Here is a 115,343-nt window from a genome sequence, read left to right as displayed (position 1 = left end):
TCGGAACCCCGACCGAGATGGGTGGCGGCTACGCCGCGGACGCCTACGCCCGGGTGCGGGCCGCCGACGCCGACCTGGACAAGGGTGAGCAGGGCATCGGCGCCGTCGCGGTGACCTACGGGGTGGGCGCGTTCAGCCTGCTCAACACGATCGGCGGCGCGTACGTCGAGGACGTGCCGCTGATCGCGATCAACGCGGCGCCCTCGTACGAACAGTGGCTCAACTACCAGGCGGTCGGCCTGCTCACCTCGCACATGAGCCGGCGCCGGGAGAGCAACCTGGACATCTACCGGCAGGTCACGGTGGACGCGCAGGTGCTCTCCAACCCGGGGCTCGCGCCCTGGCAGATCGACAGCGCGATCACCGCGTGCCTGACCGGGCGCAAGCCGGTCTACCTGGAGGTGATGGAGGACCTCTGGCACGCGCCGTGCGATCCTCCGCAGGGTGAACTCCGGGCTCGTGAGCGGACGTTCACCAAGCGGAACGAGGAGATGCTGGCCAAGGCGGTCACGGCGGCGGTGGAGCTGATCAGTGAGTTCGGCACGCCGATCGTCTGGGCCGGCGAGGAACTGGTCCGCCAGCGGCTGGAAGGCGAACTGCTGGAGTTCGTCCAGAGCACCCGGATGCAGTTCTGCACCACGGTCGGCGCGAAGTCCGTGGTCTCCGAACGGCATCCGCAGTTCGCCGGCGTCTACAACGGCAAGGCGAGCCTGCCGGAGATCCGGAAGACCTTCAAGAACGCCGGGTGCCGGATCGGACTGGGGACCTGGTCCACGTCCAAGAACCTCGGCGGCGAGCAGTCGATCGGCGATGACTGGATCGTGGCGGCCCGCGACGGCGTCAGCGTCGGCGCCAGGTACTTCCCCGAGGTCCAACTGGGGCGGTTCGTACCGGCGTTGCGCAACGCACTGGCGGGACAGACGTTCGCGGCCGACCACTTCGCGCTGGCGCACGCGGCGGGCCTGGACGTCCCGGCCAGCACGTCCGATTTCCTGGACTCGCTGAGCTCCGCCCGGTATCCGGCGGAGCTGACGTACGACAGCTTCTTCCAGCACGTCAACTTCTTCCTGGAGCACCAGGCCACCGGCGGGGACCCGCAGGCCCCCTCGCCGTTCACGGTGGTCTCGGACGCGGCGTTCGCGCTGCTCGGGTCCATGAACCTGCGGATCACCGAACGGGCCGGCTTCCTGGCGCAGAACAGCTGGCTGTCCATCGGCTACTCGGTCGGCGCGGCCACCGGCGTGGCGCTGGGCCGACAGCAGCCGATGAAGCGGCCGCTGGTGTTCGTCGGGGACGGCTCGTTCCAGGAGATCTGCCAGGAGCTGTCCACCCAGGTGCGCCACCACCTGCGGCCGGTGGTCTTCGTACTGGACAACGAGGGCTTCTACGGCATCGAGCAGATGCTGGTCAGCCCCTGCTACTACAAGGAGAAGCCGTCCGACGGGGCCGACTTCTACAACGTGCTGCACCCGTGGCGGTACGAGAAGCTGGCCGAGGTCTTCGGTACGGAAAAGGACCGGATGCACGGGTACGAGGTCACCACCCACGCCGAGCTCGATTCACTGCTGCTCGACATTGCCGATCCGGGCAACGACATCAACCACGCCCCGATCCTGGCCCGGGTCCGGCTCAGCCGGCACGACTACCCGCGGGCACTCCAGTACAAGATCGACGAGAAGTGCAAGTAACCGCCGTACGGCGCACCCGCCCCGGTCCGAGACCGGGGCCGGTGCGCGCCGCACCGCCCCCCCTACCTGCTCAAGACCCGGTGAACGCCGGCGCGGCTGTGCTGCCAGTCTGGATCCGACCCTTTGAAGACGGTCTCCAGTGTCTTGCGGATCTCGCCGGGGCCCGCGCCGCCAGGCGCGCATCCTCGCCGCGCGGCGCCGGCGGACAGGTGGCTTCGCCCGTGCCCTGAGCGCGGCCCGGGCGGCAGTGGCGGGACGCCTCGGGATTGCCGGTGCCGGCAGCCCGGAGAGCTCCCGTCATCACAGGTCACAACGCGGGTCTTCGTCTTCAGGGCACCCGTCGGCAGTCATCGTTCGGTAGATCCACTTCAAATCTCGAGCACGCGTTTCACATATCCCCCTCTTTGGGCGGCCTCGATGCTCTAGATTGATTTTCGCCTCGCATGGTCGGACGCGAGGCGACAAATAATGATCTACAGGTCCGGTGCTGCGGACGGCCGGTAGTCGCGTCCCCGGCGGCAGACGTGGGGTGATCAATTCTTGGCGCCCGAGAGGGGGCTTTGAGTGTGGAGAGCAACCGTCGACGGTTTCCCGCGCATCTCGGGACTCTGGCAGGACATTCGGGTCCGCCGGCGCCTGGGCGGGATGTTCGAGTAGCGCTGCAATAGCCGGTTTGCCGTCCGCGGGGGGTGGGGCCTCCCGGGGGTAGGAACAGCGCGGCACGGGAGGCGGGGCCTCCCAAGGGGAGGAACAGTGCGGGAGGCGCGGGCCTCCCGGGGGGAGGAACCGTGTGGAGCGAACACGTCGAACCCACTGGTGACCTGGAGCGGGCTGTGGAGCAGGGGGAAGAGGAATTAGTCAGCCCGTTTCTATCGGCGCGGGGGCGCCCGATGAACGGGATAATCAGCCGGCCCGAGATCGACTGGGAGCAGCAGTACCGCCGTACTGTGATCATCAGCGATACCGTGGCCACCGCCTTCGTGGTAGCGGCGATAGGCGGCTTCTTCGGGGTTCGGGACGCGGCCAACTGGCACGAGAAGTGGGGAATTCTCGCCTTCGGCACCGAGCTGCTGGTGCTGGGAGCGCTCGCGATGACCCGGTCGTGGGCTCCGGCCGTGCTCGGCCAGGGCGCCGAGGAATTCCGCCGGCTCGGACGCTCACTGTTCACGGCGGCCGTCGTACTGGCGCTCGGCGGGATCGCCCTCACCTCGCGCAACATCAAGCTCTGGATCTTCGTCGCGATCCCGGCGATCACGCTCATCACCATGACCGAGCGGTATCTGCTGCGCCTCTGGCTGCATAAACGGCGGAAGGAAGGACGGTGCCTGCGCCCGGTGCTCGCTGCCGGGAGCCCGGCCACCGTGCGCGACCTGATCACCCGGACCCGCAAGTTCCCGCACCTCGGCTGGCGGGTGGAGGCGGTGTGCACGCCGTACGCTCTCGGGGACAACGGTGGCCGACTGGACGGAGTGCCGGTCGTCGGCCGACTGACGGACGTCGCCAACCACGTCCGCCGCGACGGCTACCGTGTCGTTGCGATCACACCGGACCCGCACTGGTCACCGGACCGGCTGCAGCGGCTGGCCTGGAACCTCGAAAACGGCGATGCCGAGATGGTCGTGGCCCCCGTGCTGATGGAGGTGGCCGGCCCGCGGCTGCACGTCGACGCGGTGCTCGGGATCCCGATGCTGCGGGTCAGCATGCCGACCTTCACCGGGGGCCGCCGGGTGGTCAAGGAGGTCGTCGACCGGCTGGGCGCCGCGGCCCTGCTGATCCTGTTCGCGCCGCTGATGGTGCTCGTCGGGCTGCTCGTACTGGTGGACAGCCGGGGTGGGGCGTTCTTCCGACAGCACAGGGTCGGCAAGGACGGCCGCGAGTTCACCCTGGTCAAGTTTCGCACCATGGTCGCCGGGGCCGACCGGGCACGTGCCGGGCTGGCCGACCGCAACGAGGGCGCCGGCCTGCTGTTCAAGCTCCGCCGGGATCCGCGGGTGACCCGGGTGGGAGGAGTGCTGCGCCGGTACTCGATCGACGAGCTCCCGCAGCTTCTCAACGTGGTCACCGGCTCGATGTCGCTCGTCGGTCCGCGGCCTCCGCTACCGGAGGAGTCCGCCGCGTACGGCCCGGACATCCGGCGGCGGCTGCTCGTCAAGCCCGGGCTCACCGGCCTGTGGCAGATCAGCGGGCGCAGCGACCTGCCGTGGGAGGAGGCGGTCCGGCTGGACCTGCGGTACGTGGAGGACTGGTCGCTCGCCCTTGACGCGGTGATTCTGTGGAAGACGCTGCGTGCGGTGCTTCAGGGGCAGGGGGCCTACTGATGCGCGGGGGGCGTCGTCCGATCGGCGCGCGGATGGCCGGCCAGAAGGGCCTGCCCGAGGGGAGGAACGGGTCATGAGGGTCAGCGTCCTGGGGCTCGGCTACGTGGGCTGCGTGTCGGCCGCGTGCCTGGCCAGTCTGGGGCACGAGGTCATCGGGGTGGACGTGAACCAGGTGAAGGTCGACCTGGTCAACGACGGCAAGGCCCCGGTGGTCGAGGAGCGGATCGGCGAGCTCATCGCCGAGGTCGTGCGGGCCGGAGCGCTACGCGCCACCGCCGACGTCCGCGAGGCGATCATGGGCAGCGAGGTGTCGCTGGTCTGCGTGGGCACGCCGTCGGAGCCCAACGGCAGCCTGTGCACCACTTACCTGGAGCGGGTCACCGAGCAGATCGGTGCCGCGGTGGCCGAGCGGGGCGGGCGGCAGACCGTCGTGTTCCGCAGCACCATGCTCCCGGGCACCTGCCTGAACCTGCTGGTACCGATCCTGGAGAAGTACGCCGGCGGCACGGCCGGCGTGGACTTCGGGGTCGCGGTCAACCCGGAGTTCCTGCGCGAGGGCACGAGCGTGCGGGACTTCTTCGACCCGCCCAAGACCGTCATCGGTGAGCTCGACCCGGCGAGCGGCGACGTGGTCGCGGCGCTGTACGAGGGATTGCCCGGCGAGGTGTTCCGGGTGCCGGTCCCGACGGCCGAGGCGATCAAGTACGCGGACAACGCGTTCCACGGCCTCAAGATCGGCTTCGCGAACGAGCTGGGCGCGGTGTGCCAGGCGCTCGGGGTGGACTCGCACCAGGTGATGGACGTGTTCCTGGCCGACCGCAAGCTGAACATCAGCCCCGCCTACCTGCGGCCCGGCTTCGCCTTCGGCGGCTCCTGCCTGCCCAAGGACCTGCGCAGCCTGGTCCACGCGGCGCAGCGGGCCGACGTCTCGGTGCCCATCCTCTCCCACGTGCTGCCCTCCAACTCCGAACACCTGCAGCGCGCGGTGGAGTTGGTCGAGCGCACCGGCAGGCGTCGGGTGGGCCTGTTCGGTCTGTCCTTCAAGCCCGGCACCGACGACCTCCGCGAGAGCCCGCTCGTCGAGCTGGCGGAGAGGCTCTTCGGCAAGGGTTACGACCTGCGGATCTACGACCCCAACGTGAACCTCTCCCGGCTGCTCGGCGCGAACCGGGAGTACATCGAGACCCGGCTGCCGCACCTCGCGCAGCTGCTCGCGGAGTCCGTCGGCGAGGTGCTCGAGCACGCCGAGGTGTGCGTGGTCGGGACCAGGGATCCGGCCGTGCTGTCCGCGCTGCCCCATGGCGACGGCCCGGTGATCGTCGACCTCGTCCACCTTCCCGACGCCGAGGCGCGCCGGACCGAACGGGGGTACGTGGGCCTTGCCTGGTGACACATCGTTCGGTGACACGGTCAGCTGCGACGGGCCGGCCCGTCGCGCGCTGATCCTGGTGGAGAACCTGTCGGTGCCGTTCGACCGGCGGGTGTGGCAGGAGTGCACGACGCTGCGCGACGCGGGCTGGGAGGTGCACGTCATCTGTCCCCGGGGGAGCAAGCGGGACACGGAACCGGAAGCGGAGATCGACGGGGTGCGGATCCACCGCTATCCGTTGCGCGCGGCCACCGGAGGGCCGGCCGGCTACCTGCGGGAGTACGGATCGGCGTTGTGGCACACGGTCCGGCTGGCCCGCAAGGTCGGCCCGGTCGACGTGGTCCACGCCTGCAACCCGCCCGACCTGCTGTTCCTGCCGGCACTGTGGCTGAAGCGGCGCGGCGCGCGGTTCGTGTTCGACCAGCACGACCTGGTACCCGAGCTGTACCTCTCCCGGTTCGACCGCGGCGAGGATCTGCTCTACCGCGCCGTGTGCGCGCTGGAACGGCTGACCTACCGGGCCGCGGACATCGTGCTCGCCACGAACGAGAGCTACCGGGACGTCGCGCTGCGCCGTGGCGGTCAACGGCCGGCGGACGTCTTCGTGGTGCGCAGCGCGCCCGACACCGACCGGTTCCAGCCGGTACCGCCCGAGCCGGAGCTGAAGCGCGGCAAGCCTCATCTGCTGTGCTACCTCGGCGTCATGGGCCCGCAGGACGGCGTCGACTACGCCTTGCGGGCCCTCGCGAAGCTGCGCGACGAGCTCGGGCGGACCGACTGGCACGCGGTGTTCGTCGGCGCCGGCGACGCCTTCGACGCGATGGTGGAGCTGTCCCGGCGGCTCGGGCTCTCCGAGCAGGTGCAGTTCACCGGGCGTGTTCCGGACGCCGATCTGGCGCGCTACCTGTCCACCGCGGACGTGTGCCTTTCTCCCGACCCGCGCAATCCGCTCAACGACGTGTCGACCATGAACAAGGTCCTGGAGTACATGGCGATGGGCCGGCCGATCGTCTCGTTCGACCTCCGGGAGGCCCGGGTCTCCGCCGGTGACGCCGCCGTCTACGCGCCCGCCAACGACGAGGCCGGGTTCGCCGGGCTCATCGCGCTGCTGCTGGACGATCCGGAGAAGCGGGCCTTGATGGGCAAGCTCGGCCAGGAGCGGATCAACGGGCCGCTCTCCTGGCGGAACTCCCAGCGATCGCTGCTCGCCGCCTACGCCGCCGCCTGTCGTGACCACGCTCCGGCGTCGGCGGGCGACCAGAACCGGCCAGGGGGAAGGCCGCGCCGTTGAGCGATGAAACGATACGCCTGGTCACGATCGGTCGGATCCTCCGTCGGCGCTGGCGGCTTCTCGCCGTCCTCGCCGTGGTGGGTGCGCTCGTCGGCTACGGCAGCTCCCTGCTGTTCCCGCCGAGTTACACGACGTCGGCATCGGTGCTGCTGCCTGGGGTGTGGCAGGAGCGCGAGCTGATGACCCAGGCGGAGATCGCGACCAGTTCGGTGGTGATCGACCGCGCGGCCGCCGCGCTCGGCTGGAAGGGCGTCGACGGCACCCAGCTGCGGGACCGGGTGAGCGCCACGGCCTCGGACGGGAACATCGTCAAGGTCTCGGGTACGGCCGAAACCCCGGAGCGCGCACAGCAGCTGTCCGATCAGATGGCCAAGCAGTTCGTCGCGTTCGGCGCGCGGATAGCGGGCGACGGCACCGACCCCGGAGCGGCGCAGCCCGAGGCGCTTCGGCAGATGGTGGTTCAGGCCAGCCGGCGCATCACCGAACTGGCCGATTCGGCCAATCCGGGGCAGACCGTGGAGAGCGTGCAGACCCGCACCGAACTCGCGAAGCTGCGCACCGCGCTGGAGGAGGCCGTCAAGAAGCTGGACCAGGTCGACCCGGCCTCCACCAAGGCCGCCATGGTCGTCATGGGGCCGGCGGCCCGGCCGACCGGCGCGGTGGCGCCGACGAGGATTCAACTCATCGTCGGCGGTGCGCTGTTGTTCTTCCTGGCCACGGTCATCGGCCATCTCACCGCCGCCCGGATGGGTCGCCGGCTGCGCACCGAACCGGAGATCGCCGCAGCGCTGGGCTCGGCGTTCCTCGGCACCGTCGACGTACCCGCCGACCTGCCCGGGCACCGGCCGGAAGGCCGTGGCCCGCGGGCCCGGATCCGCCGGCTGCTGGGCATCGACGTCCGGTGGGACCTGCCGGTCCCGCAGGCCTCCGGTGACGAGGCCAGCCGGCGGATCCGCTTCCAGCGGGTGTGCGCCCGCCTGCGGGACCGGCTGCCGTCCCCCCGGCGGCTGCTGGTCGTCGTCCCGGACGGCGACGAGCCGGCCCGCCTGGCCGCCGGGCAGCTCGCGGCCGAGGCGGGCGGCGATCCCTCCCCGAGCTCTTCGAGCAGGGGATACCCCATGCTGCGGGTGGTGGGGGTTTCGGTGTCCCGGCCGCTGGTGCCGGACCGTGACGACGAGTCCGGTGCCCTGGTCGTGCTCAGCGCGGGCAGCTGGACCGCGGCGGAGCTCGCCGGCATCGCCGGGGCGTGTGCGGACGCGAAGCACGAGGTCGTCGGCATCGTCCTCGCGGCCCCGGTCCGGGCCCGTACGACGCAACCCTCCGACCGTCAGGGCGCCACGCCGGCGCTCGCGGTCGGCGACGATGCGAGGAGAGGTTCGGAGTGACGACGAGCAGGACCGCGGAGTCGTCGGCCGCCCCTCCCCTGGTGGACCTCCAGTCGCTGGTGGTCGCGGTGCGCAGGCGCCGCCGCCTCTGGTGTTCCCTGGCCCTGATCGGGCTGCTGCTCGGCGCCGCCGCGGCCGTCCTGCAGCCCGCGCCGCCGAGCGCGGTGACAACGGTGCTGGTCGCGCATCAGGCGGACCAGCCGAACGACCCCGGAACGCTGATCCGCACCGACGCCGCCCTGCTGCACACCGTGGGGATCGCCGGCCAGGCCCTCCAGTCCCTCGGGTCCTCGGAGAAGCCGGAGGACTTCCTGAAGGACTACGGGGGCCTCGGCCTGACCAACAACCTGCTGCAGATCACCGTGACCGGACACAGCGACACGGAGGCGGTGGCCCGCGCCAAGGCGCTCGCCGAGGCGTTCGTCGCAAGCCACGTGAAGCGGATACAGCAGGCCGCGGACGCCGAGGCCAAGGCCCTGCTCGACGAGCGCGACCGGATGAAGGACGAACTCGCCCAGGTCAACAAGGCGATCGGGGACGGATCGCAGCAGAGCGGGCCGAAGACATCGGCGAACCTGGAGTCGCTCTACGCCAGCAGGGCCGATCTCACCTCGCGGATCACCGACTTCGGCCAGCGCGCCGCGGCGGCTGGGGCCGGCACGCCCCGGCTCGTCGCCGGCACCCAGATCGTGGACGCCCCGCACGCGGTGAAGCAGTCCCTGCCGAAGACCGCCGCGACCGACGCCGCCATCGGCCTCGTCCTCGGCCTCGTCCTCGGGCTCGCGGTGGCCTCGGTCGGCGCGGTGGTGGCGGACCGCCCGGTGCTGCGCCGGGAGATCGCGGCGGACCTCGGCGCCTCGGTCATCGCCGAGCTGCCCCACCGGCCGGCCGCCCGGTGGCAGCGCAAACGGACCCGGGCGGCCCGGGCCAGGCTCACCACGACCCTGGCCCGTACCGTACGCGGCTCCGAGGAGGCGGTGTCGCTGCTGGAACTGGGCTGTGCGCGCAACGCGAGCGCCATCGCCCTGGACCTCGCCGGGGCACTGGCAGCCGAGGGGCCGGTGGCCGTCGTGGACGGTCTGCCCGGCTCGCAGCTCGCCGGCCGCCGCCGCAAGGCCGGAGGCCCGACCGTGGTCGACGGCGGGGGCGCCGAGTCCGTACCGGGTGAGCAACACCGGCTCGGCGTCGGCTCGGTGGCACCCGGAACGGCGTGGACCGACCTTCGCCACCTCGGCACCCGGACGGTGCTCGTCGTGCGGGCCGGGCACGGCAGCGCCGCCTGGCTGCACACCGTGGCGCGCCAACTCGCGGACCAGCACATCGCGGTGATCGGGGTGGTGCTGATCGACCCCGATCCGCGTGACCGGACCGACGGCACGCTGTGGGACAGGACCGACGTCGCGCCGAGCGGCCGCAACGAGCGGCCGGCCCGGCAGATCGGCACGGGCCGGCGGCGGACGGAACGACTACCGGTGTGGACCGCACGGGTCCCCGACAGCGACCAGGAGGCGAGGTAGGACATGTGTGGCATCGCAGGCACGTACCGATGGCCGGACGGGAAGGCCGTGACCGACCTGCTCACCGAGACCCTCGCCCACCGCGGTCCGGACGGGGCGGGCCGGTACAGCCACCCCGTCGGTGACGGCGAAGTGCACCTGGGGCACCGCCGGCTGGCCATCGTCGACCTGTCGGAGACCGGCGCCCAGCCGATGGTCTCGGACGGCCTCGTCCTGACGTACAACGGCGAGCTGTACAACGCGCCCGAGCTGCGCGCCGAACTGGCGGCCGCTGGAGTGCGCTTCCGTGGCACCTCCGACACCGAGGTGCTGCTGGAGGCCTGGCGGCGCTGGGGTACGGACTGCCTGCCCCGGCTGCGCGGCATGTTCGCGTTCGGGATCTTCGACGAGCGAACCGGTGAGCTGGTGCTCGCCCGTGACCAGCTCGGCATCAAGCCGCTGTTCCTGGTGCGGCGCGGCGAGGGCCTGGTGTTCGCCTCCGAGCTCAAGGCGCTGGCCGCCGCCACCGGGGGCTCGCTGGAGGTGGACCACGCGGCGCTGGTGGCCTCGCTGCTGTACTACTGGGTGCCGGACACGCGGTGCGCGTTCCGCGAGGCGGAGAAGCTGCCGCCGGGCAGCTGGCTGCGGTGCCGGCCCGACGGCCGGGTGGAGCGCGGCCGGTTCTGGCACCTGCGTGACGTCGCCGCCGAGGGCCGGGAGCGGGCCCGGGCCGGCGAACTGCCGGACCTCGCCGCCATCGTCGAGGAGTCGACGAGGCGTCACCTGCTCTCCGACGTTCCCGTGGCGACCTTCCTCTCCGGCGGGCTGGACTCCAGCTACCTGACCGCGCTGGCGGCCCGCGACCACCCCGGGATCTCCGCCTACACGATCGGGTTCCGCGCCGAGGACGCCAGGTTCGAGGCGATGCCGGACGACCTGCGCTACGCCCGGCAGGTGGCCGAGCGGTTCGGCGTCGACCTGCACGAGATCGAGATCGCCCCGGACGTGCTCGACCTGCTGCCGCGGATGACGTACCACCTGGACGAGCCGATCGGCGACCCGGCCGCGATCAACACGTTCCTGATCTGCTCGGCCGCCCGGGAGGCCGGGGTCAAGGTGATGCTCTCGGGGATGGGGGCCGACGAACTGTTCGCCGGCTACCGCAAGCACCTGGCCAACCTGATCGCGCTGCGTTACCAGCGCGTCCCGCGACCCCTGCGGCGCGGCCTGTCCGCGGCCGTGGACCGGCTGCCGGTCGCCACGGCCCGCCGGGGGTACCGGTCGGTGCGGTTCGCGAAGCGGTTCCTCTCCTTCGCCGATCTGCCGGAGGAGACCGCGTTCCGGCGCAGCTACACCATGTACGACCAGGAGGAACTGCTCGCCCTGGTGAATCCGGACCTGGCCGGGACGGTCCAGGACGTGCTGACCGAACACGCGGACGTCTACCAGGACAACGACCTCGACGACTTCGTCAACCGGATGTGCCTGGGCGACGCGCGGATGTTCCTGCCGGGCCTGAACCTCGCGTACACGGACCGCTCCAGCATGGCCGCGTCGACCGAGGTGCGGGTGCCGTACGTGGACGTCGAGGTGGTCAAGGCGGCGTTCACCGTGCCCGGCGACCGCAAGATCGTCGGACGGCAGGGCAAGGCCGTCCTCAAGGAGGCGGCCACCTCGATCCTGCCCCGGGAGATCGTGTACCGGCCCAAGGGCCTGTTCAGCGCCCCGCTGCGGGCCTGGATGAGCCGGGACCTGGCACCGCTGGTGCGCGAGGTGGTGCACGACGGCGTGCTCGTCAACTCCGGTCTCCTGCGCCGCGACGCGCTCGCGCGCATGGTCGCCGAGGACGCCGCCGGGCAGCGGGACTTCTCCAAGCATCTGTGGCACGTGCTGACCCTCGAGTACTGGTACCGCGACGCGACCTCCGGGTCCGGCCGGAGCACTCGCCCGGCAGCGTAGAAGACGGCTTAGAAACAAGGGGACTTCGGTGAAACAGGTCGTGCAGAACTACAAGAGCGGCGAGCTGGCGGTGCTCGACGTGCCGGTGCCGGGGTGCAAGCCGGGCGGCGTGCTGGTCCGCACCGCCTACTCGCTGATATCCACCGGGACCGAGCTCATGAAGGTCTCCGAGGCCGGCATGTCGATGCTGGGCAAGGCCCGCTCCCGGCCGGACCAGGTGGCCAAGGTCATGCAGAGCGTGGCCACCAACGGGCTGCCCGCCACCTACCGCAAGGTGATGGGCAAGCTGGACTCCTACACGCCGCTGGGCTACTCGCTGTGCGGGGTGGTCGAGCAGGTCGGCGCCGGGATCGACGATGTGAAGGTCGGCGACCTGGTGGCCTGCGCCGGCAATGAGCACGCGCTGCACGCCGAGCTGAACTGGGTGCCGAAGAACCTCTACGCCCCGGTGCCGGACGGCCTCGCGTCGCGGCACGCCGCCTTCGGCACCGTCGGGTCCATCGCCCTGCAGGGCGTGCGCCAGGGCGAGCCGCAGCTCGGCGAGGTGGCGCTGGTCATCGGCCTCGGGCTGATCGGGCAGCTGGTGGTGCAGCTCCTCACCGCCGCGGGGGTGCGCGTCGTCGGGGCCGACCCCGACCCGGTGCGCTGCGAGCTGGCCGAGCGCCTGGGTGCCGTGGCCTGCGGCGATCCCGGGTCCGCGGCCGTGGAGACCGCCGTCGCCGAGCTGACCGACGGGCACGGCGTGGACCAGGTGTACCTGGCCGCCGGCGGCGGCAGCAACCAGCCCGTCGAGCTGGCCGCCCACCTGGCCCGGGACCGCGGCCGGGTCGTCGACATCGGCAAGTGCCGCCTGGACCTGCCGTGGAACGCGTACTACGAGAAGGAGTTGGACGTCCGGTTCTCCCGCTCGTACGGCCCCGGGCGCTACGACCCGTCGTACGAACTGGAGGGGCGGGACTACCCGGTCGGCTACGTGCGCTGGACGGAGCGCCGCAACCTGGCCTGCTTCCTCGGCCTGATGGCCCGCGGCCGCGTCGACGTGGACCCCCTGGTCTCCCACATCGCCGACTTCGACGACGCCGTCGAGACGTACCGGCGCCTGAAGGACGGCGACCTGAAGGCCGTGGCCGTGCTGTTCCGCTACCCCGAAGCCGCGGGGGACGAGAAGGCGCAGGCCCCGGCGGTGGCGGTGCCCGCGGTGCGACGCGACGCCAGGACGGCCGCCCCGGCCCGGTCCGCGCCCGCCCGATCCGCGGGGGCGCCGGTGCGCCTCGCGTTCATCGGTGCGGGCAACTACGCGACGTCGATGCTGCTGCCGCACCTGGCTCAGCGCGAGGGCGTCTCGCTGTCCACGGTCGTCACCACGACGGCGCTGTCCGCGGCCAACGCGCAGCGCAAGTTCGGCTTCGCCCGGGCGACCACCGATCTCGACGCCGTGCTCGGGGACTCGTCCATCGACGCGGTGTTCGTGGTCACCCGGCACAGCTCGCACGCCGAACTGACCCGGCAGGCGCTGCTGGCCGGCAAGACGGTGTTCGTGGAGAAGCCGCTGGCCCTCACCGAGGACGAGCTGGCCGGTGTGCTCGCGGCGGTGGAGGAGTCCGGCAACGACCGGTTGCAGGTGGGCTTCAACCGCCGGTTCGCGCCGCTGCTGCGGGAGGCCAGGACCCGGTTCGGCACCCGGACCGGTCCGGCGAGCCTGCGCTACCTGGTCAACGCGGGCCGGCTGCAGCACGGCAGCTGGTACCTCCAACAGGGCACCGAGGGCTCGCGGTTCGCCGGCGAGGGCGGCCACTTCATCGACACGGCGAGCTGGCTGCTGGAGGCCGACCCGGTCTCGGTGTACGCGGTCGCCACGTCCGGCAACGAGGACCTGCAGGTCGTGCTGCGCTACCCGGACGGCTCCACCGCCACCCTCAGCTACGTCACCACCGGCGCGCCCGGCTTCCCCAAGGAGACGCTGGACCTCGTCGCGGACGGCAAGGTGCTGAAGCTCGACGACTTCGTCCGCGCCTCGGTGTATTTCGAGAACACGGTCGGCCGCAAGCGGTGGGTCAGCTCGCGGCTGCCCAAGGCCCGGGACAAGGGCCAGTCCGCCGAACTGGCCGCGTTCATCAAGGCCGTGCGGACCGGCGGGCCGATGCCGGTGCCGCTGGAGTCGCTGGTCGCCACCACGGCGGCCACCCTCGCCGTGCAGGCCGGCCTGGCCGGCGGCGCGCCGGTGGCGCTGGCGAGGTCGCTGTGACCATGAGCCCGGGGTGGTACCTGCGGCGGCTGTCCCGGATGGGACCGCGGGAGGTCGGCGGCCGGGTGGGCGACGCGGTGCGCAGGCGGCGGTGGCGGTCGGCGCCGCCGCAGGGCCCGAGCGTGGCCGGCGCCCGGTTCACCGCCGTCCTGCCCGCCGGGACGATCGCCGCAGTGCCACCGGACGCCGCGAAACGCCTCGTCGCCGAGGCGGACCGGCTGATGGACGGGCACGCCGAGTTCTTCGGGGTGGACCGCGACGACCTGGCCGCCCCGGACTGGTGGTCGGACCCGAAGACCGGGCGCCGGGCGCCGTCCGGCTACGCCTTCGACGTGCCGTACCGGAACGAGGACGCGGTCGGGGACATCAAGCAGATCTGGGAGCCGTCCCGGCACCAGTACCTGACCGTGCTCGCCGCCGCCTACGCGATCACCGGGAACGAGCGGTACGCCGAGCGCGTGGCCGAGCATCTGCGGTCGTGGTGGGCGGCCAACCCGCCGCTGCGCGGCGTGCACTGGATCAGCGGCATCGAGCTGGGCATCCGGCTGCTGTCCTGGGTGTGGATCCGCCGGCTGCTCGACGGCTGGCCGGGCGCGGCCGGGCTGTTCGAGGGCAACCCGGTGGCGCTGAACCAGATCTGGCACCACCAGCGCTGGCTGGCCGCCTTCCCCAGCCGGGGGTCCTCGGCGAACAACCACGTCATCGCCGAGGCCGCCGGGCAGTTCGCCGCGGCCTGCGCGTTCGGGTGGTTCCCCTCCTCGGCGCGCTGGCGAGCCGGCGCGCTGCGGTCGCTGGAGCGGCACCTGCGCGGCAACACCTTCCCTTCCGGCCTCAACCGCGAGCTGGCCACCGAGTACCACGGACTCGTCCTGGAGCTCGGCCTGGCCGCGCTCGCCGAGGCGGACGCCGCCGACGTGCCCGTCCCCGCGACCGTCCGGCTGGTGCTGCTGCGGATGACCGACGCGCTCGCGGCCGTCGTGGACAACCGGCTGCGGCCGCCGCGCCAGGGGGACGCGGACGACGGGCACGGTCTGGTCGTGGACGGCGCGGGCACCGACCGCTGGGCCTCGCTGCTGGCCACCGGCAACGCCGTGTTCGGCCGGCTCCCCTGGTGGCCGGCGGCGACCGGCACCGATGTGCGCACCCCGCTGCTGGCCGCGCTCCTGCGGCCGTACGGAACGAACGGAACCGTGACCCGCCCGGCGAGCCGGCCGGTCCACTTCCCCGACGCGGGGATGAGCATCCTGCGCGCCGGGGAGGAGATCTGGTGCCGCTGCGACGGCGGTCCGCACGGGTTCCTGTCCATCGCCGCGCACGGCCACGCGGACGCGCTGTCCGTGGAGGTCCGGCACGACGGGGTCGACGTGCTCGCCGACCCGGGGACGTTCTGCTACCACGGGCAGCCCGAGTGGCGGCGGTACTTCCGCTCGACCCTGGGCCACAACACCCTGGAGCTGGACGGCGCCGACCAGTCCGTCTCCGGCGGCCCGTTCCTGTGGATCAGGCACGCCCGCAGCCGCGTCCTGGTCGCGGACACCTCCGACCCGACCGTGGTCCGCTGGTGCGCCGAGCACGACGGCTACCAGCCCTCGGTGCACCGCCGCCGGGTCGAACTGACCGCCGCGAGCCGGGAGCTGCGAATCGTCGACGAGGTGCACGGCCCGGGCGGCACCGTACGCCTGGCCTTCCACCTCGGCCCGGCGATCGCCGCGGAGCTGACGGGCCGGCGGGCCGTGCTGACCTGGACCCGCGACGGCGAGGAGCGCTCCGCGGTACTCGACCTGCCCGGGCAGCTGTCCTGGCAGGCGCATCGCGGCGAGAGCGAGCCGCCGCTGGGCTGGTACTCCGCCGGCTTCGGACGCAAGGAACCCGCCACCACGCTGGTCGGCACCGGCTTCGCCGACGGCGCGCAGGGGTTCACCACCGTACTCGGGTTCCGCGGCTAGGGGGGCGGGTGGGGATCAAGAGGCGGCGGTGGGGGGCGTCGGCGGCGGCGCCGCTGACGCTGGCCCTGCTGGCGGCGACCGGCTGTACGAGCTCGTCGGACGCCCCGGCGGAGCCGACCGCCACGTCATCCGGGTCCGTGGCCGGGTCCGTGGCCGTGGCCCGGGTGTGCGCCAACCCCGCGGCCGGGCCGACGAGCGCGCCGGCGGGCGCGGTGACGGTCGACCCCGCGGTGGTCGGTGACCTGGCGGCGAAGACCGGGAGCAGCCCCCCGAACACCACGTTCTGGCTGCTCCCGGGCAGGCACACGCTCGAACCGGACCGCTACGCCCAGGTCATGGCCAAGGAGGGGGACACCTACCTCGGCGCGCCGGGCGCGGTGCTCGACGGCCGGAAGACCAACAACTACGCGTTCAGCGGTACCGCCCCCGACGTCACCATCCGCTATCTGACCGTGCAGGGCTTCGTCGCACCGCACGACGAGGGCGTGGTCAACCACGACATGGCCGACGGCTGGGTGATCGAGCACGCGACGATCCAGTACAACTCCGGCGCCGGGCTGATGGCCGGTGCCCGCCAGCAGGTCCGCGCCAGCTGCCTGCGCGACAACGGGCAGTACGGAATGAACGCGTACAAGACCGGCGACTCCATCAAGGGCCTGCTGGTCGAGGGCAACGAGGTCGTGGGCAACAACACCGACGACTGGGAGAAGCAGCAGCCGGGCTGCGGCTGCACCGGAGGCATCAAGTTCTGGGCCGTCAACGGCGCCGACATCCGCGGCAACTGGGTGCACGACAACCGCGGAACCGGGTTGTGGGCGGACAACGACAACAACGACTTCCGCTTCGAGGACAACGTGCTGGAGGCCAACGACGGTGCCGCGCTGATCTACGAGACCAGCTACAACGCCGTCATCCGGAACAACACGATCCGGCGGAACAACTGGGTCGAGGGCCGCCGGCACGCCGCGGACGGCGACGACTTCCCGCACGCGACCGTCTACGTGTCGGAGGCCGGCGGCGAACCACGGGTCCCGGCCCGCACGGACAGGATCGAGATCGACCACAACGTGCTGGAGGACAACTGGTCAGGGATCACCCTCTGGGAGAACGCCGACCGGTTCTGCAACAGCCCGGCCAACACCTCGACCGGCTACTGCACGTTGCTGGTGAAGGACACCCGACGCTGCGTGAAGCCGGCGATCGACACCGCACCGCTCTACGCCGACTGCCGGTGGAAGACCCAGCGGGTGGACATCCACGACAACCGCTTCGCCCTCGACACGTCCGTCGTCAAGTGCTCGGTGGAGTGCGGCCGCATGGCGGTGCTCTCCAACTACGGCACCTATCCGGACTGGTCGCCGTACAAGGGCAAGCGGGTGGCCGAGGCGATCACCCTCAAGCAGGACAACCGCTGGCACGACAACGTCTACCGCGGACCGTGGAGCTTCATCGCCGACGACCCGGGCCGGCCGCTCGACTCCGCGCAGTGGCAGGGCATGCCGTACCAGCAGGACGCGGGCAGCACCTTCGCCGCACAGGCCGGTGGTTGAGGTGCGCGGGGACCGGACGCGCGGCGGGCCGACGGGCGGACCGAATCAGGCGACCGCGCGGCCCGGCGCCGAACACGGCCCTGACGGCACGCCGAAGGCCGTCTGGATCGTCTGGGCGCTGCTGGGCCTCAACACGCTCGGCTCCGCCGGGGCGAAGACCATCGTCACGCTGCCCCGCTCCCTCATCCAGATGGCCACCATGGGCTCGCTGGTCTCCGCGTTCGCGCTGGCGCTCGCGCTCAACCTCCGGCTGCGCGTCCGGACCGGCGCCTTTCTGTTCCTGCTCACCATGCTGCTGGTGCCGAGCGTGATCTCCAGCCTGCATCTGGAGGTCGGGTTCGGTGCGCTGTTCCGCTGCGGCCGGCTGACGATCTTCATCAGCACGCTGTGGCTGATCAGCCGCTGGTGGGCCGACAGCCTGCTGTTCGTCCGGACCCACATCCGGATGTATTTCGCGGTGCTCGTGTCGGTGGCCGCCGGTCTGGTCATCTCACCGGGCACGGCCATGCCCGAGTACTACGGCGGGCGCCTGGTCGGCGCGTTGTGGCCGCTCACCCCGCCGCAGATCGGACAGTACTCCGCGGTGATCATCGGGCTCACCGTGCTGCTCCTGCTGGACGGCCGGACCACCGGGGCCGGCGCGGCGGTGATCATCGTGCCGTCCTTCGTCCTGCTCGCGATGACCCACACCAGGACGGCCACGATCGGCCTGCTCGTCGGGTTGGCGGTGGCGATCGGCTCGCTCATCCTGACCAGCGCCGCCGCCCGCCGGTTCTTCTCCTGGGCGGTGCTGTGCGCCACGGTGGCCGCGGTGGCGTTCGCCTCCGCGCTGCAGACGTGGTTCATGCGCGGACAGAGCAAGGAGAACTTCTCCAACCTCACCGGTCGGGCCAAGGTCTGGGACGCCCTGCTGACGGAGCCCCGGACGATCCCGGAGAAGGTGTTCGGCACAGGTCTGGGCGACAAGTCCTTCGGCGGGCTGCCGATCGACAACAGCTGGCTGGCCGTCTACAACGAACAGGGTCTGCTCGGCATCGCCGTCGTGGCGGCGATCCTCCTCGCGCTGGGCGGGGTCGCGTTGCTGCGCCCGCCGTCGCTGTCGAGGGCCTGCGCGATCTTCCTGATCACCTACGTCGCGATGTCGTCGTACACCGAGGCCGGGCTCGGCGACGCCTCTCCGTACCTGCTGCACCTGGCCCTGGCCGCCGCCCTGCTCGCGACACCCGCCGAGGCCGCGCCCTTGACGACATCCCTGACCACGTCCTTGACGACACCTTTGACAACGCCCGCAGTCCCGCGACGACGCATCCCGCGCCGGGACCGGAATCGGGAGGTGACCTGACCATGCACATCCTCGTGGTGCACAACCGCTACTCCTCGGCGCAGCCGAGCGGGGAGAACGAGGTCGTCGACCAGGAGGTGGGGCTGCTGCGCGAGGCCGGCCACCGGGTCGAGGTGTTCGAGCGGCGCAGCGACGACATCGCCGCCCGGTCCCTGCTGGGCAAGGCCGCGGTGCCGCTGCTGGTGCCGTGGAACCCGGCGGTCCGCGCGGAGCTCGCCGCCCGGCTGCGCACCGAGCGGCCGGACGTGGTGCACGTCCACAACGTCTTCCCGCTCCTGTCGCCCGCGGTGCTGGCCGCCTGCGCCGACGCCGGTGTGCCCGCCGTCGCCACGCTGCACAACTACACCCAGGTCTGCCCGCCCGGCACGCTGTGGCGGGACGGCCGGCAGTGCACCGAGTGCGTCGGGCCGGCGGCGACGCTGCCCGCCGTCCGGCACGGCTGCTACCGGAACTCCCGGCTGGCGACGGTGCCGCTCGCGGTCAGCCTGTCGGTCAACCGGCGGCGGTGGTGGTCCGGCGTGGAGCGGTTCCTCTGCATCTCCGCGGCGCAGCGTGACGTCCTGGTGCGGTCCGGCATGCCGTCCGAGCGGCTGGCGGTGAAGCACAACTTCGTACCCGACCCGGGCGCCCGCCGGACGGGCGACGGCGAGCAGCTGCTCTTCCTCGGCCGGCTCGCGGAGGCCAAGGGCGTGCGGCTGCTCATGGCCGCGTGGGACGAGATCGCCGCGGACGGCGGTGTGGGCGTGCCGCTCGTGCTCGCCGGCTCGGGGCCACTGCGGCAAGAGGTGACCGCCTGGGCGGCGGGCCGGGACGACGTGCGGTACGTCGGCCTGTACGACCGGGCCCAGTGCGAGCAGGCCGTCGCGCGGTCGGTCGCCGTGGTGGCTCCCTCGACGTCCCTGGAGACGTTCGGCCTGGTGATCGCGGAGGCGATGGCGGCGGGGGTCCCGGCCGTCGCCGCCGGTCACGGTGCCTTCGTCGAACTCGTCGAGGACGGGGTGACCGGGCTGCTGCACCAGCCGGGCGAGCCCGCCTCGCTCGCGTCCTGCCTGCGCCGGATCACGGCCGGGCCGGCCCGCAACCGGGAGATGGGCCAGGCGGCCCGGCGCCGATACGAGCAGAACTTCAGCCCGGCCGTCGGGCTGGAGCGCCTGGTGGAGGAGTACCGCACCGCGATCGCGGGTCGGTCCGGCGGCGCGGACGGCGCGCCGCCGGCAGGAAACGGAAACGCTGGCTCGCGGCGGGGCACCCGCGCGAGCAGGAATGGGGGCAGTAGATGACACGATGCCGACTCTGCGGCTCGGCGGCGATGGCGAGCGTCGTCGATCTCGGGGCGACCCCGCCGTGCGAGAGCTTTCTCGCCGCGGACCGACTGGACCGGCCGGAGCCGGCGTACCCGCTGCACCTGCGGGTCTGCACCGACTGCTGGCTCGCGCAGATCCCTCCGCTGATCACACCGGAGGAGACGTTCACGCAGTACGCGTACTTCTCCTCCTACTCGACCTCCTGGGTGGAGCACGCACGCACGTTCGTCGCCGATGCCGTACAGCGGCTGGATCTCGGCCCCGACGCCTTCGTGGTCGAGGTCGCGAGCAACGACGGGTACCTGCTCAGGCACGTGGTGGACCGGGGGATCCGCTGCCTCGGCATCGAACCGTCGGTGAACGTCGGCGCCGCGGCGCGGGACGCGGGTGTGCCCACGCTCACGGAGTTCCTGGACCCGGCCACCGGCTCGGCCGTCCGCGCCGAGCACGGCCCGGCGGACCTGGTCGTGGCCAACAACGTGTACGCGCACATCCCCGACGTGGTCGGGTTCACCCGGGGGCTGCGCGCCCTGGTCGCCGACGACGGCTGGGTCTCCATCGAGGTGCAGCACCTGCTGACCCTGATCGAGGAGAACCAGTACGACACGATCTACCACGAGCACTTCCAGTACTACACGGTCGCGTCCGCGACCCGGGCGCTGGCGAGCGGCGGACTCGCGCTCGTGGACGTCGAGCTGCTGCCCACGCACGGCGGCTCCATCCGGCTGTGGGCCCGGCCGGCCGAGGCGGCCGGCGAGCCGACCCGGCGGGTGGCCGACGTGCTGGACCGGGAGAAGGCCGCCGGGCTGCAGGAGCTGTCCGGGTACACCGAGTTCTCCGCCCGGGTGGCCAAGGTGCGCCGGGACCTCCTGCGGTTCCTCATCGAGGCGGCCGAGCGCGGCGAGACGGTCGTCGGCTACGGCGCCCCGGGCAAGGGCAACACCCTGCTCAACCACTGCGGCATCCGGCCCGACCTGCTCCCGTACACGGTCGACCGCAACCCCTACAAGCACGGCAGGTTCACCCCGGGCACCCGCATCCCGATCCTGCCGCCGGAGCAGATCAGCACCGACCGGCCGGACTACGTCCTCGTCCTCCCGTGGAACCTGCGGGCCGAGCTGGTCGAGCAGTTGTCCTTCGTGCACGCCTGGGGCGGCCGGCTGGTCTTTCCCATCCCGGAACTGAGCATTGTCGAGGTGAAGCCATGAAGGTCGTACTGTTCTGCGGCGGTTATGGGCTGCGGATGCGCAGCGGAGCCTCCGACGACGTGCCCAAGCCGATGGCGATGGTCGGTCCGCGGCCGCTGATCTGGCACGTCATGCGCTACTACGCGTACTTCGGGCACACGGAGTTCATCCTGTGTCTCGGGTACGGGGCCCACCACATCAAGAACTTCTTCCTCAACTACGAGGAGACGACGTCCAACGACTTCGTGCTGCGCAACGGGCAGACCGAGCTGCTGTCCACCGACATCGCCTCCTGGACCATCACGTTCGCGCAGACCGGCATCGAGTCGCCGATCGGAGAGCGGCTGCGCCGGGTGCGGCACCACCTGGACGGCGACGAGATGTTCCTCGCCAACTACGCCGACGTGCTCACCGACGCCCCGCTGCCGGAGATGATCGACCGGTTCGCCCGGCGCGACGCCGGTGCGTCGATGATGGTGGTGCCGCCGCAGTCCTCGTTCCACTGCGTGGACCTGGGCGAGGACGGCCTGGTGGGGGGCATCACCGCGGTGAGCGAACTGCCGCTGTGGGAGAACGGCGGCTACTTCGTGCTCCGCCAGGAGGTCTTCGACCACATCCCGGAGAACGGGGACCTGGTCGCCGACGGATGTACCGGACTGGCCAAGCGCGGCCGGCTGGTGGCACACCAGCACCGCGGCTTCTGGAAGCCGACCGACACCGTGAAGGAGCGGGCCGCGCTCGACGCCGCCTACGCCCGGGGCGACCGCCCGTGGGCCGTGTGGGAACGGGATGGCGCGGGGGCGGGCGCGACCGGCGGCGGGGACGGCGGCGGGGACGGCACCGGGGCGGGGACCGCGTGATCCGGCTCGGGGCCGGGCACCTGGACCGGATCGTCGCGGTAGGGGCGCACTGCGACGACATCGCCATCGGCGCCGGCGGCACGCTGCTGACGATGTGCCTCGCGCGGCCGGGCGTCCGTGTCGACGCGCTGGTGCTCTCCGGCGGTGGCAGCGAGCGGGAGCAGGAGGAGCGGGCCGCGCTCGCCGCCTTCTGCCCGGGTGCCGAACTGCGCCTGACCGTGCTCAAACTGCCGGACGGCCGGCTGCCCGCGCACTGGGACGAGGCCAAGGCCGCGGTCGAGGAGCTGCGCGCGCGGACCGAGCCGGACCTGGTCCTCGCACCGCGTACCGACGACGCGCACCAGGATCACCGCGGCCTGGCGAAGCTGGTGACCACCGGGTTCCGCGACCACCTCGTGCTCGGCTACGAGATCGTCAAGTGGGACGGCGACCTCGGCCGCCCGGCGGCGTACCAGCCGCTGTCGCCGGAGACCGCCGAACAGAAGGTGCGGCTGTTGCAGGAGCACTACCCCTCGCAACGGCACCGGCCCTGGTACGACCGGGAGGCCTTCCTCGGGCTGGCGCGGATCCGCGGCATCGAATGCCACGCGCGCTACGCCGAGGCGTTCGCCGTCACCAAACTCACTCTCAATCTGGGCACTCTCAATCTGGGGGGATGAACCATGCGTGTACTGCTGACCGGACACCAGGGCTACCTGGGCACCGTGATGGCCCCGGTCCTCGCGGCCGCCGGGCACGAAGTCGTCGGCCTGGACGCCGGCCTGTTCGCGGACTGCGTCCTCGGCCCGCCGCCCGCGGACCCGCCGGGGCAGCGGGTGGACCTGCGCGACGTCACGGCCGACCACGTGGCCGGGGTGGACGCCGTGATCCACCTGGCCGCGCTGTCCAACGACCCGCTGGGCTCGCTGGCGCCGGACCTCACCTACGACATCAACCACCACGCCTCCGTACGGCTGGCCCGACTGGCCCGCGACGCCGGAGTGCGGCGCTTCCTGTACGCGTCCACCTGCTCGGTCTACGGCGCCGCCGGCGGCGACGACCTGGTGGCCGAGGACGCCCCGCTGCGCCCGGTGACGCCGTACGCGGAGTCCAAGGTGCGGGTGGAGGACGACCTGCACGCGCTGGCCGACGGCGACTTCAGCCCGGTGTTCATGCGCAACGCCACCGCCTTCGGCTACTCGCCCCGGCTGCGCGCCGACATCGTGCTGAACAACCTGGTGGGCCACGCGCTCCTGTCCGGCGAGGTGCTGGTGCTCTCCGACGGCACCCCCTGGCGCCCGCTGGTGCACGCCGCCGACATCGCCCGGGCCTTCGCGGCCGCGCTGATCGCGCCGCGCGAAGCGGTGCACGACCGGGCGTTCAACATCGGCAGCGAGACCAACAACGTCACGGTCGCCGAGATCGCCGGGCAGGTCGCCGAGGCGGTGCCCGGCTCGCGGGTGGTGATCACCGGGGAGGCCGGTGCCGATCCGCGGTCGTACCGGGTGGACTTCTCCCGGTTCCGCGCCGCCGTACCCGGCTTCGACTGCGAGTGGACGGTGAAGCGGGGCGCGCTCGAACTCGCCGACGCCTACCGGAAGTTCGGGCTGACCCGGGAGGGCTTCGAGCGGCGCTTCACCCGGCTGGCCGTGCTGCGCGCGGCGTCCGACGCCGGCACCGTCGACGACACCCTGCGGTGGCGCCGATGACCACGGTCGGCGAACAGATGCACGCGCTGGTGGAGCGGCTGTACCCGCTGTGCCGGAGCATCACCGGCGACGGTGTGCGCGCCACCCTGGAGATCGTCGGCGAGTACGTCCCGCTGCAGGTGCACGAGGTGCCGACCGGGACGCAGGTGCTCGACTGGACGGTGCCGCAGGAGTGGAACATCCGGGACGCGTACATCGCCGACACCGCCGGCAACCGGGTCGTCGACTTCGCCGCGTCCAGCCTGCACGTGCTCGGCTACAGCGTGCCGGTGGCGGCGACCATGCCGCTGACCGAGCTGCGCGGACACCTGCACACCCTGCCGGACCACCCGACCTGGGTGCCGTACCGCACCAGCTACTACACGCCGGAATGGGGGTTCTGCCTGGCCCAGGAGACCTTGGACGCGCTGCCGGACGGCGAGTACGAGGTGCGCATCGACTCCACCCTCACGGACGGCCACCTCACCTACGCCGAGCACGTCGTCCCCGGGCAGGTCCCCGACGAGGTGATCGTCTCCTGCCACGTCTGCCACCCGTCGCTGGCCAACGACAACCTGGCGGGCATCGCGGTGGCGACGTTCCTGGCGCGGGCGCTGGCGGAGCGGACGCCGTGGTACACCTACCGGTTCCTGTTCGCGCCCGGCACCATCGGGGCGATCACCTGGCTGGCCCGCAACGCGGAGCGGGTGGGTGGGGTATCCCCTGCTCCAGCGGAGCCGAGAGCGGGGGGAAGGGTCAAGCACGGGCTGGTGCTGGCCTGCGCCGGCGACCCGGGCCGGCTGACGTACAAGCAGAGCAGGCGCGGCGACGCGGAGATCGACCGGGTGATGCGGCACGTCCTGCTCGCATCCGAACGCCCGCACAGCGTCACCGAGTTCACTCCGTACGGCTACGACGAGCGACAGTTCTGCTCGCCCGGGTTCGATCTCGGCGTCGGCTCGCTCAGCCGGACCCCGTACGCCGGGTACCCCGAGTACCACACCTCGGCGGACAACCCGGACTTCGTCTCCCCGGAGGCGATGGCGGACACGCTCGCCGTCTGCCGCGAGGCATTCGGCGTTCTCGACCGCAACCGGCGGTACCTCAACCTCAGCCCCTACGGCGAACCACAGCTGGGCCGGCGCGGGTTGTACGACTCGCTCGGCGGCCGCAGCGACGCGAAGCAGGCCCAGCTGGCCATGCTCTGGGTGCTCAGCCTCTCCGACGGCGAGCACAGTCTGCTGGACGTCTCCGAGCGGTCCGGGCTGCCGTTCGACACGGTCGCCGTCGCGGCCGGCGCCCTGCGGGGCGCCGGGCTGATCAAGGCATGACGCCGATGACCACCGAGGGGGTGAAGACGACGACACCGGCGACAGCCACATCGGCGGAGGCGCCCGGAGAAGCCCGGCGGACCGCCAAGCGGGCCGTCGTCGGCCGGCTGTCCTGGGGACTGGCCGACCAGGCGGCCTCCAGCATGACCAACTTCGCGGTGGGGATCTACGTGGCACGCTCGCTGGGGGTGACCGCGTTCGGCGTGTTCAGCCTGGCCTGGCTGGCCTACGGCCTGGTGCTCAACGTCGCCCGCGGGCTGGCGACCGACCCGCTCGTGGTGCGCTTCAGCGGTGTGCCGGACGCGCTCTGGCGCGCGGCGGTGGCCCGGTCGTCGGGTGCCGCGCTCGGCGTCGGTGCCGCCCTCGGCGCCGTGTGTCTGCTGGTCGGGCTCGGCCTCGGCGGCCGCGTGGGGCCCGCGTTCGCCTGCCTCGGCGTCGTCCTGCCGGCGCTGCTGCTGCAGGACGCCTGGCGGTTCGCGTTCTTCGCCGCCGGCACCGGGCAGAAGGCGTTCGCCAACGACCTCGTGCAGGGCGTCGCGCTCGTCCCGGCCATGGTCGTGGCGGCCCGCGTGGGCAGCGTGGCCGCCTTCCTGCTGGCCTGGGGCGCCTCCGCCGCGGTGGCCGCGGGGTACGGGTGTTTTCAGTCCGGCATCCGGCCCCGGGTGGCCCAGGCGCGCGGGTGGCTTCGCGAGCAGCGCGATCTCGGCTACCGGTACCTGGTCGAGAACGTCAGCCTCAGCGGCGCGAGCCAGCTGCGGGCGTACGGGCTCGGCGCGATCGTCGGGGTCGCCGCGGTGGGTGCGGTCCGGGGCGCCGAGCTCCTGCTCGGCCCGTTCCTCGCTCTGCTGATGGGGCTGTCGCTGGTCACCGTCCCGGAGGCGGCACGGGTGCTACGTCAGGCCCCGCACCGCCTCGGCCCGTTCTGCCTCCTGCTGGGCGGCGGGCAGGCCGCCGCCGCACTGCTCTGGGGCGGGGCGCTGCTGCTGATGCCGGACCGGCTCGGCGAGCTGGTGCTCGGCGGGGTCTGGCACTCCTCCGCGGCGCTCATCATGCCGGTCACCCTCAGCGTCGCGGGCGCGGGCCTCGGCACCGGCGCGGCCGCCGGGCTGCGCGCGCTCGGCGCGGCCCGGCGCAGCCTGCGCTGTCAGCTGTTCGCCTCCGCCTGCTATGTCGGCGGCGGGCTCGGCGGGGCGGCCGTCGCCGGCACGGTCGGCTCGGCCTGGGGCGTCGCCGCCGCGACCGTCAGCGGCTCGGCCGTGTGGTGGCTGCAACTGCGGTCCGCCCTGCGCGAGCACCGCCGGAACCCCATCCCCGAAGTGAGGACGCCATGACCGCCCTTCCCCGGTTGAGCATCGGCCTGCCCGTCTACAACGGCGAGGAATACCTCGCCGAGTCGCTCGACGCCCTGCTCGGCCAGACCTACGAGGACTTCGAGCTGGTCATCTCCGACAACGCCTCGACCGACGCGACCCAGGACATCTGCCGCCGGTACGCCGCGCGGGACTCGCGCATCCGGTACCTCCGGCTGCCCCGGAACATCGGCGCCGCACCGAACCACAACCACGTGTTCACCGAGTGCCGTGGCGAGCTGTTCAAGTGGGCCTCGCACGACGACCTGTACGCCCGGGACCTGCTGCTGCGCTGCGTGGAGACGCTGGACGAGCGGCCGGACGTGATCCTCGCGCACGCCGACCAGGCGGTCGTCGACGGCGACGGCCAGGTGAAGGTCCCCTACGAGTACGGGCTCGCCACCGACTCGCCGCACGCGCCGGAGCGCTTCCGCAGCATGCTGTTCGAGCCCGGTGGCGACGACTTCTACGGGGTGATGCGGGCCGACGTGCTGCGCCGGGTGAAGCCGCTCGACAGCTACCACCACGCGGACCGCACGTTCGTCGCCGAGATCGGCCTGCGCGGGCCCTTCCACCAGGTGTCGGAGCTGCTGTACTTCCGCCGCGACCACCCCACCCGCGCCGAGCGGGCGAACCCTTCCAAACGCTCCCGGTGCGTCAACCTGGACCCGCGCCGGGCAGGCCCGCTGCACCCGACGCCCCGGCTGCTCGCCGAGTACGTCTGGGGCTTCGTCGCGGCGATCCGGCGGGCGCCGTTGTCCCCGGACGACCGGCGCGCGTGCTACCGCCACCTGGCCGCATGGATGGCCAGCCGGGTCCGGCCGGGCGCCGGCGAGCGGGTCGAGGACCGCGCCCCGGTCGACCCGGCCCTGCTCACGGTCTCCGTCGACGCCCTCGTGGCCGGACGTGAGGGGAGGCAGGTATGACGTCGGCGGACGGAACTCCGGTGCGCGTCGGGGTGTTCGGCCTGCTCGGCTCCGGCAACCTCGGCAACGACGGGTCGCTCGAGGCCGTGCTCGGCTACCTCCGCACCGAGCACCCGGCGGCGGTCGTGGACGCGCTGTGCGGCGGACCCGAGGTCGTCGCGACCCGGTACCGGATCCCCGCGACGCGGATGCACTGGTACCGCGGGGAGTACCGGACCGCATCGCGGGCGGGCGCGATCGCGGCGAAGGGCCTGGGCAAGCTCGTCGACGCCTTCCGCACCGCTGCCTGGGTGCGCCGGCACGACGTGGTGATCGTGCCGGGCATGGGCGTCCTGGAGGCCACGCTGCCGCTGCGGCCGTGGGGCTTCCCGTACTCGCTGTTCCTGCTCTGCGCGTCCGGCCGGCTGTTCGGCACCCGGGTGGCGCTGGTCTGCGTCGGCGCCGCCGCGATCGGCAACCGGCCCACCCGGGCCCTGGTGCGCTGGTCGGCGCGGCTGGCCGCGTACCGGTCGTACCGGGACGCCCCGTCCCGCGACGCGATGCGGGCGATGGGCGTGGACACCGCGCGGGACGAGGTCTACCCGGACCTCGCCTTCTCCCTGCCGACGCCGCCGGCGAGCGCGTCCCCGGGCCGGCCGGGCCCGGTCTGCGTCGGCGTCATGGCCTTCCACGGCGGCAACGACGACCGCGCCCGGGCCGAGGAGATCCACCGGCGCTACCTCGACGGGACGACCCGGTTCGTCCGCGCGCTGGTCGAGGACGGCAGGCCGGTCCGGCTGCTCATGGGCGACGAGGTCGACGTGCCGGTGGTCGCCGCGATCCTCGACGCGGTGGACTCTCCGCTGGTCACCGCCGCCGAGGCGGCCTCACTGGCCGACCTGATGAAGGAGGTGGCGGCTGCCGACACCGTGGTGGCGACCCGGTACCACAACCTGATCTGCGCGCTGAAGGTCGGCACGCCGACGCTCGCACTGAGCTACGCGGCGAAGAGCGACGCGCTCATGGCCCGGATGGGGCTGGGCGCGTACTGCCACCCGGCTCGCGAGGTCGACGCCGACCGGCTGATCGAGCAGTTCCGGGCGCTGGAGCAGCGATCGGGGGAGCTGCGGCGGACCCTCACCGAGCGGAACCTGACCGCCGTCCGGCGCCTTGAGGACCAGTTCACCGCCCTGACCAGGGCCCTCTTTCTGTCCAAGGACTCCTCATGAAGGTCACCGAAGTCCCGGCGATCGCCGGCGCGTTCTTGTTCACCCCGAGCCCGTACGCCGACGAGCGCGGCTTCTTCTGCCGCACCTTCGACGCCGAGGTGCTGCGCTCGGTGGGCATCGACCCCAAGGCCTTCGTGCAGCACAGCGTCTCCCGCTCGGTGCGGGGCGTGCTGCGCGGCATGCACCTGCGCTCCGGCGCCGGGGAGGCCAAGATCGTGCGCTGCTCGCACGGGGAGGTGTTCGACGTGGTCGTGGACCTGCGCCCCGGCTCGCCGACCTACCGCAACGTGGCCACCTTCCAGCTCTCCGGCGAGACGCAGGCGAGCGTATACATCCCGGCGGGGTGCGCGCACGGCTTCCAGGCGCTGACCGACGCCGACATCTCGTACCGGATCGACCGCCCGCACGACCCGAGCGAGGACGTGACGATCGCCTTCGACGACCCGGAGCTCGCCATCCCCTGGCCGCTGCCGGCCATATCGATGTCCAAGCGGGACCGGGAGGCGCCGAGCCTCGCCGAGGTCCTGCGTTCTGAGGAGAACTGAGCCCCCATGGCCGTTGACGACTTCCAGCTCCCCAAGTCCCGGGCGGCGAACGAGCGGCTGCACGTCCTGATCCCCGGCGGCGCACACACCTACGCCAAGGGCGACGACCAGTACCCGGAGAACCTCGCCCCGGTCATCAGCCACGGCCGCGGCGCCCACGTCTGGGACGTGGACGGCAACCGCTACGTCGAGTACGGCTCCGGCCTGCGCTCCGTCAGCCTCGGCCACGCCCACCCGCGGGTGACCGAAGCCGTCCGCCGCGAACTCGACCGGGGCAGCAACTTCGCCCGGCCGTCCATCCTCGAACTCGACGCCGCCGAACGCTTCCTGGCCACCGTGCCCACCGCCGAGATGGTCAAGTTCGCCAAGAACGGCTCCGACGTCACCACCGCCGCCGTACGCCTCGCCCGCGCCGTCACCGGCCGCACCCGGGTGGCGATCTGCGCCGACCACCCGTTCTTCTCCGTCGACGACTGGTTCATCGGCACCACCCCGATGAACGCCGGCATCCCGGAGGCGATCACCGACCTCACCGTCTCTTTCCCGTACGGGGACCTCGCGGCCACCGAGGAACTGCTCACCCGCCACCGGGGCGAGGTCGCCTGCCTGATCCTCGAACCCGCCGGCCACGCCGAGCCGCCGCCCGGGTACCTCGCCGGCCTGCGCGAGCTGGCCGACCGGCACGGCTGCGTACTGATCTTCGATGAGATGATCACCGGCTTCCGCTGGTCCGAGGCGGGGGCCCAGGGCCTGTACGGCGTCGTCCCCGACCTCTCCACGTTCGGCAAGGCGCTGGGCAACGGGTTCGCCGTCTCCGCGTTGGCCGGGCGCCGCGACCTGATGGAGCGGGGCGGGCTGCGTCACTCCGGCGACCGGGTGTTCCTGCTGTCCACCACGCACGGTGCGGAAACGCACTCGCTGGCCGCCGCGATGGCGGTGCAGACCACCTACGCCGAGGAGGGCATCACCGCTCGGCTGCACGCCCTCGGCGAGCGGCTGGCCGCCGGTGTCCGCGAGGCCGCCGCCCGCGCGGGCGTCGGCGACCACCTCGTCGTCCGGGGCCGGGCCAGCAACCTGGTCTTCGCCACCCTCGACGAGAACCGGCAGCCGTCGCAGCAGTACCGCACCCTGTTCCTGCGCCGGCTCCTCGCGGGCGGAGTGCTGGCCCCGTCGTTCGTGGTGAGCAGCGCGCTCGGCGACGCCGACATCGACCGTACCGTCGACGTGGTGGCCGAGGCATGCGCCGTGTACCGGAAGGCACTGGACGCCGCCGACCCCACGCCCTGGCTGGCAGGGCGGCCGGTGAAGCCCGTATTCCGCCGCTTGGCGTGACGTGACGTGACGTGACGTCAGCGACGCTCCCGCCGACCGGCGTCGGCCAGCCGGTCGGCCGTCCGGTCGACCAGCCACGCGGTCGCCGGTATCACCGCCAGCGCGGTACACCAGCCGCCGAGGGCGTCGGTCGGGTAGTGCGCGCCCAGAGCGACCTGCGCCCAGCCCATGGCGGCGCCGGCGACCAGCGCCGCGGCGAGCACGAGCAAGGTGCCGGCCGTCCTGCCGGGGCCGAGCCCGTCCCGGTCCCGGCGGCGAGTCGCGAGCATCGCCACCGCGAGGGCGAGCGCGGTGGCGAAGGCGGTGTGCCCGCTCGGGTAGGACAGGTACCCGCCGTGGATGGTGCGTCCCACCAGGTGCTTGAGCAGCGTCGCCGTCGCCACGGTCATGCCGACGCCGGCAACGATGAACACCGCCGCGCGAGGACGCCGAAGCAGCAGGCAGCCCGTCACGGTGGCCACGACCAGCGTCGCGGCTCCCACGGGTTCCCCCAAGGAGTCCGCGGCCAGAGCGACGTACCGCCACGGCGGCCCCACACCGTCCACCGCCGCCTGGATCCGCGCGTCCACCATGCCGGGCTCGCCCTCGTCGGCATACCGGATCCCGAGCACGGCGACCACCAGTGCGGCGAGGGTCGCGATCAGCCCGAGCCACACGCGCAGCGGTGGGGGCAGCACCGCGGCCGCCGGCCGGCCGGTCACATGCCCACCGCGTCCGGTCGACCCGCGGGCACGACGGCGGGGCGTTGTCTCCGGACGACTCCGGTGACCGTGGGTCCGGGCACGCCACGGCCTGTGTGTCCCGTCAGCACCCGGGCTCCCGCGGGCAGTTCGGAATTCGGGCACTGGTCGCCGACCGCTTCTGCGGCCCCGGCGAAAGCCCGCACTTCATCGCCGGACTCGTCCGCGTCGCGACCCCCTGCGCGGCGGCGGTCGAGCCCCGCGGGAACTGCCCGCTGCCGCCCTCCGTCATGGCCGGGATCGTCAGCCCGTACGAGCCGCGCGGCCGGACCGGGCAAGATGACAAACCCGCCAAGCACGAGTTGGGCCGGGCCGACTTCCAGGTCCGCTCCGGCCAGGCGATCCAACGAGAGCCCCCCCATCGTGTCCGACCCACCCTCCAGCGGCCATGAACTGCCCCGCGAACACCCGCTCCCGGCCGGTACGACTCCACCGGAGCCGTAGGCCTGTGCGGCCCGAACTCGCGGGCCCGGCCATCACCCTGGCCCAGGGCATCGGGATCGGCCTCCACCTGTCAACCTAACCGACATCCGGTCGCGGCAAACCGCCGACGGCGCCGTCCGCGACTCGCCGTCCGGAGCCGCGGGAGCCATGGGAGCGGATGCCGGCGGCTGGACCTCCCGGCTCGTCCGAAGCGCCGACGGGCCGGTCCTTCGCGACACCTTGCGCGCTATGTTGATCCAGCACGTGTCACCACCGGCGCGGGAGCTTCCCCTGCGGGCCGCAGGTCACCGGCTGTCCGGCTGCCGGACCGCGGAGGCCCACTCCAGGGTGGCGGATGGGGCAAGTCCCCCCTCGGGCACGGAATTTCTCCCCGGGCCTTCGTCTACGACGAGGCCGAGCTCGCCGCCGCCGAGGCGTTCGGTCCCGACCGCGCGCGGGAGTTCCTCGCCGGGCGGTCCGCCGCAAAGGAGGCGGTGCTGAGGCCCTCGGCACCGGCTTCACGGGCGGTATCCGCCCGCGTGACGTGGCCGTCCTGCGCGCGGACGGCGGCGTCGAGGGCGTTGCGCAGGCGTTTGATCCGGCCGATGGCCGGGATCAGGTCCGAATCCTCCATGCAGTTCGGTGGCACATCGACGGTGGATCGAGGCGAGGCTCTTCGAGTGAAAAACCGGAGCAAGGCCGCCTGATTGGCGGTTCCGCCGGCTGCCGGGGATCTCCATACCATACGTTCAAGTCCGGCGCTAACAGCGGCGGCGCTCGTGTACGGAGTTCATTCACACCTGCCACAGACCACAAAGCCAAGAGGAATAGTCATGCGCCTCACCCGCTGCGCTCTCGCTGCTTCAACGGTGGCGGCTTCCGCCTCGGCCTTTGGCCTGCCCCTCTTCTTCTCGGGCTGGATGTCCCAGGGTTCCGATGCCACGCAGGTCCGCATGGTCAGCGCCCTCGGCACCTCGCGGATCGAAGCCGAATCACCCCAGCCCCCCGTCACGAATCCGGGCCCGCAGGGATCAGTGCCCCCCTGTCACAGCTACGGCGGCCCCTACTGCGGCTGGGTGGGAACATACTGGGGCGGCTGCGACAGGGAGTGGGGCCTGAGCTTTGGATTCAAGAACCCTGACTTGATCTGCCTCCACGACCCCCGCCCGAGCCCCTCGGCCGCACCGAGCCCCTCGGCCACATCCAGCCCCTCGGACGAGCCAGGCCCCTCCGCCACACCCAGCCGCGCTCGGCCGAACCCGGCACCTCGGCCGAACCCGGCACCTCGGCCACACCCAAGCCCCTCCGCCAAGCCCGGCCCCTCCGCCGCGCCCAGCCCCCCGGCGGGCTCGGCCTCCGCCGGAAGCGGGCCCTCGGCCGGCTCGGCCTCCGCCGGAAGCGGCAGTTCCTCTGTCGTACCCAGCCCCCCGGCCGGCTCGGCCTCCGCCGCACCCAACCCCTCTGCCACACCCGGCCCGCCCTCCGTCACCCTCAGTCCCTTCGCCGCACCCGGCCCCCCGGCCGGCCCGCCCTCCGCCGGAAGTAGCAGTCCCTCCTGACCAGTCCTGCTGGAAGGGCCCCGATCTCCGCACCGGGGCCGGTCCGGCCGCCTCCCCGGAGGCCGGCCGTTCGTTATCGGTACGGCGGGGGTGGCGGCTCATCAGGCTCCTGCTGCAACGTGATGTCAGGGACCAAAGGTGCTGTCGGTTCCTCTTCCGGTCGAGGATCGCGCGGCGGAACGACGTCGGCGAAGCCGTGCCGTAGCCAGCATTCCCAGAACCATCAGCAAACCGCCGGCCGCGATCCCGATGTGCTTCGCGCTCAAAAGACGGTCGCTCCTGCCGGATGCCGCAGTATCGCGCGGAAGAGGGCGGACGGTGCCCCCGGAGCCGGGAGTCTCCGGCTCGGGCCGGCCGTTTTGAGGGTTGTCCCCTCCCAGGGGCGACGGGGAGCCGGACGCGCCTCTTCCGTCGGCGGCTTCACCACCGTCTGGAAAGGCACGGTCACCGCGGTCGCCGTCGTCCTGGCCGTTGGTGCAGTGGGTGGCCGGGAAGGGGAAAGCTCGTTCGTGGCGGCCGAATGCCCTCACCACGAAGAGCGGGTGTTCCCTGAAAAAGTCACGGATCTTCCACTGGTACTGATTGCTGCTCTGGGTGGGGTAATCCACGTTCAGATACGTCGAAACAGTAAAGCTGTTCCATGGTGCCGCCGGCGACGACGATGAGGATGACGAATCCCCCTGGATGACGATAGCCTCCGGCCCGTACCGGCCGTTGACCAGGATCGCCCTGAAGTTCTGGTCGATGAGTACGACACGGCGGGAACTGTGGCAGTCACGCCAGGGATTGTGGTGATGGTGGTCCCCGTCCCTGTCCTCGTCCCCGTCCCCGTCCTGGAGCCACGGGGAGCCGGACGCGTGCCGTGCAGACGCCTGCGCGGCGACGCCTGCCGACGGAGACGCAAGGGCGACAACCGCGCCCGCCAGCGATGCTGCAACCCAGGGACGAAGATTCATGCAATGACCTCCATGGGCGGCGGACGCAGGCGACCACCTGCTGAGCGGCGCATCCGAATCTCAGATGAAGTTAAGAGGAGTCGACTCGTCACATCGTGAACATCCTCGGGGAGCCGTACCCGTGTCACTCAGCCGCAGCAGTCTCGGGTGAAAGAGGGAGTCAAGGGGGTGCAGGTTCAAATCCTGTCGCCCCGACTTGCACAACTGCAGGTCTTAGGCCGTTTTCGCCGCCGGCGAGAACGGCCTTTCCGGCGTCTCGTCGGCCTGGGAGCGGGGGGACGGCCATGGGCTGGGCGGTGTTGAGGAGCAGAGCCGGTGGCGGCGAAGGAGTGGAGCGCCCGCACGGTGGCGCTGAGCTGGGTCGATCCGGTGGGCGCGGACGGGCGGCCCGGGGTCATAACGATTCTTGATGGCGGGGAGTGGGGCTTGCTATTGGACAGGTGGCCGGAATCGTGTTGATATTGCCCGGAAAATGTGATGGGCGGCCAGGACGGCGGCCCGTCGAATTCGGGGAGGCTGGCATGGGAACCACTGAGAACACCGAAGAGATGTACAAGCTCTTCAACAAGGCGGCGAAGGTCTACGACCAGAGCGGTGTGGAGTTCTTCCGGCCCATCGGGCGTCGCCTCGTCGAGTTCTCGGGGATCTCCGCGGGGGCGTCGGTCCTCGACGTCGGTTCCGGCCGGGGGGCCGTGCTCTTCCCGGCGGCGGAGGCCGTCGGGGCGGGCGGCGAGGTGGTCGGCATCGACATCTCCGAGGAGATGGTCAAGTACGCGCAGGCGGACGCGGCGAACCTGGGGCTGCGGCACGTCGGCGTGCAGGTCATGAACGGGCAGCGGCCGGAGTTCGCGGCCGGGCGGTTCGACGCGGTCGTCGGCAGCTGCAGCCTGTTCATCTGGGTCAAGAGCGCCGACGACGTCCGGCCCTACCTGGAACTGCTGCGGGCCGGTGGGCGGTTCGCGACGGCCGCGCCGTCGTTCTTCTCGACCGCGCACGGCAAGTGGGCGCTGTTCCCGGAGGCCGTGAACGAGCTGCTGATGCCGTACATGCTGCTGTCGCTGAAGCAGAGCGGGGCGTACGACTCGCAGTTCGCCAACGCCGGCGCGAACTGGCTGATCACGGCGGAGTCGATCGAGAAGACCCTGGCGGACGCCGGGTTCGTCGACATCGAGGTGGTCGAGGAGGAACTGCCGGTCGTCGTGACGTCGGGCGAGCAGTGGGTCGAATTCACCTACACCACCGGAATGCGCGGAATGTGGGAGCGCATCGAGGAGAGCGAGCGTCGTGAATTGATCGCCGAGGTTTCCCGGCGGCTGGACACGCTGCGGGACGAGAACGGCGTCATCAGCGTTCCGGTGCCGATCGTCTACATTCGGGCGAACGCCCCGAAGTCCTGATTCACGGCCTCCGGGAAATTCGCCGGAGGGAGCAGTGGGACGTCCGCGGTCTGCATGGGGGAGAAATGGCAGCAGTGGTCGAAGGTGAGTGGCCGGTCACCGCGAGGGAGGCGGAACTCACGGAGATCGACGAGTGGACGGCCGCGGGGGTCGGTGTACTGCTGGTCGGCGAGCAGGGGGCGGGGAAGACCACGCTGCTGAACGCCGCGCTGGAGCAGGCCGGGGGCAACGGGGACCGGGTGGTGAGCGGCGACGCCGTGCGCGACCTGTTGAACGGTGGCACGGCGCCGGCCGCGCTCCGCCGGGTCACCGTGGCGATCGACGACGTGCACCTGGTCGACCGGGTGACCCTGGAGCTGGTGTGCCGGCTGGTGGGCGGCGGCCGGGCGGTGCTGCTGGCCAGCACCGAGCCCGGGGCCGCGCTGCCCGACGCGCTGCGCCGTCTGCTGATCGGCAAACGGGTGCGCAGGCTCGCCGTGGACGCCCTCGACCGGTCGGGCGTCGTCCGGATGCTCACCGCCCGGCTCGGCGGGCCGGTGGCGGTCGACGCCGCGGCCCGTTTCTGGGACCTCACCCGCGGCAATCCGCTGATCCTCCGTGAGGTGGCGGACCAGGCGCTCGCCGAGGGAAGCCTCCGGCGGGTGGGGGGACGGTGGTGGTGGCCGGGTCTGCAGGGCACGCCCGACAGCCGGCTGGTCGATCTGGTGGACCTGCTCCTCGGCGAGCTGGACCCGGGCGAGCGCGAGCTCGTGAACATGCTGGCGTTCGCCGGGCCGCTGGAGGCCGGGCTGCCGGTCGTCGACGCGCTGCGGGAGGCGGCGGAGGCGCTGAACCACCGTGGCGTGCTGGTCGCCGAGCGGTCCCGCTCCCGGCTCTCCCTGCGGCTCGCGCACCCGTTCTGCGCGGCCGTGGTGGCGGCGAACCTGCCCGAGCTGACGGCCCGCCGGCTCAGGTCGGAGATCGCCGACGCGATCCTGGGCACCGGGGCCAGGCGTTCCGGCGACGCCGTCCGGATCGCCGCGCTGAGCCTCGGGACGAGGGCGTCGGCCGGGCCCGCGCGACTGCGCGAGGCGGCCGCCGGCGCGCTGCGCGCCGAGGACCACCCGCTCGCCGAGCGGCTGAGCCGGGCGGCGCTCGCCGCCGGTGCCGCTTCCGCCGCGTCCGGTGCCGCAGCGGGCGTCGACGCCGGGGCTGTCGTGCTCCTCGGCGAGGCGCTGGCCGGTCAGTCCCGCCACGTGGAGGCCGAGGCCTGCTTCGCGCGGGCCGCGCACTCCGCCGCCGTGCTGCGCCCGCGGGCCCTGAACATGGGCCTCGGCCTGGGGCGGCTCGCGGAGGCGGAGGCGGTCGCCGAGACGGACCTCGGGGCGCGGGCCCTGGTGCGGCTGCTCAAGGACCGGATCGGCGAGGCCCGGCAGCTGGCCGCGACGGCGGAGGGGGCCGGTGCGCTGCTCGCCCTCCTGCGCCACGAGTCGGGCGACGACGAGGGCACGCCGGCCGTCGGCCCGGGCCCGGCGCCGGACGTGGAGCACCTCTACGTGGCCGGACTGGTGGCCGCGCACACCGGGGGGCCGGCCGGGGCCCGGCCGGTGCTGGCGGAACTGCGCGCGGCCGCCGACGGCGGCGGCCTCCGCGGGCGCACCTACGCCCGGCTCCTGGAGGCGCACCTCCTGCGGGCCGAGGGCCGTGCGGCCGAGGCGGTCGAACTGCTCCGGGAGGCGGCCGCGTTCGGCGGGACCACTGACTGGCTCGCCACGCGGTCCCTGCGCCTGGCCCGGCTCGCCGGTGCGGTGGCCGAGTCGGGGGACGCGGCGGAGGCGGCCTCGCTGCTGGCGGAGGCCCGGGAGGCGCAGCGGGAGGAGTGCGCGTACCCGCTGATGGCGGATGCCGTGGAGCTGGAGGCCGCGCTGGTGACGGCGCGCCAGGGCGACCACGCGGCAGCGGCCGCGCGGGCGCTGGAGGTCGCCGGGCGGGCGCTGGCCGCGGGCCGGAACGCCCAGGCGCTCTCCGCGCTGCACCTGGCGGCCCGGACGGGTGCGGCGCCCCGGGCCGCGGCGATCCGGACACCGGCCGGTCCCGGCGGGTCGGCCGGTGGCGCGGTGGTCCTGCGCCACGTCCTCGCGCTCGCGGAGGGCGACGGCGCCGCCCTGGACGAGGTCTCGGGGCGGTTCGCCGCGCTGGGGCTGCTGCCGCTGGCGGCGGAGGCCGCCCATCAGGCGGCCGGGGCCCATCAGGCGGCCGGCAACCGCCGGGCGGCGCGGGCCGCGCAGGCCGCCGGGGCCGAACTGGTGGCGCGCGGTGGCGTCGAGCCGCCGGTGTGGGCGGTGCCGGCCGACCGCCGGGAGCAGGGGGCCGGGACGAGGCTGACCGCCCGGGAGCGGGAGGTCGCGGCGCTGGCCGTCTCCCGGCTGTCCAACCAGGAGATCGCCGACCGGCTGGTGCTCTCCGTCCGCACCGTGGAGAACCACCTGTACCACGCGTACGGGAAGCTCGGTGTCACCGCGCGCAAGGAACTCGCCACCGTTCTCGCAGAACCGGCCTGAGTCGCACGAACGGTACGAGTGGTCGGCAGGCGGTGGGCGGTTCCGGGGGGGCATCCCGGACCCGCCCACCACCGTGCGGGCGCGGGTCAGGCGGTGGAGGCCCTGGCTTGTTCCTCGGTGATCCGCGCGTTCCAGGCGGCGAACGTCGGGGTGTCGGTCAGCTCCCCGAAGGCCACGGGCAGGCCGGCCCGGCGCCACTTCGTGACCAGCCGCATCATCTCCAGTGACCCGAGGCCCAGTTGGATGAGGTTGTCGTCGTCCCCGACCTCGGTGGGGTCGATGCCGATCAGCTCGGCCAGCGCCGCGCGCAGGTCCTCGCCCGTCAGGACGGTGGCCGCGGCGTTCTTCCGGTTGGTGTTGTCGGTCATGGTGCTGGGTGTCGTCCTTCCGGCCTGGCGGCGTCGGTTACTCGGCGGGCTGGGCGGTGATCTCCAGAATGGCCACCCCGGCCTCGAAGCCGGGGCTGCCGGTGAAGAGCATCACCTTGTCGCCCGGACCGACCTGGCGGGTGCGCCACAGGTGCTCCAGGCCGATGAAGACGTCGGCGGCGCTGATGTGGCCGACCTTGCTGGTGTGTTCCCAGATCCCGCTGTCGAGGGTGAAGCCGATCGGGTCGAGGAACTGGTCGCGCAGCGCGTCCAGCGTGGCGCTCGGGTGGCAGACCCGCTTGATCTCGTCGACGGTGATGCCGGCGTCCTCCAGCGCCTGGTCGAGGGCCTTCTGCAGCACCTCGCCCGGGTGCTCCATGGGCGGGGTGTTGCCCTTGGCCCACTCCTCCATCCAGAACTTGACCCGGGCCTCGTAGTCCAGCTCCCGGCCCACGGTCACGGCCGGCGGGAAGATCGGCTCGCTGCCGCGGTGCAGCGCCTCCATCCCGGGGGCGGAGTGCGTGCCGACGGACAGCAGCTTGGCGATGCCGCCGGTGTTCGAGACGACCGCGGCCGCGGCGCCGTCGCCGAAGATGGACAGGCGCGAGGTGGTCCAGCGGTCGACCAGCGGCGCGGAGTAGTTGTCCGCGGCGGTGAGCAGGACCGCGGCGGTGCGCGGGTCGTGGGCGAGCCGGTGCGCGGAAAAGACGAGGGAGGAAAGCATTCCCTGACAACCCTGCTTGATTTCCAGCGCCGTGATCGGCGTGTTCAGGGTATTGGTGAGAATGTAGTGCGCGGGCGACCAGCCGTCGGGGCCCTGGTGGAACGCGGAACTGTGGAACAGCGCACCGAAGTCCTCGGCCGCGTGCCCCGAACGCCGAATTGCCTCCTTGGCCGCCAGGACGGCCATTTCGGGGGCCGACAGCGAATCGGAGACCGCGACGGACTCGAGGCCCGACGCCTCCCGGACGTCCGCACCGTACCAGCCGGCCGCCACGGCCTGCTCCGTCGTCACCAGGCCGGGCACGTAGGTGCCGAGGCTCGACAGGTAGACGTCCTCAAACTTCATGGTGGTTCCCTTCCGGCGCCCGTCGATCGGATGCGCATGGCCAGATCCGTGCTCTTCGGCTCCAAGCCGACCACGGCGCGCGGGCCGGCGCCTGAGTACCGGCTACTCAGATCGCGGGCGGCCCGCCGGGTCCTACGCAGGTGAGCGGGCCCGGCCGCAATCCGTCCCCCGGTATCCATCCGCTTTATGGGCGCTTAACCACCCGGACGGTAATTTGACGGGCAGTCGGCGGCCCCTGGGTAGGATGGCGATGTCCCGGTGTTGCTCCCTTGTGCCGCGGGGGTGCATCGTCCGGGCGGGCCGGACCGAGTGGCCCGACGGGAAGGCTGTGCCCGAAATTCCAGGTCGCTCCGCCCGCTGCAGGCGGATTGCGAGTCCTGTTGTATTCCGGTTCGCGGTACGGGGGAGAGTGTTTGCATGACATCTGATCGGCTGGGGTGCGGGTGCGGTTTTCCGGCACCCGGACAGAACCAGGAACAGAACCAGGAAGGGTTCTCGTGCGTGCGCGCCCCGATGGGTGCGCGGTCCGTCGCGCGGGCTGCCGAAGGGGGGCAGCCGTGGTCGCCCGTTCTGAGGTGATGGCTGGCCGTAACCTCGTGGCGGTGCCGTCGGTGGGGCAGGTGGACCGGGTCGCCCCGGACGCCGCGGTCCCGCGTCGGCCGGTGCGCAGTGCGCCGTCCGCCTGGCGGATCCTCGTGGTGGAGAACGACGACGAGGACGCGGAGCCCCTGACGGCGGGCCTGCGGCGGCACGGGCACCTGGTGGAGCGGGTGTCCGGCGGCATCCCGGCGCTCGGCGCGTACGAGGGCGTCGACGTGGTCCTGCTGGACCTCGAACTGCCGGACCTGGACGGACTGGAGGTCTGCCGGCAGATCCGCGCCGCGGGGGACACCGCGGTCATCGCCGTGACCGCGCGGGGGACGGAGCTGGACCGGGTCCTCGGACTGCAGGCCGGCGCCGACGACTACCTGGTCAAGCCGTACGGCTTCCAGGAGTTGCTGGCCCGGATGGAGGCGGTGATGCGGCGCGTCCGGAAGGCGGCCGCCGATCCGTCGGTGATCGTCCGCGGCCCGCTGCGGATCGACGCGGGGGCCCGCCAGGTGCGTCTGCACGGCCGGCGGATCGACGTCACCCGCAAGGAGTTCGACCTCCTGTACCTGCTGGCGGTCCAGCCCGACACGGTCGTCTCGCGCAAGACGATCATGCAGACCGTCTGGGGCGACGTCTGGTCCCGGCGCACCATCGACACCCACATCAGCAGCCTGCGGGGCAAGCTCGGGAGCAGTGACTGGATCCGCAACGTCCGCGGTGTCGGCTTCCAGCTCGGCTGGGCCTGAGCCTCGTCGCCCCTTCTGCGCGGCGTCCTTCCGAACCCCGCCGCGACCGCTTCACCTGTTCCACACGTTTTCGTCAACTCCACTGATGAGCTGCGGAGTTGAAACTCATCTGACATTTCCGGGCAACAACTTGAGGAACCTGCACTCAGTCTGACTCCGAGTTGGGCGCTCGTTCCTTGAACGCGTCGGAGCCACCCGGCAGGATCGGTGATGGCTCCGGCGCGACGACCGGGTGCCCCTCACCTCAGGTCGTCGGCCCCAGACACCGCCTCCTCCTTTTCCCGCCGGGAAATCGACACCCAGCGCACAGTTTGGAGTTCACCCATGTCCGAAACCGTTCAGCACAATGCCTTCGCCGACGATGCCGAGCTGCGCAGGATCAACCGGGCGACGGTGGAGACGTACATGACCTCCCTCGGCGAGGCCCGGCTGAAGCGCCACCTGCTCTTCACGGAGGACGGTGTCGGCGGCCTCTGGACCACCGACACCGGCGCCCCGATCGCCATCCGCGGCCGGGACCGGCTCGGTGAGCACGCCGTGTGGTCGCTGAAGACCTTCCCGGACTGGGAGTGGTACAACGTCCAGATCTTCGAGACCCAGGACCCCAACCGCTTCTGGGCGGAGTGCGACGGCCGCGGCAAGATCCTCTTCGCGGACTACCCCGAGGGCCACTACGAGAACCACTTCCTGCACTCCTTCGAGCTGGAGAACGGTCTGATCAAGCTGCAGCGGGAGTTCATGAACCCGTTCGAGCAGCTGCGCTCCCTGGGCATCCCCGTCCCGGAGATCAAGCGCGCCGGCATACCCACCTGATCGGTCGTCGCCCCGCCGCATAGGAGCATCCCGTGGACGAAGTCCTGCCCGACATCCGTCTCCGCAAGGCACTGCACCAACCCAGCTGGCCCGACCCGGCGCAGACCGAACGAGTGACGGAGACGCTGGCCGCCGGGCCGGCGCTGGTGCGCGCGCAGGACCTCGGCGTGCTGCGCGCCGCGCTCGCCCGGGTCGCGGCCGGCGAGGCCATGGTGGTCCAGGCCGGCGACTGCGCCGAGGACCCCGACGAGTGCACGGTCGCGGACGTGTCCCGCAAGGCGGCACTCCTCGACCTGCTCGCCGGAACGCTGCGCATGACCGCCCACAAGCCCGTCGTCCGGGTCGGCCGCATCGCGGGCCAGTTCGCCAAACCCCGCTCCAGCGCGACCGAGTCGGTGGGCGGCGCCCAGCTCCCCACCTTCCGGGGCCACATGGTCAACGGGCCCGAACCGGACCCCGAGGCCAGGCGGCCCGACCCGCTGCGCATGCTCACCTGCCACATGGCGGCGGGCGACATCGTGAAGCACCTGGGCTGGCGGGGGAACGCGCCGCTGCACGACGTCCTCGGCCCACCGGTGTGGACCAGCCACGAGGCGCTGCTCCTCGACTACGAGATCCCCATGCTGCGCCGGGGCGAGGACGGCACGCTGTTCCTCGGCTCCACGCACTGGCCGTGGATCGGCGAGCGCACCCGGCAGCCGGACGGCGCGCACGTCGCCCTGCTCGCCAAGGTGAGCAACCCGGTGAGCTGCAAAGTCGGCCCGTCGATGGAACCCGCCGAACTGGTGGCGCTGTGCGGGATCCTCGACCCGGACCGCACCCCGGGCCGGCTGACGCTCATCGCCCGGATGGGCGCCGAGCGGGTCACGGAGCGCCTTCCGCGGCTGGTCGAGGCCGTCCGCGCGGCCGGGCACCCGGTGATCTGGCTGACCGACCCGATGCACGGCAACACGGTCGCGGCGCCGGACGGCAACAAGACCCGCCACGTGGACACCGTCTCGCGCGAGGTCCGGCGCTTCCAGCGGGCCGTCACCGGGGCCGGCGGCGTGCCCGGCGGGCTGCACCTGGAGACCACCCCCAACGACGTCACCGAGTGCGTCTCGTGCCAGGCGGACCTCGACCGCGTCGGCGACAAGTACACGACGTTCTGCGACCCGCGGCTCAATCCGCGGCAGGCCGTCGCCGTCGTGTCCACCTGGAGCGTCTGATCCCCAGACGCGTCGTACCCCGCTCGATCCGAGTCAGGCGTGAGAAGGAAGCAAATGGTCGGGATTCCTCCCATCGAGCCCTACACGTTGCCGACCGCGGGCGACCTGCCCGCCAACACCGCCCAGTGGACCCCAGATCCCGATCGTGCCGTGCTGCTCGTCCATGACATGCAGCGCTTCTTCCTGGCACCCTTCCCGGGCAGCGTCCGCGACCCCCTGGTGAGACACGCGGCGGCGCTGCGCGAGCGCGCCGCCGAACTCGGCGTCCCCGTGGCGTACACCGCCCAGCCGGGCAGCATGACCCCCGAGGAGCGCGGCCTGCTGGCCGACTTCTGGGGTCCCGGCATGCGGGGCGACCTCGCGGACCGTGCCGTCGTCGACGACCTGGCGCCCCGGGACGGCGACTGGCAGCTGACCAAGTGGCGCTACAGCGCCTTCCACCGGTCGGACCTCCTGGAGCGCATGCGGGCGGCCGGCCGCGACCAGCTGATCCTCTGCGGCGTCTACGCCCACGTCGGCGTGCTGATGACGGCGGTCGAGGCCTTCACCCAGGACATCCAGGCGTTCCTCGTCGCGGACGCCGTCGCCGACTTCAACGAGGACTTCCACCGGATGGCGCTCGACTACGCGGCCGGGCGCTGCGCGATGGTGGTCACGGCCAAGGAGGTCTTCGCATGACCGCGGCGACCGGTGACCTGCTCGACCGCGTCCTGAACGGTCGGGCCGGGGCCTTCGCCCTGCTGTACCGGCCGGAGGCGGCCGGCCCCGGCGTCCTCGACGTGCTGACCGGCGACGTCACGACCCCCGCGACGCTCGCCGGGATCCCGCTGCCGGACGCCGCCCGGACGGCCGGGGCGCACCACGAGGTCCTCGCGGTCGTGCCGTACCGGCAGATCACCGAGCGCGGCTTCGTGGCGACCGACGACGGCGCGCCCCTGGTCGCGCTGAGTGTCACCGGACAGGAGCGGATCCCGCTGGCGGAGGCACTGCGCCGGATCCCGCAGGTGCCGACCGAACTGGCCGACGCCCACTTCGACGTGGACGACGAGGCCTACCAGGACATCGTCCGCCGGGTCGTCGACGACGTGATCGGCGCCGGCGAGGGGGCCAACTTCGTCGTCAAGCGGTCCTTCGTCGCCACCATCACCGACTACCGGCCGGCCAGCGCCCTGGCGTTCTTCTCCCGGCTCGTCCAGCGCGAGGTCGGCGCGTACTGGACGTTCCTGATCCACACCGGGGAGCGCACGCTCGTGGGCGCCTCGCCCGAACGGCATGTCAGCCTCGACGCCGGCACCGCCGTGATGAACCCGATCAGCGGCACCTACCGCTACCCGTCGACCGGCCCGACGCTGCCGGACGTCCTCGACTTCCTCGCCGACCGCAAGGAGACCGAGGAGCTGTACATGGTCGTCGACGAGGAACTCAAGATGATGGCCCGGATCTGCGAGGAGGGCGGCCGGGTCAACGGGCCGTACCTCAAGGAGATGGCCCACCTCGCGCACACCGAGTACTTCATCGAGGGCCGCACCGCGCACGACGTGCGCGACATCCTGCGCGAGACCATGTTCGCCCCCACGGTGACCGGCTCCCCGCTGGAGAGCGCCTGCCGGGTGATCGACACGTACGAGCCCGGCGGGCGCGGCTACTACAGCGGCGTCGCGGCGCTGGTGGGGCGCGACGAGCACGGCCGCCGGGCGATGGACTCGGCGATCCTCATCCGCACCGCGGACATCGACGCGTCCGGCCGGGTCGAGATCGGCGTCGGCGCCACGCTGGTGCGCCACTCCGACCCCGCCCGCGAGGCCGCGGAGGGCCGGGCCAAGGCGTCCGCGCTGGTGAGCGCGCTGGAGTCCGGCCGGGCCGGCGGCTTCGCCGACCACCCCGAGGTCCGCGCCGCCCTGGAACGGCGCAACGACCCGATCGCCGGGTTCTGGATGCGCGGGGCCGGGGACGGGCTGCCGGCACACACCGGGCCGGCCGGCCGCCGGGTTCTGGTCGTCGACGCCGAGGACACCTTCACCTTCATGATCGCCGGCCTGCTGCGCGCCCAGGGTCTGGAGGTCACGGTCCGCCGGTTCGACGAGGAATACGCCTTCGAGGAGTACGACCTCGTCGTGATGGGCCCGGGGCCGGGCGACCCGGGTGACACGGCCCACCCCCGGATCGGCCATCTGCACGCCGCGGTGCGCACCCTGCTCGCCGAGCGACGGCCCTTCGTCGCGGTCTGCCTGAGCCACCAGGTGCTCAGTCTCGCGCTCGGCTTCGAGATATCCCGGCTGCCCGCCCCCAACCAGGGGCTGCAGAAGGAGATCGACTACTTCGGGGCCGTCGAACGGGTGGGCTTCTACAACACCTTCGCCGCGGTGAGCGACGACGACAAGCGCGAGGTGGAGGGCGTCGGCGTGATCGAGGTCAGCCGGGACCGGGGGACGGGGGAGGTGTTCGGGCTGCGCGGTCCGCACTTCATGACCATGCAGTTCCACGCCGAGTCCGTGCTCACCCAGAACGGCCCTCGCATCCTGGCCGGCGCCTTCCGGAACGTTTTCGGCACATGACGAAGGAACAGCGGGAGATCTCCATGCACAGTTACGTGGTTGTCGACGCCTTCTCGACCGAGGTGCTCAAGGGCAATCCGGTCGCCGTCTACTTCGGGGCGGACGACCTGACGGAAAGTCGGATGCAGTCGATCGCCAGGGAGATGAACCTCTCCGAGACCACCTTCGTGCTCGCGCCCGAGCAGGGTGGCGACGCGCGCATCCGGATCTTCACCCCGGTCAACGAACTGCCCTTCGCCGGGCACCCGTTGCTCGGCACCGCCATCGCGATCGGCAACCGGGGGCCGCTGGACCAGCTCAAGCTGGAGACGGCCAGGGCGATCGTCCCCTTCGAACTGGTCCGCACGAACGGCGTGGTCACCGGCGCCTGGATGCAGCAGCCCATCCCGGAGTGGGAGCCCTTCGACCGGCGCGAGGAACTGCTGGCCGCCCTCGGCGTGCAGGACCCCGCGCTGCCGGTGGAGATCTACCGCAACGGGCCGCGTCACGTGCTGGTCGGCCTGAGCAGCGTGGCGGAGCTCTCCGCCCTGCGCCCCGACCACCGGGCGCTGGGCGCGTTCGAGGACATGGCGGCCAACTGTTTCGCCGGTTCCGGTACGCAGTGGCGCAGCCGGATGTTCTCGCCCGCGTACGGGGTCGTCGAGGACGCGGCCACCGGCTCCGCGGCCGGTCCCATCGCGATCCACCTGGCGCGGCACGGCCTGGTCGAGTACGGGCGGCGCATCGTCATCACGCAGGGCGTCGAGATGGGCCGGCCCTCGCCCATGCACGCGCTCGCCGAGGGCAGCGGCGAGCGGGTCGCCCGGGTCGAGGTCGGCGGCGAGGGTGTCATCGCGCTCGAAGGCGTGCTGCACCTGTGACGCGCCCGAAGGCGAGCGGTCCATCCCCCCGGTAGTCCAGACACCCCGGAGAGACGTATGAGCAGCACCAGGTCGGAGAGCATGACCGGGACCGTCGAGGTCCGCTTCCCCGAGTACGCGCAGCCGCCGGCCGAGCCGGTGGGCCTGCTGCGCGGCTGGCTCGCCGATGCGGTGGGCAACGGGGTCCGCGAGCCGCTGGCCCTGGCGCTGGCCACCGCGGACGCGGCCGGCCGGGCGTCGACCCGGATCGTGGTGATCAACAAGGTGACCGACCGCGGGTTCGTGTTCATCACCCACGCGGGCAGCCGCAAGGGCCGGGACCTGGCGGTCAACCCGTGGGCGTCGGGTGTCCTGTACTGGCGGGAGACCAGTCAGCAGATCGTGGTCGACGGGCCGGTCGTGCGGCTGTCCGACGCGGAGGCGGACGCCCTGTGGCGCGCCCGCCCGGTGTTCACCCACGCCATGTCGACCGCCTCCCGGCAGAGCGAACCGGTGAGCGGCCCCGACGAGGTCGAGGCGCTGCGCAAGCGGGCCCTGGAACTGGCGGAGAGCGGCACGCCGCTGCCCCGCCCGGAGGGCTTCGCCGGTTACGAACTGCGCTTCGACAGCGTGGAGTTCTGGGCCAACGGGTCCGACCGGCTGCATGAGCGGCTGCGCTACGACCGGGACGGCGAGGGGTGGCGGGCCGGCCGTCTCCAGCCCTGACCCGGCACCCGGCCCGACACCTGACCCGGCCCGCAGCACCAGCGGTACCCGCAGCAGCCGCGGAATCCGCAGCACCCGCCCGACCCGCCGAACCCGTCGAAGTGGAACGCGAGTACACCATGCAGTCAGCCGCCCCCCTCCTGCACTCCGGCTTCCGGGCCTCCGCCCGGCGCGTCCCGGAGCACCCCGCGCTGCTCCTGCGCGGACGGACCTGGACCTACCGGGAACTCGACGGCATCGCCCGCCAGTGGGCCGCGGCGATCACGCGGTCGGCGGCGCGGCCGCGGCGCGTGGCCATCCTCGGCCACCGCAGCATCGTCACGTACGCCGGCTTCCTGGCCGCCCTGTACGCCGGGGCGACCGTGGTCCCGCTGAACAAGAAGTACCCCGTCGCCCGCAACCGCGACATCCTGGAGCGCGCCGAGGCCGATGTCGTGCTGGCCGACGCGGGCTCCCTCGCCGGGCTCGGCCCGCTCCTCGACGGCCTGGCCGGCGCCCCCGCGGTGGTGCTGCCGGAGAGCGACGAGGTGCCCGGGAACGTCCCCGCGGCGGTCCGGGTCCTCACCCGCGCCGACGTGGCGGCCTGCGTCCCGTCGGGCGGGCCCGTGGCGGTCGCCCCCGAGGACGGCGCGTACCTGCTCTTCACGTCCGGCACCACGGGCCGTCCCAAGGGCGTGCCGGTCTCGCACGCCAACGTGGCCGCGTTCCTGCACGCCAACACCGAGCGGTACGGCTTCACCGAGCAGGACCGGTTCACCAACACCTTCGACCAGACCTTCGACCTGTCGGTCTTCGACCTGTTCATGGCCTGGGGGAGCGGCGGCTGCCTGGTCCCCATGGACACCTTCGACCTGATGACGCCGCTGGACTTCGTCCGCACCCACGGCATCACCGTCTGGTTCTCGGTCCCCTCGGTCGCGGTGCTCCAGCACCGTCGCGGCGCGCTGGTGCCGGACAGCCTGCCGTCGCTGCGCTGGAGCCTGTTCTGCGGCGAGGCGCTGCCCGCCGCGACGGCGCAGGTCTGGGGGGAGGCGGCGTCCGGGTCCGTGGTGGAGAACCTGTACGGGCCGACCGAGGCGACCATCGCGTGCCTGGTGCACCGCTGGGACCCGCGGACCTCGCCGGCCGGGGTGGTCAACGGCGTCGTCCCGATCGGCTCCCCCTACCCGGGCACGGCCGCCGCGGTGTTCGCCGAGGACGGCAGCCCGGTGCCCGACGGCGGGACCGGCGAACTCTGCCTCTCCGGGGACCAGGTCTTCGAGGGCTACCTGAACGCGCCCGAGCAGACCGCGGGCGCCTTCCACCTCGCCCCGCCGGCGGACGGCGGTCCCGGCCGCCGCTGGTACCGCACCGGCGACCTCGTCCGCCGCGCGGAGAACGGCGAGTTCGGCTACGTCGGCCGGCTGGACACCCAGGTCAAGATCCTCGGCCACCGCATCGAGACGGGCGAGGTCGAGGCGCACCTGCTCCGGCAGGAGAACGTCGAGCAGGCCGTCGTCCTCGCGGTGCCGGGCGAGGAGGAGGGCGTGACGGTGCTCACCGGGATCCTGGTGGGCAAGGACCTCGACGTCTACGACGTGGACGAGGAACTGCGCCGGACCCTGCCCCCGTACATGATCCCGCTCTTCTACCACCTGCTGGACGGCTTCCCGCTGAACGACAACGGGAAGGTCGACCGCAAGGCGCTGCGCCACCGGGTCGTCTCCGGGGAACTGGAGCCGATCCTCCCGTGAGCGGGTGTCCGACGCCCTCCAGGAACGCGTCCGAACAGGAAGGAACGCCGTAGATGAACGACCCTGCCGCGGTCGCCGCGCTGCGCGACCGCGTACGCGGTGAGGTGCTGCTGCCGGGCGACGACGGATTCGCCGCCCGGTGCGCGGGATTCCAGACCGCCTACCGGCACCGCCCGTCCGTGCTGGTCCGCGCCGCCGACCCCGGGGACGTGGCGGCGGCCGTGGCGTACGCCGGTGCGCGGGAACTGCCGGTGGCGGTCCAGGCGACCGGGCACGGCCTCTCGGTCCCCACCGACGGCGGCGTGCTGATCAGCACCGCGAAGCTGTCGCAGGTCACGATCGACGCCCCGGCCCGCACGGCGCGGATCGGGGCGGGCACCCGCTTCGCCGCCGTCGTCGACGCGGCGGCCCGCTACGGCCTGGCCCCGCTCAACGGCTCCGCCCCCGGGGTCGGCGTGGTCGGGTACGTGCTGGGCGGCGGACTCGGGCTGCTGTCCCGGGAGTTCGGCTACGCGGCCGACCGGGTGCGGTCGATCGACCTGGTCACCGCCGACGCCCGTTCCCGGCGGGTCACCGCGGACAGCGACCCCGAGCTGTTCTGGGCGCTGCGCGGGGCCGGCGCCAACTTCGGCGTGGTCACCGGCATGGAGATCGACCTGGTCCCGGTCAGCCGGCTGTACGGCGGGGAGCTGGTCTTCGACCTCGCCCGCACCCCGGACCTGCTCGCCGGCTACCTCCGCTGGACGCAGACGCTCCCGGAGGAGCTGACCTCTTCGGTGTCGCTGCTCGACTGCCCCGATCTGCCGTTCTTCCCCGCGGCGGTGCGCGGCCGGTTCGTGGCCCACGTGCGCATCGCGTACACCGGGGACTCCCGGACCGGCGAGCGGCTGGTCGCCCCGCTGCGCGCGCTCGGCCCCCGGCTGGCGGACACCGTCGCGGAAATGCCGTACACCGAGTGCGGAACGATCTACAACGACCCGCCGCAACCGCACGCCTACCGGGGCGACAACGTCCTGCTGCGCGCCTTCGGTCCGCAACAGGCCGCCGAGGTGACGGAGTTGGTCGGGCCGGGGGCCGCCGTGCCGTGCGTGCTCGACGTCCGTCACTTGGGCGGGGCGCTCGGCCGGCCGGCCGAGGTGCCCAACGCGGTGGGGCACCGTTCGGCCCGCTACCTGCTGCGCGTGCTGACGCCCCTGATGGGCGCCGGGCCGGAGGAGGCGCGCGGCGCCACCGACAAGGTGCTGGGGGCGCTCGCCGCCGAGTCCGTCGGCGGCCGGTTCCAGAGCCTGGTGTACGGCGGGTGCGCGGACGGCGCTCCGGCCGTGCCGGCGACGGACTTCTGGGAGCCGGCCGACCACCGCCGGCTGGCCGCGCTGAAGGCCCGGACCGATCCGGCCAACCTGTTCCGTTTCAACCGCAACATCGAGCCCGCGGGCTGAACGGCGCGACGGCCGGAACGGCACACCGCGGTGTTGTGCGGCGCCCCGGAATTCCGGGGCGCCGCTCCGTCGTGTCCTATTCCGCGGGAACGGCGGGAACGAGCCCGTCCAGGGCGGGGCCGAGCCCGGCCAGCGAATCCAGGGAATGCACTCCTTCGACGGTCGCCTCCACGTCGAACCAGGCCCGGAAATCCACCGGGTGGCCGATGAGTTCGGCGGGGCTGCGGGGAAGTTCCGCGCTGCGCGCGGCCTCCTCCGACTCCCACAGCAGAAGGGCGCCCCAGCGGCCCGTCGACGGATCCGACAGCCAGATCTTCAGGAGCAGGCCGGGAATGTCCGTCCAGTGTTCCGACTCCGCGCGGATGAAATCGCGGAGCGTGCCGGCGTTCTGCCGGGAATCGGTGACGTCCCACCACGCAATCATCGCCTTCATTGCGTCAGTCTAGGCTCGGCGGCCGTCGCCGGGGAACGGACTGCCCGTCAAATTCGTGGACGGACAGTCGAATTGAGTAGTGACTACTCAGGCGGCGGCGGCCGGCCGGTGATCGAATGGGGGACGTTCGTCAAGTCGGCGGGGCCCGATGCGGGAGGCCGGCCGGCTCTGTGATGCCGCCTGTTGACATGGGAGGACGAGTGGCACCAACCGATCTGTCGATCCTGGACCTGCCGTACGACGCGGATCCGGACCCCGACGCACTCGTGCGGGCGGCGATGGAGTGGCACTTCGGCCCGGAGACCGGCTCGCCGTTCTGGCTGAAGCGGGCCGGGACCCTCGACTTCGACCCCCGGTCGGACGTCAAGTCCCACGCCGACCTGGCGCTCTTCCCCAACGTCGCGAACGAGCTGAGGGACGTGCCCGCGGCCGACCTGGTGCCGCGCGGCTACGGCGGGAACCCCGACGTCGTCGGCGTCTTCGAGAGCGGGGGCACCACCGGCGCGCCCAAGCGGGTGGTCTGCCCGGCCGACTGGCTGGAGAAGCTGGTCGCCTGGAGCAACGCCAACCTCGACGTGCACGGCTTCCCGCGCGGCGTCGACTGGCTGGGGATCACCCCGTCCGGTCCGCACGTCGTCGGGGAGATCTTCCGGCGCTCGGCCCGCACCCACGGCCGGTACGCCTTCCAGGTCGACCTCGACCCCCGGTGGGTCAAGCGCCTGATCGCGGAGGGCCGGGGCGGCCAGGCGGACGCCTACGCGGGACACGTCATCGACCAGGCCGCGCACGTCCTGCGCACCCAGGACATCGGGGTGATGACGGTGACCCCGCCCCTGCTGGAGCGCATCGCCCAGCGCGAGGAACTCGTCGAGCTGATCAACCGGAAGGTGAAGGCCATCCGCTGGGGCGGCACCCAGATGGACCCCGACACGGAGGCCCTGTACCGGACCGAGATCTTCCCCGAAGCCACCCTCTACGGGCACTACGGCAGCACGATGATCCTCGGCATCGCCGGTCAGCGCCACGGCACGCCGCTGGGCGAACCGTGCGTCTTCGACACCTTCTCGCCGTACATCACCTTCGAGGTGGTGGACCCCGCCACCCGGCGGCCGGTGGCGTACGGGGAGCGCGGCCAGGTCGTGATGCACCACGTCAGCAAGGCCCTGCTGCTGCCCAACAACCTCGAACGCGACACCGCGATCAGGGTGGCGGCGCCCGAGGGCCGGATCGGCGACTCGGCGGCCGGCATCGCCCCGGTCGCCCGCTTCGACGACGAGGTCGTCATCGAGGGGGTCTACTGATGACCGCCGGGCCGCAGCAGCCGGCGGACCGGGACGGACCGGACGGGCCCGCGATCCCCGTGCTGGACGCGCTGGGCCCGGCCGGCCCGTACCGCGCCCACAACCGCCAGGAGATCACCGATGTGACCGGCGCGGTCATGGCCGAACTGAGCCTGGTGCCCGCGCTCTACGTCAACCGGACGATGAAGGCCCTGCACGCCGCGACCCCGCTGCCCGCCGCCGAGCGGGCGAGTGCGCTGGCCCGCGCCGCCGAACTGTTCCGCACGGCGACCCTGGGCGGGCTGACGGTGCGGGAGTACGAGGCCGCCGTCAGCCGGGTCTCCGGCCTGCCGGTCAACGTCGTCCGGACCGCGACCGCGACCTGCGCCGACCGGGTCGCGAGCTCCTACCGCAGCGTCCAGTCGGCCAGACCCGCCGGGGCGGTGCCCGACTGGCGCGACCCGCTGGTCCGCACCTCGCAGGCGGTGTGGACCCGGCGCGGCGAGGTCCTCGCCGTGCACGTCCCCGGCAACCACCCCGGCACGCACGGGTTCTGGCCGGAGGCGCTGGCGCTCGGCTACCGGGTCGCGGTCCGCCCCGCCGCCCGCGAGCCGTTCACCGCGCACCGCCTGGTCCTCGCCCTGCGCGAGGCCGGGTTCGGCACCGACAGCGTCGTCCTGCTGCCCTGCGGCCACGAGGCGGCCGACGCCGTCGTGCGGGGCGCCGACCTCGCCTACGGCGGGGACGAGGTCATCCGGCAGTACGCCGACGAGCCCGGGGTGCTCTCCCTGCAGCCGGGCCGCTCGAAGATCCTGCTGACCGCGGACACGGACTGGCGCGACCACCTCGACATGATCGTCGACTCGGCGACCCGGCACGCCGGCAGCGGCTGCGTCAACGTCACCGCCGTCCTGGTCGAGGGCGACCCGGCCCCGCTCGCGGGCGCGATCGCCGAGCGGCTGGCCGCCCTGCCCAGCCTCCCGCCGCACGACGAGAAGGCCGTCCTGCCCGTGCAGAACCTCAAGTCGGCGCGGACGCTGGAGAAGTTCGTGCTGGACCGGGCGCGGGGCACCCGGGCCTGGCTCGGCGGCACCGGGTTCGTCGACGACCTCGGGGACGGCAGCGCCGTGCTGCGCCCGGCCGTGCACCAGGTCGACTCCGCCTCCGCCTCCCAGCTCGGCGCCGAGGTGCCCTTTCCCTGCGTGTGGGTCGGTCCGTGGAGCCGTGCGGACGACATCGAGCCGCTGCGCGACACGCTGGTCCTCACCGTCGTCACCGGGGACGAGGAGCTGGTGCAGGCCCTGATCGACGAACCGACGATCAGCAACGTGCACGTCGGGAGCCACGCCACGCACTGGCACCGGCCCGGTCTGCCGCACGACGGCTACCTGGGCGAGTTCCTGATGCGGAGCAAGACCGTGGTCCGGGTCTGAGCGGGGCCGCCGGCGGCCGGTAACGGCAGGCAGTACCGGCGGGCGGCACCGCCCCACGAACACCGGCAGCACAACCCGGCCCCGGAATTGCCTTCCGGAAACCGGACCGGGTTGTGCTGCTGTTTCATGCCCATTGCCATAAACGACAGTTCTGCCCGGCCGGGAAGGTAGTTATTGGACACCTTCCGGGGGGACGGCAGATGATTCTGCGGAGCCGCCGAACCGGCGACCCGAAGGGGGAGGAGTGGAGTGCACGCATCCCGAGCGAATCCACCGGAAATGGATTTCACGGCCGTCGTCGCCGAGATCTGGTGCGAGGTCCTGCAGGTCCCCGAGGTGGGCCACGACGAGAGCTTCTTCGATCTCGGTGGACACTCCCTGCTGCTCCAGATGGTTCGTGAGCAGGTCGTCCGGCGCACCGGCCAGGACATCGAACTCGTCGAGTTCTTCACGCACCCGACCGTGCGGTCCCTCGCCCGCCGCCTGAAGGAGGGCGGGGCCGCCGCACCCGCCGAGGGCCGCCGCCGCCCGGCCGGCCGGCTGAACCGCCTGGGAAACCGGCGGGCCCAGCTGGGCGGACAGGCACCCGACCCCGACGGAGAATTCGGTGAGTGACATCGGAACCCCGGAAGACACCAGCGGATTCATCGCCGTGATCGGAATGGCCGGCCGCTTTCCCGGCGCCGCCGACACCGACGAATTCTGGGCCAATCTCGTGGCCGGCCGGGACACCGTCACCCGCGACGCCCCCCAGGTCGTTCCGGGCGGCGCGCCCGACGGCGGCGACCTCACCTACGTGCCGTCCCGCGGCCGGCTGGACGGCGCCGAGTGGTTCGACGCCGACTACTTCGGCTACTCCGCCAGGGAGGCGTTCCTCCTCGACCCGCAGCACCGGGTCTTCCTGGAGTGCGCGGTCGCGGCCCTGGAGGACGCCGGCGCGGACCCCGACCGCTTCCCCGGCACCGTCGGCGTCTACGGCGGCTGCACCGAGACCCGCTACGCGGAGGCGCTCGCCGCCCAGAGCGACCGGCTCGGCGGAGTCACCGAGGACGACATCGTCCTCGGCACCGCCCCGGACTTCCTGGTCGCCCGCACCGCCGAGCGCCTCGGCCTGCGGGGCCCGGCCGTCGCCGTGCAATCGGCCTGCGCCACCGCCCTGGTGGCCGTCCACACGGCCGGACGCGGCCTGCTCGCCGGCGACTGCGACCTGGCCCTGGCGGGCGGCGTCGCCGTGCACGTGCCCCCGAAGAAGATCACCTGGACCGGACCGGACGGTACCCTGGCGCCCGACGGCGTCTGCCGCGCCTTCGACGCGAAGGGCGAGGGCACCGTCGCCGGCAACGCCGTCGGCGTGGTCGTCCTCAAGCGCCTGGCCGACGCGCTGGCCGACGGCGACCACATCCGCGCGGTCGTCCGCGGCTCGGCCGTGACCAACGACGGCGCCGGGCGGATCGGTTTCACCGCGCCCACCGTCGCGGGCCAGGCCGCCGCCGTCCGGGAGGCACTGCTCACCGCGGGCACCGACGCCCGCACCGTCACCTACGTCGAGGCCCACGGCACCGCCACCCCGATCGGCGACCCGATCGAGGTGACCGCCCTCACCCGGGCGTTCCGGGCCGACACCGACGAGCGGGGCTTCTGCGCCATCGGCTCGGTGAAGACCAACATCGGGCACGCCGACGCGGCGGCCGGCGCCGCGGGCCTCATCAAGACGGTCCTGGCGCTCGGCCACCGGCAGATCCCGCCGAGCCTGCACTTCACCGAACCCAACCCGCAGATCGACTTCGAGAGCGGCCCGTTCCGGGTCGCCACCGAACTCGGCACCTGGGCGCCGGGCGACCTCCCCCGGCGCGCCGGGGTCAGCTCCTTCGCGGTCGGCGGCGTCAACGCCCACCTGGTGCTGGAGGAGGCGCCCGAGCGGCCGGTCCGCGCGTCCGAGCGGCGAGCCCACCTGCTGGTGCACTCCGCCCGCACCGCCCCGGCGCTGGGCGTCCGGCTGGCCCGGTTCGACGCGCACCTGGCCGGCCCCGCGGCGCCCGCGCCCGCCGACGCCGCCTGGACCCTCCAGACCGGCCGGCGCGAGCACGGGCACCGGGCGTTCACCGTCCTCGGCGACGGCCGGGAGCGGACGACGGTCCACTCGACCGGAGCGCCGCGGCAACGGCCCGTGGTGTTCCTCTTCCCCGGGCGGATCGGACCGGCGGAGGCCTGGCGGCTGCACCTCACCGAACCGGCCTTCCGGGAGGCGTTCGACAGCGTCCTGGACGGCGTCGACGAGCAGCTCGTCCGCGCGGTGCGGGAGACCGCCCGCGGCCTGGCCCTGCCGCGCGACCCGGTGGTGCGCGACACCTACGTGTTCGCCCTCGAGTACGCCCTGGCCGCGCTCTGGCAGCGCTGGGGCATCCGGCCGGGCGCGGTCCTCGGCACCGGCACCGGCACGCTGGTCGCGGCCGTCGTCGCGGGCGTCCTCCCGGTGGCCGGCGCGGTGCGGCTGATCGCCGAACCGGCCCGCTCCGGCGGGACCGAGGAGGACCTGCGCGCGCTGCTCGACGCGCTGGACCCGCGGCCGCAGCGGATCCCCGTCGTCCTCGGCGACGGCAGCTGGAACGACCCCGGGACACCGGTCACGGCCGGCCGCTGGGCGGCGGAACTGCGCACCGCCGCCGACCCGGACGCCGCGCTGGACACGCTCCTCGCCGACCCCGAGCGCGTTCTCCTCCAGGTGGGCGCGGGTTCGAGCCTGGTCGAGACCGCCCGCCGCAAGCCCCGGTGCACCCCCGGGCACCTCCTGCTCGCCGGGCTGGCCGGCCCCGACGACGGCGGTGACGCGCTGGCGGTCCTCTACGACGCGCTGGGCCGGCTGTGGCTGTCCGGCGCCCGGGTCTCCTGGGCGGGCGTGCACGAGGGCGAGCGGCGGGCCAAGGTCCCGCTGCCCGGCTACCCCTTCGAGCGGCTCCCGTACCTGGTGCGCCACCCGGACGAGGAGTCCCGGACGGCCGGCGGGAACGGCGCCGTCGCCACCGCCGGCGTCACCGGCACCGGCACCGGCACCGGCGTCGCGGAGACCCGGACGGCGGACGAGGAGCCCGCCGTCACGAGCACCGCCCCCGCCGACGGCAGCCGGCCGGAGTCCGCCGACGACACCCCCCTCGGCGTGGTGCTGCGGCTGTTCGGCGACGCCCTCGGACTGCCCGACCTGGAACCGGACGAGAGCTTCTTCGAACTCGGCGGCGACTCCCTCATCGCCGTCAAACTCCTCGCCCGGCTCAAGGAGATCTACCCGGTCGAGATCAGGATGAGCGCCCTGTTCGCGTCCGCGACGGCGGCCGACCTGGCCGCACTGATCGAGCAGCAACTGGCCGCCCCGCACCAGGACACCGAGGAGGAGTCGGCATGACCGGCACCGGAACCGCGACCGGCGGCGGCCCCGCACCCGAGGCCACCACCCCGGCCGACCTGCAGGCCCGCTGGCTCTCCGGCCGCAGGCCCAGGACGGAGACCACGCTCGACCTGTACTGCTTCGCCCACGCGGGCGGCTCGGCGGGGGAGTTCGTCCGCTGGGGCGGCGCCCTGCCCGGCATCCGGGTCTGGGCGGTCAAGCTGCCCGGCCGCGCCCCCCGGCAGGACGAGGCCCCGTACACGCGGATCGGCGACCTGGTCCGTGACCTCGTCGAGCAGGCCGACTTCGGCCGACGGGACTTCGCCTTCTTCGGGCACAGCCTGGGCGCGCTGATCGCCTTCGAGACCACCCGGGCCCTGCGCCGGGCCGGACGGCGCCTGCCCCGCGCCCTGCTGCTGTCCTCCATGCAGCCGCCGCCCCTCCCGGAACGCCGGAACATCCGGGACCTGCCGGACGACGAACTGCTCGCCGCGATCGAGGAACGCTGGGGCGCGCTGCCGATGGTCGTCCACGAGGAATCCGACCTCAAGCGGCTCGCGCTGCGCTACCTGCGCGCGGACGCCGAACTCGCCGACTCCCACGAGTACGTCGCCGAGGAGCCGCTGGACATCCCGATCACGGCCTTCGCCGGCGACCAGGAGGACCCCGGCCAGCTCGCCTGGGCCCCGCACACCCGGAACGCCTTCGCCGCGCACGTCCTGCCCGGCGGTCACTTCTACTTCCGCGACCCGCAGTCGCAGGCCGAACTGCTGCGCATCGTCAATGACGCGCTGACCACGGAGAATTAGGGGACAGCCATGCACTACACCACCTTCGGCCGCGCCACCGGCCTGCGGGTCTCCGAGTACGCGCTCGGCACGGCGAACTTCGGCACCCTGTGGGGCGGCGGCGCCAGCCGCGAGGAGGCCCGCAAGATCTTCGACCGCTTCGCGGAGGCCGGCGGCACCTTCCTCGACTCGGCCGACAACTACCAGATCGGCGAGTCCGAGAAGCTGCTCGGCGAGTTCCTCGGCGCCGACCGCGACCACTTCGTGGTCAGCACCAAGTTCACCCTGGGCGCCGGCCGGCCCCGGATCTCCAACACCGGCAACAGCGCCAAGAACATCCGCAGTTCGGTCGAGGCCAGTCTCCGGCGCCTCGGCACCGACTACATCGACGTGTACTGGGCCCACCTGCCCGACTCGGTCACCCCGGTCGAGGAGATCCTGGGCGCCCTCGACGGCCTCGTCCGGTCCGGCAAGATCCTCTACGCGGGCTTCTCCAACTTCCCGGCCTGGCGGATCTCCCGCGCCGTCACCCTCGCCGAACTGCGCGGACTGCCCCGCCTGGTGGGCATCCAGCTGGAGTACAGCCTCGCCGAGCGCGGCGCCGAGCGTGAACTGCTCCCGATGGCCGAGGCCCTGGGCCTGGGCGCCACCCTGTGGGCACCGCTCGGCGGCGGCCTGCTCACCGGCAAGTACCGGCAGAGCCGGAGCGGCCGGCTGACCGACTGGGACGGCCAGGCCATCCGGGTCGAGGACTCCGAGCAGCGCACCGCCGTCCTGGACGCCGTGCTCGCCGTCGCGGAGGAGACCGGCGCCCCCGCCGGGCAGGTCGCCATGGCCTGGCTGCGCGCCCGGTCGGCCCGGTCGGCCACCGCGATGGTGCCCGTCATCGGCCCGCGCACCGCCGAGCAGCTGGAGGACTACCTCGCCGCGCTCGAACTCACCCTCGAAGACGCCCAGTTCGAGCGTCTGGAGCAGGCCGGCGGGTTCCGGCCCGGCCAGCCCTACGAGCTGATCGCCAACCACCAGGACGCCGCGCTGGGCCGCGAGGGCGACCGCTTCGTCCGCCCGACCGTTCCCGTGGCCTGACCGGGCCGCACGAGCACGCACTCTCAACCGGAAAGGGAACGGCGGACCCCATGACAGACCTCGCACCGGGCGACCACGACGTCGACCCCGACGCCCACATCGCCGTCGTCGGCCTGGCGGCGCGCATCGGGCAGGCCGACGGCCTCGACGCCTTCCGCGGGTGCCGGTCCGCCGGCCCGGCGGACCCGACCGCCGGACCGCTGGCCGACCCCTACGCGTTCGACCACCGATTCTTCGGCATCTCACCGCGCGAGTCGGCGATCCTCGACCCGCAGCAGCGCCTCCTGCTGGAGTGCGCCCAGCACGCCCTGGAGGACGCCGCGCACGACCCGGCCAGGGACGAGGCGGTCGTCGGCATCTACGCGGGCGGCGCCACCACCACCCACGCGGCGCGGCTGCGCGGCCGGCCCGCCGGGGCGCCCCCGATCGACGACCGGCAGATCCGGGCCGCCACCGGGGCCGACTTCCTCGCCTCGCGGGTCGCCTACAAGCTGGGGCTGACCGGCCCCGCCGTCTCCGTGCAGGCGGCCGGGGCGACCGCCCCGGTCGCCGTGCACACCGCCGTCCAGGCGCTGCTCGGCGGCGAGTGCGACCTCGCCCTGGCCGGGTCGGTCGGCGTGCTCGGCCCCGAGGGCGCCGAGCCGGGCGGCGGCTGCGCGGTGGCCGTGCTGAAGCCGCTCCGGGCCGCGCTGGACGACGGCGACCGGATCTACGCGGTGGTCCGCGGCACCGCCGTCGGCACCACGGGGCCGGGCGAGTCCGCGGCGGAGGGCCGCGCCCGGATCGTCCGGGACGCCCTCGCGGTGAGCGGCGTCGCCGCGGACACCGTCGCCGAACAGGACACCGCCCCGGGGAGAGGCGTCACCGACACCGCGCCCGCCGCGGCCGCCTTCGTACGGGCCGTCCTCGCGGTGCACGACGGGCCCGGCCGACGGGCGGACGACACCGGGCCGCGCCGCGCGGCGGCCGGCGGTTCCGGCCCCTTCGGAACGCACGCCCACGTGATCGTCGAGCAGCCGCCCGCGGCGCCGCGGACCGGACCGGCCGCCCCCGACGCGGACGGCTGGCAGCTGCTCCCGTACTCGGCGAAGTCCGCGACCGCGCTGGCCGCCGTCGCGGCGCGGCTCGGCCGCCACCTGGAACGGGCCGCGGACGGCGCGGCGCTCCAGGACGCGGCGTGGACCCTGCAGACCGGCCGGACCAGGTACGCCCACCGGGGCTTCGTGGTGGCCCGCGACCCCGCCGGGGCCGCCGCCGCGCTCGCCGGGGTCAAGGTCAAGGACAAGGACCGGCCCCGCGGGTCGGCCGCGGACGACCCGCCGCCGGTGGTCTTCACCTTCCCCGGGCACGGCGGCCAGCACGCCGGCATGGCCCGCGGGCTCTACCGCCTCGACCCGTACTTCCGGGCCGATCTGGACGCGTGCGTGGCGCACGTCCTGGACGCCTCCGGCATCGACCTCGGCGTCGTCTACGACCCGGTGGGGGAGGCCGCCGAGGAAACCGCACGGCAGGCCGTCACGGACGGCCGGATCGCCCAACTCGCGGTCTTCGTCCTGGAGTACGCCCTCGCCAGGGCCTTCGTCCGGTGGGGCGTGCGCCCCGCGGCGGTCGTCGGCCACAGCCTCGGCGGCTACGCCGCCGCGTGCACCGCCGGGGTGTTCTCCTTCCCCGACGCCGTCCGGATGGTCCTCAAGCGCACCGAACTGCTGCTGACCCTGGCGCCCGGCGCGATGGCGGCCGTCCGGCTGCCGGAGGCCGAACTGCTGCCGCTGCTCCCCGAGGGCGTCGGGATCGCCGTGATCAGCGGCCCCGACCAGGTGACCGTCTCGGGGCCGCGCGAGCCGGTCGAGCGGTTCGTCGAGGAGCACGCGGCCAAGGGTCTGGAGACGCGCCTGCTGAAGGTGCCGGGAGCCGGCCACTCCTCGCTGGTCGACGCGGTGCTCGACGAGTACGAGGAGTTCCTCGCCGGCATCACCTTCCACCGCCCGGCGATCCGGGTGGTCTCCGACACCACCGGGACCTGGGCCGACCCGGACGAGATCCGCACGCCCGGCTACTGGTGCCGGCACATGCGCCACGCCGTCCGCTACCACGACGTCCTGGAGACGCTGAACGCCCTGCCGGGCTGCGCCCTCGTCGAGGTCGGACCGGGCACCACGCTCACGTCGCTGGCCCGGCGCCATGCCGAACTCCGCTGGAACCACCCGATCCTGCAGGGCCTGCCGCACCCGACCGACGAGACGCCCGACCCCGAGATCCTGCTGTCGACGCTGGGCGCGCTGTGGGCCGCCGGCGTCGAGATCGACTGGCCGGGACTGCACCCGCGGCGCACCCCCCGCCGGACCTCGCTGCCGGGCTACCCGTACGAACGCTCCGCGTTCCCCGTGCCCGCGGTCTGACCGCGCACCTCCCGGCACCCCGGCGTTCCGTTCGACCGTCATCCGTTCCACGACCACAGGAGAGCAGTGTCCATGGGGAAGAGCCTCTACGAGCTGGGTGAGATGCCGCCGCTCGGCTCCGTTCCGGAGAAGATGTACGCGTCCGTGATCCGCCGGAGCCGCTTCGGCGAGCCGCTGAAGTCCTTCGCCACCGAGGTCGTCGACACCCCGAAGCCGGGGCGCGGCCAGGTCCTCGTCTGGGTGATGGCGGCGGGCATCAACTACAACAACGTCTGGGCCGGCCTCGGCTACCCGCTGGACGTCATCGGCGCCCGGCAGAAGCGCGGCGAGCCCGAGGACTTCCACATCGGCGGCTCCGAGGGCTCGGGCGTGGTCTTCGCCGTCGGCGACGGCGTGGCCGGGGTCTCCGTGGGGGACCAGGTCGTGCTCTCCGGCGGCCAGTGGGACGAGACCTCGGAGGACATCCGCCTCGGCGGGGACCCGACCTTCTCGTCCACCCTGCAGGCCTGGGGGTACGAGTCCAACTTCGGCACCTTCGCCCAGTTCGCGCTCGTCGACGACTACCAGTGCCACCCGAAGCCCGCGAACCTCACCTGGGAGGCCGCGGCCGCGTTCATCCTCACCGGCTCGACCGCCTACCGCCAGTTGTTCGGCTGGGCGCCCAACACGGTCAGGCCGGGCGACCCGGTGCTGATCTGGGGCGGTGCCGGCGGGCTCGGGTCGATGGCCATCCAGCTGGTCCGCAACGCGGGCGGGCTGCCCGTCGCGGTGGTCTCCAGCGAGGAGCGCGCCGAGTACTGCCGCGGCCTCGGCGCGGTCGGCACGGTCGACCGCCGCCAGTTCTCCCACTGGGGCCGGATGCCCGACCTGAACGACCCGGCCGCGTTCGGCGCCTGGATGGGGGAGCTGCGCCGCTTCGGCCGGGCCTACTGGGAGGCCCTCGGCGACCGCCGGGCGCCGAAGGTCGTCCTGGAGCACAGCGGCCAGGACACCATCCCCACCTCCATGTACCTGTGCGACACCGGCGGCATGGTCACCATCTGCGGTGGCACCTCCGGCTACGCCGCCGACGTCGACCTGCGGTTCCTGTGGATGCGCCAGAAGCGCCTGCAGGGCTCGCACGGCTTCAACCCGGCCCAGTGCCGGGCGGTGATCCACCTCGTCGCCTCCGGGCAGCTCGACCCCTGCCTCTCCGGGCTGTTCAGCCTGCCGGAGATCGGCGAGGCCCACCAGCTGATGCACGAGAACCGCCAGCCCCCCGGCAACATGGCGGCGCTGATCAACGCGCCGCGCGCGGGGCTCACCGACCTCGCCTGAGCGGCCCTTCGAGGATGTCCGCCTGCCACCCTTGATGAACGGACGGCAATGAGCACTGATTCCATGACAGAGCGCACTCCGCTGCCGCTGCCCGCGCTGCTGGCCGGGCGGGCGGACGAGATGCCCGACACCGTCGCCTACGTGTACCTGCGCAACGGCGAGGAGGTCGGCGAGGAGGTCACCTACGGGCAACTGCACCGCGAGGTGCTGGCCAGGGCCGGCGCCCTCGCCGGGCTGGCCGGCGAGCGCCGCAGTGCCGTGCTGATGTACCCCAACGGGCTGGAGTTCATCAGGGCCTGGCTGGCCTGCACCGCGGCCGGCCTGATGGGGGCCCCGGTCCAGGTGCCGACCCGCCACCACGCGGTGCAGCGCCTGCGGACCATCGCCGACGATGCCCGCACGACGCTGGTGCTGACCACCCGTGAGGTCCGCGACCAGGTGCTCACCGACTTCGCCGGGCTGCCCGAACTGGAGGGCCTGGAGATCGTCGCCACCGACGAGTTGCCGGTGCCGGCCGCCGGGACCGCACTGCCCGTGCCGGCGCTGTCGGACGTGGCCCTGCTGCAGTACACCTCCGGCTCCACCGGAACGCCCAAGGGCGTGATGGTCACGCACGCCAACTTCTGGTTCAACGCCGGGGAGACGGACCAGCTGTGGCCGCTGGAGGACGACGGCTCCGTCGTCTCCTGGCTGCCGTTCTTCCACGACATGGGCCTGCTGCTGGGCATCGTGCTGCCGCTGTGGGCGGGCCGGCCCTCGTACCTGATGGGGCCGGAGGCCTTCATCCGCCGCCCCGGCCGCTGGCTGGAGGCGCTGTCCCGGTTCGGCGGCACGCACTCCTCGGCCCCGAACTTCGCCTACGACCTGTGCGTGCGCAGCGACAGCGTGCGCGGTTCGATCGACCTCTCGCGCTGGCGGATGGCCGCCAACGGCGCCGAGCCGGTCCGTGAGCACACGCTGCGGGACTTCGCCGGCAAGTACGCCGCCAGCGGCCTGGAGAGCGCCGCCCTCGCACCGAGCTACGGCCTCGCGGAGCACACCCTGAAGGTCAGCGGCAGCGGGCCGGGCATCGAGCCGGCGCCGCTGGTGCTGGACGCGCGGGCGCTGGGCCGGGGCAAGGTGGTCCCGGTCGCCGGCGAGCCGGAGGCCGTCACCGGGACCAGCACGATCATGAGCGTCGGCCGTACGGTCGGCGACACCCGGGTGCGGATCGTCGACCCGCACACCCTCCGCGAGGCGGCACCCGACGAGGTCGGCGAGATCTGGGTGACCGGTCCGTGCGTGGCGGCCGGCTACTTCGGGCGCGAGGAGGAGAGCGAGCGGACCTTCCGGGCGCGGATATCCGGAGCCGGGGCGGACGGGCCGTTCCTGCGCACCGGCGACATGGGGTTCGTGCACGGCGGGGACCTCTTCGTCACCGGCCGCCTGAAGGACCTGATCATCGTCAAGGGCCGCAACCACTACCCGCAGGACCTGGAGCACACCGTCGAGGGCAGCCACCCGCTGCTGCGGCCGGCCTCCGCCGCCGCGTTCCCGGTGGACGACGGCCGGGAGGAGTCCGTGGTCGTCGTGGTCGAGGGCGACAGCCGGGTGGGCCGGTACGCGAGCGCGGAGGAGGTGACCACCGCCGTGCGGGAGGCGTTGCGCCGCAACCACCGGATCGACGTCGCCGACGTGGTGCTGATCCGCCGCGGGACGCTGCCGAAGACCACCAGCGGAAAGGTGCGCCGCCGGCCCTGCCGGGAGCAGTACCTGACCGGGACCCTCAACCGGCTCGAAGCCCCGGCGGCGAAGTCTTGACCCGGATTTGACCCTTTGCTCACGGGGGTCTGACATTTCTTCACGCCGCTGTGGAGGTTCGCTGTTCCGCCGTTCGCCGGGTGTCCCAATTGCCGACTCTTCGAGGGTGGTTGACCGGTACGATCAATCCATGGAATTGCGTCAGCTGGAGTACCTCGTGGCGGTGGCCGAAGAAGCCAGCTTTACGAAAGCGGCCGCGCGCGTTTTCGTGACCCAGCCCTGTGTGAGTGCGCAGATCAGACGGCTGGAAGGGGAGTTGGGCAAGGACCTGATAGACCGGAGCGGTCGGACGGTCCAACTGACGGGTGTGGGCGCGGCGGTGCTGCCGCACGCGCGTGCGGCACTGGCCGCCGTCGACAGCGTGCGGGACGCGGTGGAGAACGTCACCGGCGTCGTGCGCGGACAGGTGGCGCTGGGCTCCGTCGCGTCCTCGCTGTCCCTGCGGCTTCCCGATCTGGTCGCGGACTTCAGCGAGAAGTACCCCGCCGTGGAGATCTCCCTGAGTGAGGGGAGCACGGAACACCTGGTCGAGGCCGTGCGGGCGGGCCGGATCGACGTCGCGATCATCGGTGTCGGCGTCGATCCGCCGGCCGGGCTGGAAACCCTGGTCATCGCCGACGAACTGCTGGTCGGGGCGGTCGGTCACGCCCACCCGCTCGCCGGGCGCGGCAGCATCACCGTGGACGAGGTGGAATCCCACACGCTGATGTGCCTGCCCGTCGGCAGCGCCGTGCGCGCGGCCTCCGACGCGACCTGGGCGGCGGCGGGCGTCAAACCCCGGGTGGCCTTCGAGGCCAGCGATCCCCGGGTGCTCGCCCAGCTCGCCTCCCGGGGCATCGGCATGGCGATCCTGCCGGAGCGGTTCGTGCTCTCCCAGCCGGAGCTGCTGCACCCGGTGCGGATCTCCAGCATGCACCTGCGGGGCGGTCTCGCCCTGGCCTGGCGGGCCGGCGGCCGGATGAGCCCGGCGGCCAAGGCCCTCGCGAAACAGGCGCGCACCCAGCTCGGCTAGCCCGCGCCGCCGGCCCTTCGCCGACCGTTCCCGATCCTCCCACCCGACCGGAAGACGCCCCGTGAACGCAATCGACCTCGCGCGACTCCAGTTCGCCGTCACGGCGACCCTGCACTTCCTGTTCGTCGCGATGACCCTCGGACTGGTCACCGTGGTCGCCCTGACGCAGACCCGGGCGGTGCGCACCACCGACCCCGTCCTGCGCGCCACCCGGATGCGGCGGGTGCGTTTCTGGGGCGGCCTCTACGTCGTCAACTACGCGCTCGGCATCGTCAGCGGGCTGGCCCAGGAGTTCCAGTTCGGCATGAACTGGTCCGGCCTGTCGCACGTCGTGGGAAACGTCGTCGGCGCCCCGCTGGCGATCGAGACGGTCGTCGCGTTCTTCCTCGAATCGACCTTCCTCGGGCTCTGGGCCTTCGGCTTCGCCCGGGTGCCGCCGCGGGCCCACCTCGCGCTGATCTGGGGCGTCGCCCTCACCGCGTACGCCTCCACGTTCTGGGTGATGGTGGTCAACGGCTTCATGCAGAACCCCGTCGGCTACGAGATGCGCGACGGCGTCGCCCGGGTCACCGACTGGGGCGCCCTGCTCACCAACGGGGCGACCTGGTACGCGGTGGTGCACATCGCCGGTGCCGTGGCCCTGATCGCCGGGCTGTTCATGGCCACCGTCAGCGCCTACCACCTGCGCCGCGACCGGGACACCGAGTTCTTCCGCCCGACGCTGCTCCAGGGCTCGTACCTCGCGGGCGGCGGCGCGCTCGTCACCGTGGTGGCGGGGTTCGTGCACCTGGGGGCGCTCAAGGACTACCAGCCGGAGAAGTACGCCGTCGTGATGGGGCAGAGCGGCGCCGAACTCGACGCGGTCCGCGCCGGGGCACAGGCCCGGTACGGCGCCGGCGACTGGATGCCGCCCGCCTGGGTGGGCGGAGCGGCCGTGCTCATGCTCCTCATCGGTGTCCTGCTGGCCTTCCTGGTCTGGATCCCGGCCACGGCCGGCCGTGGCCGGGCGGGCGGGACGCCACCGGCCCGGCGGTTCGGGCTGCGGCTCCCCGCCTTCCTGCTGCCGCTCGGCTTCCTGGCCCTGATCTGCGGCTGGCTCAGCCGGGAGGTCGGCCGGCAGCCCTGGATGGTCACCGGCGAACTGACGGTCCGGGACGCGGTCGCGGACGTCCCCGTCAGCGGGATGCTCGCCTCCCTGGTCGTCTTCACGCTCGTGCTCACCACCCTCGCCGTCGTCGACTGGGCGCTGATGGTCCGCTTCGCCAGGCTCGGACCGGACGTGGGACTGCTCGGCGACACGGACCTCTTCCCGGACGCCGAAGAGCGCGGGGCGCCGCGGGAGGACGGCCGGGGCGCACCCCCGGCGGACGTCCGCCCCTCCTACTGACCCATGCCATGAACGCACACATGTCCAGCTGATGGGGAATCAACGGTGGATGTCTTTTGGTACGCCCTGGTCGGGCTCCTCCTCGCCGGTTACCTGGCTCTGGAGAGCATCGACTTCGGCATCGGGATGCTGATGCCGTTCGCCGACACGGAAGCCGGCCGCGTCCGGATGCGGCGCGCGATCGTCCCCCGTTTCCTCGCGAACGAGGTGTGGCTGGTCGCCTTCGGCGGGCTCCTCTTCGGAGCCCTGCCCGTGGCGGAGGGCGAACTGCTGCGCGCGCTGCGGCTGCCCTTCCTCGCCGTGCTCTGCGCCTGGTTCCTGCGCGACGGCGCGCTGTGGTTCCGCCCGGCGTACGAGGGCGCCCGCTGGCGACGCACCTGGGACATCGTGCTGTCGGCCGCCAGCCTGGTCCTCGCGGCCGGCTGGGGCGCGGTGCTGGGCATGCTGGTCCGGGGACTCTCGGTCGGGCCGGACGGGCACTCGGTGGCGGCCGCGGCCGATCTGGTCCACCCCTTCACGCTGCTCTGCGCCGCCCTGGCGGTGGCCGGCTGCCTGCGCCAGGGCCTGCTCTGCGCCGCCCGCAGCCTGCCGGAGGGGAACCCGGTGCGGGTCGGGTTCGGCCGGCTGACCCGGGTGCTGACCCCGGTTCTCCTGCTGCTGCCCCTGCTCGTCGTGGTGGCCGCCGCGGTGGTCACCGACGCCCCCGTGGCGGTGGGCGTCGTCGGGGTGCTCACCGCCGCGGCCGTGTACGCCTCCGACCGGGTCCAGGCGACCGGGCGCACCGGAGCGGCGCTGCTGCTGGGCGCCGCGCCGCTGGTGGCCCTGCCCGTCCTGGTCGGCGCGGTCAACGGCACCACGGTGCTGGCCACCCACTCGGGCCAGGGCGGACTGGAGCTGTCCCGGGCGATCGCCGACTCCGGCTCCCTGACGCTGCTGGCCGCGATCGTGCTCCCGGCCCTCGTCCCGGTGACCCTCGGCCAGTTCTGGTTCTGGCGGGTTTTCACCGGGACCGGAATGCAACCGAGGTGACCTGCGGTCATAACCGCAGGCCCTGGGTGCGATAACGGAATGTTATTGGCTCCTCCCCGGCCGGTCGGTAAAATGGGGCCATGAGCAACGTGTCACACGGGCATCCGGAATCCGAGATCCGCGCGGCGATCGCGGCCGAGCGCAGGGAACTCGCCGCCGTATTCGACGAGCTGCCCGCGGAGACATGGGACGAGCCGTCGCTGTGCACCGGCTGGCGGGTCCGGGAAGTCGTCGCCCACATGTCGTTCGGATTCCGCTACTCCGTTCCCCGGATGGCCAAGGAGCTCGTCCTGGCCGGCGGCAGCCTGAACCGCATGACCGACCGCTGCGCGCGCAAGGACGCGGCCGAGTTCTCCACCGACCGGCTCGCGGCCTTCCTGCGGGACAACGCCACCCACCCGTGGAAGCCCCCGGTCGGCGGTTTCGCCGCCGCGCTCGGCCACGACGTCGTGCACGGACTCGACATCACGGTGCCCATCGGTCTCGACCGGAAGCTCCCCGAGGACCGGCTCCGCATCCTGCTGGACGCCGTCGACCCCAAGGCGTTCAAGTTCTTCGGCGCTCAGCTCGACGGCGTCCGGCTGAGCGCGGACGACCTCGACTGGAGCTTCGGCAGCGGATCGCAGGTCACCGGCGCCGCCCAGGACCTGCTGCTCCTCACCTTCGGCCGCAAGGTGCCGAAGGGCCGGCTCCGGGGTGCCGCGGCGGACCGCTTCACCCTGGGCTGAGGTCCGCCCAGCTCCGCACGGCGCGCCCGAGGGCCGCCCGGCTGTCCGCCGGGCGGCCCTCGCGCTTCCCCGGTCCGTTCACTCCGCGCCGCGGCAGGCCGGCCGCCCGCTCCGGCGGATCGGCTGCGGGCCGTAGAACGCCGCGGCGGGGTGCGGTAACCGGCCGCGGGACCGCACCGGCCGGCCGGGCCGCGAGCCGATGCCGGGGAGGGCGAGCAGGACCGGCGGACGGGTCCAGTCCTCCTGCTGGAGCACGACGTCGATGCGGGTGCGGGCGCCGGCGCAGATGTCCACCGGACCGACCGTACCCACCAGCAGCGGGGAGTCGCCCCACTGCTCGGCCGAGGTCCGCGCCCCGAGCGTCACCGCGTGCAGGTGCCAGGTGCCGGGCGGCACGTTCTTCACCCGGAAGGGCCCAGTTCCGTCGAGCTTCGTCCAGGCCGCGGGCTGCCCCTGGAGGATCGGGCTGTCGAACAGGCCGATGTACAGCGGCGAGCGCGACGTCCCGAGCACATGGGCGGTGCCCGCCACGGATCCCAGCGGGCCGCGCTCGACGGGGCTGGGGGCGATGCCGGGGTCCTCGTCCGTGTCGTGCCGGCCGATCCGCCGGTACTGGGTGGGGGAGACGCCCACCGAGGTCGTGAAACGGCGGGAGAACGTGCTGGGACTGCTGTAGCCCACCCGTGCGGAAATCTCTGCCACATTCAGGGAACTGTGCACCAGGAGGGATTTCGCCTCGTGCAGCCGAACGGCGCTCAGAAAGCGCCCTGGAGTTACTCCGGTGGCTCGCTGGAAAACCCTGATCAAATAGAATTTGCTCACCATTACCGATCGGGCCAGATCGTCCAGGACGAGTGGCTCGTGGTAATTCTGGCGAATGATCGTGACGGCGCGGCGCGCATGGTGCTCCATTCTCCGCACTCCCTGATCCGGTCGACGACGATGAGAAACGGGCGTGCGGCCGCTGTGGCGCCGTTCCGGTGTCCCGCAGAGACTGGAACGGCAGCAGGAAAGCGCGCCCGTACGAGAACAGAGTGATGTTCAGCGGAGGGTGCTGCCGGGGGAGCGGGGCGTCGCGCGGACGGGCCGCGCACCTGACACACCCGGAGGTGTCGGCGGCTCGTGCGGGCAGTCGGCCCGGAGGAGGACTCCGGCCGTGGGCGGCGATGCTGACTGTGCGGAAGACTCTTCGTGCGACGGTCCGTGCCGGAGCCGGCCCCGCCCGGGTCTGTGTTCACCTGCAGACACTCAGCAACCCCCCGTTGCAGTCTGTTACGGCGGCTTTGAGCCTTGCATACGGATCCGCTTCGAGGCAACCGACAAAACGTCGGCGGCGGATACGCAGGTCACGTGATTTATGGAAAGTTTGCCGGGGGGGTCGGCGCCGGGCGCCGGATGGGCAATCTGGGCGATGACACCGCCGCGGAGCGAACCGCAGGCTGGGAGCGCCGACGGAGCGTGTGACCCCCCGTCGGGAAACGCCGCGCAGCCGCCGCGTGCCGTCGATGGCACCTTCCCCGAACCGGGACGCGCGCTGCGGGGCCGCGATTCGTCGCGCGCCCCTTTCACGACGTGGCCGCACCGGCACGTCGAACGAACACCCCCGCGCCCCGCGGCACGGGTGGCGCTCGGTCAACGCCTTTTCCGTCGACGCCCGGCCGAATCGAGGACCGTACCGATCATGACGACCCATCAAGTTGAGCTGCTGTTCCTGGACTTAGGTCTCATCCTGCTGCTCGCCCGCGGTCTGGGCGCGCTGGCCGGCCGTCTCGGCCAGCCGCCCGTGGTCGGCGAGATCCTGGCCGGCATCCTGCTCGGACCGACGCTGTTCGGCAGCCTGGTCGCCAACCGGCTCTTCCCCGCCGACGTGCGGCCCCTGCTGGGGGCGCTGGCGAACATCGGCGTCGCCCTGTTCATGTTCGTCGTCGGGCTGGAACTCGAACACCGTTTCCTGCGCGGCCGGGTGAGGATCACCGTCGGCGCCGCGACGGGCTCGACCCTGGTGCCGTTCGCCCTCGGCATCCCGCTCGCCTTCTTCCTGCTGCGCAACCACCCGACCGAGCAGCGGGCCGCGTTCGTGGTGTTCATCGGTCTGTCCGTGTCGGTGACCGCGTTCCCGGTGCTCGCCCGCATCCTGGTCGGCCGGGGCATGTCCCGCCTCGCGATCGGCGGCCTCGCACTGGCCACCGCCGCGGTCGTCGACGTCGCCGCCTGGTCCGCGCTGGCCGGGGTGCAGGCCGTCGTCGGCGGCGCCGGCGGCTACTGGCAGGTCTCCCTGCTCGTCCCGTTCACGGTGCTCCTGCTGGCCCTGCGGCCCCTGCTGCGGCGGGTGCTCACCCACGGCGCCCCCGGGAAGGGGCTCACCCCGACGGGCATGGCCGTCGTGATGGTCGGCATCTTCCTGTCCGGAACGGCGACCGAGGCGATGGGGATGCACTACATCTTCGGCGCCTTCCTGTTCGGTGCGCTGATGCCCCGCGAGGGGACGGAGGCGACGCGCGAGGAACTCTGCGAGCGCACGGGCGAGATCACCTCGCTGCTGCTCCCCGTCTACTTCGTGGTCGCGGGCCTGAAGGTCGATCTGCGCGGGGTGGGCCTCGAAGGGCTGACCGAGCTGGCCGTCATCCTCCTCGTCGCCATCGGCGGCAAGTTCGGCGGGACGTACCTGGGTGCCCGCTCGCAGGGACTCACCGCGGAGGACTCGGGGACCCTGGCGGCGCTGATGAACACCCGGGGCCTCACCGAACTCGTGATCCTCGGCGTCGGACTGCAACTCGGCCTGCTGGACGGCCCGCTGTACTCGCTGATGGTCGTCATGGCGCTGGTGACCACCGCCATGACCGGGCCGGTCCTGAACCTGATCGAGGCCAGGAGCGCCCGCCGGGCGCCGGCCGTGGTGCCGGGCCCCGGCGCCGGGGGTGGCGCGGTCGAGGAGGACATGGCCACGGCCGGACGGCAGGGTCGTGCGTCCGGCTGAACGATTGCGGCTCGAATCAGCCGTGTTCCGGCCGGGCCCCGATGTGTAGGGTGGGGAAGCGTGAAGGCGGAGACCCTGAGAGGCAATCTGGAAGGCATGCTGCTGTCGGTGCTGGAGCCCGGGGCGCAGCACGGCTACGCGGTGATCGAGGAGCTCCGGCGGCGTAGCGGCGACGCCATCAACCTCCCGACCGGGACGGTCTATCCGGCGCTGCACCGGCTGGAGGCCGCCGGGCTGGTCGACAGCGAGTGGATCACCCACAACGGCCGTCGCCGGCGGAACTACTTCCTCACGACGGCGGGCCGCCGGGCACTGGCCGACAAACGGACGGCGTGGCGGGAGGTCTCCTCCGTGATCTCGGTCGTCCTGGGCGGGCAGCCGTGACGCACGCGGCCGTGCTGCAGAGCTTCACCGACCATGTGGCGGAGCACCTGGTCGGGCCGGACTCGCGCCGTTCGGCCATCGTCGACGAGATACTCGACGGCCTCCAGTGCGCGGCGGAGGGCAATCTGGACGTCTGCGACGACCTGGAGGAGGCGGCGCAGCGCGCCGTCCTGGAGTGGGGCGCGCCGTCCGAGGTCGCCCGTGCCTACAACGACGCCACGCTGCGCATCAGTGCCAACCGGCTGTCGCTGCAGGCGGTCTGTGCCCTGCCGCTGCTGGCGGTGGCCTGGGGTTCGGCGCTGCTCGGCGGGCCGGCCGGCCCCTGGCCGCAGCATCCGCCGCTGCTGCTGGTGGGGCTGGCGGTGGTGGGTTTCGGCTGCGTGCTGTCACTGGCGGGCGGGCTCTCCGGCATCCGCAAGGGCATCGGTTTCGAGGCGGCGGCCGCTCCGCGGGACCAGGTGGTCGCCACTGGTACGCTCGCGGCCCTGATCGGGCTGCTCTGCGTGCTGGGCGCGCTGACCCTGTTGCTGGTCAACCGGGGTGTGAGTCATCCGGAGTCGCTGGACTGGCCCAAGGTCGTCCTGCCGGCGACGCTGACGCTGCTGGCCGCCGGGTACTTCGGGACGGCCCTGAAGCGCTTCCTCTCCGTCCTGCGCGGGGCGGATCCCGTGTAGCGCCGTCTCCTGTCCGGCCCGGCCGCCGACACGGCGGTTTCCGGGGGACGTTGCACCACGTGGTCGGTCGTCCGGGCCGCGATGAGTTCACGCAGGCGCCCGGCCGGGGTCTCCCGGCCGGGCGTTTCGCGTTGGCGGCCCCGGTCTCCTCACCCGGCCCTCGGGCCGGTCGTTGCGCCGCTCGCGGCCGGTCGCCCACCAGGGGACCGGTGCGTTCCGGGGCCGTTCCGTCGTGTGCCAACTCGCGACCGGATCGGTTCATTTGATATTGCGTCACCGGTTGTGGCCGGGCTATGGTCTCCTCCTACATGCGTAGCGTAGCTACACAGTAGCGTCCCTACAGGAGGGGTTACCTTGGAGCGCATGACGCGGTGGGTGCTCGCCCATCGGCTGTCAGTCGTCCTGGTCTGGGTGGTGCTCACCCTGGCCGGTGGTGCCATGTCGGGCAGCACGATCGACAAGCTTTCGTTCGAGTCCCGGCTCCCGGACAAGCACTCCCAGGAGGCGAACGACGCCCTGGCCCAGCGCTTCTCGCAGACCGGCGGCAAGAACGCCCCGCTGCTGCTCGTCGTGACCGTGCCCGACGGCTCGACGGTCGACAGCGGCGGTGTCCGCGAGCAGTGGGGCGACCTGATCGCCAAGGTCACCCCGAAGGGCGGCCGCAGCGTCTCGTTCGCCGGTCCCGGCGGCGAGTCCCTGGTCTCCCAGGACAAGCGCACCACGGTCGCGCTGGTCTACCCGCCGGCCAACCGCTCCAACGCCCCCTACGAGCAGTCGCTCCCGGCGATCAAGACGGCGGTCGAGAGCGCGAGGATCGGCGGCGCCCCGGTCGAACTGACCGGCCAGCCGGTCCTCTCCGGCCGCGACAGCGGAGGCCAGCGCAGCCCGATCTACGAGACCTTGATCGGGGCCCTCGGCGCCCTGGTCGTGCTGGCCCTGGTCTTCGCCAGCGGCCTCGCCGTGGTGCCGCTGCTGATGGCCATGGTCGCCATCCCGACGACGTTCCTGCTGGTGCGCGGTATCACCGGGATCACCGACGTCTCCTTCATCGTCCAGTACCTGGTGGCGCTGATCGGCCTGGGCATCGCGATCGACTACGCGCTCCTGATCGTCACCCGCTGGCGGGAGGAGCGGCAGAAGCCCGGATCCGACGGTTCCTCGCCCGAGGAGCGCCGGGAGGCGGTCGTCCGGGCCGTCTCCAGCGCGGGCCACGCGGTGGTGCTCAGCGGCGCCACGGTGGCGATCTCGCTCGCCGCGCTGGTGGTCCTGCCGGTCCCGTTCCTGCGCAGCGTCGGCTACGCGGGCCTGCTGATCCCGCTGGTCAGCGTCGGCGTCGCGATCACCCTGCTGCCCGTGCTGCTGTACGCCTGGGGCGACAAGCTCGACCGGCCGCGCCGGGTGCACCGTCCGGACAGCCGGCTGTGGGGCCGGATCGCGGGCTTCACCACCCGCCGTCCCGCGCTGTGCGCGGTGCTCAGCGGCGCGGTGCTGCTGGCCCTCGCCGCCCCCGTGCTCGCCCTGCGCCTGGGCCAGCCGGCCACCGTGACGCTCGCCCAGGGCGGCAAGCCCGCCGCGGCCTACCAGCGGATCGTCGACGCCGGCTTCGGCGAGGGCATCGCCCGCCCGCTGGAGGTCGTCGTCGACGCGGGCGGCTCGGACGCCGTGCAGGGCAGGCTCGCCGCGCTCGAAGGCGTCGCGGGCTCGGCCGCCCCGGCGGACTGGGCGCGCGGCGGACAGCGCGTCATCGACGTGTGGACCAAGGCCGACCCGTCCAGCAGCACCGGCCGGGACACGGTCACCAAGGTCATGGACCTCGCGGAGGACACCCCGGGCACCCTGGTCGGCGGCGGCCCCGCCACGGACGTGGACTTCATCGACGGGGTCTACGGCTCCCTCGGGCTGATCCTGGTCTTCGTCGCCCTGCTCACCTTCGTGGTGCTCGCCCGGACGCTGCGCTCGGTGGTCCTGCCGATCAAGGCGCTGATCCTCAACGCGCTGTCCACCTGCGCGGCGTACGGCGTGGTCGTCCTGATCTGGCAGAAGGGCTACGGCAGCGAGCTGCTGTTCGACACCCCGGCGATCGGGGCGGTGACCATCTGGGTCCCGATGGCGGTCTTCGCCTTCCTCTTCGGACTGTCCATGGACTACGAGGTGTTCATCCTCCACCGCATCCGCGAGACCCACCTGGAGCTGAGTGCCAAGGGCGTGCGCGACACCGTGGTGCCGTCCGTCGTGACGGGCATCAGCCGCACGGGCCGGCTGGTCACCTCCGCGGCGTTCATCCTCTTCCTGGCCTTCACCGCACTGGCCAGCATTCCGATCACCGATGTGAAGGTGTTCGCCACCGCTCTGGCGGCGGGCATCATCATCGACGCCACCGTGGTCCGGGGTCTGCTCACCCCGGCTCTGGTCACCCTCCTCGGGCGGTCCAACTGGTGGTTCCCACGCTCCTTGGGCCGGCTGCTCGTCACTACCCCCGAACGGGTACCCGCCCCGAGGAACCGCCCCGCCGTTGACGACGCGGCAGGGGAAGCGGGACGGACGGACGGCTCGTCCGCCGCTCCCGCCACGCAGGCCGGCCCGCAGAACCGCGCCTGACGGTGCAGGCCACCGCGCCACGGCGCGGTGGCCTGCACGCGCTTTCTCACCGCTTCACCTGAGTGCGCAAGGCTGGTGGCGCGGGCGCCGACGGCAACGCGGCGCCCCCGACCGGACGAGTGCGAAGGGAACCGACAGTGTCGATACAGAGCCCCAGCCACGATGTGGTGATCCTGGGATCGGGAATCGCCGGATCCACCCTCGGCGCGGTGCTGGCCCGCAGCGGGGCGAAGGTGCTGATCGCCGACGCGGGCACCCACCCCCGCTTCGCGGTGGGCGAGTCCATGATCCCTCAACTCGTCGCCTGGCTCCAGGTGCTGGCCGAACGCTACGACATCCCCGAGTTCGAGGCCCTCACCGACGCCACGACCATCAACCAGCAGGTGAGCAACACCTTCGGCCGCAAGCAGCACTTCGGCTTCATGCTGCACCGGCCGGGCCAGGAGCCGGACCCGACCGAGGCGCACCAGTTCGTCATCCCCGACGCGCTGACCTCGGCGAGCCACCTGTTCCGCCAGGACAGCGATGCCTACCTGCTGCGGGTCGCCGTCGGGTACGGCTGCGACACCCGTCAGCAGTGGCGCGCGGAGAAGATCGACTTCGACGACGCCGGCGTCACCGTGACGGGCACCGACGGGAACCTGGTCCGGGCGCGCTACCTGGTGGACGCGAGCGGCTTCCGCTCGCCGCTGGCCGACCACCTGGGCCTGCGCGAGCAGCCGGCCCGGTTCCGGCACCACTCCCGCTCGCTGTTCACGCACATGATCGGCGTCAAGCGGTTCGACGACGTGCTGGAGGTGCCCGAGCAGGACCGGCCGCCGGTGCCCTGGCACAACGGCACCATGCACCACCTCTTCGAGCGGGGCTGGTTCTGGATCATCCCGTTCGACAACCACGAGCTCTCCCGGAACCCGCTGTGCAGCGTGGGCGTCACCTTCGACCCGCGGCTGTACCCCAAGCCGGAGGGCATCGGCGCGGAAGAGGAGTTCGAGCTGCTGCTGAGCCGCTTCCCGGCGGTGGCACGGCAGTTCGAGGGGGCCAGGAAGGTCCGGGAGTGGGTGTCCACGGGCCGGCTGCAGTACTCCTCCAACAAGACCGTGGGACAGCGGTGGTGCCTGATGTCGCACGCCGCGGGCTTCCTCGACCCGCTCTACTCCCGGGGCATGTCCAACACCTTCGAGATCATCCACGCGCTCGCCCCGCGGCTGCTCGCCGCACTCGCGGACGACGACTTCGACGAGGAGCGCTTCCGCTACGTCGAGGAGCTCGAACAGGGCCTGCTCGACCACAACGACACCCTCGTCAACTGCTCGTTCATCTCCTTTTCCCACTTCCGGCTCTGGGACGCCGTCTTCCGTGTCTGGGGGAGCGGCAACACACCCGGCACGCTGCGGATCAACAACGCGCTGCGCAAGTACCGCGCCGACCGCGACGCGCGCGTCTTCGACGAGCTGGAGAAGGTGCCGCACGTCGGCCTCTGGTGGCCCGACAACGACGATTTCAAGGCCCTTCTGGACGGTACGGCGAGGGCCTGCGAGCAGTACGAGGCGAAGGAGATCGACGGCGACCGGGCGGCGGACATCATCATGGGACTCGTCAGGGGTTCCGAGGCGGTCCACCCGGGATTCGGCTGGAAGGACGAGAACCGGCGGTTCATGCACCCGGACCGCGGCCAGATCGTGGAGTTCCTGCAGTGGGCGGCCGGATCGCCGGTGCCGGCGCTGAGCACCATCGGCCGCGAGAGCCTCGACGCCCTGCGCGCGGCCGGTGCCGGGTCGGCCCCCCTCCCCGCGGAGGGAGGCCGGTGAGCACCGTGGCCCCGGAGGGGGTGGCGAGCGTCCAGGAGGCGAACAAGGCCCTCGCCCGCCGCTGGTTCGACCAGGGCTGGAGTCGCGGGGAGCTGGACGTGGCGGACCTGATCTTCGCCCCGGAGTTCCGGCTGGGCGGCCGGCCGGTGGGCCCCGAGGGCCCCCGGGAGAGCGTCCGGCTGCGGCGCGCGGCGTTCGCCGGGCTCACCGTCGAGGTCGGGCTGCAGGTGGCCGAGGGCCCGTGGGTGGCGAGCTGGTACACGACCCGGGGCACGCACGTGGGGGAGTTCGCCGGCGTTCCGCCCACCGGGCGGGCGATCTCCTCGGAAGGAATCCAGCTGTGGCGGGTGGAGAACGGGCTCGTCGTCGAGGACCGGAATGTCTTCGACGTGCAGCGGGTCCTTTCCCAGCTGCGGGCGCAGGACCGGGACACCCCGGGCCCGGCGCCTTTCGCTACCGGTCCGCGTGGATGATCCTGTTCTCGTAGGCGAAGATGACGGCGTGCACGCGGTTGCGCAAATGGAGTTTCTCCATCGCGTTCCGGATGTGCGATTTCACGGTGCTCTGGCTGAGCTTCAGCTCCGCCGAGATCTCGGCATTGCTGAATCCCTGGGCCACGAGGTGGAAGACCTGGAGCTCCCGCTCGGTCAGCGTTTCCAGCGGGGAATCCCCGGACTCCTCCCGGGCCCGGGGGATCAGCAGGGAGCGGCCGGTGGCCGTGATGCGGACCGCGGCGGCGACCTCCTCGGACGTGCTCGCGCAGGACAGCACGCCGTGGACACCGGCCTGCAGCACGTGGTCCGCCGCCGCGTCCACGTCGTCGACCAGGACGAGCGCCTTGGCCGCGGGCAGCGGCGACCGGGTCCTGGACAGTGCGCCCACGATGTCCAGGGCCCGGCCCGCATGCTTGTGCGTGCTCACCACCACCACATCGGGTCGCAGCTCCCGGTACCGCTCGACGGCGCTCTCGCGGTCGTGCGCCGTACCGACCACCGTCAAATCGGGACAGTTGTCCAGAATGGTGCGCAGGCCGGCCAGCGAGATGGGGTGCGAGTCGACGACGAGGATGCTGAGGCGGGGCGCCACCGGCATGTTTCTCCCCCTGGGATCATGGTTACGCGGTGGCAGTATGGTTCCACAGCGGGATCGCATCCATACAGTGATCCGGACAGTACGGTCCGGTGGACCCCGGCCGGCCCTCCACGGGCCGCGGGTCCCCGGGGCCGGTGGCCGGGCCGGACGGGGACCAGGGGCGTGACGAACACCCGCTCCCGGACTGCTGGTCGGTCCGGGAGCGGGTGCTCGTCGCTTCCTGGTGTCGGGTGCCCGGCCGGAACGGGGCCGGGCACCGTCAGGTCCGTCGGGCGGCCGTCACCGTCCGCCGCGGCCGCCGCCGATCCGGGCGCGCAGCCACCGCTCCACGGGGCGCTCGTAGAACTGGTACAGCAGCGCACAGGCGGCCAGGGTGATCGCGAGGGCGAGGACCGCCCACCCCGCATTCGACCAGCTCGCCTTCACCGGGCGCATGTAGTACTCCATGACGCCGTTCTTGTCGAAAAGCGAGGAGGAAATCTCGAAGAGCACCGTGAAGTGCAGGAGGTAGAAGGCGTACGACCATTCTCCGAGTTTCACCATGGGCCGCGTGCCGAGCCACGAAGTGCCGCCCGAGATCTCCTTTCCGGCGACCGCCACGATCAGCAGGGCGAACAGCGGAGCGGTGACCTGGGGAAGGGCGTCGTAGACGACGAAGAGACGCCAGGTCTCCTCGCGCAGCAGCCACAGGACGACGTAGCCGGCGGCGACCAGGGCGGCGGCCGGCGCGACGCCGATCGGGGAACGCCAGCCCTTGCGCACGGCGGCCGCGGCGACCACGCCGAGCAGGAACTCCCAGACCCGGGCGACCGGCGAGAAGGTGCCGAGGAGCAGGCCGTTCACCCCGGTGAACTTCGGCCGCGCCTGGGGCGGGTAGGCGTCCCACAGCCAGATCCTCAGGCCCCAGCCCACCACCAGCAGCAGGACGGCCGCGACGCCGAGCCAGCGCAGCGACCGCCGCGCCAGGGGCCTGGCGACGAACGGGAAGAGCGCGTAGAAGAACGCCTCGCAGGCGAGGGACCAGGCCACCGGGTTCGCGCTGTCCAGGATGTGGCCGGGCACCCAGGCCTGGTACAGCAGGACGGCGGAGAGCGCGGTCACCTTCAGGGTGTCGGCGTGGTCCGGCCGGGCGTCGGGCAGCTGGAGCAGCAGCGGGACCAGCACGGCCACCAGCAGCACCGGCCAGATGCGGGCGAACCGGCGGCCGTAGAACGGGCCGACCCGGTCGCCGGCCGTCCACGTCCAGGTCAGGACGAAGCCGGAGAGGACGAAGAAGAACGTCACGCCGGAGGAGCCGAGGGACAGCAGCGGCTTGGCGTCCGGCAGCGGCAGCAGGGTGCCGACGTGCGACAGGAAGACGGCGAGGGCCGCGATCCAGCGCAGGCCGGTGAGGGAGTTCAGCCGGGCGGCCGGACCGGCGCCGGGGGCGGAGGGCGCGGGGAGCGGTGATTTCCGCTCTTGCGCGGAGGATCTCATGGAAACGACACCAGCCATTTCGACGGGGACGGGGCCGGGTGCGGCCGGCGGTCTTCTGAGGTCGGGAAATCGTGCGGCAGCATTGCACCACCGGCCGATGAAACCGGGGTTAAGCAGGTATAAATCGGTGCCGCGGGGCTTCTTCGGGTATTCCGTTCACTGGCCCGTCCGCCGGGGCCTAGGTTAATGTGTTCGAGCGTGTCCGGTCGAATTTTTCAGGAATTGGGGGAACAGCATGCGGCGATTTCCTTACGCCTCGGCCATGGTGACCGGGGCGTCGGGCGGGATCGGTGAGGGGTTCGCCAGGCTCCTGGCGCGGGAGGGCGTCGACCTCGTCCTCGTGGCGCGGCGGGGCGAACTCCTCGAACGGCTCGCGAGCGACCTGCGGGCCGCCCACGGGGTGACCGTGGAGGTGCTCCGGCTCGACCTCACCGACGAGAGTCAGCTCGCGCTCGCCGAGCAGCGGCTCGCCGATCCCGAGCGGCCGGTGGAGCTGCTGGTGAACAACGCGGGGTCGAGCGGCTCGGGGTACTTCGCGGAGCTGCCGGCGGAGCGCGAGCTGCACACGGCGGTGCTCAACGCGGTCGTCCCGCTGAGGCTGTCCCACGCCTGCCTGCCGGGCATGATCGCCCGCGGCTCCGGCGGGATCGTGAACGTCTCCTCGCTGGTCGCCGTCCTGCCCAAGCCGCGCTCGGCGACGTACGCCGCCTCCAAGGCCTTCCTCTCCTCGCTGAGCGAGAGCCTGGCCATGGAGGTCGCCCGCCACGGCGTCCACATCACCACCGTGCACACCGGCCTGACCCGCTCCGGGTTCCACGAGGCGGCCGGGGTGTCGACCGACGCGCTGCCCGGCATCAAGTGGCTGACGGCCGATCAGGTCGCCCGGGCGGGTTTGGACGCGGTGGCGGCCGGGCGGACGTCCACGGTGCCGGGCCTGGCGTACCGCGTCCGGCTGCCCCTGATGCGGGCGATGCCGCGGTCCGTGGTCCGGGCCATCACGCGGCGCGTCCACGAGCGGCGGGCGGCATGACCGCGCGGCGCCGGATCTCCCCCCGGCACCGGGTCCGCAACAAGGCCGTGGTCCTCCTCCACCGGCTGGGGCTGCCCTTCGGGCCCATGTACCTGCTCACCGTCCCCGGCCGCCGGAGCGGCCTGCCGCGGACCAACCCGGTCGCCCCGGTGGTGGTCGACGGCGTTCGCCACCTTCTCCAGGCGTACCCGGAGTCCGACTGGGTCAGGAACGCCCGCGCGGCGGGCCACGGGACGCTGACCCGGGGCCGGCGCTCGCAGCGGGTGGACCTGGTCGAGCTGCCGGTGGCGGAGCGGGGCCGTGTGCTGCGGGAGTTCCCGCGGCAGGTCCCGCGGGGCGTGGGCGCGTTCGTGCGCAACGGGCTGGTCGAGTCCGGCTCCCCGGAGCACTTCGAGGCGGCTGCGGAGCGCTGCCCGGTGTTCCGCGTCACGCCCCGGACGCCCTGAGGCCGCGGCCCGCGGCGCACCCGCGGGCCGCGCACAGCACCGAGCGGCCGGCTCCCACACCTTCGTGGGAGCCGGCCGCTCGTGTCGGCCGCTCGTGCCGGCCGGGCGCACTGCCCGGAGCGCGGAACGCCCGGCCGCCGACGGCCGTTCCGCGTGCCGGGTCAGTGCGGCAGCGCCTTCTCGACGTCCGCCTCGGTCGGCAGCGGCGCACCGTGCACGTCGACGCCGGTGGTCAGGTAGCGCAGCTCGTCGGGACCGTCGTTGCGCAGCCAGCCGGCCATCCGCCGCAGGTCGTCGGGCATCGGGTAGACGAACCGGCACTCGGGGTCGCGCAGGCCCAGGTGGTCCAGCACGACCGGCGCCTCGACCACCGTCTTCAGCAGCTCGGCCCCGGCGTCGGCGGCGGTCCGCTCCCCGCGGTCGACCGCGTCGCAGATCCGCACCATCTCGTCGAACAGGGCCTTGTAGCCCGGGGACCCGGGAACGGGCAGCCCGGGGTACGCGGCCTTCTCCATCGCGCGGAGCACGCCGTCGTCGCCGGACTCCTCGAAGCGTTCGGTGAACCGGTCGAAGCGCAGGTTGATCGGCACCTCGGCGGCGCACCAGACGCGGTACACGGCGTTCCACAGCGTGTGGTCCTGGAAGGAGACGAAGGAGCTGTTGACGAGCTCGTCGTTGTGCCGGATCAGGCCCTGCTGGAGTTCGTCGACGTAGCGGAAGCGCTCCTCGTCGAAGTCGTTGTCGGAGAGCGCCTCGAGGAGCCGCCAGGCGAGCGAGTTGATCACCTCACCGGTGTTGGTGAGACCGCGGGAGTACAGCGGGTCGAGGAAGCCGGCCGCGTGGGACATCAGGAACCAGCGGTGACCCACCGTCCGGGTCGAGGTGTACTGGATCCGGTCGGCCGACACCCACGGCCGCACCGTCCGCGCGTCCGCGAACAGGCGCTCCACCGCGGGGAAGCGTGCCGCGAAGGCGCGGAACTCCTCCTCCGGGGTCACGTCGCGGTTCCGCGGGTACTTCCGCTCGTCGAGCGTGAGCCCCACGCTGACCAGGGGGTTCTTCGAGCCGGGAGAGTTGTTGAACGGGATCGACCAGAACCAGCCGCGGTCGAAGAGGTGGTGCATGGTGCCCTCGACCCACGGGATCGGCGGCGCGTCCTCGGGCCCCACGCGCAGGCACTCGTCGGTCGGCCGGACCCCCAGCATGTGGGTGAACATCGAGCGGGAGTGGTGCTTGAGCGCCTCCGGCGGACGGCGCAGGTCCAGCTTCGCGGCGAGCGGCGAGCGGAAACCGCTGGCGTCCACCAGGCAGCGGCCCTCGTACCGCTCGCCGCCCCGGCCGACCACGGCGACGTGGTCCTCGGCGAGTTCCACGTCCTCGACGTGGAACGCCTGCCGGGCGTCGCAGCCGTAGCGGATGGCCGTGTGGAAGAGGTACGCGTCGGTGTCCTGACGGAACAGATGACCGGTCTGCAGGGCCTTGGACGGCGGGCTGAACTGCAGGAACTCGGCCGGGTCGGGCTCCTTGCCCTCCTCGTGCCGGATGAAGCCGAAGTGCCGCTTGGTGCCGGACGTCGGCGAGATGTCGTCGCGGATGCCGTCGGAGGAGGTGAGCGACTCCAGCTCGGGAACGCCGTAGCGCCGGGCGAGCAGCCGGAACACCTTGAGGGTGTAGAGCGTCGTCGACTCGCCGACGGCGAACCGCGGGTGGACGCCGCCGTCGAGGAGCAGGACGGAGACGCCCTGCTTGGCGAGGATGGCGCCGAGGGTCGAACCGGCGATGCCGGAACCCAGAATGATCACGTCGTGGCGCGGCGGCGCGGCGAGCCGCAGGCCGGCGCGGTTGCCGGAGGGTTGTCCGGGCATGGTGTCCTCCTGGTCGGACTGAGGCAGGTGGGCGGCGCCACAGGTGCGCCGGAGCGGAACGGGGTCGGCCGGGACAGCGCGAATGGCGCGCTGCCCCGGCCGGGGCCCGGCGGGCCGTTCGGCGGACGGACGTCCGGTGGTGGAGGGCGCGGGCCCCGCCCCCGGGCCGGGTGGGTCACCCCCGGGCCGGGTGGGTCAGCCGCGGGGCCGCGCGTCGGCCGGGGCGCCGTGCAGGCCGTGCCGGACGGCCTGCGGACCCTTCAGGTCGCCGCGGGCGCCGGGCGGCGGCATGAATCCGCGCATCTCGTTCTCGTTGGCGAGCTGCTGCATCTTCTCCCAGTCCGGCATGCCGCCGCCCGAGACGAGCTTCGACAGCCCGATGAAGAAGTTCTCCACCCCGCCGGGGGTCGCGATGACCAGCAACTGGCCGGGCTCGTCACCCACGTTGAGGAAGCGGTGCGGCACGGCGCGCGGGCCGAAGATCACGGTCCCCTCGCCGATCCGCTCGGTGACCCCGCCGACCTCGAACTCGTAGGTGCCCTTGTTGACGAAGAACGCCTCGTCGGCGGTCTCGTGGACGTGCAGCGGCGGACCGCTGCCCGGCTGGGTGGAGATCTGGTAGAAGCTGTACAGACCGCCGGTGTCCTCCTTGCGGAGCAGGAACCGGCCCTCCTCGCCGAACCAGCAGACGGGCTCGACCTCGTCCCGGTTGACGACTTTCCGTTCGGGCTTCGACAAGGTTCATTCCTTTCGGTCGGATCGTCCGGAGGCGGACGGCAGCCGTGGTGACAGGCAATCAGTGGTTGCAAAGAGGGTGATAAAGAGCGGGAAAACCCGGTGCTGGGGTGTGGCCGGGTGCCGGCCGGCCGGGGCGTCAGGCGAGTGACGTGCCGCCGTCCGCGACCAGGCAGCTGCCGGTGAGGTACGCGGCGCGCTCGGAGGCGAGGAACGCGACGACCTCGGCGATGTCCTCCGGGGTGCCGTTGCGCCGCAGCGCGGCCCGCTCGGCGGCCGCCCGGCGCTGCTCCTCGGGGATGAAGCGGGCGAGTTCGGTGAGCACGAGGTTCGGCTCCACCGCGTTGACCCGCACCCCGTGCGGGCCCACCTCCAGTGCCAGGGTGCGCACGGCGGCCTCCACGCCCGCCTTGGCCACGGTCAGCGGCAGGAACCGGGGTGCCGGCCGCTTGGCGAGCGCCGCCCCGACCGCCACCACCGAGCCGCCGCCCCGGGCGACCATGCCGGGGAGCACGGCCCGCGCGGTCAGGAACAGCGCCTTGAGCTGCTGGCTGACCACGTGCTCCAGGTCCTCCCAGGAGAGGTCCGCCGCAGGGGCGATGCGCGCCTCGTGGGCGCCCAGCCCGGCGGCGTTGAGCACCAGGACGTCGATCGGGCCGAGCGCGGTCGTGACGGCCCCGACCAGGGCGGTCACCCCGGCGGGGTCGGTGACGTCGCCCTGGACGGCCACCGCCGCACCGCCGTCCCGCCGGATCGCGGACACCAGGTCCTCGGCCCGGTCCGCGCTCTTGTGGTAGTTGACCGCGACCCGCGCCCCGCGGGCCGCCAGCAGCCGGGCGGTGGCCGCGCCGATGCCGCGGGAGGCACCGGTGACCAGGGCGACCCGGCCCGCGAACTCCGGGGTTCCGGGTGTCCGGCCGGCGGCCCCGGGGGCGGGTGCGTGCGGTTCGTGCTCCTCGTGTGCCGGATTCACCGGATCAGCTCCTCGGATCGGGAACGGGTCCTCGGTCCACCGAGGACGAAGGTCGGATCAGGGAAGGCGAAGTGCCCTCCAGGGAAGGGGAGTTCGGTTCAGGGGTCGGGTTCAGCCGAGCACCAGCCAGGTGCCGCCGAGCGCGATGCCGAACGCCAGGCCGGCGAAGACGGTGCGCAGCAGATTGGCGCGCGCCCACCGGGTGCGCAGGGCGTCCCAGCCGTCGGGGATCTCGCCGGCCGCGGCCCAGCCGTCGATCCGCCGGTTCATCCGCACGTTGCGCAGCTCCGACACCAGGGCGACCCCGGCCACCGAGGCCAGCGCCGCCGCGAAGGCGGCCTTCGCGGCGGCCCCCGGCGCCAGCACGGTGAGCCCGAGGCCGGCGGCCAGGGCCACCTTGTTGACGGTCGGCATCAGCGGGTCGAACCCCGGGTCCAGCAGCCGGTGCACGTCGGACCAGGTCTGCCGCGGCAGCCGCAGCAGCATCGGGACGATGGCGCGTTCCACCGCGAGCAGGGCGCCCGCGAGGATCCCCGTGCACAGGACCAGGACGACGGCCAGAATGGTGACCAGCATCGGGCCGGTTCACCCCGCCCCGTGGCCGAGCGGCTCGGCCGTCTGCAGCGGGGCCCGCTCCAGCCGGTCGTCCAGCATCAGCGAGTAGCTCTGGCCGCGCGCGACCGAGTCGAAGAACGCGTACATCGCCGCGTCGCGCAGCCGGCACAGCGGGCCGCTGTGGGCGAGCCCCAGCGCGCCGATGCGCCACGAGGTCGTCACCATGTCCGCCGCCCGCGCGCGACGGGCGGACTCGAACGCGCGCAGGGTGGCGGGCACGGCGTCCGGCTCGCACCGGCCCAGCAGGTCGGCGAGCACCACACCGCTCTCGATGGCCTGACCGGCGCCCTGGCTGAGGTTGAGCGTCATCGGATGGGCCGCGTCGCCGGTGAGCACCACCCGGCCCTTGCTCCACCCGCCGGCCGGCGGCCGGTCGTGGATCGGCACCGGCAGGATCGCCTCCTCGTCGGTCGAGGCGATGATCCGGCCGACCGGGTCCGGCCAGTTCCGGTACGCGGCCGCCAGCCCGGCCCCCCGCGAGAGGCGCAGGGTGTCGATCCCGGCGGTCGCGCGGTCACTGGTGATGGCGTCCCAGTAGACCTCCTCCTCGTTCAGCCGGCAGTACAGGAAGCGCAGCCCGCCCTTGCCCCACATGTTGAAGAACGTGCCGGTGGGCACCAGCGACTCGCCCGGCAGCCGGGTGATGGCCTGGCAGGCCGTGTAGCCGGCGTACCGCGGCGGCGGCTCGAAGCCGTTGCGCAGCGTGGCGCGCACGGTGGAGCGGAGTCCGTCCGCGCCGATCAGCACGTCGCCGCGGGCCGTGGACCCGTCGTCGAAGTGGGCGGTGACGCCGTCGGCGTCCTCGGTAAAGCCGGTGAACCGGCGGCCGAGGTGGATCCGCTCCTCGCCGACCGCCTCGGTCAGCACCGTGTGCAGCGTCGACCGCCGCAGCGCGCAGGCCGGCGCGCCGATCCGCTCCGTCGGGCCGTCCAGCCGCCACCGGGCGAGTCGCCGGCCGGAGTCGGAACGGAACTCGTGGAAGCGCATGCGCACCGCGTCGGCGGCGACGGCCTCGTCCAGCCCGATCCGGCGCAGCGCCAGGAAGGCGTTGTGCCAGAGCATGAAGCCGCCGCCGGTCAGCAGCCGTCCCGGCGTGGGGCGGGCCTCGAACACCTCGCAGGCGATGCCCTGCCGCAGCAGCCCCGCCGCCGTGGTGAGCCCGCCGATGCCGGCCCCGATCACCAGGGCCTTTCGGATGGTCGCCATGGGCCGTGGTCCGCTCAGCCCTGCGACGGCACGCTGTCGAGGCGGGCCCGCAGGTCGAAGATCCGCCGCTCGATCTCGCCCTTGCTCCAGTACGGGAACATCGGGGCCGCGGTCTCGCGGTGGGTCGGGGCGTCCTCCCAGGTGCGGAACGCCTCCTCGCTCTCCCACTCGGCGAGCAGGATGTAACGGCCGGGCTGCTCGGCGTCGCGCAGCAGCTCGTCGCGCAGGTGGCCGGGGGTGCCCTTGACCGCGGCGGTGACCTGCCGGTACGCCTCCTCGAAGGCCGCCTGGTCGTTCTCCTCGACCCGGGCGGAAACCATGATGCGAACGGTCACGACGGACCACCTTTCATCGGTGTGGTGCCCGGCACGTGCTCGACCACGTCGAGCACGTGCTTGCGGGCTGATTCACGGAACTGCTCCAGCCTGGCGCTGAGTTGCTCCCTCGCCGGGCCGTTCTGGAAGGCCTCCAGAGCGGCCCGGTCGGCCCAGTCGGCCATCACCAGGTAGGTGCGGGGGGTGCGCGGGTCCCGGGCCAGCGACTGGGCGACGGAGCCCGGCAGTAGCGCGGCGGCCCGTGCGGTCTCCAGCCAGGCGGCGCGGAACTCCTCCTCGCGGCCCTCCCGGACCGTCATCTCCAACACGGCGCGGATCACGGCGTGCGGTCTCCTTCGGGTCAGATGCCGCCGTCGACGTCGAGCGTGGCGCCGGTGACGTAGCGGGCGGCGTCGGAGACGAGGAACAGCACCGCGTCGGCGATCTCCGCCGGCCGGCCGAGCCGGCGCAGCGAGATCCGCTGCTCGTACGCGGCCCGCCCCTCGGCGCTGACCGCCTTCATCTGGTCCGTCTCGACCAGCCCGGAGGCGATGCAGTTGACGCGCACGCCCCGCGGACCCAGCTCCTTGGCCAGCGCCCGGGTCAGGCCCATCACCCCGGCCTTGGACGCCACGTAGTGGGCGGCGCCCGGCATGCCGTGGTGCGCCACGGCGGAGCTGATGTTGACGATCGAGGCGGTCTCCGCGAGGTGCGGCAGCGCCCCGCGGATGACGTGGTACGTGCCGGACAGGTTGGTGTCGAGGATGCGGTGCCACTCGTCGGGACCGAGGTCCGTCAGCGGCAGGTGGCTGATGACGCCCGCGTTGTTCACGACGGCGTCGATCGCCCCGTACCGCTCGTGCGCCTCGGCCGCCAGCCGGGCGGCGTGCTCGTGGTCGGCGACGTCGGCGCGCACCAGGGTCCCCCGGGCGCCCAGTTCCGCCAGTTCGGCGCGGAGCGACTCGACCTGCTCGCTCTCGTTGACGTAGCAGGCCGTCACCGCGGCGCCCTGGGCGGCCAGGGCGAGCACGGTGGCCCGCCCGATGCCCCGGGCGCCACCGGTCACCAGGGCGTGCCGGCCCTTGAGGCCGAAGCCGAGGGCGGCGGTCATCGGGCCACCGCCGTTCCGGCGCCGGCGCGGGCGGCGGCCTCCACGCGCTCCTTGATGAGCGCCAGCTGGACCTTGGAGTTCTCGTTGATGCGCGCGGTCATCGCGGCGTCGTCCACCGGGGCGTCCGGCTTCATGCGGAACTCCTGTACCCAGCGCAGCTCCACGCCGGCGCCGGTCTGCTCGTACGTCCAGTGGATGTTCATGAAGGCGAACGGGCCGGTCTCGACCCGGCGCGCCCGGACGCTGCGGTTCTCGCGGTCCATGACGCGTTCGGAGACCCAGCTCCAGACCTTGCCGTCGGGCTCCGGGTGGAGGGCGAGGCGGAACCGCACCGTGTTGCCGTGCCGCTCCAGGACGTCCGCGACGGCGTACTCGCTGAACAGGTCCGGCCAGCCGGCCACGTCGTTGGTGATGTCCCAGACCAGGTCGAACGGCGCGTCGATCACGATGCCGTTCTCGGTGCGCGCCGCGGCCAGCCGCAGCTGCTCGTTGACCAGGCCGCAGATGCCGGGGAGCTGGGTGAGGCCCTCGGCGTCCAGGCGGATGTCGTAGCGGTTCTCGACCTCGGTGAGGATGTTGATCAGACCCAGCGAGTCGATGCCCAGGTCGTCGATCGTCACGGCGGGGTCGTCCGTCTGCAGGCTCTCCAGCGGGACGCCGGTGCACTGTTCGACGATGGTCAGGAACGCGTCGTACTCAAGGGGTACTGCGGTCATCGGGGTGGGATCCTTTCGGCATCGCGGGGTGGTAGGTGGGGCGCGCCGTCACGGGGCGAGGGCCCGGACGACGAGGGCGGAGTTGAAACCGCCGTGGCCGCGGGCGACGACCAGGGCGGTGCGCAGCCGCGCCGGCCGGGGCTCCACCACGAGGTCGAGGCCGTAGGCGGCGTCCGCGACGACGGCCGGCCCGGTCGGCGGGATCACCTGGTCGCGCAGGGCGAGCAGCGCGGTGACGACGTCGAGCGGCCCGCCGCCGGCGTACAGCCGGCCGTAGCGCGCCTTGGGCGCGGTCACCGGCACTCCGCGCGGCCCGAACACCTCGGCCAGGCAGGCGGCCTCGATCCGGTCGCGCTCGGGCGTGCCGTCGGCGTCGGCGAGGACGAGGTCGACGTCCTCCGGCCGGACCCGGGCGTCGGCGAGGGCGAGCAGCACGGCCCGGCGCAGTGCGACCGGGGTGCCGGCCTCCGGCGTGCCGGGGGCCGGGTCGAAGGTGGCCGCGTGACCGGCGATCTCGCCGTACGGGGCCTCGACACCGCGGGCGCGGGCGCCCTGCTCGTCCTCCAGGACCAGGATCGCCCCGCCCTCGCCGGCCACGTGACCGGGGGAGGCCGCGTCGAACGGCAGGTAGGCGCGCTCCGGGTCGGCGCCGGGGCTCAGCCCCCCGGACGTGGTCTGGCAGGTCAGCGCATAGGGGCTCAGCGGTGCCTCGGTGCCGCCGGTCAGGACGAGCCTGGCGTCGCCGTGCAGGAGCGCGCGGCGGGCCTGCGCGATGGCGTCCAGGCCGCCGGCCTGCTCGGCCACGGCGACCCCGCAGGGGCCCTTCATGCCGTGCCGGATGGACAGTTGGCCGGTGGTGGCGGCGTAGAACCAGGCGATCGACTGGTACGGCCCGACGTGCCGCGGTCCCTTCGACCACAGGGCCTCGATCTCGCGCTGGCCGAAGGCGTTGCCGCCGGAGGAGGAGGCGGTGATGACCCCGAGGTCGTACGGGGAGAACTCCTCCGGCCGCACCCCGGCGTCGGCCAGGGCCTCGTCGGCCGCCAGCAGCGCGAACTGGCTCCAGCGGTCGGTCTGCACCGCCAGCCGGGGGTCGACACCGGGCAGGTTGCCGTCCCCGAAGACCTCGCCGACGGTGCGCACGGGGAAGCCGGCCGCGTCGAAGTGCGTCACCGGGCCGAGGCCGTTGCGGCCCTCCAGCACGCCCTCCCAGAACTCCTTCGTCCCGAAGCCGTTCGGCGCCACCGCGGAGATGCCGGTGACCACCGCGCGGCGTGTGGCCGTCGCCGTGTCAGTCATGACGTGCCCCCTTCCCCGGCGCGGTGAGCACCATCGCCGTCTGGAACCCGCCGAATCCGCTGCCCACGCTGAGCACCGTGTCGGTCCGTTGCTCACGGGCCGTCAGAGGTACGTAATCGAGCCCGAGTTCGGGATCCGGGTGCGCGAGGTTGGCGGTGGGCGGGACGGTGTCCTTCTCGATGGCGAGGGCGCAGGCCGCGACCTCCAGGGCGCCGATCGCCCCCAGGGAGTGACCCACCATCGACTTGATCGAGCTCACCGGCACCCGGTACGCGTGCTCGCCGAGCGAGACCTTCAGCGCGGCCGTCTCGTGCCGGTCGTTCTGCCGGGTGCCGGAGCCGTGGGCGTTGACGTAGTCCACCGCGTCGGCCGGTACCCGGGCGCGGTCCAGTGCCACCCGGACCGCCTCGGCCAGTTCCTTGCCGTCCGGGCGCAGACCGGTCATGTGGAAGGCGTTGCTGCGCTGCGCGTAGCCCGCGACCTCGCAGTACACGCGCGCCCCGCGGCGTCGTGCGGACTCCTCGTCCTCCAGGACCAGGACGGCCGCGCCCTCGCCGAGCACGAAGCCGTCACGGTCGCGGTCGAAGGGCCGCGAGGCGTGCTCGGGGTCCTCGTTGTTGGGCGAGGTCGCCCTGATCGCGTCGAAGCAGGCGACGGTGATCGGCGAGATGGGCGCGTCGGTGGCCCCGGCCAGCACGACGTCCGCCGAGCCGTCCTCGATGAACTGCGCGCCCTGGGCCACCGAGTCGAGGCCCGAGGTGCAGCCCGTCGACAGCACCCGGACCGGGCCCTGCGCGCCGGCCGTCCACGCCACCTCGGCGGCGAGCGTGCCGGGCACCAGCGCCCCGTAGAGGTACGGGTACGGGTTCGACGCGTCCACGACCCAGTTGCTGCCGCGGTCGCTGACCCGGACGTACTGCTGCTCCAGCGTGATGGTGGCGCCCACGGCGCTGCCGATCGACACTCCGATGCGGTGCGGCGGCACCCCGTCGGTCCCGGCCCCGCTGTCCGCCAGCGCCTCCCGCGCGGCGACCACGGCGAACTGCGCCGCGCGGTCCATGCGCAGGACCTCCTCGGCGGTGAGCCCGGCGGCCGCGGCGTCGAAGTCGCACTCCGCGGCGATCCGGGAACGGTAGGCCGAGGCGTCGAAGTGGGAGATGGCGCGGGTGGCCGTCCGGCCGTCGGTCAGCAGCTGCCAGAACGCCTTGGTCCCGACACCGCCCGGGGCCACCACGCCGATCCCGGTGACGACGGCCCTGCGCCGGGTCACGCCGGCTCCTGGCCCGGCAGGGGCTCGGTGTCGACGTGGCCGAGTTCCGGACGGGGCGCCAGCGGGCCCAGCTGGAAGACCATGAACGCCGGTTCCGTGCCGTGGTTCTCCAGCCGGTGGCGAACGTTGATCTGCAGGTGCAGCGCCTCGCCCGCGGCGAGCGGGACCGGCTCCCCGTCGATCCTCGTCAGCAGCTCGCCGCTGACGAGGTACAGGAACTCCTCGGAGTACGGGTGGTAGTGCTCGGTGACGACCTCGCCGGGCAGCAGGGTGAGCACCCCCATGAAGCCCGCGGTGGCCTCTGCGGTGGCCGGGCTGAGCAGCGTCCGCAGATCGCCGCCCCGTCGCCGGTTGGACTCCACATCCTTCGCCGCGATCCTGGTCATTCGTGCGCTGGCCACGCCAGCCTCCTCTCGTCATCCCGCACCCTCGGTGCGGGCCCCCTACCGGTGACGCCTCGTCGCCGGGCCATTCGGGCACGATGGGTCTCAGCCCTGCGCGCGCCAGGTGTAGAACTCGTGGGCCATGGCGTCCTGAGGGCCGCGCCAGGTCTCCGGGTCGTACGCCGTGATGTGGGGCCTCAGCCGCTCGCTGACATCGACGAACAGTTCGTGGCCCTTCATTTCGGAGATGGGGCCGCGGACGTCGTCGTCGGATGCCATGTAGTGCAGGTAAAGATCGTGGAAGCGGAACAGCCTGCGTTCCGCCACGCCGATCAGATGGGGAAGTTCGCCGGCATCGGATTCGGCGAATATGCGTTTCACGTCGGCTTCGGCGGACGGCCTCATGCGAGCCACGATGAGAGTGCTGCGCATTCTGTTCCCTTCCGTTCCTGGGCCGGTCGCTCGGTGACCGGTGAAAACAGGATCACTCGGTGCGATAAAATTCGGATGAGGGCCCGCAAAAGCTCTCGCCGGAAAGTCGGAAGACCCTGGGGAGGCCGGGCGCCGGCTGCGGTCGCGGCGCCGGCCGGCCGGCGGACCGCCTGCCCCCGGTCTCCCAGATTGCCCAGTCGGCGCGGCCGACCTCGCCCGCAGCACCTGCTTGAACCCGCCTTGACCTGCGCTTGTGCGCGCCGACACGGTGCTCTGGTAGGGGCGGTCCGGCCTAAAGTACGCCCCGCCTCGTCCTTTGGGCTGTAGGTGGTACCAACATCGCCTCGTTAGGGTCGGACACCTGCGCCGCCCGTTCCCAGCGTTCGTCGTTGCGCTGATGTGAGGTGCGTGCGGTATTCACCTAGGGGGAACACGTGGACAGTTTGACCGTATTCGACACAGGTGGAAGAGACACCGCGCCCGTGGACGGGCGCGTGCTCCGGGAGGTGTGCGGCCGTTATCCGACCGGCGTCGCCGTGATCACCTGCGAGGTGGCCGGCGGAGAGGAGCCGGTGGGGCTGACGGTGAATTCCTTCACCTCGGTCTCGCTCGACCCCGCCCTGGTGCTTTTCTGCGTGCACCGGGACTCGCGGGTCCTCTCGGTCGTCGAAAAGGTCGGCGCCTTCGCCGTCAACATCCTGGCGGCGGACCAGGCGGACTTGTGCCGGGCCTTCGCCCGCCGTGACACCGCGGACTTCGGCGGTCTGCGGCACGGCCCCGGCGTGACCGGCTCCCCGGTCCTGGCCGACGCGCTGGCCTTCCTCGACTGCCGGCTGCACGCGATGTTCCCCGGCGGGGACCACGTCATCGTGGTGGGCCGGGTCGTCCACCTCGGCCTGCTCCGCGAGGACCAGCCGCTGACCTTCTTCCGCAGCGCGCACCCGCGGCTGGAGGTGCTGGGATGACGGTCGTCATGGACAAGCAGCCGACCTACGGCCTGCCGGACATCACCCGCCGCGGGGTCGCCCTGTGCCTGCTCGGGCCGCTGGAGGTCGTCGTCGACTCCGTCGAAGTTCCGCTGCCCCAGCGGAAGTTGAGGCAGCTGCTGGCCACCCTGCTGATCCGGCCGAACGCTACGGTGTCCAACGAGGCGCTCATCCGCGAACTGTGGGGCGACCGCCCGCCGACCACCGCGCTCGCCGCGCTCCGCGTGTACGTCTCGCAGCTGCGCAAGTTCCTGATCCGGCACGACCTCGACGGCCGCTGGTGCACCCTGCGCACCCGGGCGCCCGGCTACCAGCTCCAGGTCAACGAGGGCATCCTCGACACCGTCTGCTTCGACCGGCTGTGCGCGCTGGCCGCGGAGTCGGCGGCGGCGGGGCACCACGAACTCGCGTCGAAGCAGTACCGGGAAGCCCTGGACCTCCGCCGGGGCCCGACGCTGGAGGGGCTGCGGGACAGCTCGGCCCTCTCCGGCACCGCCCTGCAGTACGACGAGGTGTGGATGAGCGCGCTCAAGCGGCGGATCGACCTGGACCTGCAGCTCGGCCGCCACCTGGAACTGATCGGCGAGCTCAGCCGGCTGGTGGCGGAGAACCCGCTGAGCGAGGGGTTCTGCGCCCGGCTCATGACGGTGCTCCACCGCAGCGGCCGCAGCGGTGACGCCCTGGCCTCCTACCGCTGCACCCGGGCCCACCTCATCGAGGAGCTCGGCATCGAACCGGGGCTGGAGCTGCGCATGGCCCACCAGGCCGTGCTCGCCGACGACGAGATGCTCCCCGTGCCGATGAGGGCGTCCGCCTAGTCGGGAACAGTGTCCGGTCACGGGAAAAGCCGGGCTTTATCCGAGCTTTTCCGTGACCGGACACGATGTTTGCATGCGTTGGTCCTTGAGGAATCTGCTGCGTCTTTGCGGGAATGCCGTCATCACCTACGGCCAGTGCCAGATCGCCGTTTCCGTCCCACAGCTGGAGGAGCCGGCCCCGGGGCATCCCGAGCGCACGCTCCGGGGCCGGCCGCTGACGGAGACGGAGAAGGCCCTCGACCGTCAGCTGGACGGCGTCGCGGAGCGGGTCGGGCCGGGCCTGGGACTGTTCTGAGCGACCACGAGCAGGACGAAGGCGGCCACCGCGGTGATGGTGCGCGTCCGGTTGAACAGGTCCCAGCGGTGCAGGATCTCGGCGTAGTCGGCCGGCGGCGAGGTGACCGCCCAGACCTTGATCCGGGCGTTGATCGGGACGTTGCCGAACCGGGTGACCAGGAAGGAGATCCCGGTCAGTGCCGTCGCGCCGGCCGCCAGTAACCGGTCGCGGCCGCGCGTCTGCAGGGCCAGGGCCAGCGACCCGAGGGACGCGACCCCCATCGCGGTCAGCATCACCGGGGAGTTCATCTTCATGAGTTCGGCGTGGAACGACAGGCGCATGTCCAGCGGCACTTCCCAGAAGGTCGGCCCCAGATTGACCGCACCGTAGCCGAACGCGCCGGCGAGCAGTCCGGTGGCGGTGACCGCCACGGCTTTCGTTGTGCGAACGCGCATCGTTCTTTCCCTCATCGAGTGATCGGGTTCTTGCTGCCGCCAGCAGCGTAGACCGGCCGGGCACGGGTCCCGGCGGCACGATCCGCCCCGGCGGCACCCGGCGCGCGGGCGGTGGCCGCGGATCGCGGCAACTGAATCACAGTCAGATTATCGCTACTGATGGCCGCCTGAGGAGCTTGGCAGGTCGCTGCCTGACCATCGGTGAACCTCCGGGCGAGCACGCCCATCGACTGGGGTGGCAGGGGCGCCGCACGGTGCACGACCGGTTCGTTACGGTGGACGCGTCGTCATGCCGCGGCCGCCGCCGCGACACGCCCCGTCCTCAGGAGGCCCAGCCGGTGTCAGAGTTCGAGCTCCAGACGGACACCGAGGAGACGTCGGGACTCGCGGCGGCCGTCCGGGACGCCCGGGACGCCAGTGCTTTCCTGTACGCGGGCCTTCCGGTGGCGCTGGTCTGCTTCCTCGGCTGTTTCGCCGTGCCGGCCGCGCTGTTCTTCACCCTGTTCGTGATCGGTGCGCCCGCCTGGCCGGAGGTGGTGCGGGCCCTGCGCCGGCTGGCGGGTCACGAACGGATGCGCGCCGGGGCCTTCCTGGGTACCGCGGTTCCGGAGCAGTACCTGCCGCTGGACGGCTCGCTGTCGGACCGGTTCCGGCTGGCGATGACCGATCCCGGCACCTGGCGCGACGCCCGCTGGCTGCCCGTGCAGACCCTGGGCGTGATCGTACTGAGCCTGCTGACCCTGGTGCTGTGGCCGGTCGGCCTGCTGGTCGACGGCGTGCGGCTGGGCCTGGCCGTCGGGGCGGCGGGGCGGCGGGGTATCCCGTCGCGGGCCGAACCGGTGGTGCTCAACCTGCACGTGTTCCTGGCGGAGCGTCAGGCAGACTGGACGGCAAGGCTGTTGCGCCCATCCGAGTCGGCCCGACTGGCCGAGCGGGTGGCCGAACTGTCGGAGAGCCGGGCCGGTGCCGTCGAGGCGCACAGCGCCGAACTGCGGCGCATCGAGCGGGATCTGCACGACGGCGTTCAGGCGCAGCTGGTCGCCCTGTCGCTGCGGATCGGGCTGGCCAGGCAGCAGTTGGCGAAGGACCCGGAGGCGGCCAGGGCGCGGCTGGACGAGGCGCAGGAGGGCGTCGAGCGGGTCCTGGCCGATCTGCGGCAGGTCGTCCGGACGGTCTATCCGCCGGTACTGACGGACCGTGGACTCGCCGGAGCCGTCCGGGCGCTGGCCGCCGCTTCACCGATTCCGGTGGAACTCCGGATCAGCGCCATGGAGAACGGCCACCGGCTGCCGGCGTCGGTGGAGGCGGCGGCCTACTTCGTGATCGCCGAGGGGCTGACCAACGTCCGCAAGCACAGCCGGGCGACCAGGTCCTCGATACGCTTCCACCGCGGCGGCGGACAGTTGACCATCACGGTGACCGACGACGGTCGCGGAGGCGCCGACGAACACGGCGGCTCCGGCCTGGTCGGCATCCGCCGCAGGGTGGCCGCGCTCGACGGCACGGCGACCCTCACCAGCCCTGTCGGGGGGCCCACGGAGCTGAAGGTGGAGCTGCCATGCGGATCGTGATCGCGGAGGACAACGCCCTGCTGCGGGAGGGGATGGTCCTGCTGCTGAGCAGCAACGGCCACGAGGTGCCCGCGGCGGTCGGCGCGGGCCCGGAGATCCTGCCCGCGCTGCGCGGGCACCGGCCCGATCTGGCCGTCCTCGACGTCCGGCTGCCGCCGTCGTTCCGCGACGAGGGGCTGCGCGCGGCGATCGCCGCTCGGCGCGAACTGCCGGACCTGCCGGTCCTGGTGCTGTCCCAGTACGTCGAGGAGACCTACGCGGCCGAGCTGCTGGCCCATGGCGCCAACGGGGTGGGGTACCTGCTCAAGGACCGGGTGGGGCGGGTGGAGCAGTTCCTGGAGGCGGTGGCGACGGTCGCCGCCGGCGGCACCGTGCTCGACCCGGAGGTGGTCACCCAGTTGCTCAGCCGACAGGTCGCGGCCCGGCCGCTGCGCAGTCTGAGCCCGCGCGAGCACGAGGTACTGGGGCTGATGGCGCAGGGCAAGGCCAACAGCGCGATCTCGGAGCAACTGGTGATCACCGAGCGGGCGGTGAGCAAGCACATCCGGAGCATCTTCGACAAGCTCGAACTGCCGCCGGAGGGCGGCAGCGTGCACCGCCGGGTACTCGCCGTACTGACCTTCCTGGGGCACGACGTCCAGGAGTCGTAGCGGCCCGGAACACGGCGGAACCGGGTGCCAGGGGCGGTCGGCCGCTTCGTGGGCGGTGGTTCCGCCCACGACAGCCTCCCGCTCGTGGGTGGCGGGACGTCAGCCCGCCATGTCACCGACGCTGGTGCGGGCGGACGGGACGGCCTCGGCCGCGGTCGGGACGTCAGTTCTCACCGTTGCTCGCCTTTCGCCGGCGGGCGATGCCCCAGACCAGGGCGATCGCGTCCAGGGCGAACCCGGCGACCATGACGGTGGTGTGGGTGCTGCCCGTCACCCCGTGGGAGACCACGGAGGTCAGCACGGCACCGGTGAGGAAGACCACCAGCGGAAGGACCACCCAGCCCGATCCGGGCTTTCCGGTTGAACCGGCCATGAGAAGACTCCTCGAAACCTCTGGAAGACGCGGCCGCGACCGCGCCGCCGTACGTCTCGAGTCTGGCCGACCGCAGCGGTCCGGAAAGTACACCGCACACCCGAAGGGGGGTGTTGCCTGCACTACTCTTCCGGGTTCCGGGCGGAGCCGGCCCGACCCGGCCGAGCGTCCGGCCGGTGCCGCTCCGCCCCGGCTTGAAGGGTTTCCGGTCCCGGCAGGCCGATGGACTGGTACTCGGTGTAGGCGCCCAGGCCCACCGGGCCGTACTCGCGGCCGAGGCCACTGGCCTTGAACCCGCCGAACGGGGCGCGCATGTCCCTGGGGGCGCCGTTGACGGTGAAGGTGCCGGTGCGGACGCGGCGGGCGACGTCGAGCCCGTGGTCGGGGTCGGCGGTCCACACGCCGCCGGCCAGTCCGTAGGCGGAGTCGTTCGCGAGGGCGACGGCCTCGTCCTCGGTGTCGAACGCGATCACCGACAGGACCGGGCCGAAGATCTCCTCCCGGGCGATCCTCATGCTGCTGGTGACGTCGGCGAAGAGGGTGGGGCGTACGTAGAAGCCCTTCTCCAGACCGGGGTCGTCCGGTGCGCCGGGGCCGCCGAGGACCGGGCGGGCGCCCTCGGCGACGCGGACGGCGACGCGGACGGCACCGGCGCGACCTCGACGGCGCGCGCCTTCGCGGACGCCTACGCCGCCTCTCTCACCGCCCGCCCGGTGCTGTGCGAACTCGCGAGCGTGCTGGCCGGCGTGCTGGAACGCACGGTGTCCGTGGAGACGGTGCGCGACTACAAGCGGCGGGCGCTCGCGAACAACGACCGCCTCGCCGGCATCGTCCACACCCGCCTGCCCGGGCTCGACCCGTCGGCGGCGAAGGAACTGGCCTCGGCGACGATCGTCCTGATCGCCGGCCTGTGGCCGCTCGCCCACCCCGGCCCGACCGTCGTGGCCGCGGTGGAGGACCCGGCCCTGCTCGCCGCCCACGTCGACTTCACCGCCCGCTACAGCCGCATGATCGAACTGCTGGCGGCCTCGCTGTCGGCCTGAGCCGCACGAGACGCGGTGCCCGGCGGCGTGCGGCAGGAAGGTGCCGAGCCGCTCCAGGCCGCCCTCCCGGCCGACCGGAGACCCGTCCGCGTCATCGGCCGAACGCCCGAACCGCCCGATGGGCTTCTTGTGATGCTCGATCGATTGCTGACAGGATCTCAATTCGACCTGCCGCACCAGGGTATGTTGACGAAGCGGCCTCAGGGCGGCATGCGGAGGAGGCGGAATGGCACGGGTGAACCTGCGGGCCGCGTTCATGAGCGGCCTCTCGTCCACCGTCACGGCACAACAGGTCTTCACCAACCGGGTCGACGAGGTGGCCGCCTTCACCAGGTCGCTGGAGGGGCTCCGCCGGATCCTGGACGAGGCCGAGGTCTCGCCGGTCGTGGACCGGGCGCAGGGGCGCCGCAACGTCCTGACGCTCTACGGGGTGGGCGGCATAGGCAAGACGACGCTCTCCCACGAGCTGGAGCGCCGGCTGCTCGCCGACGCGGCGGCCGAGGAGCGCGACGATGTCGTGGCCGTGCGCGTCGACGTCTCCGAGGACGGCGCCTGCGACATCGAGAGCCTGCTGCTGCGCCTGCGGGCCGGGCTGGGGCAACTGGGCAGCCGGTGGCCGGCCTTCGACCTGGCACTGGCCTCCTACTGGGCCCGCGCCCATCCGGGGGAGACGCTCCAGGACTTCCTGGACTCCTCCCCGGTGCTGCGGCGCGCCTCCCGGAGCATCGGCCTGGGTGACCAGATCGCGGAGGCCGTGCGACAGGTCGACCCCGCCGGGCTCGGCGGCCTCACAGGGCTGGCGCACCGGGCGGCCCTGGCCACCTACCGCGCCGTCCGGGACCGCGTGCGCGAAGGACGCCTGCTCTCCGACTGCGAGCTGTTCGCCGAACTGGTCGAGGCCGACGCCGACTACGAGACGCTCTCGTACTTCCCCTACCTCCTGGCCTGGGACCTGGAACACCAGACCCGCCGGGGCCGGCCCGCCCGGCGGCCCACGGTGTGCGTGTTCCTCGACACGTTCGAGGTGGTCAACGGCCGGGCCGACCGCACGGTCGAGCGCCTGATCCAGCGGTGCGTCTACCTGATGCCCAACGTGCTCTTCGTGATCACCGGCCGCAACCGCGTCGACTGGGCCGATGAGGGGGTGGGCGGGGAACTGGACTTCACGGGGCCGCAGTGCTGGCCGCACCTTCACTTCAGCAACAACACGGCCGAGCCCCGGCAGCACCTCGTCGGCTACCTCTCGGACTCCGACGCCGACAGTTACCTCAGCGAGGCGCTCACCCAGGACGGCGAGCCCGTGATGCCGGCGGCCGTCCGTGATCGCATCATCGCCGGCGGCCAGGGCCTGCCGCTGTACCTGGACCTGTCGGTGTCCCACTTCGCCGCGCTGCTCGCCCGCGGCGGGCAGCCGTCGGTCGCGGACTTCGGCGGCTCGTTCACCGCCGTGGCCACCCGGTCGATCCGGGACCTGCCCCGGGACGAACGCGACCTGGTCCGTACCGCGGCGCTCACCGACCGGGTCGGCGCCGAACTGCTGCGGGCCGGACAGCCCGGTGTCTCCGACGGGAGCGTGGCCCGGTTCCTGCGCCGGCCGTTCCTGACGCACGACGACGCCTACGCCCTGCCGTACGCCCTGCACGCGGCGCTGCGCCGTGCCATCGGCGAAGCCGACCGGACGCTCCGGGACGGCTGGTCCGACCGCGACCGCAGGGAGGTCGCCGCCCGGTTGCTGACCTGGCTGGGCGAGCGCCTCGGGCCGTCCGGCGGCCGGGTCGCCGTCGCCCAGGCCCTCGAATCCGGGCTCAAGCTCTCGGCGGCGCACGGGGTCTTCGAGGACTGGATGGCGCGGGCCACGCAACGCCTCGTCGAGGCCGGGCAGTGGTCGGAGCTGGGCGCCGGGCTCACCCCCGGTGTCTCCGGGGCGCCGGAGTACCGCGCTGTCCTCGCCGCGATACGGGGAGTCCAGCTGCGCCGTACGGGCCGCGCCGCGGAGGCGGTCGAACTGCTCGGCGGCGCGGGGGAGGGCGTGCCGCCCGGCAGCCCGACGGCGCAGCTGGTACGCATCCACCTCGCCCATGCCCTGCGCAACCACGGCGACTACACGGAAGCGGCGGAGATCTACCGCGCGCTGGTGGGCGGCGAGTTCGACACCGCGGCCCGGTACTGGCTCTGCGACTTCGACTACCTCAACGGGCGCTTCGCCGCCGCCCTCGGGTCCCTGCGGGAGCAGCGCAGCCGGGGGCCGGAGGACGAGGGCGAACGGCTCCGGCTGGTCGGGCACATCTGGCGGGTGAACGCCCGCTTCGACGAGGCGACCGCCGCCTACACCGAGGCGATCGGCCTGGCCCGGCGCGAGGGCCTGGCCGCCGCGGAGGCGAAGGCGCTGGCCAACCTGGCGCAGACGGTCTGCTGGTCCGGCGACACGGCCACCGTGTCGGACGCGGCGCTCCGGGCGCGGGACCTGCTCGACCTCGTGCCCAATCCCGTCGAGCTGGTCAAGATCCGCTCCGCGGAAGCGGTCGCGTACGCGGTGGCCGGTGATGCCGGGGCCGCCATGGACGCGGTCGGGGGCACCCGGCGGCTGGCGGACGGCATCGGCTACCGGGGCGGCCACAACCTGGCGGACGTGGCCGAGATCCTGCTCGGTGTGCTCGGCGGCGACCACGACGGGGCCCGCCGCACGCGGGCCGAGCTCGACGCGCGCACCCGCAGGTCGGGGGGCAACACCTACTGGGTGCCGATCGTGACCAGTTGGATCGACGGCGTGCCGAAAGCCGTCGAGCACGGTCCCGGTGTCGAGTGGGTCGACGGTCCGGCCGTGTCGTTGGGCCGCTGGGCCGAGGTGGTCACGCGACGATGAGGCGTCAGGGCCTCGGAACACGGGGCCGGGCCGGACGAGGGGAGCAGATTTCATGACCGACCCGGTAGGCGCCGGCCAGGTACGTGGCCCGGCACGCGTCGGCCCGGTACGCGTCGGCCTGGTCGGGGTCGGCATCATCGCGGCGACTCATCTCGCCGTCCTGGCCGAACGGGACGACGTGGTACTGGAGTTCACGGTCGACCCCCGGCCGGTGGGGCCGGTCGCGTTCCGCGGCGCCGCGCCGCCCCACCACAGCAGCCTCGCCGAGGCGCTCGACGCGCACCGGCCGGATCTGGTGGTCCTCGCCACCCCTACGCAGACGCACACGGAGCTGGCGGCGCTGGCCCTGGTCCGCTCCACGGCCAGGGTGCTGGTGGAGAAGCCCCTCGTCCACGATCTCGGCTCACTCACCCGGCTGCGGGCGCTGGACGGGAAGGCCGACGTGCGGGGCCGGCTCTTCACCGCCCACCACTTCGCCTTCTCTCCCGAGGTGGAGTGGGCGGCGGAACTGATCGCCGCGCACCCCGGCTGGGGGCCGGTCACGGCCATCACCTCGGCGTTCTACGACCCCTATGTGCTCCGGGGGCCCGAGGCCTTCGCCTCGTACGTCTCCAGCTGGACGGACTCCGGGGTGAACCAGCTCAGCATGCTCACCCGTTTCGTCGACCTCACCGAGCTCACCGCCGTCCGGCAGACGGACGGTGGCGCGAGCGCATGGTGCACCATCGGGTTCCGCTCCCGGGGCGAGCCGGGTACGGCCCGGCTGCGCAGCAGCTGGCTGACCGGCTCCAGCAGCAAGGAGAGCAGCCTCGTCCTCGGCCGGTCGGGCGTGGAGGTCTGGATCGACCACACCGCCATGACCGGATTCGCCGCCCGGGACGGTGAGTTGCTCGCCGCCTTCGGCAACGACGGCCGGACCCCGCGGAAGGTCGCCCACTACCGCCCCCTCTACGCGAGCCTGCTCTCCGGCCGGCCCGACCCGGTGCTCGGCTTCGACGCCGCCGCGGCCATCACCGGGATCCATCACGCGGTGCCCGCCGTACGGTAGCTCCCGGGTCCGCCGGTCACGCGGACCTGGTCCCGGCCGGGATCGTCCCGCCCCGCCGGCCGCAGCGACGACCTTCCGGGCCCGACCGGGTGGTGGGGCCGGCACCACCCACCGGGCCGGGGGATAGCCCCCTGCCGCTTCGGGGTGGTGGCGTCATGGCCGCCGCAGCCTGCCGGTCCGTACGTTTCATGGGGTCAGCGCAGGTCACTGCGGGGGACGACGACCGGCCGGAGACGCGATGCCACACGCCAGCACGACCCTTGACGCCAGCGCCGAACCCCGTGCGGCCAGCGACTTCGCGCCCCTCCTGAGGGCGGTCAGGGACCAGGGGCTGCTCGACCGCCGCATCGGCTGGTACGCGGCCGGAGCCACCCTGAACCTCGTGGCCCTGTCCGGCACGGTCGCGGCCATGGTGCTCGCCGGGGACACCTGGTGGACCGTGCTGTTCGCGCTGCCGCTGGCCGTCCTCTGGGCCCGCACCGCCTTCTTCGGGCACGACGCGGGCCACGCCCAGATCACCCGCGGCAGGCGGGCCGGGCGAGTCGTCGGGCTCCTGCACAGCAACCTCCTCCTCGGGATGAGCTACGCCTGGTGGAACGACAAGCACAACCGCCACCACGCGAACCCCAACCATGTCGACAAGGACCCGGACGTCGGCGTCGGCGCCCTCGTCTGGACCCAGCGGCAGGCCGAGCAGCGCGCGGGCCTGGCCCGCTGGCTCACCCGCAACCAGGCCTGGCTGTTCCTCCCGATGCTGCTGCTGGAAGGCATCGCGCTGAAGGTGTCCGGATTCCAGGACCTCAAGCGCCAGCCGCCGCGCGAACGCACCGTCGAGGCGCTGCTCCTGGTGGCCCACCTCGTGGGCTACACGACCGTGCTGCTGACCGTGTTCTCCCCGGTCCGGGCCCTGGTCTTCGCCCTGCTGCACCATGCCCTGTTCGGGCTCCACCTCGGCCTCACCTTCGCCCCGAACCACAAGGGCATGGAGATGCCCGACCCGGACGGCGAAGGCTGGGGCCATCTGCGCCGCCAGGTGCTCACCTCACGCAATGTGCGCGGCGGGTTCGTCACCGACTGGGCGCTCGGCGGCCTCAACTACCAGATCGAGCACCACCTGTTCCCCAGCATGCCGCGGCCTCACCTGCGGCTCGCCCAGCCGCTGGTCCGCGCCCACTGCGCGGCGGTCGGGATCCCGTACACCGAGACGTCGCTGCTCGACTCCTACCGCCAGGCGCTGCGCCACATGCACGAGGTCGGTGCGCCGCTGCGGGCGCCGCGGTAGCGGGCCGGGCCGGCGACGGGGAGGAACCACCCCGGGACCGCCACCGCGGACCGCTACTCGGCCTCCGCCGAGCCGGTGAGACGCAGTTTGCGCTGGGCGCGCTGGTAGAAGGTGGTCCCGCCGAGACGGATCACCCGTGCGGCGGCGGGCCGCATGACGACGTCGATGACGTCGCCGGGCCGGGCGGCTCCCACGAGCAGGCCGTCCGCCTCGATGCCGAGCTCTCCGCTGGTGGGCAGGACTTCGAGGGCGAGCTTCTCCCCGGCGGAGAGGAACAGCGCCCGGTTGAAGGCGGAGTGCGGGGCGACCGGGATCACGAGCATGCCCTCCGCGCTCGGGGAGACGAGCGGACCTCCGGCGGAGAAGCTGTAGGCCGTCGAGCCGGTCGGTGTCGCCGCGATCACCGCGTCCGCGAGGTAGCGGACGAAGGAGTGCCCGTCCACGCGCAGCGAGACGGCGGCCGAGGGGTGTCCCGGCCTGCGGACCAGCACGATGTCGTTGAAGGCCACGGCCTCCCGCCCGGCGACGACGGCGCTCACCGCGGAGCGGGGCTCGGTGGTGAAGCGGTGCTCGTCGATGGCCGACAGAGCCGACGGAAGCCCGGGGACGTCGATCTCGGCCAGGAACCCCAGACGCCCGAGATTGACGCCCAGAACCGGGGCGTGCCCGGCTGCCGCCAGCCGCATCGCCCGCAGCATCGTGCCGTCCCCGCCCAGGCCGACGATGAGGTCCGCCCGGCGCGACAGATCCTCGGGAGTGACCGCGACCGCCTGATCGGTCGTGCGCCCCATGTCCTGCGCGCAACCGAGGACGATGGCGCCACGGGCGTGCGCCCAGGTGGCGATCGCCTTGATCGCACACTCGCAGTCACGTTGCGGATGCAGGACAAGCCCGACAGTGCTGACGGCTCGCATGGACCGGCTCCTCGGGTGTCGACCCAGTGGACGGCTCTTCCCCTTCGTGATTTCAGTGACGCACGCGGCAACGGCCCGGACAACCCGGCGAGCGCGCAAGCCGCACCGGAGGCGTTCGGCGGGTGGGTCGGCGGGTGATTCAGCGTGTGAGCGGTGGGGAACGCGCCGGGTGCGGGAGCCGGACGCCACCGTGGGAGAGGCAATGTCGTCATGGACATCGAATCGCTTGTACGTACCCGCCGCGCCTTGCACGCGGTCGCGGAGCTGGTCCTGGCCGGCCCGCAGTTCCGGACCAGTGGCACGATCAGGCTGCGCGCCTCCCTCGGAGGCTTCGCCACCCGGGCCGAGCCGAACGTGCAGGTCGTCGGTGCGGATCTGGTGGCGTCCGGACAGCGCCTCTTCCTGGAGCGGACCACCTGCGCGGCGCTGGCGGCCGCGATCGGGGTCACGGCCGGTGCGCCCGCCGGGCTCTACCAGGGCGGATCCGGGGTCGGCCCCGAGGACGTGATCGAAGCCGATCCGCAGCCGGCGCACCGGATCGCGCACGGTTTCGCGGTCGGCGACGCCGCACTGCGCCGGATGTTTCCCGGGGCGGATCCGGTGATCTGGCCCGAGCACTTCGACATCGGCGTGACCGTGGCCGCGGTCGACTACGGAGTCTCCCCGGGCGACGACTTCCAGGCGGAGCCGTACGCCTACGTCGGCCCGCGCACCCGGCAGCAGGGGACGTACTGGAACGCGCCGTTCGGCGCGGTGGCCACGGTCCGCGAGCTCGGCGGCGTGGACGGCGTGCTGGCCTTCCTCGAACAGGGCCGTCAGCTGGTCGCCTGATCATCGCTGGCGGCCGTCGATGAGGCCGTCGATGAGGCCGTCGATGAGGCCGAACGGCACCGCCCGGAGCGCCGTCTCGTCCACTGTCCTGTCGCCCGGGGGCTTGTTGAGCGGTCCGGTGCGGGCCTGGCCGGGTGGTGTCGGTTGCGAGGCTGCGACGGCTCGACGGGGCGGGAGCAGGGGTCCTTCCCCCTCCGGGTCTTCGGGGGCTGCCCGCCGGGGTGAGCGCGTTTGGTGCGGCGGGCTCCGGTTCGGTGGTGGTGCGCGCCGGGGGAGCGTTCAGTCGGCTGTAGCCATGGGTAGTGGAGTGGCTACCAAGGGTCATGGCTGATGGTGGCGGGGTGCGGCGTCGGGCACCCGGCCGTGTTGGAGCAGCTTGACCCGCCGTCACGGCGTAGGCGTGGCAGTAGGGAGTGGCGGTGGTGCCGGAGCAGGATCGGCCGGGCGGACAAGCCGGTGCCGGACAGGGTGAGCCGAAGCGGGCCGCCGGCCCGGCCGGGCGCTCCGCGGCGGAGGTGGAGGCGCCCGTGCGGGACGGCGGCGGGGGCGGGCTGGGGCCGCCGCGGCCGCCGGTCGGGGCGGAGGCCGTCCCGGATTCCGGCCCGGTCCTTCCCGGCGACGCCCCGTGGCTGGACCGGATGCTTCCGCTGCTGCGCACGCCGATGGCCGAGCGGCCGGCCCCTGACGACGGTCCGCTCGACAGGGGGAAGCCCGGACCGGAGAGCGCGGCGTGTGTCCTGGACCTCGCGCTGCGGGTCGGGGAGCTCCTGCTCGCCAGTGGCGAGGCGGCCGAGGACGTCGAGGCGGCGATGCTCGGGATCGCCCGCGCCTACCGGGTGTACCCCTGTGAGCCGCAGGTCACCTTCACCCTGGTGTCGATCTCCTACCAGCCGACGTCCGCGGAGTCCCCGCTGATGGTGGAGCGGACGGTGCGCCGTCGCGTCAGTGACTACGCGCGGCTCGCGGCCGTGTTCCGGCTCGTGTCCGACATCACGGCGGGCGGAGTCGACGTCGACGACGCCGGCCGGCGGCTGGCCTGGGTCCGTCAGGGCCGGCCCTACCCGGTCTGGCTCCTCGTCCTCGCCTCCGGTCTGCTGGCGGGGGCCGCCACGGTGCTGGTCGGCGGGAAGGCGGACGGCCGGGCCTGGCTGGTCTTCGCGAGCGCCTTCGTCGCCGCCGTCGCGGGGGATCGGCTGGCGGCGCTGGTCGCCCACCACGACCTGCCGGAGTTCTACCAGTTCGTGGTCGCCGCGATGCCCGCCGCGCTGATCGGCATCCTGCTGTCGTTCAACGACCTGCACCTGCGGGGTTCGGTCGTGATCACCGGCGGGCTGTTCGCCTTTCTGCCGGGCCGCTTCATGGTCGCGGCGGCGCAGGACGGGCTGACGGGTTTCTACCTCACGGCCGCCGCGCGGCTGCTCGAGGTGCTGTACCTGGTGGCCGGGATGGTGATCGGCGTCATGCTGGTGCTCTACGTCGGCGTCAGCAGCAACGCCGACCTGAGGAACTGCGAGAGCCCCGACGGGGTGGCCAACCCCCCGCTCCAGCTCGTGGCCGCGATGCTGGTGGCCCTGGCCTTCGCGGTGCTGTTGCAGACCGACCGGAGCACCGTGCCGCTGGTCGTCCTCAACAGCGCCGTCGGATGGGCGACCTACGGTGTGCTGGTCAACGCCCTGACCGAGCCGATCGTGGCCGCCGGGTCCGCCGCCGGGCTGGTCGGGCTCTTCGGCCAGCTCATGGCCCGGTACCGGGGTGTGTCCGCGCTGCCGTACGTGACCGCCGCGATCGGTCCGCTGATGCCCGGTTCCGTCCTGTACTTCGGCCTGCTGTCGTTCACCCAGGGCCGGCTCGACGCCGGGCTGGCCTCCGTCGGCCGCGCGTCCGCGACGGCGATGGCCCTGGCCATCGGCGTCAATCTGGGGGGCGAGGTGGCCCGGCTGTTCAAACCGCTGTCGAACCCGGAACCCGCCCGCGGCGCCCGCCGGTGCGGCCCGCCCCCTCCCACCGGACCGGACGGTCAGCCGGGCTGGCCCTGCTGACGGCGGACCGCCGGGGGCGGGCCGCCAGCCGGGGGGGGGGGGGGGGCGATGCCCGTCAGCCCAGTCGTACGGGGAGTTCGTACAGGTCGTTCTGGGTGACGACCGGCTTGTTGCGCAGGGCGGACCGCTCGACCGCCAGGGCGAGTCCGGGGAACCGCGCGTAGAGCGCGGGCAGTGCCACCCCGGCCTCCAGCCGGGAGAGCGCCGAGCCGGGGCAGACGTGCGGGCCGTGGCCGAAGGAGATGTGGCGGTTGGGGGAGCGGGTGATGTCGAAGTCGCCGGCGGACGGGCCGTGGGCCTGCTCGTCGCGCCCGAGCGCCGCGTAGGAGACGATCAGGGCGTCGCCCCGGGGGATGACCTTGTCACCGACCGGGACGTCCTCGGTGGCGAACCGGATCAGGACGTGCGAGGTGGGCGTGGACCAGCGCAGCGTCTCCTCGATCACCGCGTCCCAGCCGACCTGCCCGGAGCGGACGAGGGCCAGCTGGTCGGGGTGGGTGGAGAGGTTGACCACCGCGTTGACGATCAGCGAGATCGTCGTCTCGTGGCCGGCGGCGATCATCAGCTGGAGCGTGTTGACGATCTCCTCGTCGGTCAGCCGGTCACCGTCCTGCGAGGCGAGGATCAGCGCGCTGGTGAGGTCGTCGCCGGGCGCGGCGCGGCGGGCCTCGACCACCCGGCGCATCATGGCGCCCAGTTCGGCCAGGGTGGCGACGACCTCCTCGGGCGGGGTCTGGGTGGAGAAGAACCTCTCGAAGAGGACCTTGAGCCGGGGGTGGTCGGCGGGGGCGATGCCCATCAGCTCACTGACGACGTACATCGGCAGCGGATAGGCGAACCCGGCCTTCAGGTCGACGACGGCGTCCGGCGCGTGGGACGCGAGCCCGTCGAGCAGTCCGTCCGTCAGCTCGGTGACGCGCTCCCGCAGCAGCTCCACCCGGCGCGGGGTGAGGGCCTGGGCGACCAGGGCGCGCAGTCTGCGGTGGTCCTCGCCGTCCACGGTCAGCATGGAACGGCCGGGGTTCGCCAGGCCGATCAGGGGCCAGTCCTGGGGGATCTCACCGCGCTGCCAGGCGCCCCAGACGCCGATGTCCTTCACCAGGCGCCGGTCGGTGAGCAGTTGCCGGGCCTCCGCGTGGTGGGTGACGGCCCAGACCGGGACGCCTCCCGGCAGCTCCACCTCGGCGAGCGGGCCGGCGGCCCGCAGCAGGGCGCTCTCGGCGTCGAGGTCGGTGACGAACGGGTCGAGCGCGATGCGCCCGGTGCTCGGGATGGTCATATCCTCGCGTCTCCAAGGGCAGGGGTCGGGGTGAATCGCACGGGCAGCCCGGTCAGTCCGCGCAGCCACGGGGACGGACGCCGGGTGAGGGACTCCGCGGGGACGGCCAGGTCGATGTCGGGGAGCCGGTCGAGCACCACCTCGATGCCCGTGCGCGCGATGACCTCCGCGATCTCCTGGGCGGGGAAGGGGCAGCGGTGCTCGCCGTGGCCGAAGGAGAAGAACGCGTTGTTGCCGCCGGTGAGGCAGGTGCCGTCGGTGCGCACCTGGGGGTCGGTGTTGGCACCGGCCAGGCCTAGCAGCAGCAGGTCGCCGGTCCTGATGTGCTGGTCGCCGAGCCGGGTGTCGCGGGACGCCCAGCGACCGGCCACGTTCTGGGTGGGGGTGTCCTCCCACAGCACCTCGTTCATGGCCTCGGCCACGCTGTTGCGACCGCCGAAGAGGGAGGCGGCGAACCGGGTGTCGGTGAGCATCAGCCGCAGCGAGTTGCCGATCCAGTCGGCGGTCGGCTGGTGGCCGGCGGCCATCATCACCATCAGGTCCTGCGTGATCTCCTCGTCGGTGAACCCGGAGGAGTCGGCCAGCATGTGGGAGACCACGTCGCGGCCGGGCTCGGCGTGCTTGTCCGCCAGCAGGCGCTGCATGGACTCCGCCAGGTGCCGCATCCCGGCCATCGCCCGTTCCTGGCCGTTGATCATGTCGTTCATGGCGGTGACCAGGCCGGGCCCCTGCTCGTCGGCGAACCCGTAGAGCCGGGCCAGCACGCGCAGCGGAAGCAGCATCGCGTACTCGGCGATGATCTCCGTCGCGCCCCCGGCGCAGAACGCGTCGATCAGCTCGTCGGCGAACTGCTCGGTGTACGCGCGCAGTTCGGTCGGGTCGACGGCACCCAGCGCGTCGCCGACCATGGCGGCCCGCTGGCGGTGGCGTTCGCCGACCGTGTAGAGGATGGACGGCTGCTTCTGGCCGATCATCGGCCGCAGCGGCCAGTCGGCCGGAATCCGGTCCCACTGGTTCCACAGGTCCGAGTCCCGGCTGAAGAGCACCGGATCGCCGGTGACCTGGTGCAGTTCGCGGTAGCCCAGAACCAGCCAGGCCGGTACGTCGCCGTCGAGCAGCACGGGCGCCACCGGGCCGTGCTCGTGACGGATCTGCCGGTACAGCTCGGCCGGTTCGGTCTGGAACCGGGGGCCCGACAACGCGACGGGGGCGGGGCCGTGGGCACTGGTCACTGGGCGGACTCCTGGGGGGCGTACCGGGATCGGACGTGTTGCACGAGCGAGATGAGCACGTTCTTGCTGGACTCGCGCGAGCGGGCGTCGCAGTCGAGCAGCGGCACGCCCGGGTCGAGGTCGAGCGCCTCCCGCACCTGCCGCGCGCTGAACTCGGGGCCGGCGAAGTCGTTGCAGGCCACGACGAAGGGGGTGCCGAGCGCCTCCAGGCGGTCGATGGCGTACCAGGAGTCCGAGATCCGGCGGGTGTCCACCAGGACGACGGCACCCAGGGCGCCCGAGAACAGCCGGTCCCACAGGAACCAGAACCGCTCCTGGCCGGGCGCCCCGAACAGGTAGAGGACGTTGAGGTGGTCCAGTGAGATACGGCCGAAGTCGAAGGCGACGGTCGTGGAGCTCTTGGTGCCGACCCCGGAGGTGTCGTCGACGGCCTCCCCCGCCCGGGTCATCGTCTCCTCGGTGCTGAGGGGCCGGATCTCGCTGACGGAGCGCACCATCGTGGTCTTGCCGACGCCGAAGCCGCCGACGATGACGATCTTGATGCCGTTTTCCGAGGTGGCCCGCAATTCCGTGCGGGCGCCCGGAAGACCGGCGGCTGCCGGACGGTCAGAGGCTACGGAGGCCAACGAGCACCTGCTCCAGGAGGTCGAGGTCGGGAATGCTGTGAGCCGTGGCGGAGGTGCGCGGATGGCGCGCGCTGATCCGGCCCGCGTCGAGCAGGTCGGACAGCAGGATGCGGACGATGCTCACCGGCAGGCGCAGCTCGGCGGCTATCTCCACCACTGCCGTGGGCCGTTGGCACATCCGCAGGATCGCGGTGTGCTCGGACTGCATGCCCGGGACCGGGGCGAACTCGGCGACCACCAGGGTCACCAGGTCGAAGGCGTCGGACCCGGCGCGGCTGCGGCCCCCGGTGAGGGTGAAGAGCCGGTCGGGTGCGTCGTCCCTGCCGGGCCGGCTCATGAGCGGGCGGCCGTGCGGGGCGCGGCGCGCAGGTGCTCGCCGAGCTGCTCGACGAGCTCGCTGACGTTGTGGCCGACGAGCCCGGGGTCCGCGTCCTCGGCGGCGATGACGGCCAGGTGCGCGCCCTCGCCCGCCTCCACGATGAACAGGATGCCGCCGTAGAACTCGGTCATCGCCGACCGCACGCCGCCGGAGCCGTCGCCGAACTCGATGGACGCGCCGTGGGACAGCGACTGGATGCCGGCGGCTATCGCGGCGAGCTGGTCGGCCTGGTCCACCGACAGTTCGGGGGTGCGGCAGAGCTTGAGGCCGTCGCGGGAGAGGAGCAGCGCGTGCCGGGCGCCGGGGGTGATCTTCAGCAGGTTCTCCAGCAGCCAGTCCAGCTTCTCGTCGGCGGTGGCCGTGGCGTTGGGGACGGTGGCGGTCATCGAGGGGTGTCGCCTTCCGGGTGCGGGTGCGGGGCCGGGATGTGGCCGGTGGTGGTGGACGGGTCGTCCGGTTTCTCCGGAGCCCTGACGCCGTCCGGCGAGGCCGTGCGAACGGCCTGGCGGAACGTACTGAAACGGGCCATACCCGCCTTGACGCCGCCCTGCGGCCGCTCCGTGGGGGCGACGGCCGGGTGGCGGGCGCTCTCGGCGGCGGCCAGGGTCTGTCCACGCCGGCGGTGCGGCAGAGCGCCGTTGCCGTCGTCGGGCGCCGGAGCCTCGCGGGCGGGGACGGGCTCGGCCCGGCCGGGCGCCGTGCCCGCGGTGACGGCCCGCGGCGCCGGACGCCCGACGCCCGCGGCCACCGCCGGCGTCTTCGCGGGAGCGGTTCCGTGCGGTGCGGCGGCGCGGCTCAGCAGTTCCTGCGGAACGAGGACCAGGACGCCCGTGCCGCCGCGTGCGGACGGCCGGAAGGAGACGGTCAGGCCGTGCTTGCGGGCCAGCCGGCCCACCACCGAGAGGCCCAGCCGGGTACCGGAGAGTCCGCCCAGCTCGGTCGCCTCACCGCGGACGGCGCGCTCCGCGCGGCGCAGCTGCACGTCGCCCATCACCAGGCCGCTGTCCTCGACGGAGACGAGGGCACCCGCGGGCACCTGCTCGACGTACACGTGGACCTCGGCCGTCGGCGGAGAGAACTTCGCGGCGTTGTCGAGGAGTTCGGCCAGGACGTGCATCACGCCCTCGGCGGCGTGTCCGACGACGGCCACCTCGCCGACGGAGTGCAGCCGTACCCGCTGGTAGCCGCTGATCCGGCCCATCGCCCCGCGCAGGACCGACTCCATCCCGATCGGCCGGGCCCAGCGGCGGCCCGAGCGTGCGCCGGTCAGCACCGCGACGGAGTCGGCGAGCCGTCCCGCCTGCGCGGTCCGGTGGTCCAGGTGGAGGAGGTCTCCCAGGACGTTCTCGTCGGTGTGGCGCTCCTCCATCTCGCGCAGGTCGGCGAGCAGGCCCGTGGCCATGGCCTGCATCCGGCCGGCCGCGTTGGCACACGCGGCGATCGCCGCGGCGCGGGTGGCGGCGGCGAGCCGGGCCTGCTCCGTCAGCCGGGCTGTCTCGCGGGCGTGTTCGCCGATCAGGCGGGTCCGCTCGTCGGCGAGTTCCGCACTCCGCCGGGCGGTCTCGTCCGCGAGCCGGGCATGTTCCCGGGCGGTCTCGTCCGCGAGTCGGTCGCGTTCGTGGCGCAGTTGGTCGGCCTCCTGCCGCGCCGCCGTGACCCGCCTCCCGAGTACCCGCGAGGTCTGGACGGCGTAGGTGGCCGCGGTCACGGCGACGCACAGCAGCAGCGCGCCGGCCCCCGCGCCCCAGCCGAGCGCGCTACGCACCGACGCCGGCGCGGCCGCCGTGGAGACCGCCACGACCGCTCCGGTGGCCAGGGCCGTTGTCAACAAGGCCAGGACGGAGGCGCGTAGCGGCGGACGCTCGTGATGCGGAGCGAAGGAGGGTGACGCCGTCATCAATATCCTCGGAGTGCTCGTGAGCCCGATTCCCCGGGGGTGCCGTCGACAGAGACTGACGCCGACCCGGTCAACGAGGGGCCACTATAAATCAGTTATTGATCGCTTTTGAACCGCTTCCCGGGGTCGAAGTGATCACAGGCGCACCCTCCGGGCGCTGTGACCAGGCAGTCACGCCGTTCTGGCGACGATTCAGCTGACGCTCCGACGGGCTTCGACGTTGACGTCGCAATCACGCCGGACCCCGGCGGTGGCGGCTGCTGGACTTGACGGAACATCACCGATCCCCGGACGGGAACGCCCCCGTGCCCGCTGCCGCCGCTCCCCACGCCGACGTGTCCACCCGGACCGGCCCGCCCGCCCTCGGCCCGATGGGCGGCTGGCTCGCCGTCATCTCCGTGACGACGGGAATCTTCTCCATCGTCACGACCGAGATCCTGCCGATCGGTCTGCTGACGCCGATCGGCGCCTCCTTCCGGATCTCGGACGGCGCGGCCGGGCTGATGATGACACTGCCCGGGATCGTGGCCGCCGTCGCCGCCCCCGCCGTGACCGTCGCGGCCAGGGGGACCGACCGGCGCACCCTGCTCTGCGTGCTGATGTCGGTCCTCGCCCTGGCCGACCTCCTCAACGCGCTGGCCCCCGCCTACTGGACGGTGCTGGCGGCCAGGATCGTGCTCGGCCTGGTCATCGGAGCCTTCTGGTCGATCGGCGCGGGGCTCGCCCCGCGCCTGGTGCCCGGCCCCCGGCGGGCCACGGCGAACGCGGTGATCTTCTCGGCCGTCCCGCTCGGCTCCGTACTCGGCGTGCCCGCCGGGGTCCTCCTCGGCGACCTCGCGGGCTGGCGTGCCGCCTTCACCGCCATGGCCGTGCTGACGCTGCTCGTGCTCGCCGCGCTCCTGGTGTCCCTGCCCCCACTGCCCCCACGGACCACCACCCGCCTGACCGTGCTGCGCGACCTGCTCCGCACCCCGGGCGTGCGGACCGGGCTCGCGGTGACCTTCCTCGTCGTGACGGCCCACTTCGGCACCTACACCTACGTCACGCCCTTCCTGGAAGACGTTTCGCACGCGGGACCGCGCCTCGTCACCGCCCTCCTCCTGGCCTACGGCGTCGCGGGCGTGGCCGGCAACTTCGCGGCGGGCGCCTGGGCGGCGCGCGCACTGCGCCCCGCCGCCACCACGGCCGCGGGCCTGCTCGCGACCGCGACCCTGCTGCTCCCCGTCATCGGGACGACCGGCCCCGGCGCGGCCGTGCTCCTGGTCCTGTGGGGCCTGGCCTACGGCGCGGTACCGGTCTGCGCCCAGACCTGGTTCCTCGCGGCGGCGCCGACCGCGCCCGAGGCGGCGTCCGTCGTCTTCACCTCCTCGTTCCAGGCCACCATCGCGCTGGGGGCGCTGGCCGGCGGAGCGGTCGTGGACGCGGCTTCGACCTCCGTGGTCATGGTGCTGGGCGGGACCGTCGCGGTGCTCGCCGCGGCGGTGGCGTGGATCGGCGGCGGCCGGGTCCGGTAGGCGGGGCACGGGCCGGGAGCGCCGGACCGGGAGCACCGGACTCCCATCCGCACTGGTCAAGCGGTGTGCCGGCGCGGGGGCGGGGCGGCGTTCGGGTGGGTCCGCCGCAGAGAGCAAAACGGCCCAAAGCTAGCATGGGCGCATCGCCTAGCTCGAAAGATGGACCTGTGACTGTCAACGAAGACGTGTTCACTAACTGGAAGAACCGCGAGGAGATCGCGGAGTCGATGATTCCGATCATCGGGAAACTGCACCGGGAGAGGGACGTCACGGTCCTGCTGCACAGCCGCTCCCTGGTGAACAAGTCGGTGGTCAGCATCCTCAAGACCCACCGGTTTGCCCGCCAGATAGCCGGCGAGGAGCTCTCGGTCACCGAGACGCTTCCGTTCCTGCAGGCTCTCACCACGCTCGATCTCGGCCCTTCCCAGATCGACATCGGCATGCTCGCCGCGACCTACAAGACCGATGACCGAGGCCTCTCGGTCGACGACTTCACCGCCGAAGCCGTCGCCGGGGCCATGGGCGCCAACAAGCTGGAGCGCCGCCAGGCGCGCGATGTCGTGCTGTACGGGTTCGGCCGTATCGGCCGCCTGCTCGCCCGCCTGCTGATCGAGAAGGCCGGCTCGGGGAACGGCCTGCGGCTGCGCGCCATCGTCGTCCGCAGCAGCGGTGACGAGGACCTGGTCAAGCGCGCCTCGCTGCTGCGCCGTGACTCCATCCACGGCCAGTTCCACGGCACGATCACCGTCGACGAGGCGAACAACAAGATCGTCGCCAACGGTCACGAGATCCGGGTGATCTACTCGGACGACCCGACGACGGTGGACTACACGGCGTACGGCATCAACGACGCCATCCTCATCGACAACACCGGCAGGTGGCGTGACCGCGAGGGCCTCTCGAAGCACCTCCGCCCCGGTATCGCCAAGGTGGTCCTGACCGCGCCGGGCAAGGGCGATGTCCCCAACATCGTCCACGGTGTCAACCACGACACGATCAAGCCGGACGAGCGGATCCTGTCCTGCGCGTCCTGCACCACCAACGCGATCGTGCCCCCGCTGAAGGCGATGGCGGACGAGTACGGTGTCCTGCGTGGTCACGTGGAGACCGTCCACTCGTACACCAACGACCAGAACCTCCTGGACAACTACCACAGCTCCGACCGCCGTGGCCGCTCGGCGGCGCTCAACATGGTCATCACCGAGACCGGCGCGGCCTCCGCGGTCGCCAAGGCGCTGCCCGACCTCGACGCGACGATCACCGGCAGCTCGATCCGCGTCCCGGTGCCGGACGTCTCGATCGCGATCCTCAATCTGCAGCTCGCACGCGAGACCACCCGCGCGGAGGTCCTCGACTACCTCCGCAACGTGTCGCTGACCTCGCCGCTTAAGCGCCAGATCGACTTCATCAGCGCGCCCGACGCGGTCTCCAGCGACTTCATCGGCTCGCGCCACGCCTCGATCGTCGATGCCGGTGCCACCAAGGTCGACGGCGACAACGCGATCCTCTACCTCTGGTACGACAACGAGTTCGGCTACTCCTGCCAGGTCGTCCGCGTCGTCCAGCACGTCTCCGGAGTGGAGTACCCGACGTACCCGGCCCCGGCGGTCTGATCGCGGGGGGACCGACCCCGGTGGACGGTCCGTTCGGCACGCGCCGGGGCGGGGGGGGGGGGCGGGCCCCCCCCCCCCCCCCCCGGGGCGGGCCCCCCCCCCCCCCCGGGGGCGGGCGGGGGGGGGGGCGCCCCCCCCGCGCCCACCCGCCCCGGCCCCCGGCCGGGGGGGCCCCGCG

General features: G+C 72.7%; 98 protein-coding genes and 3 pseudogenes (1 of these 101 only partly in view). 68 read left to right on the top strand and 33 right to left on the bottom strand.

All coding sequences use genetic code 11. The features are described 5' to 3' along the window. The 22 genes from ACIQIB_RS17785 to ACIQIB_RS17680 form a co-directional block, all read left to right on the top strand. Positions 1-1,688, top strand: partial view of a thiamine pyrophosphate-binding protein gene (locus ACIQIB_RS17785; RefSeq protein WP_363607701.1) — the 3' portion only. It extends 145 nt beyond the left edge of the window; the window shows 1,688 of its 1,833 coding nt (coding positions 146-1,833); its start codon lies off the left edge, out of view; the stop codon is at positions 1,686-1,688. Between the two features lie 890 nt (positions 1,689-2,578). Next, positions 2,579-4,006, top strand: a complete 1,428-nt coding sequence (locus ACIQIB_RS17780) for a sugar transferase (RefSeq protein ID WP_400657475.1) — start codon at positions 2,579-2,581, stop codon at positions 4,004-4,006. A 73-nt stretch (positions 4,007-4,079) separates the two neighbouring features. Next, positions 4,080-5,396: a nucleotide sugar dehydrogenase gene (locus tag ACIQIB_RS17775; protein ID WP_400657477.1), complete on the top strand. Its 1,317-nt coding sequence runs from the start codon at positions 4,080-4,082 to the stop codon at positions 5,394-5,396. Beyond that, a complete protein-coding gene (locus ACIQIB_RS17770; RefSeq protein ID WP_400758850.1) occupies positions 5,386-6,666 on the top strand; it encodes a glycosyltransferase family 4 protein in 1,281 nt (426 codons plus the stop codon). The genes ACIQIB_RS17775 and ACIQIB_RS17770 overlap by 11 nt, the downstream gene beginning before the upstream one ends. Next, positions 6,663-8,051 carry a Wzz/FepE/Etk N-terminal domain-containing protein gene (locus tag ACIQIB_RS17765; protein ID WP_400758847.1) on the top strand — a complete coding sequence of 463 codons (1,389 nt, stop codon included), beginning with the start codon at positions 6,663-6,665 and terminating at the stop codon, positions 8,049-8,051. The genes ACIQIB_RS17770 and ACIQIB_RS17765 overlap by 4 nt, the downstream gene beginning before the upstream one ends. Continuing rightward, positions 8,048-9,568, top strand: coding sequence for a Wzz/FepE/Etk N-terminal domain-containing protein (locus ACIQIB_RS17760; RefSeq protein ID WP_400758844.1), 1,521 nt, complete (start codon positions 8,048-8,050; stop codon positions 9,566-9,568). The genes ACIQIB_RS17765 and ACIQIB_RS17760 overlap by 4 nt, the downstream gene beginning before the upstream one ends. A gap of 3 nt (positions 9,569-9,571) precedes the next feature. After that, the gene (gene asnB, locus ACIQIB_RS17755; protein WP_363607706.1) at positions 9,572-11,506 is read left to right on the top strand and encodes an asparagine synthase (glutamine-hydrolyzing); all 1,935 of its coding nucleotides are present in this window, start codon (positions 9,572-9,574) and stop codon (positions 11,504-11,506) included. A 28-nt stretch (positions 11,507-11,534) separates the two neighbouring features. After that, positions 11,535-13,751, top strand: a complete 2,217-nt coding sequence (locus ACIQIB_RS17750; RefSeq protein ID WP_363607707.1) for a bi-domain-containing oxidoreductase — start codon at positions 11,535-11,537, stop codon at positions 13,749-13,751. After that, complete coding sequence (locus ACIQIB_RS17745) at positions 13,748-15,697, top strand: alginate lyase family protein (protein ID WP_363607708.1); 1,950 nt, start codon at positions 13,748-13,750, stop codon at positions 15,695-15,697. Before ACIQIB_RS17750 ends, ACIQIB_RS17745 begins: the two co-directional genes overlap by 4 nt. Positions 15,698-15,705: 8 nt before the next feature. Next, positions 15,706-17,247 carry a right-handed parallel beta-helix repeat-containing protein gene (locus tag ACIQIB_RS17740; protein WP_400758841.1) on the top strand — a complete coding sequence of 514 codons (1,542 nt, stop codon included), beginning with the start codon at positions 15,706-15,708 and terminating at the stop codon, positions 17,245-17,247. Position 17,248: 1 nt separating this feature from the next. Continuing rightward, positions 17,249-18,589: an O-antigen ligase domain-containing protein gene (locus ACIQIB_RS17735; RefSeq protein ID WP_400758922.1), complete on the top strand. Its 1,341-nt coding sequence runs from the start codon at positions 17,249-17,251 to the stop codon at positions 18,587-18,589. A 2-nt stretch (positions 18,590-18,591) separates the two neighbouring features. Further along, on the top strand, positions 18,592-19,869 hold the full coding sequence (locus tag ACIQIB_RS17730) for a glycosyltransferase (RefSeq protein ID WP_400758839.1): 1,278 nt from the start codon (positions 18,592-18,594) through the stop codon (positions 19,867-19,869). Next, positions 19,866-21,101: a class I SAM-dependent methyltransferase gene (locus tag ACIQIB_RS17725; protein ID WP_363607712.1), complete on the top strand. Its 1,236-nt coding sequence runs from the start codon at positions 19,866-19,868 to the stop codon at positions 21,099-21,101. The genes ACIQIB_RS17730 and ACIQIB_RS17725 overlap by 4 nt, the downstream gene beginning before the upstream one ends. After that, positions 21,098-21,940, top strand: coding sequence for a glucose-1-phosphate cytidylyltransferase (locus ACIQIB_RS17720; protein ID WP_400758835.1), 843 nt, complete (start codon positions 21,098-21,100; stop codon positions 21,938-21,940). Before ACIQIB_RS17725 ends, ACIQIB_RS17720 begins: the two co-directional genes overlap by 4 nt. After that, the gene (locus ACIQIB_RS17715) at positions 21,937-22,599 is read left to right on the top strand and encodes a PIG-L deacetylase family protein (RefSeq protein WP_400657510.1); all 663 of its coding nucleotides are present in this window, start codon (positions 21,937-21,939) and stop codon (positions 22,597-22,599) included. Before ACIQIB_RS17720 ends, ACIQIB_RS17715 begins: the two co-directional genes overlap by 4 nt. Before the next feature lie 3 nt (positions 22,600-22,602). Further along, the gene (locus ACIQIB_RS17710) at positions 22,603-23,628 is read left to right on the top strand and encodes an SDR family oxidoreductase (protein ID WP_363607715.1); all 1,026 of its coding nucleotides are present in this window, start codon (positions 22,603-22,605) and stop codon (positions 23,626-23,628) included. After that, positions 23,625-24,938: a DUF4910 domain-containing protein gene (locus ACIQIB_RS17705; RefSeq protein ID WP_400758832.1), complete on the top strand. Its 1,314-nt coding sequence runs from the start codon at positions 23,625-23,627 to the stop codon at positions 24,936-24,938. The genes ACIQIB_RS17710 and ACIQIB_RS17705 overlap by 4 nt, the downstream gene beginning before the upstream one ends. 5 nt (positions 24,939-24,943) lie before the next feature. After that, positions 24,944-26,269: a hypothetical protein gene (locus ACIQIB_RS17700; RefSeq protein WP_400758920.1), complete on the top strand. Its 1,326-nt coding sequence runs from the start codon at positions 24,944-24,946 to the stop codon at positions 26,267-26,269. Continuing rightward, positions 26,266-27,213: a glycosyltransferase family 2 protein gene (locus tag ACIQIB_RS17695; RefSeq protein WP_363607717.1), complete on the top strand. Its 948-nt coding sequence runs from the start codon at positions 26,266-26,268 to the stop codon at positions 27,211-27,213. Before ACIQIB_RS17700 ends, ACIQIB_RS17695 begins: the two co-directional genes overlap by 4 nt. Continuing rightward, positions 27,210-28,421, top strand: coding sequence for a polysaccharide pyruvyl transferase family protein (locus ACIQIB_RS17690; RefSeq protein WP_363607718.1), 1,212 nt, complete (start codon positions 27,210-27,212; stop codon positions 28,419-28,421). Before ACIQIB_RS17695 ends, ACIQIB_RS17690 begins: the two co-directional genes overlap by 4 nt. Then, complete coding sequence (locus ACIQIB_RS17685) at positions 28,418-28,966, top strand: dTDP-4-dehydrorhamnose 3,5-epimerase family protein (RefSeq protein ID WP_400758827.1); 549 nt, start codon at positions 28,418-28,420, stop codon at positions 28,964-28,966. The genes ACIQIB_RS17690 and ACIQIB_RS17685 overlap by 4 nt, the downstream gene beginning before the upstream one ends. 6 nt (positions 28,967-28,972) lie before the next feature. Continuing rightward, the gene (locus ACIQIB_RS17680; protein WP_400758824.1) at positions 28,973-30,298 is read left to right on the top strand and encodes a glutamate-1-semialdehyde 2,1-aminomutase; all 1,326 of its coding nucleotides are present in this window, start codon (positions 28,973-28,975) and stop codon (positions 30,296-30,298) included. Positions 30,299-30,315: 17 nt separating this feature from the next. Here ACIQIB_RS17680 and ACIQIB_RS17675 read toward each other — a convergent pair whose 3' ends face one another. Then, positions 30,316-30,999, bottom strand: a complete 684-nt coding sequence (locus ACIQIB_RS17675; protein ID WP_400758822.1) for a phosphatase PAP2 family protein — start codon at positions 30,997-30,999, stop codon at positions 30,316-30,318. A gap of 95 nt (positions 31,000-31,094) precedes the next feature. Between ACIQIB_RS17675 and ACIQIB_RS17670 the strand changes: the two genes are divergently transcribed. Continuing rightward, complete coding sequence (locus ACIQIB_RS17670; protein ID WP_400758820.1) at positions 31,095-31,430, top strand: hypothetical protein; 336 nt, start codon at positions 31,095-31,097, stop codon at positions 31,428-31,430. A gap of 434 nt (positions 31,431-31,864) precedes the next feature. Here ACIQIB_RS17670 and ACIQIB_RS17665 read toward each other — a convergent pair whose 3' ends face one another. Continuing rightward, on the bottom strand, positions 31,865-32,095 hold the full coding sequence (locus tag ACIQIB_RS17665) for a hypothetical protein (RefSeq protein ID WP_400758818.1): 231 nt from the start codon (positions 32,093-32,095) through the stop codon (positions 31,865-31,867). Between the two features lie 1,050 nt (positions 32,096-33,145). After that, positions 33,146-33,976 carry a hypothetical protein gene (locus tag ACIQIB_RS17660; protein WP_400758815.1) on the bottom strand — a complete coding sequence of 277 codons (831 nt, stop codon included), beginning with the start codon at positions 33,974-33,976 and terminating at the stop codon, positions 33,146-33,148. Between the two features lie 521 nt (positions 33,977-34,497). Between ACIQIB_RS17660 and ACIQIB_RS17655 the strand changes: the two genes are divergently transcribed. Continuing rightward, positions 34,498-35,373: a class I SAM-dependent methyltransferase gene (locus tag ACIQIB_RS17655; protein WP_400758813.1), complete on the top strand. Its 876-nt coding sequence runs from the start codon at positions 34,498-34,500 to the stop codon at positions 35,371-35,373. Positions 35,374-35,438: 65 nt separating this feature from the next. Next, entirely contained in the window at positions 35,439-37,913 is a 2,475-nt protein-coding gene (locus ACIQIB_RS17650; RefSeq protein WP_400758811.1) for a LuxR C-terminal-related transcriptional regulator, read from the top strand. An 86-nt stretch (positions 37,914-37,999) separates the two neighbouring features. Here ACIQIB_RS17650 and ACIQIB_RS17645 read toward each other — a convergent pair whose 3' ends face one another. Next, positions 38,000-38,281, bottom strand: a complete 282-nt coding sequence (locus ACIQIB_RS17645) for a phosphopantetheine-binding protein (RefSeq protein WP_363607727.1) — start codon at positions 38,279-38,281, stop codon at positions 38,000-38,002. Positions 38,282-38,318: 37 nt separating this feature from the next. Further along, a complete protein-coding gene (locus ACIQIB_RS17640; protein ID WP_363607728.1) occupies positions 38,319-39,350 on the bottom strand; it encodes a ketoacyl-ACP synthase III family protein in 1,032 nt (343 codons plus the stop codon). Between the two features lie 578 nt (positions 39,351-39,928). Here ACIQIB_RS17640 and ACIQIB_RS17635 point away from each other — a divergent pair. From ACIQIB_RS17635 to ACIQIB_RS17595, 9 genes are all read left to right on the top strand, one after another. Beyond that, a complete protein-coding gene (locus ACIQIB_RS17635; RefSeq protein ID WP_363607729.1) occupies positions 39,929-40,687 on the top strand; it encodes a response regulator transcription factor in 759 nt (252 codons plus the stop codon). A gap of 324 nt (positions 40,688-41,011) precedes the next feature. Next, on the top strand, positions 41,012-41,500 hold the full coding sequence (locus ACIQIB_RS17630; protein WP_363607730.1) for a PhzA/PhzB family protein: 489 nt from the start codon (positions 41,012-41,014) through the stop codon (positions 41,498-41,500). Positions 41,501-41,532: 32 nt separating this feature from the next. Continuing rightward, positions 41,533-42,708, top strand: coding sequence for a 3-deoxy-7-phosphoheptulonate synthase (locus ACIQIB_RS17625; RefSeq protein WP_400758807.1), 1,176 nt, complete (start codon positions 41,533-41,535; stop codon positions 42,706-42,708). A 54-nt stretch (positions 42,709-42,762) separates the two neighbouring features. Then, entirely contained in the window at positions 42,763-43,386 is a 624-nt protein-coding gene (locus ACIQIB_RS17620; protein WP_363607732.1) for an isochorismatase family protein, read from the top strand. Next, a complete protein-coding gene (locus ACIQIB_RS17615) occupies positions 43,383-45,263 on the top strand; it encodes an anthranilate synthase family protein (RefSeq protein WP_363607733.1) in 1,881 nt (626 codons plus the stop codon). The genes ACIQIB_RS17620 and ACIQIB_RS17615 overlap by 4 nt, the downstream gene beginning before the upstream one ends. After that, positions 45,260-46,123 carry a PhzF family phenazine biosynthesis protein gene (locus ACIQIB_RS17610; protein WP_400758803.1) on the top strand — a complete coding sequence of 288 codons (864 nt, stop codon included), beginning with the start codon at positions 45,260-45,262 and terminating at the stop codon, positions 46,121-46,123. Before ACIQIB_RS17615 ends, ACIQIB_RS17610 begins: the two co-directional genes overlap by 4 nt. 57 nt (positions 46,124-46,180) lie before the next feature. Continuing rightward, positions 46,181-46,828 carry a phenazine biosynthesis FMN-dependent oxidase PhzG gene (gene phzG / locus ACIQIB_RS17605; protein WP_400758801.1) on the top strand — a complete coding sequence of 216 codons (648 nt, stop codon included), beginning with the start codon at positions 46,181-46,183 and terminating at the stop codon, positions 46,826-46,828. A 119-nt stretch (positions 46,829-46,947) separates the two neighbouring features. Next, complete coding sequence (locus ACIQIB_RS17600) at positions 46,948-48,561, top strand: amino acid adenylation domain-containing protein (RefSeq protein ID WP_363607736.1); 1,614 nt, start codon at positions 46,948-46,950, stop codon at positions 48,559-48,561. 53 nt (positions 48,562-48,614) lie between these two features. Then, complete coding sequence (locus ACIQIB_RS17595; RefSeq protein WP_400657556.1) at positions 48,615-50,000, top strand: FAD-binding oxidoreductase; 1,386 nt, start codon at positions 48,615-48,617, stop codon at positions 49,998-50,000. Between the two features lie 76 nt (positions 50,001-50,076). Here ACIQIB_RS17595 and ACIQIB_RS17590 read toward each other — a convergent pair whose 3' ends face one another. Continuing rightward, a complete protein-coding gene (locus tag ACIQIB_RS17590) occupies positions 50,077-50,433 on the bottom strand; it encodes a hypothetical protein (RefSeq protein WP_363607738.1) in 357 nt (118 codons plus the stop codon). A gap of 173 nt (positions 50,434-50,606) precedes the next feature. Here ACIQIB_RS17590 and ACIQIB_RS17585 point away from each other — a divergent pair, with 173 nt between their 5' ends. The 13 genes from ACIQIB_RS17585 to ACIQIB_RS17525 all read left to right on the top strand — a co-directional run bounded on the left by ACIQIB_RS17585 (position 50,607) and on the right by ACIQIB_RS17525 (position 68,071). Next, on the top strand, positions 50,607-51,734 hold the full coding sequence (locus tag ACIQIB_RS17585; protein WP_400657560.1) for a phenazine antibiotic biosynthesis protein: 1,128 nt from the start codon (positions 50,607-50,609) through the stop codon (positions 51,732-51,734). After that, positions 51,734-53,146, top strand: coding sequence for an aldehyde dehydrogenase family protein (locus tag ACIQIB_RS17580; protein WP_400657562.1), 1,413 nt, complete (start codon positions 51,734-51,736; stop codon positions 53,144-53,146). The genes ACIQIB_RS17585 and ACIQIB_RS17580 overlap by 1 nt, the downstream gene beginning before the upstream one ends. A 279-nt stretch (positions 53,147-53,425) precedes the next feature. Continuing rightward, positions 53,426-53,761 carry an acyl carrier protein gene (locus ACIQIB_RS17575; RefSeq protein ID WP_363607741.1) on the top strand — a complete coding sequence of 112 codons (336 nt, stop codon included), beginning with the start codon at positions 53,426-53,428 and terminating at the stop codon, positions 53,759-53,761. Beyond that, positions 53,754-56,543, top strand: a complete 2,790-nt coding sequence (locus tag ACIQIB_RS17570) for a type I polyketide synthase (RefSeq protein WP_400758798.1) — start codon at positions 53,754-53,756, stop codon at positions 56,541-56,543. The genes ACIQIB_RS17575 and ACIQIB_RS17570 overlap by 8 nt, the downstream gene beginning before the upstream one ends. Next, on the top strand, positions 56,540-57,334 hold the full coding sequence (locus ACIQIB_RS17565; protein ID WP_400758796.1) for a thioesterase II family protein: 795 nt from the start codon (positions 56,540-56,542) through the stop codon (positions 57,332-57,334). Before ACIQIB_RS17570 ends, ACIQIB_RS17565 begins: the two co-directional genes overlap by 4 nt. A 9-nt stretch (positions 57,335-57,343) precedes the next feature. Further along, positions 57,344-58,399, top strand: coding sequence for an aldo/keto reductase (locus ACIQIB_RS17560; protein ID WP_363607744.1), 1,056 nt, complete (start codon positions 57,344-57,346; stop codon positions 58,397-58,399). A gap of 50 nt (positions 58,400-58,449) precedes the next feature. Beyond that, positions 58,450-60,798 carry an acyltransferase domain-containing protein gene (locus ACIQIB_RS17555; protein ID WP_400758794.1) on the top strand — a complete coding sequence of 783 codons (2,349 nt, stop codon included), beginning with the start codon at positions 58,450-58,452 and terminating at the stop codon, positions 60,796-60,798. Positions 60,799-60,870: 72 nt separating this feature from the next. After that, positions 60,871-62,115 (top strand): crotonyl-CoA carboxylase/reductase, encoded by a 1,245-nt coding sequence (ccrA, locus tag ACIQIB_RS17550; RefSeq protein ID WP_363607746.1) that lies wholly within the window; start codon positions 60,871-60,873, stop codon positions 62,113-62,115. A 63-nt stretch (positions 62,116-62,178) separates the two neighbouring features. Beyond that, positions 62,179-63,915 (top strand): fatty acyl-AMP ligase, encoded by a 1,737-nt coding sequence (locus tag ACIQIB_RS17545; RefSeq protein WP_363607747.1) that lies wholly within the window; start codon positions 62,179-62,181, stop codon positions 63,913-63,915. Positions 63,916-64,045: 130 nt separating this feature from the next. Continuing rightward, entirely contained in the window at positions 64,046-64,927 is an 882-nt protein-coding gene (locus tag ACIQIB_RS17540) for a LysR family transcriptional regulator (protein WP_363607748.1), read from the top strand. 61 nt (positions 64,928-64,988) lie between these two features. After that, positions 64,989-66,314 carry a cytochrome ubiquinol oxidase subunit I gene (locus ACIQIB_RS17535; RefSeq protein WP_363607749.1) on the top strand — a complete coding sequence of 442 codons (1,326 nt, stop codon included), beginning with the start codon at positions 64,989-64,991 and terminating at the stop codon, positions 66,312-66,314. 45 nt (positions 66,315-66,359) lie between these two features. Further along, complete coding sequence (locus ACIQIB_RS17530; protein WP_363607750.1) at positions 66,360-67,343, top strand: cytochrome d ubiquinol oxidase subunit II; 984 nt, start codon at positions 66,360-66,362, stop codon at positions 67,341-67,343. Positions 67,344-67,423: 80 nt separating this feature from the next. Beyond that, positions 67,424-68,071 carry a maleylpyruvate isomerase family mycothiol-dependent enzyme gene (locus tag ACIQIB_RS17525; protein ID WP_363607751.1) on the top strand — a complete coding sequence of 216 codons (648 nt, stop codon included), beginning with the start codon at positions 67,424-67,426 and terminating at the stop codon, positions 68,069-68,071. 78 nt (positions 68,072-68,149) lie between these two features. Here the strand turns inward: ACIQIB_RS17525 and ACIQIB_RS17520 are convergent, their stop codons facing one another. Further along, positions 68,150-68,983 carry a helix-turn-helix domain-containing protein gene (locus ACIQIB_RS17520; RefSeq protein ID WP_363607752.1) on the bottom strand — a complete coding sequence of 278 codons (834 nt, stop codon included), beginning with the start codon at positions 68,981-68,983 and terminating at the stop codon, positions 68,150-68,152. A 769-nt stretch (positions 68,984-69,752) separates the two neighbouring features. Here ACIQIB_RS17520 and ACIQIB_RS17515 point away from each other — a divergent pair. The 6 genes from ACIQIB_RS17515 (at position 69,753) to ACIQIB_RS17490 (ending at position 76,985) form a co-directional block, all read left to right on the top strand. Continuing rightward, positions 69,753-71,048, top strand: coding sequence for a cation:proton antiporter (locus ACIQIB_RS17515; protein ID WP_400758790.1), 1,296 nt, complete (start codon positions 69,753-69,755; stop codon positions 71,046-71,048). Positions 71,049-71,108: 60 nt separating this feature from the next. Next, positions 71,109-71,432, top strand: a complete 324-nt coding sequence (locus tag ACIQIB_RS17510) for a helix-turn-helix transcriptional regulator (RefSeq protein ID WP_363607754.1) — start codon at positions 71,109-71,111, stop codon at positions 71,430-71,432. Beyond that, positions 71,429-72,106, top strand: coding sequence for a hypothetical protein (locus ACIQIB_RS17505; protein WP_363607755.1), 678 nt, complete (start codon positions 71,429-71,431; stop codon positions 72,104-72,106). Before ACIQIB_RS17510 ends, ACIQIB_RS17505 begins: the two co-directional genes overlap by 4 nt. Before the next feature lie 363 nt (positions 72,107-72,469). Next, on the top strand, positions 72,470-74,704 hold the full coding sequence (locus ACIQIB_RS17500; protein WP_363607756.1) for an MMPL family transporter: 2,235 nt from the start codon (positions 72,470-72,472) through the stop codon (positions 74,702-74,704). Positions 74,705-74,841: 137 nt separating this feature from the next. Next, positions 74,842-76,512 carry an NAD(P)/FAD-dependent oxidoreductase gene (locus ACIQIB_RS17495; protein WP_400758787.1) on the top strand — a complete coding sequence of 557 codons (1,671 nt, stop codon included), beginning with the start codon at positions 74,842-74,844 and terminating at the stop codon, positions 76,510-76,512. Then, complete coding sequence (locus tag ACIQIB_RS17490) at positions 76,509-76,985, top strand: ester cyclase (RefSeq protein ID WP_400758784.1); 477 nt, start codon at positions 76,509-76,511, stop codon at positions 76,983-76,985. Before ACIQIB_RS17495 ends, ACIQIB_RS17490 begins: the two co-directional genes overlap by 4 nt. On the opposite strand, the gene ACIQIB_RS17485 is transcribed toward ACIQIB_RS17490, so the two are convergent. Then, the gene (locus ACIQIB_RS17485; RefSeq protein WP_363607759.1) at positions 76,966-77,604 is read right to left on the bottom strand and encodes a response regulator transcription factor; all 639 of its coding nucleotides are present in this window, start codon (positions 77,602-77,604) and stop codon (positions 76,966-76,968) included. The genes ACIQIB_RS17490 and ACIQIB_RS17485 overlap by 20 nt on opposite strands. A gap of 279 nt (positions 77,605-77,883) precedes the next feature. Next, entirely contained in the window at positions 77,884-79,080 is a 1,197-nt protein-coding gene (locus ACIQIB_RS17480) for an acyltransferase (RefSeq protein ID WP_363607760.1), read from the bottom strand. A gap of 235 nt (positions 79,081-79,315) precedes the next feature. On the opposite strand from ACIQIB_RS17480, the gene ACIQIB_RS17475 reads away from it, so the two are divergent. Next, the gene (locus ACIQIB_RS17475; RefSeq protein WP_400758782.1) at positions 79,316-80,110 is read left to right on the top strand and encodes an SDR family NAD(P)-dependent oxidoreductase; all 795 of its coding nucleotides are present in this window, start codon (positions 79,316-79,318) and stop codon (positions 80,108-80,110) included. Further along, on the top strand, positions 80,107-80,556 hold the full coding sequence (locus tag ACIQIB_RS17470; RefSeq protein ID WP_400657590.1) for a nitroreductase family deazaflavin-dependent oxidoreductase: 450 nt from the start codon (positions 80,107-80,109) through the stop codon (positions 80,554-80,556). The genes ACIQIB_RS17475 and ACIQIB_RS17470 overlap by 4 nt, the downstream gene beginning before the upstream one ends. Positions 80,557-80,717: 161 nt before the next feature. On the opposite strand, the gene ACIQIB_RS17465 is transcribed toward ACIQIB_RS17470, so the two are convergent. From ACIQIB_RS17465 to ACIQIB_RS17400, 14 genes and pseudogenes are all read right to left on the bottom strand, one after another. Continuing rightward, entirely contained in the window at positions 80,718-82,421 is a 1,704-nt protein-coding gene (locus ACIQIB_RS17465) for a tryptophan 7-halogenase (RefSeq protein ID WP_363607763.1), read from the bottom strand. A 195-nt stretch (positions 82,422-82,616) separates the two neighbouring features. Then, positions 82,617-83,159, bottom strand: a complete 543-nt coding sequence (locus tag ACIQIB_RS17460; RefSeq protein ID WP_363607764.1) for a cupin domain-containing protein — start codon at positions 83,157-83,159, stop codon at positions 82,617-82,619. Between the two features lie 136 nt (positions 83,160-83,295). Then, complete coding sequence (locus tag ACIQIB_RS17455) at positions 83,296-84,129, bottom strand: SDR family NAD(P)-dependent oxidoreductase (RefSeq protein WP_400758779.1); 834 nt, start codon at positions 84,127-84,129, stop codon at positions 83,296-83,298. A gap of 111 nt (positions 84,130-84,240) precedes the next feature. Next, on the bottom strand, positions 84,241-84,705 hold the full coding sequence (locus ACIQIB_RS17450; protein WP_363607766.1) for a DUF1772 domain-containing protein: 465 nt from the start codon (positions 84,703-84,705) through the stop codon (positions 84,241-84,243). A 9-nt stretch (positions 84,706-84,714) separates the two neighbouring features. Then, positions 84,715-85,950: an FAD-dependent monooxygenase gene (locus ACIQIB_RS17445; RefSeq protein WP_400758777.1), complete on the bottom strand. Its 1,236-nt coding sequence runs from the start codon at positions 85,948-85,950 to the stop codon at positions 84,715-84,717. Between the two features lie 14 nt (positions 85,951-85,964). Then, positions 85,965-86,285 (bottom strand): antibiotic biosynthesis monooxygenase family protein, encoded by a 321-nt coding sequence (locus ACIQIB_RS17440; RefSeq protein ID WP_363607768.1) that lies wholly within the window; start codon positions 86,283-86,285, stop codon positions 85,965-85,967. After that, entirely contained in the window at positions 86,282-86,605 is a 324-nt protein-coding gene (locus ACIQIB_RS17435) for an antibiotic biosynthesis monooxygenase family protein (RefSeq protein WP_363607769.1), read from the bottom strand. Before ACIQIB_RS17435 ends, ACIQIB_RS17440 begins: the two co-directional genes overlap by 4 nt. A gap of 20 nt (positions 86,606-86,625) precedes the next feature. After that, positions 86,626-87,375, bottom strand: coding sequence for an SDR family NAD(P)-dependent oxidoreductase (locus ACIQIB_RS17430; RefSeq protein ID WP_363607770.1), 750 nt, complete (start codon positions 87,373-87,375; stop codon positions 86,626-86,628). Beyond that, positions 87,372-87,851: an SRPBCC family protein gene (locus tag ACIQIB_RS17425; RefSeq protein ID WP_363607799.1), complete on the bottom strand. Its 480-nt coding sequence runs from the start codon at positions 87,849-87,851 to the stop codon at positions 87,372-87,374. Before ACIQIB_RS17425 ends, ACIQIB_RS17430 begins: the two co-directional genes overlap by 4 nt. A gap of 39 nt (positions 87,852-87,890) precedes the next feature. Continuing rightward, positions 87,891-88,091, bottom strand: a pseudogene (locus ACIQIB_RS17420) (acyl carrier protein); the annotation flags it as partial. A gap of 48 nt (positions 88,092-88,139) precedes the next feature. Continuing rightward, complete coding sequence (locus tag ACIQIB_RS17415; protein WP_400657599.1) at positions 88,140-89,390, bottom strand: beta-ketoacyl synthase N-terminal-like domain-containing protein; 1,251 nt, start codon at positions 89,388-89,390, stop codon at positions 88,140-88,142. Then, positions 89,383-90,660, bottom strand: a complete 1,278-nt coding sequence (locus ACIQIB_RS17410) for a beta-ketoacyl-[acyl-carrier-protein] synthase family protein (RefSeq protein ID WP_400657601.1) — start codon at positions 90,658-90,660, stop codon at positions 89,383-89,385. The genes ACIQIB_RS17415 and ACIQIB_RS17410 overlap by 8 nt, the downstream gene beginning before the upstream one ends. Beyond that, positions 90,657-91,061 carry a cupin domain-containing protein gene (locus ACIQIB_RS17405; protein ID WP_400657603.1) on the bottom strand — a complete coding sequence of 135 codons (405 nt, stop codon included), beginning with the start codon at positions 91,059-91,061 and terminating at the stop codon, positions 90,657-90,659. Before ACIQIB_RS17405 ends, ACIQIB_RS17410 begins: the two co-directional genes overlap by 4 nt. An 87-nt stretch (positions 91,062-91,148) precedes the next feature. Next, complete coding sequence (locus ACIQIB_RS17400) at positions 91,149-91,475, bottom strand: TcmI family type II polyketide cyclase (protein WP_363607773.1); 327 nt, start codon at positions 91,473-91,475, stop codon at positions 91,149-91,151. 482 nt (positions 91,476-91,957) lie between these two features. Between ACIQIB_RS17400 and ACIQIB_RS17395 the strand changes: the two genes are divergently transcribed. The 3 genes from ACIQIB_RS17395 (at position 91,958) to ACIQIB_RS17385 (ending at position 93,574) form a co-directional block, all read left to right on the top strand. Further along, positions 91,958-92,440 carry a flavin reductase family protein gene (locus tag ACIQIB_RS17395; protein WP_363607774.1) on the top strand — a complete coding sequence of 161 codons (483 nt, stop codon included), beginning with the start codon at positions 91,958-91,960 and terminating at the stop codon, positions 92,438-92,440. After that, positions 92,437-93,279 (top strand): AfsR/SARP family transcriptional regulator, encoded by an 843-nt coding sequence (locus ACIQIB_RS17390; protein WP_363607775.1) that lies wholly within the window; start codon positions 92,437-92,439, stop codon positions 93,277-93,279. Before ACIQIB_RS17395 ends, ACIQIB_RS17390 begins: the two co-directional genes overlap by 4 nt. Before the next feature lie 73 nt (positions 93,280-93,352). Next, complete coding sequence (locus ACIQIB_RS17385) at positions 93,353-93,574, top strand: DUF6059 family protein (protein ID WP_363607776.1); 222 nt, start codon at positions 93,353-93,355, stop codon at positions 93,572-93,574. On the opposite strand, the gene ACIQIB_RS17380 is transcribed toward ACIQIB_RS17385, so the two are convergent. Next, positions 93,523-94,011: a DUF1772 domain-containing protein gene (locus tag ACIQIB_RS17380; RefSeq protein ID WP_363607777.1), complete on the bottom strand. Its 489-nt coding sequence runs from the start codon at positions 94,009-94,011 to the stop codon at positions 93,523-93,525. The genes ACIQIB_RS17385 and ACIQIB_RS17380 overlap by 52 nt on opposite strands. 338 nt (positions 94,012-94,349) lie before the next feature. Here ACIQIB_RS17380 and ACIQIB_RS17375 point away from each other — a divergent pair, with 338 nt between their 5' ends. Continuing rightward, positions 94,350-95,582 carry a histidine kinase gene (locus tag ACIQIB_RS17375; protein WP_400758773.1) on the top strand — a complete coding sequence of 411 codons (1,233 nt, stop codon included), beginning with the start codon at positions 94,350-94,352 and terminating at the stop codon, positions 95,580-95,582. Continuing rightward, a complete protein-coding gene (locus ACIQIB_RS17370) occupies positions 95,570-96,232 on the top strand; it encodes a LuxR C-terminal-related transcriptional regulator (protein ID WP_400758771.1) in 663 nt (220 codons plus the stop codon). Before ACIQIB_RS17375 ends, ACIQIB_RS17370 begins: the two co-directional genes overlap by 13 nt. Positions 96,233-96,395: 163 nt before the next feature. Here ACIQIB_RS17370 and ACIQIB_RS17365 read toward each other — a convergent pair whose 3' ends face one another. Both ACIQIB_RS17365 and ACIQIB_RS17360 read right to left on the bottom strand, forming a co-directional pair. Beyond that, the gene (locus ACIQIB_RS17365) at positions 96,396-96,605 is read right to left on the bottom strand and encodes a hypothetical protein (protein ID WP_363607780.1); all 210 of its coding nucleotides are present in this window, start codon (positions 96,603-96,605) and stop codon (positions 96,396-96,398) included. A 221-nt stretch (positions 96,606-96,826) separates the two neighbouring features. After that, positions 96,827-97,228: pseudogene (locus ACIQIB_RS17360) on the bottom strand (aldehyde dehydrogenase family protein); the annotation flags it as partial. Positions 97,229-97,288: 60 nt separating this feature from the next. On the opposite strand from ACIQIB_RS17360, the pseudogene ACIQIB_RS17355 reads away from it, so the two are divergent. The 4 genes and pseudogenes from ACIQIB_RS17355 to ACIQIB_RS17340 all read left to right on the top strand — a co-directional run. Beyond that, a pseudogene (locus ACIQIB_RS17355) lies at positions 97,289-97,648 on the top strand (TetR/AcrR family transcriptional regulator); the annotation flags it as partial. A 226-nt stretch (positions 97,649-97,874) separates the two neighbouring features. After that, positions 97,875-100,511, top strand: coding sequence for a tetratricopeptide repeat protein (locus ACIQIB_RS17350; RefSeq protein WP_400758770.1), 2,637 nt, complete (start codon positions 97,875-97,877; stop codon positions 100,509-100,511). A 52-nt stretch (positions 100,512-100,563) separates the two neighbouring features. Next, positions 100,564-101,559: a Gfo/Idh/MocA family protein gene (locus tag ACIQIB_RS17345; protein WP_400758767.1), complete on the top strand. Its 996-nt coding sequence runs from the start codon at positions 100,564-100,566 to the stop codon at positions 101,557-101,559. A gap of 238 nt (positions 101,560-101,797) precedes the next feature. Further along, positions 101,798-102,841, top strand: coding sequence for a fatty acid desaturase family protein (locus tag ACIQIB_RS17340; protein ID WP_400758764.1), 1,044 nt, complete (start codon positions 101,798-101,800; stop codon positions 102,839-102,841). Positions 102,842-102,894: 53 nt separating this feature from the next. On the opposite strand, the gene ACIQIB_RS17335 is transcribed toward ACIQIB_RS17340, so the two are convergent. Then, entirely contained in the window at positions 102,895-103,755 is an 861-nt protein-coding gene (locus ACIQIB_RS17335) for an NAD(+)/NADH kinase (RefSeq protein ID WP_363607784.1), read from the bottom strand. Between the two features lie 210 nt (positions 103,756-103,965). Here ACIQIB_RS17335 and ACIQIB_RS17330 point away from each other — a divergent pair, with 210 nt between their 5' ends. After that, complete coding sequence (locus ACIQIB_RS17330; RefSeq protein ID WP_363607785.1) at positions 103,966-104,586, top strand: hypothetical protein; 621 nt, start codon at positions 103,966-103,968, stop codon at positions 104,584-104,586. Positions 104,587-105,008: 422 nt separating this feature from the next. Continuing rightward, positions 105,009-106,625: a threonine/serine exporter family protein gene (locus ACIQIB_RS17325; RefSeq protein WP_363607786.1), complete on the top strand. Its 1,617-nt coding sequence runs from the start codon at positions 105,009-105,011 to the stop codon at positions 106,623-106,625. A 55-nt stretch (positions 106,626-106,680) separates the two neighbouring features. Here the strand turns inward: ACIQIB_RS17325 and ACIQIB_RS17320 are convergent, their stop codons facing one another. From ACIQIB_RS17320 to ACIQIB_RS17295, 6 genes are read right to left on the bottom strand one after another with little or no spacing between them, the layout of a single operon-like run. After that, positions 106,681-107,904 carry a cytochrome P450 gene (locus tag ACIQIB_RS17320; RefSeq protein WP_400758762.1) on the bottom strand — a complete coding sequence of 408 codons (1,224 nt, stop codon included), beginning with the start codon at positions 107,902-107,904 and terminating at the stop codon, positions 106,681-106,683. Continuing rightward, positions 107,901-109,136, bottom strand: a complete 1,236-nt coding sequence (locus tag ACIQIB_RS17315; protein ID WP_363607788.1) for a cytochrome P450 — start codon at positions 109,134-109,136, stop codon at positions 107,901-107,903. The genes ACIQIB_RS17320 and ACIQIB_RS17315 overlap by 4 nt, the downstream gene beginning before the upstream one ends. Continuing rightward, on the bottom strand, positions 109,133-109,762 hold the full coding sequence (locus tag ACIQIB_RS17310; RefSeq protein WP_400657621.1) for a GTP-binding protein: 630 nt from the start codon (positions 109,760-109,762) through the stop codon (positions 109,133-109,135). Before ACIQIB_RS17310 ends, ACIQIB_RS17315 begins: the two co-directional genes overlap by 4 nt. After that, complete coding sequence (locus ACIQIB_RS17305; RefSeq protein WP_363607790.1) at positions 109,743-110,099, bottom strand: DUF742 domain-containing protein; 357 nt, start codon at positions 110,097-110,099, stop codon at positions 109,743-109,745. The genes ACIQIB_RS17310 and ACIQIB_RS17305 overlap by 20 nt, the downstream gene beginning before the upstream one ends. Continuing rightward, entirely contained in the window at positions 110,096-110,527 is a 432-nt protein-coding gene (locus ACIQIB_RS17300; protein WP_363607791.1) for a roadblock/LC7 domain-containing protein, read from the bottom strand. Before ACIQIB_RS17300 ends, ACIQIB_RS17305 begins: the two co-directional genes overlap by 4 nt. Beyond that, positions 110,524-112,038, bottom strand: coding sequence for an ATP-binding protein (locus ACIQIB_RS17295; protein ID WP_400657625.1), 1,515 nt, complete (start codon positions 112,036-112,038; stop codon positions 110,524-110,526). The genes ACIQIB_RS17300 and ACIQIB_RS17295 overlap by 4 nt, the downstream gene beginning before the upstream one ends. 371 nt (positions 112,039-112,409) lie before the next feature. Here ACIQIB_RS17295 and ACIQIB_RS17290 point away from each other — a divergent pair, with 371 nt between their 5' ends. Together ACIQIB_RS17290 and ACIQIB_RS17285 are read left to right on the top strand one after the other, a co-directional pair. After that, on the top strand, positions 112,410-113,552 hold the full coding sequence (locus ACIQIB_RS17290; RefSeq protein WP_400657637.1) for an MFS transporter: 1,143 nt from the start codon (positions 112,410-112,412) through the stop codon (positions 113,550-113,552). 167 nt (positions 113,553-113,719) lie between these two features. Next, on the top strand, positions 113,720-115,165 hold the full coding sequence (locus ACIQIB_RS17285; protein WP_400758760.1) for a glyceraldehyde-3-phosphate dehydrogenase: 1,446 nt from the start codon (positions 113,720-113,722) through the stop codon (positions 115,163-115,165). The last annotated feature ends 178 nt before the right edge of the window (positions 115,166-115,343 follow it).

Source organism: Kitasatospora sp. NPDC092286 (genome assembly GCF_044755565.1).
Taxonomy (GTDB): domain Bacteria; phylum Actinomycetota; class Actinomycetes; order Streptomycetales; family Streptomycetaceae; genus Kitasatospora.
The sequence above is the reverse complement of the archived record's forward strand: the minus strand, read 5'-3'. Positions and strand labels throughout refer to the sequence as shown.

Bases quoted from the DNA above. Each gene is read 5' to 3' on its own strand.
- ACIQIB_RS17780 (WP_400657475.1), top strand. From the start codon at position 2,579: ATGAACGGGATAATCAGCCGGCCCGAGATCGACTGGGAGCAGCAGTAC.
- ACIQIB_RS17775 (WP_400657477.1), top strand. From the start codon at position 4,080: ATGAGGGTCAGCGTCCTGGGGCTCGGCTACGTGGGCTGCGTGTCGGCC.
- asnB (WP_363607706.1), top strand. From the start codon at position 9,572: ATGTGTGGCATCGCAGGCACGTACCGATGGCCGGACGGGAAGGCCGTG.
- ACIQIB_RS17730 (WP_400758839.1), top strand. From the start codon at position 18,592: ATGCACATCCTCGTGGTGCACAACCGCTACTCCTCGGCGCAGCCGAGC.
- ACIQIB_RS17725 (WP_363607712.1), top strand. From the start codon at position 19,866: ATGACACGATGCCGACTCTGCGGCTCGGCGGCGATGGCGAGCGTCGTC.
- ACIQIB_RS17720 (WP_400758835.1), top strand. From the start codon at position 21,098: ATGAAGGTCGTACTGTTCTGCGGCGGTTATGGGCTGCGGATGCGCAGC.
- ACIQIB_RS17710 (WP_363607715.1), top strand. From the start codon at position 22,603: ATGCGTGTACTGCTGACCGGACACCAGGGCTACCTGGGCACCGTGATG.
- ACIQIB_RS17705 (WP_400758832.1), top strand. From the start codon at position 23,625: ATGACCACGGTCGGCGAACAGATGCACGCGCTGGTGGAGCGGCTGTAC.
- ACIQIB_RS17700 (WP_400758920.1), top strand. From the start codon at position 24,944: ATGACCACCGAGGGGGTGAAGACGACGACACCGGCGACAGCCACATCG.
- ACIQIB_RS17695 (WP_363607717.1), top strand. From the start codon at position 26,266: ATGACCGCCCTTCCCCGGTTGAGCATCGGCCTGCCCGTCTACAACGGC.
- ACIQIB_RS17690 (WP_363607718.1), top strand. From the start codon at position 27,210: ATGACGTCGGCGGACGGAACTCCGGTGCGCGTCGGGGTGTTCGGCCTG.
- ACIQIB_RS17685 (WP_400758827.1), top strand. From the start codon at position 28,418: ATGAAGGTCACCGAAGTCCCGGCGATCGCCGGCGCGTTCTTGTTCACC.
- ACIQIB_RS17680 (WP_400758824.1), top strand. From the start codon at position 28,973: ATGGCCGTTGACGACTTCCAGCTCCCCAAGTCCCGGGCGGCGAACGAG.
- ACIQIB_RS17665 (WP_400758818.1), bottom strand. From the start codon at position 32,095: ATGGAGGATTCGGACCTGATCCCGGCCATCGGCCGGATCAAACGCCTG.
- ACIQIB_RS17660 (WP_400758815.1), bottom strand. From the start codon at position 33,976: ATGAATCTTCGTCCCTGGGTTGCAGCATCGCTGGCGGGCGCGGTTGTC.
- ACIQIB_RS17655 (WP_400758813.1), top strand. From the start codon at position 34,498: ATGGGAACCACTGAGAACACCGAAGAGATGTACAAGCTCTTCAACAAG.
- ACIQIB_RS17650 (WP_400758811.1), top strand. From the start codon at position 35,439: ATGGCAGCAGTGGTCGAAGGTGAGTGGCCGGTCACCGCGAGGGAGGCG.
- ACIQIB_RS17645 (WP_363607727.1), bottom strand. From the start codon at position 38,281: ATGACCGACAACACCAACCGGAAGAACGCCGCGGCCACCGTCCTGACG.
- ACIQIB_RS17640 (WP_363607728.1), bottom strand. From the start codon at position 39,350: ATGAAGTTTGAGGACGTCTACCTGTCGAGCCTCGGCACCTACGTGCCC.
- ACIQIB_RS17635 (WP_363607729.1), top strand. From the start codon at position 39,929: ATGGCTGGCCGTAACCTCGTGGCGGTGCCGTCGGTGGGGCAGGTGGAC.
- ACIQIB_RS17630 (WP_363607730.1), top strand. From the start codon at position 41,012: ATGTCCGAAACCGTTCAGCACAATGCCTTCGCCGACGATGCCGAGCTG.
- ACIQIB_RS17620 (WP_363607732.1), top strand. From the start codon at position 42,763: ATGGTCGGGATTCCTCCCATCGAGCCCTACACGTTGCCGACCGCGGGC.
- ACIQIB_RS17615 (WP_363607733.1), top strand. From the start codon at position 43,383: ATGACCGCGGCGACCGGTGACCTGCTCGACCGCGTCCTGAACGGTCGG.
- ACIQIB_RS17610 (WP_400758803.1), top strand. From the start codon at position 45,260: ATGACGAAGGAACAGCGGGAGATCTCCATGCACAGTTACGTGGTTGTC.
- phzG (WP_400758801.1), top strand. From the start codon at position 46,181: ATGAGCAGCACCAGGTCGGAGAGCATGACCGGGACCGTCGAGGTCCGC.
- ACIQIB_RS17600 (WP_363607736.1), top strand. From the start codon at position 46,948: ATGCAGTCAGCCGCCCCCCTCCTGCACTCCGGCTTCCGGGCCTCCGCC.
- ACIQIB_RS17595 (WP_400657556.1), top strand. From the start codon at position 48,615: ATGAACGACCCTGCCGCGGTCGCCGCGCTGCGCGACCGCGTACGCGGT.
- ACIQIB_RS17590 (WP_363607738.1), bottom strand. From the start codon at position 50,433: ATGAAGGCGATGATTGCGTGGTGGGACGTCACCGATTCCCGGCAGAAC.
- ACIQIB_RS17585 (WP_400657560.1), top strand. From the start codon at position 50,607: ATGCCGCCTGTTGACATGGGAGGACGAGTGGCACCAACCGATCTGTCG.
- ACIQIB_RS17580 (WP_400657562.1), top strand. From the start codon at position 51,734: ATGACCGCCGGGCCGCAGCAGCCGGCGGACCGGGACGGACCGGACGGG.
- ACIQIB_RS17575 (WP_363607741.1), top strand. From the start codon at position 53,426: ATGGATTTCACGGCCGTCGTCGCCGAGATCTGGTGCGAGGTCCTGCAG.
- ACIQIB_RS17565 (WP_400758796.1), top strand. From the start codon at position 56,540: ATGACCGGCACCGGAACCGCGACCGGCGGCGGCCCCGCACCCGAGGCC.
- ACIQIB_RS17560 (WP_363607744.1), top strand. From the start codon at position 57,344: ATGCACTACACCACCTTCGGCCGCGCCACCGGCCTGCGGGTCTCCGAG.
- ACIQIB_RS17555 (WP_400758794.1), top strand. From the start codon at position 58,450: ATGACAGACCTCGCACCGGGCGACCACGACGTCGACCCCGACGCCCAC.
- ccrA (WP_363607746.1), top strand. From the start codon at position 60,871: ATGGGGAAGAGCCTCTACGAGCTGGGTGAGATGCCGCCGCTCGGCTCC.
- ACIQIB_RS17545 (WP_363607747.1), top strand. From the start codon at position 62,179: ATGACAGAGCGCACTCCGCTGCCGCTGCCCGCGCTGCTGGCCGGGCGG.
- ACIQIB_RS17540 (WP_363607748.1), top strand. From the start codon at position 64,046: ATGGAATTGCGTCAGCTGGAGTACCTCGTGGCGGTGGCCGAAGAAGCC.
- ACIQIB_RS17525 (WP_363607751.1), top strand. From the start codon at position 67,424: ATGAGCAACGTGTCACACGGGCATCCGGAATCCGAGATCCGCGCGGCG.
- ACIQIB_RS17520 (WP_363607752.1), bottom strand. From the start codon at position 68,983: ATGGAGCACCATGCGCGCCGCGCCGTCACGATCATTCGCCAGAATTAC.
- ACIQIB_RS17515 (WP_400758790.1), top strand. From the start codon at position 69,753: ATGACGACCCATCAAGTTGAGCTGCTGTTCCTGGACTTAGGTCTCATC.
- ACIQIB_RS17500 (WP_363607756.1), top strand. From the start codon at position 72,470: ATGACGCGGTGGGTGCTCGCCCATCGGCTGTCAGTCGTCCTGGTCTGG.
- ACIQIB_RS17485 (WP_363607759.1), bottom strand. From the start codon at position 77,604: ATGCCGGTGGCGCCCCGCCTCAGCATCCTCGTCGTCGACTCGCACCCC.
- ACIQIB_RS17480 (WP_363607760.1), bottom strand. From the start codon at position 79,080: ATGAGATCCTCCGCGCAAGAGCGGAAATCACCGCTCCCCGCGCCCTCC.
- ACIQIB_RS17475 (WP_400758782.1), top strand. From the start codon at position 79,316: ATGCGGCGATTTCCTTACGCCTCGGCCATGGTGACCGGGGCGTCGGGC.
- ACIQIB_RS17470 (WP_400657590.1), top strand. From the start codon at position 80,107: ATGACCGCGCGGCGCCGGATCTCCCCCCGGCACCGGGTCCGCAACAAG.
- ACIQIB_RS17465 (WP_363607763.1), bottom strand. From the start codon at position 82,421: ATGCCCGGACAACCCTCCGGCAACCGCGCCGGCCTGCGGCTCGCCGCG.
- ACIQIB_RS17450 (WP_363607766.1), bottom strand. From the start codon at position 84,705: ATGCTGGTCACCATTCTGGCCGTCGTCCTGGTCCTGTGCACGGGGATC.
- ACIQIB_RS17445 (WP_400758777.1), bottom strand. From the start codon at position 85,950: ATGGCGACCATCCGAAAGGCCCTGGTGATCGGGGCCGGCATCGGCGGG.
- ACIQIB_RS17430 (WP_363607770.1), bottom strand. From the start codon at position 87,375: ATGACCGCCGCCCTCGGCTTCGGCCTCAAGGGCCGGCACGCCCTGGTG.
- ACIQIB_RS17415 (WP_400657599.1), bottom strand. From the start codon at position 89,390: ATGACTGACACGGCGACGGCCACACGCCGCGCGGTGGTCACCGGCATC.
- ACIQIB_RS17400 (WP_363607773.1), bottom strand. From the start codon at position 91,475: ATGCGCAGCACTCTCATCGTGGCTCGCATGAGGCCGTCCGCCGAAGCC.
- ACIQIB_RS17390 (WP_363607775.1), top strand. From the start codon at position 92,437: ATGACGGTCGTCATGGACAAGCAGCCGACCTACGGCCTGCCGGACATC.
- ACIQIB_RS17385 (WP_363607776.1), top strand. From the start codon at position 93,353: ATGCGTTGGTCCTTGAGGAATCTGCTGCGTCTTTGCGGGAATGCCGTC.
- ACIQIB_RS17380 (WP_363607777.1), bottom strand. From the start codon at position 94,011: ATGCGCGTTCGCACAACGAAAGCCGTGGCGGTCACCGCCACCGGACTG.
- ACIQIB_RS17370 (WP_400758771.1), top strand. From the start codon at position 95,570: ATGCGGATCGTGATCGCGGAGGACAACGCCCTGCTGCGGGAGGGGATG.
- ACIQIB_RS17365 (WP_363607780.1), bottom strand. From the start codon at position 96,605: ATGGCCGGTTCAACCGGAAAGCCCGGATCGGGCTGGGTGGTCCTTCCG.
- ACIQIB_RS17350 (WP_400758770.1), top strand. From the start codon at position 97,875: ATGGCACGGGTGAACCTGCGGGCCGCGTTCATGAGCGGCCTCTCGTCC.
- ACIQIB_RS17345 (WP_400758767.1), top strand. From the start codon at position 100,564: ATGACCGACCCGGTAGGCGCCGGCCAGGTACGTGGCCCGGCACGCGTC.
- ACIQIB_RS17340 (WP_400758764.1), top strand. From the start codon at position 101,798: ATGCCACACGCCAGCACGACCCTTGACGCCAGCGCCGAACCCCGTGCG.
- ACIQIB_RS17335 (WP_363607784.1), bottom strand. From the start codon at position 103,755: ATGCGAGCCGTCAGCACTGTCGGGCTTGTCCTGCATCCGCAACGTGAC.
- ACIQIB_RS17330 (WP_363607785.1), top strand. From the start codon at position 103,966: ATGGACATCGAATCGCTTGTACGTACCCGCCGCGCCTTGCACGCGGTC.
- ACIQIB_RS17320 (WP_400758762.1), bottom strand. From the start codon at position 107,904: ATGACCATCCCGAGCACCGGGCGCATCGCGCTCGACCCGTTCGTCACC.
- ACIQIB_RS17305 (WP_363607790.1), bottom strand. From the start codon at position 110,099: ATGAGCCGGCCCGGCAGGGACGACGCACCCGACCGGCTCTTCACCCTC.
- ACIQIB_RS17300 (WP_363607791.1), bottom strand. From the start codon at position 110,527: ATGACCGCCACCGTCCCCAACGCCACGGCCACCGCCGACGAGAAGCTG.
- ACIQIB_RS17295 (WP_400657625.1), bottom strand. From the start codon at position 112,038: ATGACGGCGTCACCCTCCTTCGCTCCGCATCACGAGCGTCCGCCGCTA.
- ACIQIB_RS17290 (WP_400657637.1), top strand. From the start codon at position 112,410: ATGGGCGGCTGGCTCGCCGTCATCTCCGTGACGACGGGAATCTTCTCC.